108 protein-coding genes and 1 tRNA gene (2 of these 109 running past the window's edge) are annotated in these 113,083 nt (G+C 72.0%); 41 read left to right on the top strand and 68 right to left on the bottom strand.

Annotated features, from left to right (window positions below):
- Together ABFT23_RS10595 and ABFT23_RS10590 are read right to left on the bottom strand one after the other, a co-directional pair.
- Positions 1-663, bottom strand: partial view of an SMC family ATPase gene (locus ABFT23_RS10595; protein ID WP_347894942.1) — the 5' portion only. Its footprint begins 2,301 nt before the window's first position; only the first 663 of its 2,964 coding nucleotides appear in the window; its start codon is at positions 661-663; the stop codon falls past the left edge of the window.
- A complete protein-coding gene (locus tag ABFT23_RS10590) occupies positions 660-1,802 on the bottom strand; it encodes an exonuclease SbcCD subunit D (RefSeq protein ID WP_347894940.1) in 1,143 nt (380 codons plus the stop codon). The genes ABFT23_RS10595 and ABFT23_RS10590 overlap by 4 nt, the downstream gene beginning before the upstream one ends.
- A gap of 127 nt (positions 1,803-1,929) precedes the next feature.
- Here ABFT23_RS10590 and ABFT23_RS10585 point away from each other — a divergent pair, with 127 nt between their 5' ends.
- Positions 1,930-2,475 (top strand): hypothetical protein, encoded by a 546-nt coding sequence (locus ABFT23_RS10585; protein ID WP_347894938.1) that lies wholly within the window; start codon positions 1,930-1,932, stop codon positions 2,473-2,475.
- On the opposite strand, the gene ABFT23_RS10580 is transcribed toward ABFT23_RS10585, so the two are convergent.
- From ABFT23_RS10580 to ABFT23_RS10565, 4 genes are all read right to left on the bottom strand, one after another.
- Positions 2,466-3,293, bottom strand: a complete 828-nt coding sequence (locus tag ABFT23_RS10580) for a formate dehydrogenase accessory sulfurtransferase FdhD (RefSeq protein ID WP_347894937.1) — start codon at positions 3,291-3,293, stop codon at positions 2,466-2,468. The genes ABFT23_RS10585 and ABFT23_RS10580 overlap by 10 nt on opposite strands.
- A complete protein-coding gene (gene pepN, locus ABFT23_RS10575; protein WP_347894936.1) occupies positions 3,290-5,752 on the bottom strand; it encodes an aminopeptidase N in 2,463 nt (820 codons plus the stop codon). The genes ABFT23_RS10580 and pepN overlap by 4 nt, the downstream gene beginning before the upstream one ends.
- A gap of 60 nt (positions 5,753-5,812) precedes the next feature.
- On the bottom strand, positions 5,813-6,664 hold the full coding sequence (locus tag ABFT23_RS10570) for a CAP domain-containing protein (RefSeq protein WP_347894935.1): 852 nt from the start codon (positions 6,662-6,664) through the stop codon (positions 5,813-5,815).
- Between the two features lie 292 nt (positions 6,665-6,956).
- Entirely contained in the window at positions 6,957-7,238 is a 282-nt protein-coding gene (locus tag ABFT23_RS10565; RefSeq protein ID WP_347894934.1) for a Fe-S cluster assembly protein HesB, read from the bottom strand.
- Between the two features lie 114 nt (positions 7,239-7,352).
- Between ABFT23_RS10565 and ABFT23_RS10560 the strand changes: the two genes are divergently transcribed.
- On the top strand, positions 7,353-7,829 hold the full coding sequence (locus ABFT23_RS10560) for an OsmC family protein (protein WP_347894932.1): 477 nt from the start codon (positions 7,353-7,355) through the stop codon (positions 7,827-7,829).
- Between the two features lie 42 nt (positions 7,830-7,871).
- Here ABFT23_RS10560 and ABFT23_RS10555 read toward each other — a convergent pair whose 3' ends face one another.
- The gene (locus ABFT23_RS10555; RefSeq protein ID WP_347894930.1) at positions 7,872-9,200 is read right to left on the bottom strand and encodes a peptidylprolyl isomerase; all 1,329 of its coding nucleotides are present in this window, start codon (positions 9,198-9,200) and stop codon (positions 7,872-7,874) included.
- 84 nt (positions 9,201-9,284) lie between these two features.
- On the opposite strand from ABFT23_RS10555, the gene ABFT23_RS10550 reads away from it, so the two are divergent.
- The 3 genes from ABFT23_RS10550 to ABFT23_RS10540 all read left to right on the top strand — a co-directional run bounded on the left by ABFT23_RS10550 (position 9,285) and on the right by ABFT23_RS10540 (position 14,742).
- The gene (locus ABFT23_RS10550; protein ID WP_347894929.1) at positions 9,285-10,151 is read left to right on the top strand and encodes an LLM class F420-dependent oxidoreductase; all 867 of its coding nucleotides are present in this window, start codon (positions 9,285-9,287) and stop codon (positions 10,149-10,151) included.
- Positions 10,138-10,878 carry a sortase domain-containing protein gene (locus ABFT23_RS10545; RefSeq protein ID WP_347894927.1) on the top strand — a complete coding sequence of 247 codons (741 nt, stop codon included), beginning with the start codon at positions 10,138-10,140 and terminating at the stop codon, positions 10,876-10,878. The genes ABFT23_RS10550 and ABFT23_RS10545 overlap by 14 nt, the downstream gene beginning before the upstream one ends.
- Before the next feature lie 75 nt (positions 10,879-10,953).
- Positions 10,954-14,742: a M12 family metallo-peptidase gene (locus ABFT23_RS10540; protein ID WP_347894925.1), complete on the top strand. Its 3,789-nt coding sequence runs from the start codon at positions 10,954-10,956 to the stop codon at positions 14,740-14,742.
- A gap of 48 nt (positions 14,743-14,790) precedes the next feature.
- Here ABFT23_RS10540 and ABFT23_RS10535 read toward each other — a convergent pair whose 3' ends face one another.
- Positions 14,791-16,044 (bottom strand): glycosyl hydrolase family 18 protein, encoded by a 1,254-nt coding sequence (locus ABFT23_RS10535; protein WP_347894923.1) that lies wholly within the window; start codon positions 16,042-16,044, stop codon positions 14,791-14,793.
- Positions 16,045-16,181: 137 nt separating this feature from the next.
- Here ABFT23_RS10535 and ABFT23_RS10530 point away from each other — a divergent pair, with 137 nt between their 5' ends.
- The 5 genes from ABFT23_RS10530 (at position 16,182) to ABFT23_RS10510 (ending at position 20,584) form a co-directional block, all read left to right on the top strand.
- Positions 16,182-16,511 carry a VOC family protein gene (locus ABFT23_RS10530; RefSeq protein WP_347894921.1) on the top strand — a complete coding sequence of 110 codons (330 nt, stop codon included), beginning with the start codon at positions 16,182-16,184 and terminating at the stop codon, positions 16,509-16,511.
- A gap of 52 nt (positions 16,512-16,563) precedes the next feature.
- Complete coding sequence (locus ABFT23_RS10525; RefSeq protein WP_347894919.1) at positions 16,564-17,400, top strand: alpha/beta fold hydrolase; 837 nt, start codon at positions 16,564-16,566, stop codon at positions 17,398-17,400.
- A 105-nt stretch (positions 17,401-17,505) separates the two neighbouring features.
- Positions 17,506-18,867 carry a hypothetical protein gene (locus tag ABFT23_RS10520; protein WP_347894917.1) on the top strand — a complete coding sequence of 454 codons (1,362 nt, stop codon included), beginning with the start codon at positions 17,506-17,508 and terminating at the stop codon, positions 18,865-18,867.
- Positions 18,864-19,787, top strand: a complete 924-nt coding sequence (locus ABFT23_RS10515; protein ID WP_347894915.1) for a methylenetetrahydrofolate reductase — start codon at positions 18,864-18,866, stop codon at positions 19,785-19,787. Before ABFT23_RS10520 ends, ABFT23_RS10515 begins: the two co-directional genes overlap by 4 nt.
- The gene (locus ABFT23_RS10510; protein ID WP_347894912.1) at positions 19,784-20,584 is read left to right on the top strand and encodes a 2-phosphosulfolactate phosphatase; all 801 of its coding nucleotides are present in this window, start codon (positions 19,784-19,786) and stop codon (positions 20,582-20,584) included. Before ABFT23_RS10515 ends, ABFT23_RS10510 begins: the two co-directional genes overlap by 4 nt.
- Positions 20,585-21,037: 453 nt before the next feature.
- On the opposite strand, the gene ABFT23_RS10505 is transcribed toward ABFT23_RS10510, so the two are convergent.
- Both ABFT23_RS10505 and ABFT23_RS10500 read right to left on the bottom strand, forming a co-directional pair.
- Entirely contained in the window at positions 21,038-21,226 is a 189-nt protein-coding gene (locus ABFT23_RS10505; RefSeq protein WP_347894910.1) for a hypothetical protein, read from the bottom strand.
- A gap of 28 nt (positions 21,227-21,254) precedes the next feature.
- Positions 21,255-21,734 (bottom strand): hypothetical protein, encoded by a 480-nt coding sequence (locus ABFT23_RS10500; protein WP_347894908.1) that lies wholly within the window; start codon positions 21,732-21,734, stop codon positions 21,255-21,257.
- A gap of 185 nt (positions 21,735-21,919) precedes the next feature.
- Here ABFT23_RS10500 and ABFT23_RS10495 point away from each other — a divergent pair, with 185 nt between their 5' ends.
- Positions 21,920-22,576 (top strand): hypothetical protein, encoded by a 657-nt coding sequence (locus ABFT23_RS10495; RefSeq protein WP_347894906.1) that lies wholly within the window; start codon positions 21,920-21,922, stop codon positions 22,574-22,576.
- A gap of 30 nt (positions 22,577-22,606) precedes the next feature.
- Here the strand turns inward: ABFT23_RS10495 and ABFT23_RS10490 are convergent, their stop codons facing one another.
- On the bottom strand, positions 22,607-23,680 hold the full coding sequence (locus ABFT23_RS10490) for a hypothetical protein (protein WP_347894904.1): 1,074 nt from the start codon (positions 23,678-23,680) through the stop codon (positions 22,607-22,609).
- Between the two features lie 326 nt (positions 23,681-24,006).
- Between ABFT23_RS10490 and ABFT23_RS10485 the strand changes: the two genes are divergently transcribed.
- The gene (locus ABFT23_RS10485) at positions 24,007-25,143 is read left to right on the top strand and encodes a calcium-binding protein (protein ID WP_347894903.1); all 1,137 of its coding nucleotides are present in this window, start codon (positions 24,007-24,009) and stop codon (positions 25,141-25,143) included.
- 67 nt (positions 25,144-25,210) lie between these two features.
- Entirely contained in the window at positions 25,211-25,708 is a 498-nt protein-coding gene (locus tag ABFT23_RS10480; protein ID WP_347894901.1) for a DUF6985 domain-containing protein, read from the top strand.
- An 88-nt stretch (positions 25,709-25,796) separates the two neighbouring features.
- On the opposite strand, the gene ABFT23_RS10475 is transcribed toward ABFT23_RS10480, so the two are convergent.
- The 4 genes from ABFT23_RS10475 to ABFT23_RS10460 form a co-directional block, all read right to left on the bottom strand.
- Positions 25,797-26,477: a response regulator transcription factor gene (locus ABFT23_RS10475; RefSeq protein ID WP_347894899.1), complete on the bottom strand. Its 681-nt coding sequence runs from the start codon at positions 26,475-26,477 to the stop codon at positions 25,797-25,799.
- A 23-nt stretch (positions 26,478-26,500) separates the two neighbouring features.
- Positions 26,501-27,964: a sensor histidine kinase gene (locus tag ABFT23_RS10470; RefSeq protein WP_347894897.1), complete on the bottom strand. Its 1,464-nt coding sequence runs from the start codon at positions 27,962-27,964 to the stop codon at positions 26,501-26,503.
- Between the two features lie 285 nt (positions 27,965-28,249).
- On the bottom strand, positions 28,250-28,840 hold the full coding sequence (locus tag ABFT23_RS10465; protein ID WP_347894895.1) for a hypothetical protein: 591 nt from the start codon (positions 28,838-28,840) through the stop codon (positions 28,250-28,252).
- 10 nt (positions 28,841-28,850) lie between these two features.
- Positions 28,851-29,723, bottom strand: a complete 873-nt coding sequence (locus ABFT23_RS10460; protein WP_347894893.1) for a signal peptidase I — start codon at positions 29,721-29,723, stop codon at positions 28,851-28,853.
- A gap of 203 nt (positions 29,724-29,926) precedes the next feature.
- Here ABFT23_RS10460 and ABFT23_RS10455 point away from each other — a divergent pair, with 203 nt between their 5' ends.
- From ABFT23_RS10455 to ABFT23_RS10445, 3 genes are read left to right on the top strand one after another with little or no spacing between them, the layout of a single operon-like run.
- Positions 29,927-30,577 (top strand): hypothetical protein, encoded by a 651-nt coding sequence (locus ABFT23_RS10455; RefSeq protein ID WP_347894891.1) that lies wholly within the window; start codon positions 29,927-29,929, stop codon positions 30,575-30,577.
- Entirely contained in the window at positions 30,577-31,377 is an 801-nt protein-coding gene (locus ABFT23_RS10450; protein WP_347894889.1) for a hypothetical protein, read from the top strand. The genes ABFT23_RS10455 and ABFT23_RS10450 overlap by 1 nt, the downstream gene beginning before the upstream one ends.
- Before the next feature lie 56 nt (positions 31,378-31,433).
- Positions 31,434-32,270 carry an SCO6745 family protein gene (locus ABFT23_RS10445; RefSeq protein WP_347894887.1) on the top strand — a complete coding sequence of 279 codons (837 nt, stop codon included), beginning with the start codon at positions 31,434-31,436 and terminating at the stop codon, positions 32,268-32,270.
- Positions 32,271-32,287: 17 nt separating this feature from the next.
- On the opposite strand, the gene ABFT23_RS10440 is transcribed toward ABFT23_RS10445, so the two are convergent.
- The 4 genes from ABFT23_RS10440 to ABFT23_RS10425 form a co-directional block, all read right to left on the bottom strand.
- Positions 32,288-34,660, bottom strand: coding sequence for an excinuclease ABC subunit UvrA (locus tag ABFT23_RS10440; RefSeq protein ID WP_347894885.1), 2,373 nt, complete (start codon positions 34,658-34,660; stop codon positions 32,288-32,290).
- Positions 34,661-34,796: 136 nt separating this feature from the next.
- Complete coding sequence (locus ABFT23_RS10435) at positions 34,797-35,585, bottom strand: alpha/beta fold hydrolase (protein ID WP_347894884.1); 789 nt, start codon at positions 35,583-35,585, stop codon at positions 34,797-34,799.
- A gap of 330 nt (positions 35,586-35,915) precedes the next feature.
- The gene (locus tag ABFT23_RS10430; protein WP_347894882.1) at positions 35,916-36,878 is read right to left on the bottom strand and encodes a helix-turn-helix transcriptional regulator; all 963 of its coding nucleotides are present in this window, start codon (positions 36,876-36,878) and stop codon (positions 35,916-35,918) included.
- Between the two features lie 58 nt (positions 36,879-36,936).
- Entirely contained in the window at positions 36,937-37,191 is a 255-nt protein-coding gene (locus ABFT23_RS10425; RefSeq protein ID WP_347894880.1) for a DUF3072 domain-containing protein, read from the bottom strand.
- A gap of 178 nt (positions 37,192-37,369) precedes the next feature.
- Between ABFT23_RS10425 and ABFT23_RS10420 the strand changes: the two genes are divergently transcribed.
- A complete protein-coding gene (locus tag ABFT23_RS10420; RefSeq protein WP_347894879.1) occupies positions 37,370-37,534 on the top strand; it encodes a hypothetical protein in 165 nt (54 codons plus the stop codon).
- 27 nt (positions 37,535-37,561) lie between these two features.
- On the opposite strand, the gene ABFT23_RS10415 is transcribed toward ABFT23_RS10420, so the two are convergent.
- Positions 37,562-38,578, bottom strand: a complete 1,017-nt coding sequence (locus ABFT23_RS10415; protein WP_347894877.1) for a zinc-dependent alcohol dehydrogenase family protein — start codon at positions 38,576-38,578, stop codon at positions 37,562-37,564.
- Positions 38,579-38,668: 90 nt separating this feature from the next.
- On the opposite strand from ABFT23_RS10415, the gene ABFT23_RS10410 reads away from it, so the two are divergent.
- Positions 38,669-40,192, top strand: coding sequence for a helix-turn-helix domain-containing protein (locus ABFT23_RS10410; protein ID WP_347894875.1), 1,524 nt, complete (start codon positions 38,669-38,671; stop codon positions 40,190-40,192).
- A gap of 217 nt (positions 40,193-40,409) precedes the next feature.
- Here ABFT23_RS10410 and ABFT23_RS10405 read toward each other — a convergent pair whose 3' ends face one another.
- A complete protein-coding gene (locus tag ABFT23_RS10405) occupies positions 40,410-41,366 on the bottom strand; it encodes a helix-turn-helix transcriptional regulator (protein WP_347894874.1) in 957 nt (318 codons plus the stop codon).
- Positions 41,367-41,428: 62 nt separating this feature from the next.
- On the opposite strand from ABFT23_RS10405, the gene ABFT23_RS10400 reads away from it, so the two are divergent.
- The 4 genes from ABFT23_RS10400 to ABFT23_RS10385 all read left to right on the top strand — a co-directional run bounded on the left by ABFT23_RS10400 (position 41,429) and on the right by ABFT23_RS10385 (position 44,694).
- The gene (locus tag ABFT23_RS10400) at positions 41,429-41,854 is read left to right on the top strand and encodes a VOC family protein (RefSeq protein ID WP_347894872.1); all 426 of its coding nucleotides are present in this window, start codon (positions 41,429-41,431) and stop codon (positions 41,852-41,854) included.
- A 67-nt stretch (positions 41,855-41,921) separates the two neighbouring features.
- Positions 41,922-42,725 carry a glycerophosphodiester phosphodiesterase family protein gene (locus ABFT23_RS10395; RefSeq protein WP_347894870.1) on the top strand — a complete coding sequence of 268 codons (804 nt, stop codon included), beginning with the start codon at positions 41,922-41,924 and terminating at the stop codon, positions 42,723-42,725.
- A complete protein-coding gene (locus ABFT23_RS10390; RefSeq protein ID WP_347894868.1) occupies positions 42,722-44,113 on the top strand; it encodes an MFS transporter in 1,392 nt (463 codons plus the stop codon). Before ABFT23_RS10395 ends, ABFT23_RS10390 begins: the two co-directional genes overlap by 4 nt.
- A gap of 191 nt (positions 44,114-44,304) precedes the next feature.
- Positions 44,305-44,694: an RNA polymerase-binding protein RbpA gene (locus tag ABFT23_RS10385; protein ID WP_347894866.1), complete on the top strand. Its 390-nt coding sequence runs from the start codon at positions 44,305-44,307 to the stop codon at positions 44,692-44,694.
- A gap of 33 nt (positions 44,695-44,727) precedes the next feature.
- Here the strand turns inward: ABFT23_RS10385 and ABFT23_RS10380 are convergent, their stop codons facing one another.
- From ABFT23_RS10380 to kdd, 7 genes are all read right to left on the bottom strand, one after another.
- Positions 44,728-45,216, bottom strand: a complete 489-nt coding sequence (locus tag ABFT23_RS10380; RefSeq protein ID WP_347894864.1) for an FxsA family protein — start codon at positions 45,214-45,216, stop codon at positions 44,728-44,730.
- 52 nt (positions 45,217-45,268) lie between these two features.
- Complete coding sequence (locus ABFT23_RS10375) at positions 45,269-46,012, bottom strand: polyprenol monophosphomannose synthase (RefSeq protein ID WP_347894862.1); 744 nt, start codon at positions 46,010-46,012, stop codon at positions 45,269-45,271.
- Complete coding sequence (gene lnt, locus ABFT23_RS10370; RefSeq protein ID WP_347894860.1) at positions 46,009-47,517, bottom strand: apolipoprotein N-acyltransferase; 1,509 nt, start codon at positions 47,515-47,517, stop codon at positions 46,009-46,011. The genes ABFT23_RS10375 and lnt overlap by 4 nt, the downstream gene beginning before the upstream one ends.
- Before the next feature lie 473 nt (positions 47,518-47,990).
- Complete coding sequence (gene kal / locus ABFT23_RS10365) at positions 47,991-48,380, bottom strand: 3-aminobutyryl-CoA ammonia lyase (RefSeq protein ID WP_347894858.1); 390 nt, start codon at positions 48,378-48,380, stop codon at positions 47,991-47,993.
- Positions 48,380-49,135, bottom strand: a complete 756-nt coding sequence (gene kamE / locus ABFT23_RS10360; RefSeq protein ID WP_347894856.1) for a lysine 5,6-aminomutase subunit beta — start codon at positions 49,133-49,135, stop codon at positions 48,380-48,382. The genes kal and kamE overlap by 1 nt, the downstream gene beginning before the upstream one ends.
- The gene (kamD, locus tag ABFT23_RS10355) at positions 49,132-50,730 is read right to left on the bottom strand and encodes a lysine 5,6-aminomutase subunit alpha (protein WP_347894854.1); all 1,599 of its coding nucleotides are present in this window, start codon (positions 50,728-50,730) and stop codon (positions 49,132-49,134) included. The genes kamE and kamD overlap by 4 nt, the downstream gene beginning before the upstream one ends.
- Complete coding sequence (gene kdd, locus ABFT23_RS10350) at positions 50,727-51,788, bottom strand: L-erythro-3,5-diaminohexanoate dehydrogenase (protein WP_347894852.1); 1,062 nt, start codon at positions 51,786-51,788, stop codon at positions 50,727-50,729. Before kdd ends, kamD begins: the two co-directional genes overlap by 4 nt.
- A 148-nt stretch (positions 51,789-51,936) precedes the next feature.
- On the opposite strand from kdd, the gene ABFT23_RS10345 reads away from it, so the two are divergent.
- Positions 51,937-53,391, top strand: a complete 1,455-nt coding sequence (locus ABFT23_RS10345) for a KamA family radical SAM protein (RefSeq protein WP_347894850.1) — start codon at positions 51,937-51,939, stop codon at positions 53,389-53,391.
- A 103-nt stretch (positions 53,392-53,494) separates the two neighbouring features.
- Here ABFT23_RS10345 and ABFT23_RS10340 read toward each other — a convergent pair whose 3' ends face one another.
- Positions 53,495-53,971, bottom strand: coding sequence for an Lrp/AsnC family transcriptional regulator (locus ABFT23_RS10340; protein WP_347894848.1), 477 nt, complete (start codon positions 53,969-53,971; stop codon positions 53,495-53,497).
- Positions 53,972-54,078: 107 nt separating this feature from the next.
- On the opposite strand from ABFT23_RS10340, the gene ABFT23_RS10335 reads away from it, so the two are divergent.
- Together ABFT23_RS10335 and ABFT23_RS10330 are read left to right on the top strand one after the other, a co-directional pair.
- Positions 54,079-55,020, top strand: coding sequence for a 5'-3' exonuclease (locus ABFT23_RS10335; RefSeq protein WP_347894846.1), 942 nt, complete (start codon positions 54,079-54,081; stop codon positions 55,018-55,020).
- 8 nt (positions 55,021-55,028) lie between these two features.
- Positions 55,029-56,237, top strand: coding sequence for an NAD(P)H-binding protein (locus ABFT23_RS10330; RefSeq protein ID WP_347894844.1), 1,209 nt, complete (start codon positions 55,029-55,031; stop codon positions 56,235-56,237).
- Positions 56,238-56,263: 26 nt separating this feature from the next.
- Here ABFT23_RS10330 and ABFT23_RS10325 read toward each other — a convergent pair whose 3' ends face one another.
- From ABFT23_RS10325 to ABFT23_RS10250, 16 genes are all read right to left on the bottom strand, one after another.
- Positions 56,264-59,059 carry a DEAD/DEAH box helicase gene (locus ABFT23_RS10325; RefSeq protein WP_347894842.1) on the bottom strand — a complete coding sequence of 932 codons (2,796 nt, stop codon included), beginning with the start codon at positions 59,057-59,059 and terminating at the stop codon, positions 56,264-56,266.
- Positions 59,056-59,949 (bottom strand): diacylglycerol/lipid kinase family protein, encoded by an 894-nt coding sequence (locus tag ABFT23_RS10320; RefSeq protein ID WP_347894840.1) that lies wholly within the window; start codon positions 59,947-59,949, stop codon positions 59,056-59,058. Before ABFT23_RS10320 ends, ABFT23_RS10325 begins: the two co-directional genes overlap by 4 nt.
- Positions 59,950-59,970: 21 nt before the next feature.
- Positions 59,971-60,360, bottom strand: coding sequence for a hypothetical protein (locus tag ABFT23_RS10315; RefSeq protein WP_347894838.1), 390 nt, complete (start codon positions 60,358-60,360; stop codon positions 59,971-59,973).
- A gap of 4 nt (positions 60,361-60,364) precedes the next feature.
- A complete protein-coding gene (gene tatC, locus ABFT23_RS10310) occupies positions 60,365-61,204 on the bottom strand; it encodes a twin-arginine translocase subunit TatC (RefSeq protein WP_347894836.1) in 840 nt (279 codons plus the stop codon).
- 19 nt (positions 61,205-61,223) lie between these two features.
- The gene (tatA, locus tag ABFT23_RS10305; protein WP_347894834.1) at positions 61,224-61,526 is read right to left on the bottom strand and encodes a Sec-independent protein translocase subunit TatA; all 303 of its coding nucleotides are present in this window, start codon (positions 61,524-61,526) and stop codon (positions 61,224-61,226) included.
- Positions 61,527-61,563: 37 nt separating this feature from the next.
- A complete protein-coding gene (locus ABFT23_RS10300; RefSeq protein WP_347894832.1) occupies positions 61,564-62,574 on the bottom strand; it encodes a helix-turn-helix transcriptional regulator in 1,011 nt (336 codons plus the stop codon).
- Positions 62,571-63,530: a helix-turn-helix transcriptional regulator gene (locus ABFT23_RS10295; RefSeq protein ID WP_347894831.1), complete on the bottom strand. Its 960-nt coding sequence runs from the start codon at positions 63,528-63,530 to the stop codon at positions 62,571-62,573. The genes ABFT23_RS10300 and ABFT23_RS10295 overlap by 4 nt, the downstream gene beginning before the upstream one ends.
- A gap of 28 nt (positions 63,531-63,558) precedes the next feature.
- Positions 63,559-64,542 carry an FKBP-type peptidyl-prolyl cis-trans isomerase gene (locus ABFT23_RS10290; protein ID WP_347894830.1) on the bottom strand — a complete coding sequence of 328 codons (984 nt, stop codon included), beginning with the start codon at positions 64,540-64,542 and terminating at the stop codon, positions 63,559-63,561.
- Positions 64,543-64,718: 176 nt separating this feature from the next.
- Complete coding sequence (pafA, locus tag ABFT23_RS10285; protein ID WP_347894828.1) at positions 64,719-66,080, bottom strand: Pup--protein ligase; 1,362 nt, start codon at positions 66,078-66,080, stop codon at positions 64,719-64,721.
- Positions 66,081-66,163: 83 nt separating this feature from the next.
- Positions 66,164-66,658: an NUDIX hydrolase gene (locus ABFT23_RS10280; protein ID WP_347894826.1), complete on the bottom strand. Its 495-nt coding sequence runs from the start codon at positions 66,656-66,658 to the stop codon at positions 66,164-66,166.
- A 53-nt stretch (positions 66,659-66,711) separates the two neighbouring features.
- Complete coding sequence (gene prcA / locus ABFT23_RS10275) at positions 66,712-67,575, bottom strand: proteasome subunit alpha (protein ID WP_347894824.1); 864 nt, start codon at positions 67,573-67,575, stop codon at positions 66,712-66,714.
- Positions 67,575-68,450 (bottom strand): proteasome subunit beta, encoded by an 876-nt coding sequence (gene prcB, locus ABFT23_RS10270; RefSeq protein ID WP_347894822.1) that lies wholly within the window; start codon positions 68,448-68,450, stop codon positions 67,575-67,577. The genes prcA and prcB overlap by 1 nt, the downstream gene beginning before the upstream one ends.
- A gap of 5 nt (positions 68,451-68,455) precedes the next feature.
- Entirely contained in the window at positions 68,456-68,653 is a 198-nt protein-coding gene (locus ABFT23_RS10265) for a ubiquitin-like protein Pup (RefSeq protein WP_347894820.1), read from the bottom strand.
- A 158-nt stretch (positions 68,654-68,811) separates the two neighbouring features.
- Positions 68,812-69,138, bottom strand: coding sequence for a GIY-YIG nuclease family protein (locus ABFT23_RS10260; protein WP_347894818.1), 327 nt, complete (start codon positions 69,136-69,138; stop codon positions 68,812-68,814).
- Positions 69,139-69,676: 538 nt separating this feature from the next.
- Positions 69,677-71,188, bottom strand: a complete 1,512-nt coding sequence (dop, locus tag ABFT23_RS10255; RefSeq protein ID WP_347894816.1) for a depupylase/deamidase Dop — start codon at positions 71,186-71,188, stop codon at positions 69,677-69,679.
- Positions 71,189-71,257: 69 nt separating this feature from the next.
- The gene (locus ABFT23_RS10250) at positions 71,258-71,845 is read right to left on the bottom strand and encodes a 1-acyl-sn-glycerol-3-phosphate acyltransferase (RefSeq protein ID WP_347894814.1); all 588 of its coding nucleotides are present in this window, start codon (positions 71,843-71,845) and stop codon (positions 71,258-71,260) included.
- Between the two features lie 22 nt (positions 71,846-71,867).
- Between ABFT23_RS10250 and ABFT23_RS10245 the strand changes: the two genes are divergently transcribed.
- Positions 71,868-72,497, top strand: coding sequence for a class I SAM-dependent methyltransferase (locus ABFT23_RS10245; protein ID WP_347894812.1), 630 nt, complete (start codon positions 71,868-71,870; stop codon positions 72,495-72,497).
- Positions 72,498-72,562: 65 nt separating this feature from the next.
- Here ABFT23_RS10245 and arc read toward each other — a convergent pair whose 3' ends face one another.
- From arc to ABFT23_RS10225, 4 genes are all read right to left on the bottom strand, one after another.
- Entirely contained in the window at positions 72,563-74,317 is a 1,755-nt protein-coding gene (gene arc, locus ABFT23_RS10240) for a proteasome ATPase (protein WP_347894811.1), read from the bottom strand.
- 107 nt (positions 74,318-74,424) lie between these two features.
- On the bottom strand, positions 74,425-75,162 hold the full coding sequence (locus tag ABFT23_RS10235; protein ID WP_347894810.1) for a glutamine amidotransferase: 738 nt from the start codon (positions 75,160-75,162) through the stop codon (positions 74,425-74,427).
- Positions 75,159-76,124, bottom strand: a complete 966-nt coding sequence (locus ABFT23_RS10230) for a tRNA (adenine-N1)-methyltransferase (RefSeq protein ID WP_457623252.1) — start codon at positions 76,122-76,124, stop codon at positions 75,159-75,161. The genes ABFT23_RS10235 and ABFT23_RS10230 overlap by 4 nt, the downstream gene beginning before the upstream one ends.
- 27 nt (positions 76,125-76,151) lie before the next feature.
- The gene (locus ABFT23_RS10225) at positions 76,152-77,132 is read right to left on the bottom strand and encodes a M50 family metallopeptidase (protein ID WP_347894809.1); all 981 of its coding nucleotides are present in this window, start codon (positions 77,130-77,132) and stop codon (positions 76,152-76,154) included.
- A gap of 63 nt (positions 77,133-77,195) precedes the next feature.
- Here ABFT23_RS10225 and ABFT23_RS10220 point away from each other — a divergent pair, with 63 nt between their 5' ends.
- Positions 77,196-78,173 (top strand): RecB family exonuclease, encoded by a 978-nt coding sequence (locus ABFT23_RS10220; protein WP_347894808.1) that lies wholly within the window; start codon positions 77,196-77,198, stop codon positions 78,171-78,173.
- On the opposite strand, the gene ABFT23_RS10215 is transcribed toward ABFT23_RS10220, so the two are convergent.
- The 7 genes from ABFT23_RS10215 to metH form a co-directional block, all read right to left on the bottom strand.
- Entirely contained in the window at positions 78,095-79,468 is a 1,374-nt protein-coding gene (locus ABFT23_RS10215; protein ID WP_347894806.1) for an ABC transporter ATP-binding protein, read from the bottom strand. The two genes, ABFT23_RS10220 and ABFT23_RS10215, sit on opposite strands and share 79 nt — an antisense overlap.
- Complete coding sequence (locus tag ABFT23_RS10210) at positions 79,452-80,522, bottom strand: ABC transporter ATP-binding protein (RefSeq protein ID WP_347894805.1); 1,071 nt, start codon at positions 80,520-80,522, stop codon at positions 79,452-79,454. The genes ABFT23_RS10215 and ABFT23_RS10210 overlap by 17 nt, the downstream gene beginning before the upstream one ends.
- Positions 80,519-81,511 carry an ABC transporter permease gene (locus ABFT23_RS10205; protein ID WP_347894804.1) on the bottom strand — a complete coding sequence of 331 codons (993 nt, stop codon included), beginning with the start codon at positions 81,509-81,511 and terminating at the stop codon, positions 80,519-80,521. Before ABFT23_RS10205 ends, ABFT23_RS10210 begins: the two co-directional genes overlap by 4 nt.
- Positions 81,511-82,536, bottom strand: coding sequence for an ABC transporter permease (locus ABFT23_RS10200; RefSeq protein WP_347894803.1), 1,026 nt, complete (start codon positions 82,534-82,536; stop codon positions 81,511-81,513). The genes ABFT23_RS10205 and ABFT23_RS10200 overlap by 1 nt, the downstream gene beginning before the upstream one ends.
- A 126-nt stretch (positions 82,537-82,662) precedes the next feature.
- Entirely contained in the window at positions 82,663-84,264 is a 1,602-nt protein-coding gene (locus ABFT23_RS10195) for an ABC transporter substrate-binding protein (RefSeq protein ID WP_347894801.1), read from the bottom strand.
- A 247-nt stretch (positions 84,265-84,511) separates the two neighbouring features.
- Entirely contained in the window at positions 84,512-85,195 is a 684-nt protein-coding gene (locus ABFT23_RS10190) for an HAD family hydrolase (protein ID WP_347894800.1), read from the bottom strand.
- Positions 85,195-88,860 carry a methionine synthase gene (gene metH / locus ABFT23_RS10185; RefSeq protein ID WP_457623305.1) on the bottom strand — a complete coding sequence of 1,222 codons (3,666 nt, stop codon included), beginning with the start codon at positions 88,858-88,860 and terminating at the stop codon, positions 85,195-85,197. The genes ABFT23_RS10190 and metH overlap by 1 nt, the downstream gene beginning before the upstream one ends.
- A gap of 203 nt (positions 88,861-89,063) precedes the next feature.
- Here metH and ABFT23_RS10180 point away from each other — a divergent pair, with 203 nt between their 5' ends.
- Positions 89,064-89,933 carry a PAC2 family protein gene (locus tag ABFT23_RS10180; RefSeq protein ID WP_347894797.1) on the top strand — a complete coding sequence of 290 codons (870 nt, stop codon included), beginning with the start codon at positions 89,064-89,066 and terminating at the stop codon, positions 89,931-89,933.
- A gap of 12 nt (positions 89,934-89,945) precedes the next feature.
- Here the strand turns inward: ABFT23_RS10180 and mshC are convergent, their stop codons facing one another.
- The 4 genes from mshC to ABFT23_RS10160 are packed head-to-tail and all read right to left on the bottom strand — an operon-like array spanning position 89,946 to position 93,380.
- Positions 89,946-91,190: a cysteine--1-D-myo-inosityl 2-amino-2-deoxy-alpha-D-glucopyranoside ligase gene (gene mshC / locus ABFT23_RS10175; RefSeq protein WP_347894796.1), complete on the bottom strand. Its 1,245-nt coding sequence runs from the start codon at positions 91,188-91,190 to the stop codon at positions 89,946-89,948.
- Positions 91,191-91,247: 57 nt separating this feature from the next.
- Positions 91,248-91,994: an SCO1664 family protein gene (locus ABFT23_RS10170; RefSeq protein WP_347894794.1), complete on the bottom strand. Its 747-nt coding sequence runs from the start codon at positions 91,992-91,994 to the stop codon at positions 91,248-91,250.
- A gap of 21 nt (positions 91,995-92,015) precedes the next feature.
- A complete protein-coding gene (locus ABFT23_RS10165; protein WP_347894792.1) occupies positions 92,016-92,597 on the bottom strand; it encodes a DUF3090 domain-containing protein in 582 nt (193 codons plus the stop codon).
- Positions 92,598-92,609: 12 nt separating this feature from the next.
- Positions 92,610-93,380 (bottom strand): histidine phosphatase family protein, encoded by a 771-nt coding sequence (locus tag ABFT23_RS10160; RefSeq protein ID WP_347894790.1) that lies wholly within the window; start codon positions 93,378-93,380, stop codon positions 92,610-92,612.
- Between the two features lie 32 nt (positions 93,381-93,412).
- Between ABFT23_RS10160 and corA the strand changes: the two genes are divergently transcribed.
- Positions 93,413-94,402, top strand: a complete 990-nt coding sequence (gene corA / locus ABFT23_RS10155) for a magnesium/cobalt transporter CorA (RefSeq protein ID WP_347894788.1) — start codon at positions 93,413-93,415, stop codon at positions 94,400-94,402.
- A 1-nt stretch (position 94,403) separates the two neighbouring features.
- Here corA and ABFT23_RS10150 read toward each other — a convergent pair whose 3' ends face one another.
- Entirely contained in the window at positions 94,404-95,234 is an 831-nt protein-coding gene (locus ABFT23_RS10150; RefSeq protein ID WP_347894787.1) for an undecaprenyl-diphosphate phosphatase, read from the bottom strand.
- A gap of 72 nt (positions 95,235-95,306) precedes the next feature.
- On the opposite strand from ABFT23_RS10150, the gene ABFT23_RS10145 reads away from it, so the two are divergent.
- On the top strand, positions 95,307-96,257 hold the full coding sequence (locus ABFT23_RS10145) for an aldo/keto reductase (protein ID WP_347894785.1): 951 nt from the start codon (positions 95,307-95,309) through the stop codon (positions 96,255-96,257).
- Complete coding sequence (locus ABFT23_RS10140) at positions 96,257-96,475, top strand: DUF5703 family protein (RefSeq protein ID WP_347894783.1); 219 nt, start codon at positions 96,257-96,259, stop codon at positions 96,473-96,475. Before ABFT23_RS10145 ends, ABFT23_RS10140 begins: the two co-directional genes overlap by 1 nt.
- 203 nt (positions 96,476-96,678) lie before the next feature.
- Here ABFT23_RS10140 and ABFT23_RS10135 read toward each other — a convergent pair whose 3' ends face one another.
- Positions 96,679-98,028 carry a M20/M25/M40 family metallo-hydrolase gene (locus tag ABFT23_RS10135; RefSeq protein WP_347894781.1) on the bottom strand — a complete coding sequence of 450 codons (1,350 nt, stop codon included), beginning with the start codon at positions 98,026-98,028 and terminating at the stop codon, positions 96,679-96,681.
- 79 nt (positions 98,029-98,107) lie between these two features.
- Here ABFT23_RS10135 and ABFT23_RS10130 point away from each other — a divergent pair.
- The 4 genes from ABFT23_RS10130 (at position 98,108) to ABFT23_RS10115 (ending at position 101,455) form a co-directional block, all read left to right on the top strand.
- Positions 98,108-98,193 (top strand) — tRNA-Leu (locus ABFT23_RS10130).
- Positions 98,194-98,302: 109 nt separating this feature from the next.
- Positions 98,303-98,731, top strand: a complete 429-nt coding sequence (locus ABFT23_RS10125) for a Fur family transcriptional regulator (RefSeq protein WP_347894779.1) — start codon at positions 98,303-98,305, stop codon at positions 98,729-98,731.
- A gap of 82 nt (positions 98,732-98,813) precedes the next feature.
- Positions 98,814-101,009, top strand: coding sequence for a catalase/peroxidase HPI (gene katG, locus ABFT23_RS10120; protein WP_347895076.1), 2,196 nt, complete (start codon positions 98,814-98,816; stop codon positions 101,007-101,009).
- A gap of 323 nt (positions 101,010-101,332) precedes the next feature.
- Positions 101,333-101,455: a hypothetical protein gene (locus ABFT23_RS10115; RefSeq protein WP_347894777.1), complete on the top strand. Its 123-nt coding sequence runs from the start codon at positions 101,333-101,335 to the stop codon at positions 101,453-101,455.
- Between the two features lie 45 nt (positions 101,456-101,500).
- Here the strand turns inward: ABFT23_RS10115 and ABFT23_RS10110 are convergent, their stop codons facing one another.
- Positions 101,501-102,883 carry a helix-turn-helix domain-containing protein gene (locus ABFT23_RS10110; RefSeq protein ID WP_347894775.1) on the bottom strand — a complete coding sequence of 461 codons (1,383 nt, stop codon included), beginning with the start codon at positions 102,881-102,883 and terminating at the stop codon, positions 101,501-101,503.
- Positions 102,884-103,022: 139 nt separating this feature from the next.
- Here ABFT23_RS10110 and ABFT23_RS10105 point away from each other — a divergent pair, with 139 nt between their 5' ends.
- Entirely contained in the window at positions 103,023-103,796 is a 774-nt protein-coding gene (locus ABFT23_RS10105; protein ID WP_347894773.1) for an isocitrate lyase/PEP mutase family protein, read from the top strand.
- Positions 103,797-103,798: 2 nt separating this feature from the next.
- On the opposite strand, the gene ABFT23_RS10100 is transcribed toward ABFT23_RS10105, so the two are convergent.
- A complete protein-coding gene (locus tag ABFT23_RS10100; protein WP_347894772.1) occupies positions 103,799-104,776 on the bottom strand; it encodes an NmrA family NAD(P)-binding protein in 978 nt (325 codons plus the stop codon).
- Between the two features lie 35 nt (positions 104,777-104,811).
- Here ABFT23_RS10100 and ABFT23_RS10095 point away from each other — a divergent pair, with 35 nt between their 5' ends.
- Positions 104,812-105,390, top strand: coding sequence for a LysR family substrate-binding domain-containing protein (locus tag ABFT23_RS10095; protein WP_347894770.1), 579 nt, complete (start codon positions 104,812-104,814; stop codon positions 105,388-105,390).
- Between the two features lie 6 nt (positions 105,391-105,396).
- Here ABFT23_RS10095 and ABFT23_RS10090 read toward each other — a convergent pair whose 3' ends face one another.
- A complete protein-coding gene (locus ABFT23_RS10090; protein WP_347894768.1) occupies positions 105,397-106,830 on the bottom strand; it encodes a GuaB1 family IMP dehydrogenase-related protein in 1,434 nt (477 codons plus the stop codon).
- A gap of 26 nt (positions 106,831-106,856) precedes the next feature.
- Between ABFT23_RS10090 and galK the strand changes: the two genes are divergently transcribed.
- Positions 106,857-107,957, top strand: coding sequence for a galactokinase (galK, locus tag ABFT23_RS10085; protein WP_347894766.1), 1,101 nt, complete (start codon positions 106,857-106,859; stop codon positions 107,955-107,957).
- Here the strand turns inward: galK and ABFT23_RS10080 are convergent, their stop codons facing one another.
- Entirely contained in the window at positions 107,958-109,268 is a 1,311-nt protein-coding gene (locus ABFT23_RS10080) for a DUF2252 domain-containing protein (protein ID WP_347894765.1), read from the bottom strand. It abuts the gene before it with no gap.
- A gap of 120 nt (positions 109,269-109,388) precedes the next feature.
- Between ABFT23_RS10080 and ABFT23_RS10075 the strand changes: the two genes are divergently transcribed.
- Both ABFT23_RS10075 and ABFT23_RS10070 read left to right on the top strand, forming a co-directional pair.
- Positions 109,389-109,679: a YiaA/YiaB family inner membrane protein gene (locus tag ABFT23_RS10075; protein ID WP_347894763.1), complete on the top strand. Its 291-nt coding sequence runs from the start codon at positions 109,389-109,391 to the stop codon at positions 109,677-109,679.
- Between the two features lie 109 nt (positions 109,680-109,788).
- On the top strand, positions 109,789-110,298 hold the full coding sequence (locus ABFT23_RS10070) for a hypothetical protein (protein WP_347894761.1): 510 nt from the start codon (positions 109,789-109,791) through the stop codon (positions 110,296-110,298).
- A gap of 68 nt (positions 110,299-110,366) precedes the next feature.
- Here the strand turns inward: ABFT23_RS10070 and ABFT23_RS10065 are convergent, their stop codons facing one another.
- Together ABFT23_RS10065 and ABFT23_RS10060 are read right to left on the bottom strand one after the other, a co-directional pair.
- Positions 110,367-111,581, bottom strand: a complete 1,215-nt coding sequence (locus tag ABFT23_RS10065) for an acyl-CoA dehydrogenase family protein (protein ID WP_347894760.1) — start codon at positions 111,579-111,581, stop codon at positions 110,367-110,369.
- Positions 111,581-112,945: an acyl-CoA dehydrogenase family protein gene (locus ABFT23_RS10060; RefSeq protein WP_347894758.1), complete on the bottom strand. Its 1,365-nt coding sequence runs from the start codon at positions 112,943-112,945 to the stop codon at positions 111,581-111,583. Before ABFT23_RS10060 ends, ABFT23_RS10065 begins: the two co-directional genes overlap by 1 nt.
- An 85-nt stretch (positions 112,946-113,030) precedes the next feature.
- Here ABFT23_RS10060 and def point away from each other — a divergent pair, with 85 nt between their 5' ends.
- Positions 113,031-113,083 carry the start of a peptide deformylase gene (gene def, locus ABFT23_RS10055; protein ID WP_347894756.1) on the top strand. Its footprint extends 538 nt past the window's final position, so only the first 53 of its 591 coding nucleotides appear in the window; the start codon lies at positions 113,031-113,033; its stop codon lies off the right edge, out of view.

Genomic DNA, 113,083 nt, shown 5'->3' with positions numbered 1-113,083 from the left:
GGCCGCCTCGCTGGCCCGGCTGACGACGTCGTCGACCTCGGCGCGGACGACGGCGTGCTCGCGCCCCAGGTCGCGCCGGCGCTCGGCGAGCCACTGCTCGACGCGCTCGAAGCGCCCGGTGTGGAACAGCTGCTGCAGCAGCCGGTGGCGCTCGTCGGAGCGGGCGCGCAGGAACGCCTGGAACCGCCCCTGCGGCAGCAGCGCGACCTGGGTGAACTGCGTGAGGCTGAGGCCGAGGAGACGACCGAGGAGGTCGCCGGTCTCGTCGAGGCGGCTCGAGAGCGGGGTCCAGGAGTCGTCGACGAGCTCGCTGAGGGTGACCCCCGCCTGCTGGGCCGTGGTGCCCTCGCCCCGGCGCTTCGGACGACGCCACGCGGGCGAACGCACGACGCGGAACCGACGACCCGACAGCGTGACCTCGAGGGTCACCCGCGGGACGGTGTGCGGCGCGGCGTGGTCGGAGCGCAGCCGCTTGGCGCTGCCGCGATCGCCCGGGACGTCGCCGTAGAGCGCGAAGCACACGGCGTCGAGCACACTCGTCTTGCCGGCGCCGGTGGCGCCGGAGAGCAGGAACAGGCCGGCCTCGGAGAGCTCGTCGAAGTCGACCTCGGCACTCGTGGCGAACGGCCCGAACGCCTCGACGCGCAGGTGGTGCAACCTCACGGGCGATCACCCGGGTCGGCACAGCAGTCGATGGCGCGGTCGAGCAGGGCCACCTCGGCGGCGGTGGGCGCGACGCCGCGCAGGTCGGTCATGAACTCGTGGGCGACGTCGTGGTCGCGTCGTCCGGTGGACGACGAGGCGGGCAGCCCGCCCCACGGCGTGCGGGTGGCCTCGAAGCCGAGCAGGAGTGCGTGCGGGAACCGGCGCCGCAACCGGTCCATGGCGTGGGCGGGCCGGTGGGTGTCGGTGAGGGTGGCCTCGACCCACGCGGTCTCGTGGACGGCGAGCGCCGGGTCGGCGAGCAGGTCGTCGAGGGTGCCGCGCAGTCGGGCGAGTGCCCGCGGCCGCGGTGCCTCGACGAGCTCGGCGCGCACCGAGCCGTCGGCGGCGAGGTCGACCAGCCACGAGCCCTTGCGCTGCCCGGCCTCGGAGAACGAGTAGGCCAGCGGCGAGCCGCTGTAGCGCAGGCGGTCGTCGATGGCGTGCGGGCGGTGCAGGTGACCGAGCGCGGTGTAGTGGATGCCGTCGAAGACCGACGTGGGCACGCGGGCGACGCCGCCGACCGAGATGTCGCGCTCGGAGTCGCTGGGCTGCGCGCCGGCGACGAAGGCGTGCGCGAGCACGACCGAGCGCGTGCCCTGGCGGCCGGCGAGGTCGGCCCGCACCCGCGTCATCGCCTCGTCGAGCGCGACCTGGTGCGAGCGCACCGGTAGCGACCACGGCCCGGCGACGGCGTGGGGGTCGAGGTAGGGGATTGCGTGGACCGCGACGGGCCCGTGCTCGTCGTGGACGACGACCGGCGTGCCGACCCCGGCCGGATCGGTGCGCAGGTGGACCCCGGCGGCGTCGATCAGCCGGGCGCTGAACCCGAGGCGGTGGGCGGAGTCGTGGTTGCCGCTCGAGACGACGACGGTGGCCCGCGAGTGCGCGAGCCGGACCAGGGCGTCGTCGGCGAGCCGGACGGCGTCGACCGGCGGCAGCGCGCGGTCGTAGACGTCGCCGGACACGACGACGAGGTCGACCTGCTCGGCCGCGACGACCTCGAGCAGGTGGTCGACGTAGGTGGCCTGGTGGGTCAGCATCCCCTCGCGGTGGAACGACCGGCCCAGGTGCCAGTCGGAGGTGTGGAGGATGCGCATGGAGCCGACGTTAGGGGCCACCCCCGACACAGTCGCGCCTACGCGCCGGGCGGACCGGGATTGCCGAAGTCGTCACACGGTGCCCTCCGACGCCCTAGCCTTCGTCGTCCGGACGGAGGGGGTGTACGTGGACGGACGACAGCGACGGAAGCTCGTGCTGGAGCTGACCAGCCTGACGGCCGTGATCGCCTCGTCGGTCGGCTTCTCGGGGGCGTTCGTGGCGCACTGGGGCGCCGGCGCCAGCGGGCGCCTGGCGGCGACGACCGCCGTGGTGGTCCTCCTGCTGTGGACGGCGGTCCGCCTGCGACGTCCGCCGGTGCCGAAGCCGTGGAGCGTGGAGGACCTCTGCCCGGACGCCGGTGGCGTCGACGAACCCGTGGAGGAGAGCCGCCGCGCCCGGGTGACGGGGTGGCTCATCGCCCTGGTGGTCGTCGGTGGGTTCTTCGTGCTCGCGATCGCGGTGCGCTTCTTCGTCCCCCTCTGGGTGGTGCTGGGGTTCGCGATCCTCGACAGCAGCTCGGCGCTCGGCGACGTCATGATCGCGGCCATGTGCACCGTCGCGGTCGGGCTGGGCGTCGAGTGGGGGATCGTCGAACCCCTGTCCCGGCGGTGGGACGTCGACGTCGACGGGGTCATCGGGATCCCCGCGGACCTCGGTCCGGCTCAGGCGTAGCGCACGACCCGGTCGGCCGAGGCGAACCCGTAGAGCACGAGCCCGGCACGCCGGGCGAGGTCGACCGCGAGGCTCGTGGGCGCACCGACCGCGACCAACGCGCCGGTGCCGACCGCGACCGCCTTCTGCACGAGCTCGAACCCGGCGCGGCCGCTGACCACCAGGCAGGCGCCGGCGACGGGCTCGCCCGCGAGCAGCCGGGCCCCGGTGACCTTGTCGACGGCGTTGTGGCGACCGACGTCCTCGCGGACGACGAGCAGCTCGCCGGCCGCTGTGGCGAGGCCGGCCGCGTGCACGCCGCCCGTGCGGTCGAAGACCCGCTGGTGCGCGCGCAGCGCGTCGGGCAGGCCGCGCACGACCTCGGACGACGGCAGCCCGGCCGACCAGGGCGGGCCCGTGGTGGTCAGGGCGGAGTCGACGCTGTCGCGCCCGCACACCCCGCAGGCCGACGAGCCGGCCGAGAGCGCGTCGTGCTGGTGGGGCAGGACCGTCGGCGCCTGGTCGAGCGTGACCGTGACGACGTTGAACTCCTGGTCGGGGGCCAGGGTCACGTCGGTGCAGTAGGCCACCCCGTGCACGGCCCCGGGCGCGGCCGGGGCGAGGCCCTCGTGGACCGCCCAGCCGGCGGCGAGCTCGAAGTCGTGCCCGGGGGTGCGCATGGTGACCCACACGCGGCGGGCGGGCGCGCCGGGCCACTGGAGACGGATCTCGAGGGGCTCCTCGGTGACGACCCGGTCCTCGCGGCCACGCTCGACGTCGTCGCGCAGCTCGGTGACCCGCAGGCGCACCGAGGGACCCGGGCGTCGCTCGCTCGTCATGCCGCAGCGACCGGGTAGGCGGCCCGGACGGCCAGACGCCGGGCGAGCACGTCGGCCTGATCGGCCACGCGGCGGTGCACCGCCGGCTCGAGCACGCCGGCCCCGAGCAGGGCGTGTGCGCTCTCGAGGGTCTCGGTGTCGACGCGGGTCCGTGGGAAGAACGCCTCGGCGGCGAGCGCCAGCACCCATCCCGACCGGACGGCGGAGGTGCCCGGCAGCTCGGCGAAGTAGCGCTCGACGTAGGGGTCGGTGAGCTCGCGCTGGGTGCCCTGCCACAGGCCGTGGCCGGCTGCTTCGAGCTCGTAGTTCGCGACATCGAGCTCGCCGGTGAACATGCGCCAGGCGAGCTGCTTGGCCTCGGGCGTGGGCAGCGACGTCGACGCCCGCACGTGCTGCACGCGGGTGCTGGCCGTAGGGTCGTCGGCCAGGGCGGCGTCGAGCGCCGCCTGGTCGGTGCCGCCGAGCGTGGCCAGCTGCACCAGCAGCCGCCACCGGACGTCGGAGTCGGGCTCGACGCCCTCGGGCGTGTCGACCAGCCACGAGCGGAGCAGGTCGACGTCGTCGGCGGTGCGGACGGCGGCCCGGAACGCGGCGAGCTGGTGCTCGGAGCCCGGTTCGAGGTCGGCGACGAGCCCGGCCGCGGCGTCGTGGACCCGCGCCCGCGAGCCGGGGGCTGCGGCGGGCAGCACCTCGGCCAGCACCCAGGGCACCGTGTGCCGGGCGGTGTCCTCGGTGTCGGCGACCGGGAAGGCCGCGACGAGCAGGTCGACGACGGCGTCGGGGGCCACGCGGGCCATGCTGAAGCCGCTCTTGACGTTGTTCCAGGCGCCGGCGCGCACGGCGTCGTCGGTCAGGCGCGGCAGCTCGGAGACCAGGGCCGCGACGGTCTGACGGTCGGGGACGTAGACGCCCCAGCTCACCTCGTGCGGATCGACGAGCACGGCCGTCGTGCCGTCGGCTTCGATCGGACAGGGTGTCGTGTCGTCCTGGACCGCCAGCGGCGTGCTGGTGACGGCGCCGGCGCGGAGGGTGACGACGTCGAGCCGGTGGGTGCGGTCGGCCGGGTGCCCGGACGGCGGCGTGCGGTGCAGCACGGCGGTCTCGCGGTCGACCGAGAGTATGTCGGGGCCGGCCGTGCGCAGCCACTGGTCGACCACGGGAGCGAGGTCGTCGGCGCCGGCCCGCTCCCACGAGGCGAACAGGTCGTGCATCGTCGCGTTGCCGAACCGGTGACGCGTGAGGTGGTCGACCACGCCGGCGAAGAAGACGTCGTCGCCGAGCGACGTCGCGAGCTGGCGCAGGATGCTCGAGCCCTTGGCGTAGGAGATGCCGTCGAAGTTCTGCAGGGCGACGATCGCGTCGACTGCCCCGTTGCCCGCCACCGGGTGCGTCGTCGCGCGTTGGTCGGCGGTCAGGCCCCACTGCCGCCGGGCCCACGAGACGTGGGTCCAGGCGTCGGCGTACCGGGTGACGTCGGCGGTGACCCGGTTGCCCATGTACTCGGCGAACGACTCGTTGAGCCACAGGTCGTCCCACCAGGCCGGCGTGACGATGTTGCCGAACCACTGGTGGGCCATCTCGTGGGCCACGGTCGTCGCACGGTGGATCCGGGTGCCGCGCGTGACCCGGGTGTCGAAGACCATCTGGTCGCGGAACGTGACGCAGCCCGGGTTCTCCATCGCGCCGGCGTTGAACTCCGGCACGAACGCCTGGTGGTAGTCGCCGAACGGGTAGCGGATGCCGAACCGGCGGTGGTACTCGTCGAAGCACTGCCGGGTGAGGGTGAGCAGCTCGTCGGCGTCCTTGTCGAGGTGGACGGCGAGACTCTGCCGCGCGCTCAGCCCGAGCGGGATGCCGTCGTGCTCGTCGCGGATGACGTGGTAGGGCCCGGCGACGACCGTGACGACGTAGGTCGACAGCGGCTGCGTCGGCCCGATCTCCCAGGTGCCGGGCTCGGGGTTGGTGGCCGGGGCGTTGCCCACGACGACCCAGTCGTGCGGGGCGCGTACGTGCAACGTGTACGGCGCCTTGAGGTCGGGCTGGTCGAAGCACGCGAAGACGGTCGGGGCGGCGTCCATGAACGACATGCCGTAGACGTAGCGGCGCCCGTCGGCCGGGTCGACGTGCAGGTGGAGGCCCTCGCCGTCGTTGCGGAACGGCATGACGGCGTCGACGACGAGCACGTTCGTGCCGGCGACCGTGAGGATCGGCAACCGTCCACCGTCGAGGGTGTCGACGTCGACCGGCGCACCGTTGAGCCTGATCGACCTCACCCGCGTCGGCTTGAGGTCGACGAACGTGGCGCCGCCCCGGCTCTCGAAGGTGATGGAGGTGACCGAGCCGAAGACCTCGGCGTCGGAGGCGAGGTCGAGCGCGACGTCGTAGGCGGTGACGTCGAGCAGCTCGCGGCGCGCGAGCGCCTCGGTGTGGAGCAGTGCGCGGGCCGAGGAGACGCTCATGGGCCCACCCTAGGAGCAGCCTCCTGGGGTGGGCCCACGTGCGGGGGGAACCGTGGTGGGTCAGCGGGTGCCGAACTCCTGCACCCAGTAGTGGCCCCACTGCGAGTCGGCGTCGAAGGCGTAGCCCACGCCGATCTCGGTGAAGCGACCCATGATGTTCTGGCAGTGCCCGGGGCTGTCGAGCCAGCCCTGGACGACGTCGGCCGCGGCGCGGTAGCCGGCGGCGATGTTCTCGCCGTAGCTGCGCCAGTCGTAGCCGGCGTCCTCGAGCCGGTCGCCGGGGTCGTCGCCGTTGGGGCTGGTGTGCGAGAAGTAGTCCCGGGCGGCCATGTCCTGTGCGTGGCTCGCGGCCGCGGCGCTCAGCCTGGTGTTCACGCTGAGGGCCGGCACGGCGGGGTAGTATGTCCCGCCGCAGCGGCGTCCGAGCGCCCGGGCCTCGTTGACCAGCGTCACCACGGTGGTGAGCGTCGGGGTGAGCACGGCCTGGTCGGCGGCGGGACGGACGACGGTGACCAGCCGGCCTCGGGTGACGACGGCGGCGCGGCGGCCCGCCTTCGGGACCAGCACCCGCAGCGCGACCTTGGCAGCGGCCCGTGGCGCTCGCCAGGTGAGCGCCGCGCGCCCGGTGCCGGCCGACCGGACGGCGTCCACCGTGCGCCAGGCGCTGCCGACCCGCCGCTGCAGCTGCACCGGGCGGGCGCCGCCGCTGACCCGGACGCGGGTGACGAGCACCGCACCGGGCTTGACCGTCGCCGGCGTGGTGGGCCACCCGCTGACCCAGCCCGCCCGACGCTCGACCGTGGCCCCGGGGCCGTCGGCGGCGTGCGCGAGCGGCGCCGGCAGCGACAGGGCCGCGAGGGCCAGGAGGAGAAGGGCGACCGAGAGGACCGCCCGGTGGGGGGTGGGGGGCATGCCGACCACTGTCCGCGACGCCGGCCCCCGGCGGAACACCCGCCGGTCGGTCCTGACCAGGCGTTCTGGAGGTCTGGCCGGGGTGACTAGTCCCTGGTGGCCGAACGGAGGACGTCGACGGGGCTGATGGGGCTGATGGGACTGGTGTGACTTCTGGGACCAACCATGAGGATCGGCTGTGGATCGCCCGTGTCCGGGACGAGGGGAAGCCGCCTGTCGGTGTTGCCCCGCCGGGCACGACGACGGGACCCGATCCGGGCGGATCGGGTCCCGTCGCGAGGGAGGAGCAGCCTCAGCCCTGGTAGGCGAGCGCGAACTCCACCCGCCCCTCGTCGTCGACCGCGGCGTCGAGGACCTTGTCGTCGAGGAGCTCGGCGGCACGCTCGTCGAGGAAGACCGTGGCTCCGGCCTGCTCGACGACCTGGTCGTCGGGCGCGGCACCCTCGGCGGGCGCGATCGCGAACGACGACGGGTCGGCGTCGCTGGTGATGCGGAGCCCGGCGCCGTCGCCGAAGCCGGGCTGGTGGGTGATGTCGCGGACGATCGTGCTGGCGTTCTCGGTGAGGGTGAGCATGCTCGCCTTCCGTCGGGTCCTGCCGTGTCGTTCTCTGACCCCTCCACCGTGACGAACTCGGCCGCCTCGTTCAAGGCGGGCCCGGCCCGCGCGTGTCGTGGCACGCTGTCGTCCATGCCCGAGACGCCCTCCGACCAGCCCACCCACCAGCCCGCTCGGCCCGCCGAGAGCTATCGCAGCGTCACCCTGACCCGCACGGGCCAGGGCGCCTTCACGATCGTCAACGCGGCGGGTGGCCGCATCGACGTGGGCGGCTCCGAGACCGACTTCACGCCGGTCGAGCTGCTGCTCGCCGCCCTCGCCGGCTGCGCGGCGGTCAACGTCGAGGAGCTCACCGGACGCCGGGCCGAGCCGACGCGGTTCGACGTCGTCGCCGAGGGTCACAAGGTGCGCGACGAGACCGGCGGGCGCATGGAGCAGCTACGGCTGCTGTTCGACACCGCGTTCCCCGAGGGGGAGGGAGGCGACAAGGCGCGCGCGATGCTGCCGCGGTTCCTGCAGCAGACCCACGACCGCATCTGCACGGTCTCACGCACCGTCGGTCTCGGCACCGACGTCGCCTACGAGCTCGTCCCCGACGAGACGGCGTGATGCCCCGTCGTCCGGGCATGACCGGACGCCGGCCGGCTCCGTTCAGCCGACGTCGATGCCCATGAACGTGATCGTGGTCGCGGGCGGGCCGTCGGGCCCGCCGCCCTGCACACCGGCGCGCGCGACCTTCTCGACGGTCTGCAGGCCGCGCGGGGCGACGGTGCCGAAGACCGTGTAGTCGGGCCCGAGCGCCGAGTCGCCGTAGACGATGAAGAACTGGGACCCGTTGGTGTCGGGGCCGGCGTTGGCCATGGCGAGCGTGCCCGTGCCGTAGGTCTCCGTGCCGTCGAGCTCGTCGGGGAAGGAGTAGCCCGGGCCGCCGGAGCCGGTGGCCGTCGGGTCGCCACACTGCAGCACGAGGATGCCCTGCGTCGTCAGTCGGTGGCACGTGGTGCCGTCGTAGAAGCCCTGCTCGGCCAGCGAGACGAACGAGCCGACCGTGCACGGCGTGCGGGCGGCGTCGAGGACGACGGGGATCGGGCCCTGGTCGGTGCGGATCGTCGCCTTCACCTCGCCCTGCTGCGTCGGCTCGGCCGGCGGCAGGGTGGCGGCGTCGGGGGAGCCGTCGGGCACGTAGGAGCAGGTGCCCGAGGCGGGCTCGGTCGTGGACGGCGCCGACGGCGCGGCCGGGGTGCCGGCGGTGGCCTCGCCCACCTCGACGAACTCGATGTCGACCGGGGTGACGGGCGCCCCGTCGCCGGTGTCGGGGTCGGTGCCGGCCTCGGCGATCTTCGACACGACGTCGATCGAGGCCTGGTCGATGGTGCCGAAGACCGTGTAGGCCGGGTCGAGCTGGGTGTCCTGGTAGACGACGAAGAACTGCGAGCCGTTGGTCGCGGGCCCGGCGTTGGCCATCGCGAGGGTGCCGGCCGGGTAGGTCTCGGAGCCGCTGAGCTCGTCGGCGTAGGTGTAGCCCGGGCCGCCGCTGCCGGTGCCCGTCGGGTCGCCGCACTGGAGCACGTAGATGCCCTGGGTGGTGAGCCGGTGGCAGGCGGTGTCGTCGTAGTAGCCCTGGCTGGCGAGCGAGGTGAAGGAGTTGACCGTGCACGGGGCCGCGGCGGCGTCGAGCGTGGCGTCGAGGTCGCCGGCGCTGGTCTCGATGGTGACCTGCACCGAGCCCGAGTAGGCGGCGGTCGCGGCCGGCGGCTCGACGTCCTCCGCCGCGTCGCCGCCGACGACGTACTCGCACGGTGCCCCGGACGGGTCCTCCGGCTGGGGGGCGTGGGTCCGCGCCGACGCGTCGGTGTCGGTACCGCCGCTGCTGCCGCCACTGCTGCTGCCGTCGTCGCCGCCCTCGTCGCCGCACGCGGCGAGGCCGAGGGCGAGCACGAGCACGGCCGAGGCGCCGAGGGTCCGGGTCATCCGTCGCATGCGGGTGATCGTAGGTGAGCCTCCTGGGGACGTCCGTCCCGCGGTCCGGGCCCGCGCTACCGGAGCCCGCCTACGCTGGGGGACGTGGAACTCGGTGTGCACTACGCGAACTTCAGCCACCCCGACTGGGCGGACCGACTCGAGGAGCGGCTCACCGAGACCGCTCGCGTGGCCGACGAGGGCGGTGTCTCGCTGCTCACCCTCATGGACCACTGGTTCCAGATGGAGGAGATGGGCGGTCCGTCCGAGCCGATGCTCGAGGGCTACACCACCCTCGGCTACCTGGCCGCCGTCACCGAGCGGGTCCGCCTCAGCCTGCTGGTCACCGGGGTCACCTACCGCCACCCCGGCCTGCTGGCCAAGCAGGTCACCACGCTCGACCGCCTCTCGCGCGGCCGGGCCATGCTCGGCATCGGCGCGGCCTGGTACGACCGCGAGCACGCCGGGCTCGGCGTCCCGTTCCCGTCGACCTCCGAGCGCTTCGAGCGGCTGGAGGAGGCGCTCGAGGTCTGCCTGCAGATGTGGGGCGACGACGAGGGCGCCTACGAGGGCAGCCACTACCGGCTCGCCGAGACGGTCAACGTGCCCCCGGTGCGGCAGCGGCCGCACCCGCCGATCCTGATCGGGGGAGCGGGGGAGAAGAAGACGCTGCGTCTCGTCGCGAAGCACGCCCAGATGTGCAACCTGTTCAGCGAGGGCACCGACGTCGTCGCCCACAAGCTCGACGTCCTGCGCCGGCACTGCGACGACGCCGGCACCGACTACGACGCCATCGAGAAGAGCATCATCTGGATGGGCGACACCACCGACCCCGACGCCTTCCTCACCGAGATGTCCGGCTACGCGCCCCTCGGCATCCAGACCGTCGTGGTCGTGCCCGGCGGCGACGACCCCGTCGCGTGGACCACCGACATGGTGGAGAAGGTGCTGCCGCGCCTTGCCGACCTCTAGGGTCCGGGTCGCGGCCGCCGTCGGCGCGGCGGCGCTGCTGCTGCCCGGTTGCTCGGCCGCCGACGGCGAGGACGCCGAGCGCGGCCCTGCCCCGTCGACCAGCCCGTCGACGGGCCCGTCGTCCACCGACGCTCCGGCCACGGCGACACCGTCCGACGAGGTCGTGACCCCCGCGCCAGCACCCGAGCCGCCGCCCTACGTCGTCAGCGACGGCCGGGCCCGCGACGCCCGGATGAGCATCCCGGCGCTCGGCATCACCGACCTCGAGGTGCAGACCTACCGCGGCTTCACCGACGACGCGCCCGGCCACGCCATCCAGAACACCGGCATCGCCGCCAGCCCGTCCGGACCGCGCGGTGGCACCGGCCCCGGCGGCGTCGGCAACTACCAGGTGACCGGGCACCGCACGTCGTCCACCAGGATCTTCGAGTTCCTGCCCGACCTGCGTCGCGGCGAGAAGGTGCTCGTCACCGCCGGCGACACGACCTACGTCTACCGGGTGACCACCACCCGGATCACCTCGTTCCGGTCCGAGCGGTCGCTGCGCGAGCAGCGCGCGGCCGTGCCCGGTCGCCCGGGCGCCGAGCCGACGCGGGCGATGATCACCATCTCGACCTGCCGCACGCAGGAGGACCACGCCGAGGGCAACTACTGGTCCGACGAGTTCGACAACCCCGAGCACCGCATCGACAAGATCGGTGTGCTGGTCCGCACCCGGCCGGCCTGAGTCGAAAGTCCGCACGACGTCCGCGGCGGGCACTACCGTGCGAGTCCGGTCGATCGAAGGACTCCTGTGCCCCGCTTGCGTTCCCTGCTCGTCCCGGCCCTCACGTGGGGCCTCGTCGCCACCGGCCTGTCCGTGCTGCCGGTCGCCACCGCCCAGGACGCGCCCGCGCCCGACGCCGCCGGCGCAGAGGCTGCACCGCAGGTCTGGACGCCGATCGACGCCCTGCCGGCACGACGCGGCGCCCAGCGGCGACGGGTCGCGCCCACCGACCACGCGGCCTACCGGCTCGACCTGTCCCGGCTCCAGAGCCGCCTCGCCCAGGCGCCCGCCGAGACGTCGTCCTCCGCGCCGGTCGTGGTCGCCGTCCCGGCGCCGAGCGGCGAGCTGGTCGAGTTCGCGGTCACCGAGTCGCCGGTCATGCAGGCCGGGCTCGCAGCGGACTTCCCCGAGATATCCACCTGGGCCGGGCGGACGACGTCCGGGGAGCCGGCGAGCATCCGGCTCGACGTGACGCCGATGGGCTTCCACGCCTCGGTGCACGGCGCCGGCGCCTCGTGGTACGTCGACCCGGCCTACAACGGGCTCGACCAGGGGGCGAGCGCGCCCTACGTCTCCTACCTCGCTGACGACCTGCCGGCCCGCATGTCGCCGCTCGTGGAGCCGGACGAGGTTGACGGGGCGACCCCGGCCCTGCCGCCGGTGGCGCGACGCGTGGGTGAGGGCCCGGGTGCCGTGGCGATCCAGCGCACCTACCGGCTCGCGCTCGTCACCGACGACACCTACGCCGCGCACTTCACCTCCTCGACCGACCCGGCCGTCGTGAACGCCGTCGTCACGGCCGAGAAGGTCACGCTGGTCAACCGGGTCAACCACATCTACGGCAACGACCTCTCGATCCGGCTGCTGCTGGTCGACGACACGGTCGAGACCAACCTCAACACGCCGGCCGCGATGTACGGCCCGAACGGCCCGTGCGGGGCCGTCGCCTGCTACACGACCGCCATGGTGTCCGCCGGCTGCGGAAGCGACCTCCTCGACCGCAACCGCCTCGTCGTCGGACAGCTCGTCGGCGCCGAGAGCTACGACGTCGGGCACATCGGGCTCGGTCTGAACGGCGGTGGTCTGGCCGGCCTCGGCGTGGTCGGCACGTACGACAAAGCGGCCGGATGCACCGGCATCAGCGTGCCCGACGGCGACCTGTACGCCGTCGACTACGTCGCGCACGAGCTCGGCCACCAGTTCTCCGGCAACCACACCTTCAACGGCACGACGACCAACTGCTCCGGCGGCAACCGCAACGCCAGCACCTCGGTCGAGCCCGGCTCCGGCTCGTCGGTGATGGCCTACGCCGGCATCTGCGGCTCCGACAACCTGCAGAACCACAGCGACCCGTACTTCAGCCAACGCTCCCAGGCCGAGGTCGCCGCGTTCACCCGGCAGTCGCCCGACGACGACAACGAGGTGCAGGACGTCGCGGTCAGCGGCTTCTCCGGCACCATGACGATCTCCTACGGCGGCGCGCCCGTGACGGTCGGCAGCTACACCGCCGCCGGTGTCGAGGCCGCGGTCGAGGCGGCCGAGCCGAGCAGCGCCACCGCCACCGTCACCGGCTACTGGGGCCTGTCGTCCGCCCTGACGAACGGCTTCCAGGTCGCCTGGAGCGGCACCGCCGACATCGCGACCCCGGCCGTCACCGTCTCGACGGGCTCGGCCGTCGTCGGCACCACCGACAACGGCGGCGTCGAGGACATGGGCGGCTTCGCCAACCCCGCCCCCACGGGCAACCACAACCCCGTGGTGACCGCGCCGGCAGCGAAGGCCGTCCCGATCCGCACGCCGTTCACCCTGACCGGCTCCGCCACCGACCCGGACGGCGACCCGCTGGTCTACTCGTGGGAGCAGAACGACACCGGGGCGACCCTCGGCACCGGGTTGAACAGCAACACCAAGCCGAGCGGTCCGCTCTTCCGGATCCTCGGCTCCTACGCCGACGTCACCGCGGCCGGTGCCGTGCAGTACGACTCGCCCGGCCAGAACCGGATGGGCACCAGCCCCAGCCGCTCCTTCCCCGACGTCGCCCAGGTCGCCGCCGGGGAGACCAACGCCGCCACCGGCTCGTGCCCCACGCTGAGCGGCACCGGCGTGGCCGACTCCGCCGCCCTGCGCTGCTTCTCCGAGTTCCTGCCTACCACGGCCCGCACGATGCGCTTCCGCCTCACCGCACGCGACCTCAGCGGCGCCGACGGCGGCACGTCGTTCGCCGACGTCGCCCTCACGGTCGCCGGCACCACCCCGTTCCAGGTCACCTCGCAGGGCGCGGCCACCGCGGTGACGGGCGGCACGGTCGGCTCCGTCACGTGGAACGTCGGGAGCACCTCGATCGCACCGATCTCGACGGCGAACGTCAGGGTCTCGCTCTCCACCGACGGCGGCCTGACCTTCCCGACCGTGCTGGCGGCCAGCACACCCAACACCGGCTCGGCGCCGGTCACCTGGCCGAACGTCGCGACGACCCAGGGCCGGCTCAAGGTCGAGGCCGTCGGCAACTACTTCTACGACGTCAACGACGCCGCCATCACGATCACGCCGAGCCCTCCCACGTTGACCACCGGCGGCACCGCAGCCGGTCAGGACTTCACCGCGGCTTCGTCGGATGAACTGTCCAGCGAAGCGACGATCTCGGCCAAGTCCAACACGGTCGCCGGCAGCGCGATCACGATGACGGCGTCCGGCCTGCCCGGCGGGCTCGCTCTCGTGAACACGGACACGACGGCGTCCGGCGCGACCTTCACGGTCGAAGGCAAGGCCGACGTCGACCCGGGTTCGTACCCGGTCACGGTCACGGTCTCCGACGGCCCGGGCAACGCCTCCGACCAGACCGTCGTCTTCACCGTCACCGTCGTCGCGGACGACGCCACGCTGACCTACACCGGCCCGACCGCGAGCCGAGGGGGAGAGGTCACCGTCTCGTCCACGGTCGTCGACGGCGATGCCTCGCCGGGTGCGGTCGCGGGCACGGTCACGTTCGGCGACCAGGTCGCCGCGCAGACCCTCTGCACCGCGACGGTCGTGGCCGGTGCGGCCTCGTGCACCTTCACCGCGCCCGCCTCGCGGACCTACGAGGTCACGGCCACGCTCACCTCACCGCGCTACCGCGGCACGACGTCCGAGCCCGCGGCGCTCGTCGTCACCGTGGCACCGCCGTCCGACTTGACGCCGCCCCAGACCCGGATCACCGCCGGTCCCGCTCCTGGCAGCATCCAGCTCGGCAACGCCGTCACCCTCCGCTTCGCCGCCGAGCCCGGTGCCAGGTTCGTGTGCCGGCTGCGCGGCCGTACGACGCGCTGCGACGACGGCGGGCTGAGCGTCACCGCCCCGGCCGCAGGCACCTACGACTTCCAGGTCTGGGCCTACGACGCCGCCGGCAACGTCGACACCACCCCGGCCACGCGACGCTTCTACGTCCCCGTGCGCGACCGCGCCCTGACGGTGGCCCGCGGACCGTGGAGGCGCCGCACGGCGGCGACCACCTACCGCGGCACCTACACGGCCGTGGCCCGGCGGGGCGCCGAGCTGCGCTACCGCGTCCGCGGGGCGACGTCGCTCGCGCTGGTGCTGAGCAACGGCCGTGGCTTCGGCGTGGTCGACGTCTACCTCGGTCAGCGGCGGATCGGTCGCGTGTCGGGCGACGGGCCCGCCCGCGCCCGGCGGGTCGCGGCGCTGACGTCGTTCGCCCGGCCGACCAGCGGCGTGGTCCGCATCGTGACCCGCGACGCCCGGCAGGTGCGGATCGAGGGGCTCGCCGTGCGCACCCAGGCGGTCAGCCCGCGGGTCGACGTCCGGGCCACCGGGACCACGCGGTAGCCGGGCCGGGGGAGACTCGGCCGGGGTGCGGGCCGGGGCCGACGCCGCTCAGCAGGCGCCCTGGTCTGACCAGACCTCGGCGGACCCGGGGGTCTCGCCCAGCGTCCACCAGCGGGCCAGCCAGACACGACCACCGTGGCTGGCCCGGTTGCCGCCGACGTAGGTGGTGCCGGCCGACCACGCGCTCACGCCGGCGCAGCCGGTCGGGTCGGTCGGGTCGGTCGGGTCGGTCGGGTCGGTCGGTTCGGTCGGTTCGGTCGGTTCGGTCGGTTCGGTCGGCCCACCGCCGTTCGGGAAGTCGACGAGGTGACCGCCGACCGTGGTGGCGAAGTCGTAGCCGTTGGCGGCGTCCCAGTTGATCGACCAGGTCATCGCGCCGCGGATCGTCGGGTACTGCGCGGCCGGTCGGTAGGACCCGCAGCGGGTGCCGGCGGCCAGGCAGTCGAGGGCCTGGGTGACGACGGCGGGGTCGACGTAGCCGCTGCCGGCCCCGCGCGGGGACGCGGGCAGGCCGAGTCCGACCTGGTCGGGGCGCAGGTGGCCGTCGAGCAGGATGTCGGCGAGTGCGGTCTGGAAGTCGACGGTGCCGGAGGAGTAGACCCGGCCGTCGCGTCCGACCATCGCGCCGGAGTTGTAGTACTGCGTGTTGACGACGGTGATCAGCTCGCGCACCTCGTCGATGAGGGCGAGGTAGGAGCCGCCGGGCTGCACGTAGATCGTCTCGGGCGCCATCGTGAGCACGTAGCCGGGAGAGGCGGCCGAGATCTGCCGCAGGGCCTCGCTCATGTGCTGCAGGTTCGGCGCGTTCTCGAGGTCGATGTCGACGCCGTCGAAGCCGAACTCGTCCATGAGGGCGAGCGTCGACTCGGCGAAGGCCTGACCAGCGGCCGCGTCGTTCAGGTACACGGTGCCCTTCTCGCCCCCCACCGAGATGATCACCTGTCGGTCCTCGGCCTGCAGCGCCGCGACATCGGCCTTGAGGTCGGCCTCGGTGTACCCACCGAGCTTCGCCGCGAGGTCGGGGTCGAGGTTGAAGTCGATGGCGCCCGCGCGCCCGGGGACGGCGTCGGCGAAGGCGACGGCGACGATGCCGTACTCGTCTGGCACGTCACGCAGCCGGAGCGGAGTGGCGCCGTTGTCGAAGTTCTGCCAGTAGCCGGTGAGCACGTGGGTGCGCACCGGTGCGGCCTGGGTGGGCGAGGGGGTGAGCACGACAGCGACGAGAGCACCGATCAGGGCGAGTGTCAGGGCGCCGAGGACGGCGACCGCGCGCGTGAGCGGTCGGGTGGGTCGAGTGAGCACGAGAGATCCTCCGAGAGAGTGGTCGATTAGTTCATGCAACTAACAAACCTCGCGTCGAGGACGCTACTCCGACTGACTGCGTCTGTGAAGACGCCCGGACCGGTGCACGCCGGTGCACCCGCGCGTAGCGTCGACCCATGCTGCGCATCGGAGCGATCGTCCTGCACGTGAGCGACACCGACCGGGCCGGCCGGTTCTGGGCCGGCGCACTGGGCTACCAGCACGCCGACGACTCCGACTTCCTCGAGCCGGTCGACGGGGCCGGGCCGCGGCTCCACCTCGACGACACCGACCGCACCCACCTCGACCTCTGGACGGCGGACGCCGCCGAGCAGCAGGCCGAGGTCGAGCGACTCGTCTCGCTCGGGGCCACGCGCGTCGAGTGGGACTACCCGGACGACGCCGACTTCGTCGTGCTCGCCGACCCGAGCGGCACGCTCTTCTGCATCATCGACAAGAGCGCCTGAGACCGAGGCAAACCCGTGGCCCGACCGCCCGGCCGCCTCCTAGGGTCGAGGCATGCCCCACCGCACCGAACAGCTCGTCGACGTCGCCGACGGGTACCGGCTCTGGGTCGGGACCACCGGTGACCGGGATCGTCCGCCGCTGCTGCTGATCATGGGGGCCAACGCCAGCGGACTCTGGTGGCCCGACCGTCTCGTCGACCTCCTGGCCGCCCGGCACCGGGTGATCCGCTACGACCACCGTGACACCGGACGATCGACCCACGCCTTCGACGAGCGGCCCTACCCGCTCACCGCACTCGCCGACGACGCCCTCGCCGTGCTCGACGCGCTCGACGTCGACCGCACCCACGCGGTCGGCATGTCGCTCGGTGGCACGTTGCTGCAGGTGCTGCTCGTCGACCGTCCCGAGCGGTTCCGCAGCGCCACCCTGCTGGGCACCCCGGCCCTCGACGACGTCGACGCACCCGGACCTACCGAGGCGATGCTCGAGCTGTGGGGCGCGATGGGGGAGCAGCGCACGCCGGACGACGAGCGCGCCTGGCAGGTCGAGCACTGGCGCGCCCTGAACGGCGGGCAGCTGCCGTTCGACCTCGCGGAGTTCGAGGCCCTCGAGCGGCGCGTCGCCGAGCACCGCGGCACCGCCGTCGCGGCCACCGCCCACGCCCTGGCCGACCAGTCCGGGCTCGACCGTGACCTGGGCGCGATCGAGACGCCCGTGCTCGTCGTCGAGGCCCCCGCCGACCCGGTCGCTCCGCCCCCGACCGCCACCCGCGCGGCGGCTCGGATCCCCGGCGCCCGCCTCGAGGTCGTGCCGGGCCTGGGCCACGCGCTCCCGGACGCCGTCCTCGACCAGCTGGCCGCCGCCGTGCTCGCGCACACGGCGCGCTGACGTCGTCCGCTGCTGAACGGCCGAGGCGCGCACCGTCCGGGTTTGGGTGTTGGTACGACCCGGAAGGATCGGCTGGGCCGAGCCCATCGACGCTGGAGGAACCTTGTGACCGACGACGACCGCGACTGGTCCGCCTACGAGCCCGAGCCGCAGGACGTCGGTGCGTTCGCCCGCGAGGTGGTCGCGGCCGAGGTCGAGGGCGTGTGGGACGACTACGCCGAGGTGGCCGGCCTGCCCGCGATCGCCTCGCCCGTGGGGTGGTGCGTGCCGCTGGTCGAGAACGAGGTCGACGGTGCGGAGGCGAGGGCATTCGCTCGGGTCGCCGAGGCGTCGTTGCGTCGCGAGCTCGGCGAGCCGACCGAGCGCCCGGCCGTGCCCGGCTACCGGCAGGCCACCTGGCTCGACGCCGTCGCCGTCGCCCTCGCCGCCGACCGGATCATCACCTGGGAGGTCGACGGCACCGTGGTCGCCCTGCTGCCGGTGCCGGTGCTCGACACCCTCGACCTGTGGCTCGTCACCTGCGACGTCGACGCGGCCACCGTGCCCTTGCCCGAACTGCTGGGCGACGACCTCGTGCCGGAGCCGGGGGAGGACCCGTTGGTGCAGACCCTGCGCTGGCTCGCCCGCCACGAGATCGACCTGCGCATCGAGCCCGGCGCGACGCTCGACGGCATGTTCCCCGACGGCGTGCCCGGGGCCGAGCTCGCCCGGCTGACGCCGTTCGCCGTCGTCGACGGCACCGGCTCGGTCGCCGCGACCTGGACCGACGACGACGGCCGCACGCTCGTCGTCCTGCTGGGCAGCGAGGGGGAGGCGCACGTGCTGGCCGACTCGACCCTCGACTTCGCCCGGCTCCTCGGCGTCGGCTACGACGAGGTCGCGCAGGCCGGAGGCTCCGTCGGAGGTGCCTTCGGCCCGCTGCTCGCCGCGCTCGCCCGGGCGTGGGTCTCGGAGACCTTCGACGTCACCGTGCCGTACGAGTGGGCTGCCGGAGGCCCCGACGAGTTCTCCGCGTGGGTGGCCCGCCTGCGCGGCGAGGAGCCCACCGTGCGACCGGTGCCGTCCGGCGGCATCACGGTCGACGCCCTCTCCGGCGACGTCGTCGTGCTGCTCGACGCGTTGGGCCGACGCGACGGGCTGGCCTCGGTCGTCACGCTCCTCGGGTTCCCCACGACGACGACGTCCGGGGCGCTCGAGCGGATCCTCCACCTCGACATGAACCTCACCCGTCGCGGGCCGAGGCAGATCTCGGTGCGCACGAAGCGCTACCCGCGGACGGCCGACCTGTTGGGCGACGTCCCGCTCACCTCCTCGCTCGCCGACCTGACCGGGCGGTGGGGCGAGCCCGAGCGGCAGGACGACGAGGGCGCCTGGGCCCGTTGGGTCGTCGGCGACCGTCGGCTCCACCTCGCCTTCGACGAGGACGACCGCATCCACCGCCTCACCGTGATGCTCGACGCCCCGTGACCGGCCTGGTGCAGCGGATCGGCTCGCGGGGCAGCGAGTTCCTGCTCTTCGCCCTCACGCCACCCCGGACCACCGTCGCCCCCGAGCGGGCCCGGGAGATCGCCGAGGTCACCCAGCAGCGTCTGGTGCCACTCGACCTCGACGGGCTCGTGCTCTACGACATCGACGACGAGAGCGACCGCAACCCCGCTGAACGACCGTTCCCGTTCCTGCCGACCCTCGACCCGGCAGCGTTTTGCGCCGAGCACCTGGGGGACTGGCGCACCCCCGTGGTCGTCTACCGCGCCGTCGGCAAGTACGCCGAGGCCGACCTGCGGCGGTGGCTGGAGGAGCAGGACGACGCCCGGGCCCTGACCGTGTTCGTCGGCGCCTCGTCGCGCGACGCGGTGCCGGCGACGTCGCTCGCCCGGGCCCAGGCCGTCTGGGCCGAGACGCGCCCCGACCTGCCGCTCGGGGGCGTCGCGATCCCCGAGCGACACACCCGACGCGGCGAGGAGCACCTGCGGCTGATCGCCAAGCAGCGGGCCGGGTGCTCGTTCTTCGTCACGCAGGTCGTCTACGACGTCAACGCCGCCAAGAACCTGGTCTCCGACTACCGCTACGCGTGCGTCGAGCAGGGTCTGGAGCCGGTGCCGATCGTGTTCACCTTCTCGGTGTGCGGCTCGCTGCGCACGCTGGAGTTCCTGGACTGGCTCGGGGTCGACGTGCCGCGCTGGATCCAGAACGACCTCCGCCACGCCGAGGACACGCTGCAGACGTCGTACGAGCACGCGCTGGGTGCGGCGCGGGAGCTGATCGACTACTGCCGGCGACTCGGCGTCCCGTTCGGCATCAACGTCGAGAGCGTCTCGATCCGCCTGGCCGAGATCACGGCCTCGGTCCGGCTGGCCGGCGAGCTCGGGCGGGACCTGCGCCGATGAGCGACGACGTCCCAGGCCCGTACGGCCAGGGGGAGTACGACGTCCGCCTCGACTGGGGCCCGACCGGCGCCCGGACGGCGCAGGCCGACGTGGCGGTGGTGGTCGACGTCCTGAGCTTCTCGACGTCGGTGACCGTGGCGGTCGAACGCGGCACCCGCGTGTTCCCGCTCCCGTGGCGCGACGAGCGGGCGCGGCAGTTCGCGGCCGCCCACGATGCCGTCCTCGCGGTCGGACGACGTGAGGCGACGGCGCCCGGTGCGGTGCCGGCGCCGACGCTCTCGCCGGCCGGGCTCCTGGCCGGCCCGCCGGTGGAGCGCCTCGTGCTGCCCTCGCCGAACGGCTCGACCATCGCCGCGGCGCTCGCCGACGCCGACGTGACGGTGGCGGTCGGGTGCCTGCGCAACGCCTCGGCGGTGGCCGCCTGGCTCGCCCCGGCGGTGGCCGCCGGGCGCTCGGTCGCCGTGGTCGCCGCCGGCGAGCGGTGGCGCGACGACGACTCCCTGCGGCCGGCGTTGGAGGACCACCTCGGCGCGGGCGCGATCCTGTCGGCACTCGGCGGTCTCGTCGGCGCGTCCGGCTTCAGTCCCGAGGCCCGTTCGGCGGCCGAGCTGTTCGACGCGGCCGCCGCGACGCTGACCGAGCGTCTGCACGACTGCGTCGGTGGTCGCGAGCTGCGCGACCTCGGCTTCGGGGCCGACGTCGACGTCGCGTCCTCGCTCGACGCGTCGTCCGTCGTCCCGGTGCTAGCCGACGGCGCGTTCCAGGCCGCCTCCTGGACCTCGAGGGCATCGTTCTGACCTTCGACAGTGCGCCGATAAGTGACACTAACGGCAAGCCGTTCTACTCCTGACACACGCAGGAACAGGGCCGAGACTAGCACCGTTTGAGGCTCAACGGTCAGGTTGGGCGAGACGACACAGGGTGCACGGCGGTTAGAGAATCCCTGTCAACCGTTGCGGTTTGAGTGCTAGCACTCCTAGGTGCTCGGCGTACCCGCATGCAACGATGGACCTACCCGCCACCCGCTCGCAGGGGAACTGTGACGACGCGATGAAGGGAGGGTCTGCGATGAGCGACAACCTGTGTCCGAAGCACGGTGGCAGCCTCACTGGCAGCGGTGCACCGAAGCCGCCTTGCCCGGTCTGTCAGCAAGAGAACAAGTAGCGCATGGCGCAGCAAGACCCCGGTAGAGAGTTACCGGGGTCTTGCCCATCCACTGTGCTCGCGCCACTGAGGGCACTTCTGTGGCCTCAGGCGGGCTTGTGAAAGAGGTATATGGGTTCCTTGGTCACGCCGCCTTGCGTAGTGGTGACGAGGATGAAGCCTTGCTTCTCTAAGTTGTTCATGGCGGCTTCGGTGTGCTCCTTCCACTTGCCAGGCACGCCCAACCTGGCACCGGCAATCTGTAGGTCTCCGCCTGTCAGCACTCGGTACGGCATCGAATCTCCTTCTCTAGTTTTCGTTCAGTTAGCGGTAGTCGTCGCGCTTTGGAGCGTCCACGGCGTTAGCACCGTGGTACTGAGGCTGCTCAGGGTTTGCTTCGTAGTAGGCGCTCAGAAGGTCTGCCTTGACGCCGCCACGGTCGCCAGGAACCTTGTCAGCGAACTTGTCGGACGACTTAGCCCAATCCTGAATGTCGGAGCGCTGCTCCTTCTTCGCCTTGTTGTACTCGTCGGTGTCGGCCTTGAACTTCTCCGAGGCGTCGCCAGTCAGCCGGAAGTTGTCTCCGCTCGGCGCTGGGTCTCTGGTCTCGGTGCCCGGTCGAGGCGTGCTCGTGCGCTGAGTAATGGAACCTTCACCATTAAGCCACTTGATAAGTCGTTCCTTGCTGTCCGGCCCAAGGTCAAGTGTGTAGTCCGTGCCGTCAACCGTGATGGTCGTCGGCTCGACGTCCTCGGTCAGGTCTGCCCCGGTCAAGTCGTCAATAATCCGCTGTACGCGCGCCATGGCCGCTCCTTCATGGTTGTGACAGTCGCGGAGAACGTAGCACACATGAATATTGCTGGTGTTATATTGAGAGCAGCGACGAAGGTCCGCGCAATTGTGTTCACCTGAGAGTATGCAAACTCGCCACGAACCGAATTGACGAAGGCGCAGCGGATGATAGCCAAGTTATCGAAGGAGAACGTCTGATGGACGCGGGAGCGGTGTACGGAGCGGTGGCGGGTTTGCTCACAGGTGGTCTTGGTGGGTGGATTGCGTCCATCTATCAGATTCGCACGCAGTCCGAGTTCAACGAGAAGACGTTGCAATTGGAACGCGACAAGTTCGAGATGCAGCGCACCAAGGAACTACACGAGCGTCACGAAGCAGACCTGTCCCGAGAGGCGGACGTCTCGCGCACCAGGAGGGCGGTCTTGCTTAGAAGTCGTGACATAGCCAACGTGTTCGTCGAGTCACGCAACGCTGTTAACCAGGTCAACTTTGCACTGAGTAGTGGTCCCCTCACCAGCGAGACGGTCGACCAACTGATTGACACTTCAACAAATGCGTCCAAGACGTCACAGCCGTTCTATGACCTCATGATGGAATTGTATGGACTTGGCTACGATGCAGTCGCAACGGAGATGGCTGTGATGCACGCGGAATTGCTGGAACTGACTCAGTTTCTCGACTTAAACAACGCAACTGACACAGGAGACGGGAGCGTTTCTGTGCGCGTCGACCCGAATCGTAAGACCGATGTAAAATTCTTCGATAAGGCGAGGATGAAGACGAACCTCGCAATCAATACAGCCCTAGAATCACTACAGACTTCAGGGCCACACGACGACAGTCAAGGTGCTTGAGGCTCAGCAAATGGTGGTCCCCGATTCTCGTCACCAGGGATCATAGATTGGCGCATGAAACGCCCAGCCACTGAGCACCTTCATAGCACGCGAGTTGGGCGTAGGCGGTTGGACGGGCTCAACCCGTACGGACCTGAGGTTGCAAGTGGTCCTGACATCGCTGTCCGTACCACTCGGGCGTATCGATATCTGAATCTCAACGGTGTCGGCATACATCCACATAAGCGCCTGGCTTTGATAACTTGGAAACAGGTCCGGCTGGTCACGTGCCTCGGCCCACAGGCTCAATTCGAACGTGCCGGGCCCGTCCGCGACTAGCATCTTTCCCAACACCTGGACGCCGCGCGTAGTGTGAATTTCTGGACGGGTTTCTCTCAATTGAACATCAAGCGGAAAAATCTTGGCCTCGTCGACAATTGCTCGCGCGCTAATTGCTCGCTCCGACACCGAAACCAAATCTGTGTCTAAACTCGGAAACTCAAGGTCAACTGCAACGTTGAAGATTGTTTGCAAATTCTTCCATTCCTCTCGGCGAAGAGACCCATCCGGTAGCCGAAGCGGCCTGGCCTCTAAGAGTTCCTGTACGCGCCCGTCGACGCCCGCGACAGAGATTCGCGGCAGAGCAACGGCTGGTTGCAGCATCCGCACGAGTTGATTCCGATGCGCACTGACCGTGGCCGCTCCGACTCTAAGCGGCACCTCGCGCCGGTCACTGCCTTTGATGTTTAGGATGTAGGGAAAGTCCTGAGTGGCAAATACAACTGCCGTAACGGCTTCAGCATCGTTTCCTATGTATACGGTTTGGGACCACAACATCTCGGGCGCAATCTGGTCAAACTGTTTCGCCATCTGGGCAAACCATTCCATTGGTTCGCGCTGCTCCGGAGTATGAATTTTCCCGGTCTTGTCGTCAACACCAATGACGTAGATGAGTTCGTCGCCCCGAAGCGCGTTCGCGGCACCGGCGAGTTGTCTAACCTTCTCGGCGCCAGGCCACTCTCTTTTGAACTCTATGCCTGCGTCGTCTTCAGTATTACGCTTGGCTTGTAGGTTGAGAATCGCGGATTGAACGAGGGCGTCGACTGCTTGGCGGGAGCGCGGCACAGACGAACAGTACTACGAGCAGGACAGATAATGAATGACAACACGTTCAGGTCTCGGTTGTTCAGTCTGCATGGAGTAAGTGTCACTCTGTACGACTTATTTACCAGTCAATATGTATAAATTTTGGCGTCACGTTCGTTTGAGCGTCTGGGGCTACTTGTGGCACGTGTGACACGAGTAGACCTTGCGCCGATAAGTGACATTATGTCAACTTGCACCGTTCTCGGCGGTCGACGAACCGGGCACCGAGGTCCGGGATAGGGTGCGGCGATGCCCTCCACCGTCCCCCGCACCGGCTCAGTTCCAGCGAGCACGGTCCGCCTCGGATGAGTCCAGTCCGCTCGAGCGCACGAACGGCCGCTGTGGCCGGCTGTGCCGTCGTCGCGCTCGTCCTGCCCGCGACGGCCTCGGCTCGTAAGGTCACCGGAACCGGACGCGACGACGTCCTCGCTGGTACCCAGCGTCCCGATCGGATCAACGCGCGTGAGGGCGACGACGTCGTCCGCGCCCAGGGTGGTGCCGACCTGGTCCACCTCGGCCCCGGCGCCGATCGCGCCTGGCTCGGTCGCGGCGACGACCAGGCCAAGGGTGGGCCGGGCAACGACCGGATCTCGGGCGAGGGTGGCAACGACGTCCTCGGCGGCGCCTCCGGCCACGACCTGCTCCTGGGTGGTCCCGGAGCCGACCGGGTCATGGGTGGGGTGGGCGACGACGTCGTCCTCGGCGGGCCGGGCGACGAGCCCGAGGTCCGCGGCCTCCGCGGCGACGACCTGGTCTACGGCGGGCCCGGCAACGACCTGATCACCGGCGACCCCGGTGACGACCGGCTCGACGGCGGCCCCGATCTCGACCTCGTGATCGGCGGCGACGGAGACGACGTGGCCACGGGCGGTCCCGGCAACGACCACGTGACCGGCGGCCCGGGCAACGACATCGTCCTGGGCGGCGACGGCCGCGACCAGCTCGACGGCGACAAGGGCGACGACTTCATCGACGCCGGGCCCGGCGACGACTCGTGCCCCGACTTCCACGGTGGGCCACGCGAGTACAACGAGTGCTCGGGCTTCCCGGCCACGAACGGCGACTCCATCAACATCACCGGCGACGAGGGCCGCGACATCATCTACCCGGGCGACGGCATCGACGTCGCGTTCGGCGAGGAGGAGGCCGACCTCATCGTCGCGGTCCCCGACGGCTCCATCGACCGGCTCTTCTGCACCGACAGCGGCATCCCGCTCGACCCCGGCGACCTCGTCGTCTACGTCGGGCAACGCGACCCGCTCGACGACATCCGCAACTGCGGCCCGCGCTGGCACGAGGACCGGCAGGTCCTTGTCCTCTCGGCCGCCGAGTTCCAGGCTCGCTACCCGGCCCTCCCCCTCCCGGTCACCTCCTACGTCGCACCACCGGTGCCGACCACGGCCCGCACCGGCTTCCCGCGCACCACGCTCCTGGAGTGGTGATGTCCCGGCTGATGGCCGACCTGCCGTAGCCGACGGCGGAGCGGGAGCGCGAGCCTACGATGAGGCCGTGAGCAACGGCATCGAGCTGGACGGCATCGGCACGTTCGTCCTCGACGACCGCATGGGCTGGCCGGTGGGCGAGCGGCAGCTCGACGTCACTCCCCTGGGCGTCACCGGGGTGTTCGTGCTCGACGACCCCGACGCCGACCTCGACCTCGCATCCGCCGCGATGCGTCGGTTCATCGCACTCTCCCCCGCTGACCTGGCCACGTCGACGCCACACGTGCACGCCTACTACCACGACAGCGTCGAAGCCGGGTGGGCACCCGACCTCGCGCTGAGTTCACCGGACGACGTGTGGCGTCATGTGACTCCGCCCCGGGAGTTCGTCGTCCACGTGCGCGACGGCGTGGCCCACGTCCAGCTCGAGTGCGAGTGCGCCTGGGAGCCCGAGCACGGTCTCGACCTCGTCTTCCGCGACGGCGACACCATCAGCAAGGTCGGGCAGTTCGACGGTCACCTGCACCACCTCGACCGCGACGTGGTCTACCCCGGCTCACCCTGACCGCCCCTCGCCCCACGTGCGGAGCGCACACGTGGTGGCGAGGGGCTCCCCCAGGAGCCGCGACGCCGGGCCGAGGTCGGTCGGGTCGTCAGGTGCCGACGTAGAGATCGAGCCACCCGGCCCGTCGCGCCAACGCGACCGCCTCGAGCTGTCCGGTGACGTCGAGCTTGGTGAGCACGCCCCGTACCTGGGTACGCACGGTGGCCTCGCTCACGTGCCACTCCTTCGCGATCCGACCGACCGTGGCTCCGTCGGCGAGCGCACGCAGCACCTGCGCCTCGCGCGCGCTCAGCAGGCGGAAGGGAGCCAGCGCCCGTTCCGCGTCGAGCCGGCGCGTCCGGGCTGCGGCGATGACGCTGCGCCGCTCGTGGAGGTCCATCACGGCCTCCCCGTGAGCTGCGGCGATCGCGGTCCGCACCAGCTCGGCCAGCGCGACGTCCTTGCGCAGAGCGCCCACGGCACCGAACTCGATGGCCCGTCCGGCGCGTTGCGGGTCGCTCGACCCGGTCAGCACGAGCACCCGTGCACCGGTCGTGGTCAGCGTCTGCACCAGGTCCGTGCCGTCCCCCAGCACCCCACCGAGGTCGAGGTCGAGCAGCACGAGGTCCGCCAGGAAGCCCTCGGCGGCTCCGACCACGGCCTCGGGCGAGTCGAGCGGCGCAGCTCGCGCGTCCAGCCCCTCACGGTGCAGCGCGATGACCAGCGACTGCACGAGGAGCTCGTGGTCGTCGACGACCAGCACGCGGGGCGGGTCCGGCAGACCGGCCACCACTCCCCCGTCACCCGTCCCGCTCACGCCGGGACGACGTCCCAGGCCGACGCCCGGGCCGCGGGCAGCCGCACCTCGAAGCACGCACCGACGGGCGCCGGGACGAGGACGACCTCACCTCCCTGGGCGCGCAGGAGCGAGCGGGCGATGTGGAGCCCCAGACCCTGACCCGTCGGGTCGGGTCCAACCGCCCCGCGCTCGAAGAGCCGCGCCCGGACCGCCTCCTCGATGCCGGGTCCGGCGTCCTGGACGCGGAGCACGACCTCGCCCCCACGTTCCGCGACGGCGAGCCGGACGGCCGCACCGGGGGCGTGGCGCTCGGCGTTCACGAGGAGGTTGAGCACGGCGACCGCGAGGTCGTTCGGTCGGCCGACCGCGCGCACCTGGTGGCCGGTGACGTCGAGGACGATGCTGCTCCCGCGCAGCCGACGTCCGTCGACGACGGGCGTTACGGTGGCCACGACGTCGAACGGCACCGACGGCTCGTCGGTGTCACGCACCAGGTGCTCGAGCTGCTGCACGCCGTCGAGCAGGACCCGCCGCAGCAGGTCCGTGTCGTCGTGGGTCAGCCGGTCCTCGACGCAGAGCAGCTCGACCGCCACCCGCAACGACGCGCACGTGTTGCGGGCGTCGTGGGCGACCTCCTCCTGACGCTCGTGGGCGTGGTCGGCGAGGCGGCGGACCTCGCCGAGCTGGTCCTCGAGCCGCCAGCGGTCGGCGTCGACCTCGCCGACCGTCGAGCTGAGCTCGTGCCAGGTCGCGAGGATCACGCGACCTGCCACCGCGAGCAGCAGGGCGGCACCGGCGAGGGTGAAGGCTGCGGCGCTGCCGCCGTCGAGCGCGCGGAAGACGTGCAGCGCGCCCATCACCACCGCCAGCCCCCAGGCGGGCCACGGTCCGACCCTCAGCTCCTCGCGCCGGCCGAGGGCCAGGGCGAGACCGGTCCACGCGGCCACGAGCAGCACCTCGGCGGCGACGTGCCACACCGGCGCGGCGTCCAGCGGCCGGCCGAGCCGCGACTGCACCTCGCCGAGCACGACCAGCACCGCCCCGAGCGCCGGCAGCGACACCGCCACGACCAGCACCGGACGACGGGGGCACCGGAGCAGCACGACGGCGGCGAGGACCAGGCACAGGAGGCGACCCCAGACCCCCACGGTCGACGCCGGAGCGTTGTCCTCGAGCAGTCTCGAGACGGGGTTGACCGACACGTAGGCCGCCAGCACGACGAGCACGGCGCACGGCCAGCTGTCCTCCGGCACGTGGACGCCAGCGCGTCCCGTCGCCCGGGACGCCCGCACCGACCGGGTCGCGAGAAGGAGCAGGCCGCTGAAGGCCATGAGGGCCGCCCCGGTCAGCCCCACCGTCGTCGCCGCGACAGCGAAACCGGTGCGCGGACGGGTGGCCGGCGCGTCGTCGACCAACCCCGGCACCGCGATCGCGAGCGCGACGAGCTCGGCGAGGTAGAGCGCCGCCACGGCGGCCACGGCCTTGCCGGACGGTGTGTCTCGTCGACCACCGCGTCGTGCGTGGCGCCGTCGGCGCGTTGCGTCGCTCTGTCCCTGCGACGGCAAGAAGTCTCCCATGACCACCTCCCTGGGCGACGTCCCCACGTCGCGCCCGAACCCCCTGCGCAGAGCATCATCGACGACTGCAGGACGCGCGGCGGAATGGCCGATCGGGCACCGGATTTGTCCGTGTGGACTATGCCGGACTAGTCCGGCGCAGGCGCCCGACGAGCGCCTCGCCACCGCCGGTGGCGACGGCTGGGCTCAGCCGCGGTCGACCTCGACGCCGTCCGGCACGCGGTCGAGGTGCTCGCACCCGGACGACGACCCCGCACCCGGTCCCGGGCGACAGGTGTCGACACCGCCGTCACCGAGCAGCACGTCGTCGCCGTCGCCTCCGCGCAGGTCGTCGTGGCCGTCTCCCCCGACCAGGCAGTCCTCGGCGCCACCGCCGATGATCACGTCGTCGCCGCCCAGCCCCAGCAGGACCTCGCGCTGCGGGCCGCCGACGAGCACGTCGTCGCCCTCGGTGCCGAACCGCACGACGTCGTAGTCCCCGATCGCGGTGCACGCCTCCCAGGCGACGACCCCGGGGACCGCTCCGGGGCGGGGCGGCTCGGGCGGCTCGGGCGGGTCGGGCGGGTCGGGCTGGTCGGGCTGGTCGGGCTGGTCGGAGCGGTCGCCGTCGGCCGCTCGCGCGCCGACCGGGTCGGCCGGGGTGTCGTCGTCCCAGGCGCCGGCGCCGACGGTGAACCGCGGCGTGCTCGCTTCGTCGGACCACCGGGCGTACGTCGCTCCGCGCTCGGCGCTCAGCACCCCGAGGGCGAAAGCGCCGGGCACCACGACCAGTGCCACGAGGGCGCCGCTACGACGTCGCACGGCTCGCCCTGCCGGCCGCGACGAGTGGTCCCCAGCTCTCGCCGGACAACGTGACCGGACCACGTACGCGGGTCGCCGTGGTGCCGGGCACCCTCCGGTCGAGCAGCTCGAGCAGCTCGAGCAGCTCGTGCACGTCGGCTTCGTCGGTCGGCGCGGCCAGGAGAAGCACGGCCGGGCCGACGAGGGCGCCCGGGCGGCCCTCGTAGACCAGGCGCGCGACGACCGCCTCGACCTCGTCGGCGGTCGTGCCCGGTGGCAGCTCGACGAGGACGAGTCCCCCCTCCACGTGCGGGGGCGCGTCGTGGTCGCGACGGCGGCGGTCACGGACGGCGCCCGCGACCTGGCTCACCGCGTAGGCGCCGAGCACCAGGACCACCAGGCCGGCGATGCCGCCGCGGCCCTGGACGGCGTCACGTGCCGTGCCCAGGTAGGGCACGTGGAGCACGACCTCGCCGCGGATCGCGGCTGCGGGCACCGGCTCGGTGTCCTCGCCGCGGTTGGCGTCGCCCTTGAAGATGAACGAGGCCGGCGTCGTGGAGCGGTCGATGCGCACCACCCGGTGCGTCACGTAGGCGTCCTTCTCGGGGGTCACCTGGTAGGTGGCGACGTCGCCCACCTCGAGCGTGCCGGGGTCGACCGGGCGGATCAGCACGACCGAGCCGACCGGGATGTCCGGCGTCATGGAGCCGGTGAGCACGGTCAGGGCCGAGCCCTGCATGGCGCGGGGCAGCACGAAGAGGACCCCGATCACGACGACGACCGCAGCGACGACGGCGAGCAACGCGACCCGTCCGGCCCATCGGCCGAGGAGGCGCAGGACGTGGCGGGGCTCGGCTCGCTGCAGCTGACGGTGCGGCACGGTTCCTCCAGGTCCTCGCGGGCACGACGGCCACCCAGGCTGCCTGCACCGGGGCGATCCAGGCATCGTCAAAGTTGTTGAACCACCGCGGTGCCGGGTTCGTCGGTCTCGACGATGCGCCGGTGTCCCCCTCCGGCGGAGATTGGTCGCCGGCCGCTCACGGCCTCCCGGTCCGGACAACCGGGTCACACTCCGAAGGGGACATGAACATGCAGAACAAGCTCGTCAAGGCGTCACTCGCCGGCGTCGCCGCCCTCGCCATCGCTGCCGGCGGCAGCACCTTCGCGCTGTGGAGCGACTACGACACGCTCGAGGGCAGCCAGGCCGGCGCCGAGGAGCTCTCACTCGTCCTCGACGAGCCGAACTCGCAGAACTTCGACAACATGAAGCTCGCCCCCGGTGTGGGCAACGACTACGAGTTCGTCGTCGCCAGCCGCTCCGGCGACACCGTGCCGACGGCCTCGCTGAAGATGGCGCTGACCAACCTGGTCGGCCAGGAGGACGGCTGCACCTCGGCGAACTCCGAGGCCGACCTCGACCCGAACTGCTGGGACATGAGCTCCAGCGGCGAGTTCGTCGAGGAGGCGCGCATCATCGTCAACGCCTCGGCGCCCTCGACCGACCCGGACGCCTGCAGCTCGGCGCACCCGCGCGGCGCTCGTCAGACGTCCATCTCGCTGGCGGGCCTGGCCAACAAGGGCCAGATCAACCTGTTGCCGACCAACGACTACCTCGAGAAGGGCGAGTACATCTGCGTCTCGATGGGTCTGAACATGCCGGCCACCGCGAGCAACGCCTCCCAGGGCGACTCGGCGAGCTTCGACTTCACGTTCTACCTCGACCAGGTCATCTGATGATCCTCGCGCAGGCCCGGAACGCCGCCGCCCAGTGCGGCGAGCCGGGCCTGCGCGACCTGCCACGAGCCCGCACCTTCCTCAGGTGCGGGCTCGTGGTGCTGCTCCTCGCGCTGCTCGGCGTCGGCCCCGCCGTCGCCGACGACCCGGGCCCGACCCTGCGCACCGCCGACGGTGGTCCGCTCCGCTTCGACGATCTCGCCCCGGGTGTGCCGGTCTCGCGCACGATCCTGGTCCGGGGTGGCGACGTGCCCACCCGCATGCGACTCTCCCTGTCCGGCCTCGCCTCGCTCGAGGGCGAGTGCCTCGACGCCGAGGTGCGCGCCGGCGACACCAGCTGCGACGCGCACGAGGGCGAGCTGCTGTCCTGGCTCCGGGCCCGGATCGAGCGGCTGGACGGCGAGGGCCCGGTGCTGGTGGCCGAGCGGACCTTCACCTCGCTCGCCACCGACCCGGTCGACCTCGGCGACGCGCGCCCCGACGCCACGGTGCAGCTGCGGATGACGGTCTGGCCCGACCGGGACGCCGGCAGCGACACCATGAGTGACGCCGTCGAGTTCGTCGTGGGGGTGAGTGCCCGAGGACTGACCGCCGAGCTGCCGTCCGGCGGCAGCACGCACGACGGCGACGGCGACAGCGACAACGCCGACGACAGGGTCGTCGCGGGCATGCACGACGACCGCTCCGGCTGGACCCTGCTGCCTCGTACCGGCAGCCTGCTGGACCCGCTGCACCTCACGCTCGGTCTCGGACTGGTCGTGCTCGGTGGCGCTCTCGTCGGGCGTCGCCCGCGCACGTGACGATCGTTCCTCGACGCCGGCGATGACTCCGGGCGCGGCGTCCGGTCAGGACGACCATGGAGCACACGCCAGGACCCGTCGCACGCCGCCTGTTCGACCTCGTCGAGCCGATCGGGCTGCTGCCGTTCGTCGTCGACGACCCGAACGAGGAGCTGATGGCCCTCGGCATGCGGAACTACTGGGACGGCTACTTCGCGGCGCGCGCCGCGCCGCTCGGCCTGGTGCCCGCCGAGGTCGTGCACGCGGTGTTCTACAACTTCGCCGACGGCGAGGTGGCCCGCCACCTGCCGTGGGTGTGGGGCGTCACGACCCCGGCCGCGGCGATCGCAGCCCGCGACCGCGGCTGCGTCCGCGCCCTGCGCCGGCTCCTCGGCGACGCGGCCGAGGGGCCCGACGTCGCGCGGGCGGCCGCGCTGCTCGTCCGTGCGGCGACGAGCGCCCCGACGTCCGGGCGTCCGATGTACGCCGGCCTGCGCACCCTGCCCGTGCCCACCGACACGCTGCACCTGCTCTGGCACGCCGCCATGCTGCTGCGCGAGCACCGCGGCGACGGTCACGTCGCCGCGCTCGTCACGGTCGGCATCGGCGGCGCCGAGGCCTACATGCTGCACGCGATGAGCGAGGGCACTCCCCCGAAGTCCTTCGGCCGGGTGCACCACCTGCCCGGGGCGCACCTCGACGCCGTCCTCGACGGCCTGCGCGGGCGTGGCCTCGCCGACGACGGCGGGCGGCTCACCGCGGCCGGAGCCGCGCTCGAGCAGGAGGTCGAGGACCGCACCGACGAGCTCGCGGCGCCGCCCTACGACGCCCTGGACGACGCCGAGCTGGCCGAGCTCGTGCGGTGCCTCGAGTCGTTCGTCCCGGCCGTCCGCGCGGCCGGTCTCCCGGGCTGAGTGCCGCGGGCCGTCGCTCAGCCGGCGACGTACTCGGCGAGGTGCTCACCGGTCAGGGTCGACGTGCTCGCCACCAGGTCGGACGGCGTGCCCTCGAAGACGATCGTGCCGCCGTCGTGGCCCGCGCCGGGGCCGAGGTCGATGATCCAGTCGGCATGGGCCATCACGGCCTGGTGGTGCTCGATGACGATGACCGACTTCCCGGACTCGACGAGCCGGTCGAGCAGCCCGAGGAGGTTGTCGACGTCGGCGAGGTGCAGGCCGGTGGTGGGCTCGTCGAGCACGTACACCTCACCCTGCTCGGCCATCTGGACGGCGAGCTTGAGCCGTTGACGCTCGCCGCCCGACAGGGTCGAGAGCGGCTGGCCGAGGCTGAGGTAGCCGAGGCCGACGTCCTCGAGCCGGGCGAGGACCTTGTGGGCGGCGGGTGTGCGGGCCTCGCCCTCGGAGAAGAAGGCCTCGGCCTCGGTCACCGACATCTCGAGCACCTCGGCGATGTCGCGGCCGCCGAGCGTGTGCTCGAGCACCTCGGCCTTGAACCGGCGCCCCCCGCACTCCTCGCACGGCGACTCGAACGTCGCCATCGGTCCGAGCTCGGTGAAGATCACGCCGGCGCCGTTGCAGCCCTCGCACCCACCCTCGGAGTTGGCGCTGAAGAGTGCCGGCTTGACCCCGTTGGCCTTGGCGAACGCCTTGCGCACCGGCTCGAGCAGTCCGGTGTAGGTGGCCGGGTTGCTGCGGCGTGAGCCCTTGATCGCGCCCTGGTCGATGACGACCACGCCGTCGCGCCCCGCGACGGAGCCGTGGATCAGCGAGCTCTTGCCCGACCCCGCGACGCCGGTCACCACGCACAGCACGCCGAGCGGCACGTCGACGTCGACGTCGCGCAGGTTGTGCGACGTCGCACCGCGCACCTCGATGACCCCGGTGCGCTCGCGGACGGCGTCCTTGAGCGCGGCGCGGTGGTCGAGGTGCCGGCCCGTGACCGTGTCGCTGCCGCGCAGGCCCTCGACCGTGCCCTCGAAGCAGACGGTGCCCCCGCCGCTGCCGGCGCCGGGACCGATGTCGACGACGTGGTCGGCGATCTGGATGGTCTCGGGCTTGTGCTCGACGACGAGCACGGTGTTGCCCTTGTCGCGCAGCCGCAGCAGCAGGTCGTTCATGCGCCGGATGTCGTGCGGGTGCAGGCCGATCGTCGGCTCGTCGAAGACGTAGGTGACGTCGGTGAGCGAGGAGCCGAGGTGCCGGATCATCTTGGTGCGCTGGGCCTCGCCGCCGCTGAGGGTGCCCGAGGCCCGGTCGAGCGAGAGGTAGCCGAGGCCGATGTCGGCGAAGGAGTCCAGCAGGTGCTGGAGGTTCGCGAGCAGCGGCGCGACCGTCGGCTCGTCGAGCCCGCGGACCCAGGCGGCGAGGTCGGTGATCTGCATGGCACACAGCTCGGCGATGTTCTGTCCGGCGATCCGCGACGACAGCGCCTCCTGCGTCAGCCGGGTGCCGGCGCAGTCGGGGCAGGTCTGGAAGGTCACGGCGCGCTCGACGAAGCGGCGCACGTGCGGCTGCATCGCCTCGGGGTCCTTGGAGAGCATCGACTTCTGGATCTTCGGGATGATGCCCTCGAAGGTCAGGTTGGTGCCCTCGACGTTGATGCGGGTCGGCTCGGCGAAGAGCATCGTGTCGAGCTGCTTGGCGGTGAACGACGCGATGGGCTTGTCCATCGGCAGGCCCATGCCCTCGAACAACCGGCCGTACCAGCCGTCCATGGAGTAGCCCGGCACGGTCAGCGCTCCGTCGCGCAACGACACCGTGTCGTCGTAGAGCGCGGTGCGGTCGATGTCGTTGACCTTGCCCATGCCCTCGCAGCGCGGGCACATGCCGCCGAGGTAGACCGCGGCCTTGACGACCTTCTTCTCCGTGCGTCCGCCCTTCTCGGTGGTCATCACGCCGCCGGCCTTGCGGGTGGGCACGTTGAAGGAGTAGGCCGTGGGCGGGCCGATGACCGGCTCGGCGACGCGGCTGAACAGGATGCGCAGCATCGCGTTGGCGTCGGTGATCGTGCCGACCGTCGAGCGCGGGTTGGCCCCGATGCGCTCCTGGTCGACGATGATCGCCGTCGTCAGCCCCTCGAGGACGTCGACCTCCGGCCGCGCGAGCGTCGGCATGAAGCCCTGCACGAACGCGCTGTAGGTCTCGTTGATCAGGCGCTGCGACTCCGCGGCCACGGTGCCGAACACCAGCGAGCTCTTGCCCGACCCCGAGACGCCGGTGAAGGCCGTCAGCCGTCGCTTCGGCAGGTCGACGCTGACGTCCTGCAGGTTGTTCACCCTCGCGCCCACGACCCGGATGGCGTCGTGGCGGTCGGCGGCGTGGGACTCGTGGCTCGTGGGGCTCATGGGGCTCCGTCTCTCGGCTGGGGTGCTGCGCGTCGATGGCTGGTGGTCGGGGCGGCCCGGGTGCATGCCGGCCCCGTCCTGACGACGACTCACCCGGTCAGGTCGTGACCGGGCAGACCGGGACGGCGGCGGATCCTCATCGCCCGGCGCCGAGGAAGACCCGCAGGGCGCCGACGAAGGCCTCCGGCTGCTCGGAGTGCACCCAGTGCCCGGCGCCCTTGATCGTCACTTGGGTCGTACGCGGGAACAGCCGCCGCATGGCCGGCGCGTGCTCCGGGGTGACGTAGCTCGACCGCTCGCCGGCCATCCAGAGCACCGGGTGGTCGAAGACGGCCTCGCCGACGTCGGGGAAGCCGCCGATCGTGGGCAGGTCGCGGCGCAGCATCGACAGGTTGGCCTGCCAGCGCCAGCCGCCGCCGGGCTCGGAGCGCAGGTTCTGCAGCAGGAAGCCGCGCACGCGGTCGTCGTCGACGTCGTCCGCGAGGGCCGTGTCGGCGTCGTCGCGCCGCCGGATCGCGGCGAGGTCGAGGCGGCCGAGGCTGTCGAGGAGGTGCTCGAACTCGCTCGCACCGGCGCTCTCCCCCGGCGCGATGTCGACCACGACCAGTCGCTCGACGAGGTCGGGGTGCCGCAGCGCGAGCACCATGGCGACCTTGCCGCCCATCGAGTGCCCGACCACGTGCACCGGTGCGTCGCGGGCGAATCCCGTGCGGAGGTGGTCGGCGACGGCGTCGGCCATCGCGACGTAGTCGGCCCGGTGGGTCCATCCCGACCGGCCGTGGTCGGGCAGGTCGACGAGCAGCGAGCAGAAGTCAGGCAGGAGTGCTTTCGCGACCTGGGTGAAGTTGCGGCCCTGGCCGAAGAGCCCGTGCAGGAAGACGACGCGCGCGCCGGCGTCGCCGACCTCGGTGCTGTGCAGGCTCACCCGCCCAGCCTAGGGATGCCGACCCGCGGGCCTGCACGTACACCGTGCGCAGCAGGTGCAGGCGGACGTCGCCGCTGACCTCGGCCCTGCCGGAGATCAGGTCGCGGTAGGCCGAGGCGACCGCGGCCTCGGCGGACTCGGTCGTGGGCGCGGCCACCTGGGCGACCCGCCAGACCCCGTCGATCGTCTGGTCGTAGAGCTCGGCGGCCGCGTCGCGGTCGCCCTCGACCGCGCCACGGAGCAGGTCGCCGAGATCAGGGGACGCGGTCACGCCCCGAGGTTAGGAAACTTCCGTCACCGCTGGTCTCACCCGATCGGAGGAGATCGGGGTCAGTCGCCCGCGGCGTCGAGCAGGCGCCGGCCCAGGGTGCGGCAGGCGGTGCGCAGCTCGTCGGGCTCGACGACGTGGAACGCGACTCCGAGCCGGGCCAGCCGCTCGGCGAACCAGTCGACGTCGTCGGTGCTGCCGACCAGCCGGGAACGGCCGGCGTCGAGGGGCTCGAGGCGGCCCAGGCTGCGCGGGAGGTGCCCGAGCACGTCGTGGGGTGCTGCGTCGACGTCGACGACGACGGGGACGCCCCAGCCCTCGGAGAGGTGCTCGTCGACGACGGAGACCACGTCGAGGCCCGGAGGCGGCTCGAAGGTCTCGCCGAGCCGGGTGCACGACTCGATGCGGTCGAGCCGCAGGACACGCCTCGCGCCGGCGGTGTGCGACCAGCACAGCAGGTACCACCGGTCGTGGCGCAGGTGGACGCCCCACGGGTCGACCACCATCTCGCGCGGGTCGCGGTCGGGGCCCGTGCGGTAGCCGAGCCTGAGCCGGACTCCGTCGCGTGCCGCGGCCGCGAGCTCGCTGGTGCGCTGCGGGTCGGGGCCGTCGCCGCGCGGACCGACGGCCTCGACGCGACGCACCGCCTCGGCCTGCCCGGCCACCGTCGCCGGCAGCACCCGCACGATCTTGTCGAGCGCCGTCTCGACCGCCTCGGAGCCGGCGATGGCCAGCCGGCCGCGCACCGCCGCCATCACGAGCGCCAGCGCCTCGTCGGTGGAGAACATCAGCGGCGGCACCCGGTAGCCGCGGCCCATCCGGTACCCGCCGTGCCGACCGGGGGTCGACTCGACCGGGATGCCGGCCTGGCGCAGGATGCCGACGTAGCGGCGCGCGGCGCGGGCCGAGACCCCGAGGCGCTCCCCCAGGTACTCCCCCGAGACGCCGGGCCGGTCGTGGATCAGCTCGAGCGCCACGAGCGCCCGGGCCGTCGGCGTGGCGTCGTCCTCGCGGAACTCGGTCATGCCCGCAAGGTAGACGCCCCGCCGGCGGTTGCCTACGGCGTCGGCCTGCTCGTCGCCGCTACTCGCCGCGGCCGGTCGCGTCCTGGAGTCGGTCGATGTGCTCGGAGGCCTGGGCCTTGGTGAGGTCGGCCGGCAGCGTCTCCCCCGCCTCGCGGGCCAACGTGTCGAGGTAGCTGCGCTGTGCCCCGGTCATCGGTTCGTCGCCGGTGACCCAGTCGCCGGGGTCCTTCTCCGTCGACGACGGCGCGTCGGCGCCGAGCACCTCGGTCTGGTCGGCGGTCTCGTCGGTCGAATGGGTGTTCGATTCACTCATGCCTCGACCGTACGACGAGCACCGGCGGTCGATGACCACCCGCACGGAGGGGTCATGACACCAGGTCAGTTCTCCTGGTCACTTGTGACCAGACGTGGCCGAGTCGCCTCCGCGGACGCCGCGACGGACCTACCGTCTGAAGACCGGCACGAGGAGCACAAGGAAGGAGGTGGACCCGATGTGGGACTCCCTGCAGGACCAGGTGCACAGCCACCTGACCCACGACCTGCCCTGCGCGCGCTGCGGGCACGCCGTGCACACCTACCTCGCGTGCAGCGACAGCTGCACCTGCGCGCCGTGCGTGATGCCCGGGGTCGCCGACCGCACGCGGCTCAGCGCCTGACCACCCAGCCCGGCTCGGCGCGCCCGCTCACGGCTCGAGGTAGACCTTGATCGCCGTCCGCTCGTCCATGGCCCGGTAGCCCTCGGCGACCTGCTCCAGCGGCAGCGTGAGGTCGAAGACCCGGCCGGGGTCGATCGTCCGGGCCAGCACGAGGTCGAGCAGCTCGGGCAGGTAGCGCCGCACGGGCGCCATGCCGCCGGCCAGGCCGATGTTCTTGCTGAACATCACCCGCAGCGGCACCTCGGCGCCGTGCGGGACGCCGACGAAGCCGACCGTCGCCCCCGGCCGCGCCACCCGGAAGGCCTGGTCGAAGGCCGGGGCGTTGCCGACGCACTCGAGCACGGCATCGGCACCGACGCCACCGAGGACGTCCTTGACCGCGGCGACACCCTCCTTGCCGCGCTCGGCCACGACGTGCGTGGCGCCGAAGCGACGTGCGAGCTCCTGGCGCGGTTCGTGCCGCGACATCGCGATGATGGTCTCGGCGCCGAGCTGCGAGGCCGCGAGCACCCCGCACAGCCCGACGGCGCCGTCGCCGACGACGACCGCGGTGCCGCCCGCGCGGACCCCGGCCGCGACGGCTGCGTGCCACCCGGTCGCCATCACGTCGGACAGCGTGAGCAGCGAGGGCCACAGGTCGCGGTCGGGGACGCCGTCGGTCTTGACCAGCGTGCCGTCGGCCTGCGTCACCCGGGCGTACTCCCCCTGGCCGCTCTGGGTGATCGCGACGTTGTCGCAGGCCGAGTGGGCGCCGTTGCGGCACGCCGCGCAGGTGTTGTCGCAGTGGTCGAACGGGACGACGACGAAGTCGCCGGCCGCGAAGCCGCGGACGTCGGCACCGACCTCCTCGACGACGCCGAGGCACTCGTGACCGATGGTGCGGGGGCCGTCGAGCTCGTCGTCGCCGCGGTAGGGCCACAGGTCGGAGCCGCAGATGCACGAGGCGACGACCTTGACGATCGCGTCGGTCGGCGCCTCGATGGTCGGGTCGGGCGCGTCCTCGAAGCGGATGTCGCGGGGTCCATGGATCACCGTGGCTCTCATGGCTCCGATGAAACCAGAGACGGGCACCGACGCGCCCGGGGCCGTCGACTTGCGTGAATATCTCACATGTGAGTTACGGTGGCTGACGTGATGACGGACTACAAGGGACGTATCGGCAACCTCATCCGCGACGCGCGCAAGCACCGTGGCCTCACCCAGACCCAGCTCGCCGAGCTGCTCAGCACCAGCCAGAGTGCGATCAACCGCATCGAGAAGGGCCAGCAGAACCTCTCCCTCGAGATGCTGGCCCGCATCGGCGAGGCGCTCGACTCCGAGATCGTCGCCGTCGGCGCCGGGCCCACCCACCTGCGCGTGCAGGGCCCGACCACGCTGTCCGGCTCGATCGACGTCAAGACCTCCAAGAACGCCGGCGTCGCGCTGCTCTGCGCGACCCTGCTCAACCGGGGCCGCACGACGCTGCGCAAGGTCGCCCGCATCGAGGAGGTCAACCGCCTGCTCGAGGTGCTCAACAGCATCGGCGTCCAGACCCGCTGGATCGGCGACGACGGCGACCTCGAGATCGTGCCGCCGCGGCGGCTCGACCTCAGCCAGATCGACGAGACCGCGGCCCGGCGCACGCGCTCGATCATCATGTTCCTCGGCCCGCTCCTGCACCGGGCCGAGGCCTTCGAGCTGCCCTACGCCGGCGGCTGCAACCTCGGCACCCGCACCGTCGAGCCGCACATGACCGCGCTGCGCCCGTTCGGCCTGGAGGTCAAGGCCACCGACGGCAGCTACCACGCCGAGGTCAACGGCGCCATCCAGCCCGGACGCCCGATCGTGCTCACCGAGCGTGGCGACACCGTCACCGAGAACGCGCTCATGGCCGCCGCGCTCCACCCGGGCGAGACCGTCATCCGCAACGCCTCGTCCAACTACATGGTCCAGGACCTCTGCTTCTACCTGCAGAAGCTCGGCGTCCGCGTCGAGGGCGTCGGCACGACCACGCTGCGCGTCACCGGTCTCGAGACCATCGACGTCGACGTCGACTACGCCCCGGCCGAGGACCCCATCGAGGCCATGTCGCTCCTCGCGGCCGCGATCGTCACCCAGTCCTCCATCACCATCAAGCGGGTCCCCATCGAGTTCCTCGAGATCGAGCTCGCCGTGCTCGAGGAGATGGGCTTCCACTACGAGCGCTCCGAGGAGTACGTCGCCCGCAACGGCCACACGCGACTCGTCGACCTGCACACGAAGCCGTCGACCCTGCACGCCCCGCTCGACAAGATCCACCCGATGCCGTTCCCGGGCCTCAACATCGACAACCTGCCCTTCTTCGCCGTCATCGCCTCGGTGGCCGAGGGCCAGACCCTGCTGCACGACTGGCCCTACGACAACCGGGCGATCTACCTCACCGAGCTCAACAAGCTCGGCGGTCAGGTCAAGCTCCTCGACCCGCACCGGGTGATGATCGAGGGCCCCACGTCGTTCACCGGCACCGAGCTCGTCTGTCCCCCGGCGCTGCGGCCCGCAGTCGTCGTCCTGCTGGGCATGCTCGCCTCGAAGGGCACCTCCGTGCTGCGCTCGACCTACGTCATCCACCGCGGCTACGAAGACCTCGCCGAGCGTCTCAACGAGCTGGGCGCCAGCATCGAGACGTTCCGAGACATCTGATGGGATGACGTCTTACGGGCGCCCGTCGCGGCGGGCCCGTCCAGCCTGGCGCTTGCTGCCGCGATCCCGGTGGCGGGCCCGACCCGCTCTGAGGGCGCCCGACGACGTGTGCGCGCTGTGGTCGACTGATGCTGCGGTCGGGGCGCCGTCGGGCGGTACCGCGCTTGCCTGAGCTCAGCGTCGAGGCTCGTCGTGGCGGGCCGGTTCCACCTGGTGCTCAGCCGGGGTGGCCTGACCGGTAGGCCGCGACGAGCTCGTGGCCGATCCGGGCCAGCTCGTCACGGACGGCGGCGGGCTCGACCACCTCGACCTGCCCGCCCCAGCCCGCCAGGGTGCGGGCCAGGTCGAGCGCGGTCGGCGCGGCGACGCGCACGGTCGTCCGGCCGTCGGGGCCGGGCTCGCCGACCTCGCAGTGCCGGCCGAACTGGTCGCGCAGCACGAACACCCACCGTTGCTCGACCAGCACCGTCGCCGTGGTGCGCGAGCGTCGCGACTCGACCTCGCCGACCGTCTCCTGCCACGCGGCCTCGAGGTCGACGTCGGCCGGCCGCTCGAAGGTCTCCGCGAGGACGTCGACGGCGACCACCCGGTCGAGACGGAACGTGCGGCGTCCGCGCGTCGTGCCGGCGACGAGGTACCAGGCGTCGTCCTTGTCGGCCAGGCCCCACGGCTCGACGTCGCGCTCGGAGGCGCGGTCGCGCGCGTCGCGGTAGCCGAGCCGCACCCGGCGTCGTCGGACGACGGCCGCGCTGAGCGTGTCGACCAGGACCGGCCGATCGCGGCCCACGCCGCCCCACCCGGTCGGGTCGACGAGCGTGGCGCCCGCCGCAGCCTCGGCGTCGTCGCGGAACGTGGCCGGGAGGGCGCGCAGCAGCTTGCGCAGTGCGGCCCGTGTCTCCGGCGCGCCGCCGGCCGCCGGTCCCAGCAGCAGGAACAGCGCCTGCGCCTCCGACGAGGACAGCCCGGACAGGTCGGTGCGCGCTCCCCCGACCAGTCGCCACCCGCCACCCCGGCCGGGCTGCGGGTAGACCGGTACGCCTGCGGTCGACAGCGCCGCGAGGTCGCGTCGCGCCGTCGGCACCGAGACCTCCAGCTCGGCGGCGACCTCCGCCGCCGTCACCCGGCCGCGCTGCTGCAGCAGCAGGACGGTGGCCACGAGCCGATCAGCGCGCACGTGGTGATGATGCCGCACAACGTGATCACTGGGTGATCACTTCACAGGGCAGCCTCAGGGTCATGCTCCGAGGACTCAGCACCATCACCTACACCGCCCACGACGTCGCCGCCGCCCGCGACTGGTACGCCGAGCTGCTCGGCGTCGACGCCTACTTCGCCAAGGACCTCGCCGGCGCGCTCGCCTACGCCGAGTTCCGCATCGGCGACCACCAGGCCGAGCTCGGCCTGCTCGACGCCCGCTACGTGCCCGGCGGCCCGCCCGCGACGCCCGGCGCCGTCGGGACGGTCGCCTACTGGGCCGTCGACGACGTCCACGCCGCCCACGCCCGGCTGCTCGGCCTCGGGTGCACCGAGCACGGCCCGGTCACCGAGCAGGGCCCGGGCTTCGTCACCGCCTCGGTCCTCGACCCGTTCGGCAACGTGCTCGGCATCATGTACAACGAGCACTACCTCGCCGTCGTGGGGCCAGCGACCACGGAGACCTGAGAGCGTCGCTCACACCTGAGCCTCGGTGCTCAGGCCGGATCGCCGGGCGCACCGCGATACTGACGCCGTGACCACGCCACCCCGCACCGGGCGCCGCTACCTCGACGACGCGCTCGAGCAGCCCGGCGCCGTGCTCGCCCTCGCCCACCGCGGCGGTGCCTACCACCCCGACATCGAAGGCCTCGAGAACACCCTCGAGGCCTTCCGGCACGCTGTCGCACTCGGCTACCGCTACCTCGAGACCGACGTGCACGTGACGGCCGACGGCGTGCTGCTCGCCTTCCACGACGACGTCCTCGACCGGGTCTCCGACCGCCAGGGCGCCATCGCCACGCTGACCCACGTCGACGTCCGCGAGGCCCGGATCGGCGGTCGCGAGGAGGTGCCCACCCTCGCCCGGCTGCTCGACGAGCTGCCGGGCGTCCGGTTCAACATCGACCTCAAGTCCGACGGTGCCGTGCGGCCGTTGGCCGACGTCATCGCCGCGCGCGACCTGTGGGACGACGTCCTGGTCGGCTCGTTCGCGCACGAGCGGATGCGCGAGTTCCGTCGGCTCACCGAGGGCCGCGTGGCGACGTCGGCGACGCCGCGCGAGGTGGTGACGTTCCTGGCCGGCGTCCGCCGGCGCGCCGACTTCGACGCGCTCCAGGTCCCACACCGTCGCGGGCGGGTGCTGGTGACGTCGGCGCGGCTCGTGCGCCGGGCCCATGCGGCACGCAAGCATGTGCACGTCTGGACGATCGACGAGGCCGCGGAGATGAGGGAGCTCCTCGACCTCGGGGTCGACGGGCTGTTCACCGATCGCACCGACACGCTCAAGGACGTGCTCGTCGAGCGCGGGCAGTGGCTGACCCACGGGAGGGACTCATGACCGGCATCGCCGACCTGGCGCCGCTGGAGCGCGCGAAGGAGCAGAAGGCCTGGTACTGGTACGACTGGGCCAACAGCGCCTACTTCACCACCGTGCTCAGCGTGATGTTCGCGCCGTACATGATCGAGGTGGCCGGCAACGCGGCCGGCTGCCCCGACGACCTGCCCGACGGCGAGTCGTGCGGCAACACCGTGAGCCTGCTCGGTCTCGACCTCGCGGCGGGGTCGCTGCCGTTCTACCTGACCAGCTTCGCGACCATCCTCAGCGCGTTCGTGCTGCCGGTCATCGGCGCCGTCGTCGACCGCTCGCCCCACAAGAAGCGGCACATGGCCGCGTTCGCCTGGTCGGGCGCCGCGTTCGCCTCGCTGCTGTTCTTCATGAAGGACGACGACTGGCAGATCGGCGCCGTGGCCGTCGTCTGCTCGAGCGTGCTCGCCGGCTGCTCGCTGGTCAGCTACTCCGCGATCCTGGTCGACATCTCCACCGAGGAGGAACGCGACCACGTGTCGTCGCGGGGGTGGGCGTTCGGCTACCTCGGGGGCGGGGTGCTGCTGGCGATCAACCTCGGGATGTACCTCGGCCACGAGCAGATCGGTCTCGAGGAGGCGCTCGCCGTCCGGCTCTCGTTGTTGTCGGCCGCCGTGTGGTGGGCCGGGTTCACCATCATCCCGTTCGTCAGGCTGCGCAACCGGCCCCCGGTCGACGCGGTCGAGGTCACCGGCACCGTGCTCGACCGCAGCTTCGGTCAGCTCTGGCGCACCCTCAAGGAGCTGCGCGGCTACCCGCAGACCCTGACCTTCCTCGCGGCCTACCTGTTCTTCAACGACGGCATCCAGACCGTCATCTACGCGGCGTCCACCTACGGCAAGGAGACGCTCGGCTTCGGCACCAGCGTGCTGATCGGCACGATCCTGCTGATCCAGTTCGTGGCCTTCGGCGGCGCGCTGCTCTTCGGCCGCCTGGCGCAGCGCTACGGCAGCTACCGCCCGATCCTCTACGGCCTCTACGTGTGGATCGCCATCGTCGTGCTCGCCTTCCTCCTGCCCACCAAGAACGTGCCGCTGTTCCTGCTCGTCGCGCTGGCGATCGGCGTGGTGCTCGGCGGCACCCAGGCGCTGTCCCGCTCGTTCTTCAGCCTGCTCATCCCCCGCGGCCGCGAGGGTGAGTACTTCGCGCTCTACAACGCCTGCGAGCGGGGCACGTCGTGGCTCGGCACGTTCGTGTTCGCCGTGGTCTTCCAGCTCACCGACTCCTACCGCCCGGCGATCCTCGCGCTCATCGCGTTCTTCGCCGTCGGGGCGCTCATCCTGGTGCGCCTCGACGCCGCACGCGGCATCCGCGAGGCCGGCAACGTGGTGCCACGGGCGCTGGCGTGCCACGACGCGTAGGGCGTCGGGCCGGGGTTCCGGGAACTGGCGGCCGTCGAGGCGTATCAGGCGGCTGCCCGGGCGCTCCTCCCACCGCAAGCGATGCGGTGTCCCGGAAACCAGGCCTGGAATCTTGGCGCCCTGGGTACCGTTGACAAGACGTCGGGCTGATCACGCCCGACCAGACCACGCACTACTAGGGGAGGTGCCTCATGGCGGAGCGCACATTGCGTGGCGCACGACTCGGCGGCCAGAGCTTCGAGGACGAGCGCGGCATCGAGTTCGCGGCGCGTCAGCAGGTCGGCTACCGCTGTCAGCAGGGCCACGACTTCGAGATCACGATGTCGGTCGAGGCCGACGTCCCGGCGGTGTGGGAGTGTCCTCGCTGCGGCGCCGAGGCGCTCAGCACAGCCGGCATCCAGCGCGAGGAGAAGGCCGAGAAGCCGGTCCGCACGCACTGGGACATGCTGCTCGAGCGTCGCTCGGAGAAGGAGCTGGAAGACATCCTCAAGGAGCGTCTCGAGCTGCTCCGCGGCGGCGAGATCGGCCCGGCGCACCTGCACCGGCCGGCGCCCAAGCGCAAGGCCCGCGCCAACGCCTGACCGGCCGGGCGACCTCGCCCGGCCCCCGACGCCTCAGTCGTCGACCACCTCACCCCGGACCACCGGTCCGGGGTGTCGTGCGTCCGGGCCCAGTCGTCCGTCGCCCAGGCGCGAGCCGTCGACGGGCCCGGCCACGGTGAGGCGGGTGCCGACCACGCCCGAGAGCATCCGCCGGAACACCGGTCGCGTCAGCGGCAGGATCACCAGGATGCCCACGACGTCGCTGACGAAGCCCGGCAGCAGCACCAACGCCCCGCCGACGAGCACCAGCACCCCGTCGGTCAGCTCCTCGGCCGGCATGCGACCGCTCTCGAGGGCCGCCGTGAGCGCACGCCAGGCCCGCGCGCCCTCGCGCCGCACCACCCAGCCGCCGAGGAGGCTGCCGAGCACCAGCAGGAGGATCGTCCACCACCCGCCGACGGCCTGGCCGACCTGCACGACCACGAGCACCTCAACGGCGACCCAGGCCACCGCGGCCAGCAGGAACCACGAGAGCCGACGGCGAGCACGGGTCGTTGCCATGCTCCGAGCCTAGAGGCCGCGCTCAACGCGGCTCAGCGGTCCGGGCAGCGACTCAGCGACCCAGCAGACGACGCACCTGGTCGCGGCGCTCGCGCAGGCCCCAGAGCGTGATGCGCCGCAGTGACTCGGTGGCGACGGCCGGGCTCATCTTCGACTCGCCGCGCACCCGTTCCACGAACTCGATCGGCACCTCGCGCACGACCAGACCGGCGTGCAGCGTGCGGGCGACCAGGTCGGTCTGGAAGACGTAGCCGGTCGAGCGGACCTGGTCGAGGTCGATCCTCTCGAGCGTGCGGCGCCGGTAGAGGCGGTAGCCGGCGGTGGCGTCGTGCACCGGGATGCCGAGCAGGAGCCGCACGTAGAGGTTGCCGCCGCGCGAGAGGGCCTCGCGCCGCAGCGGCCAGTTGACGACGCTGCCGCCCGGCACCCAGCGCGAGCCGATGACGAGGTCGGCGCCGTCGTCGAGGGCCGCGACGAGCCGGTGCAGCTCCTCGGGCTGGTGGGAGCCGTCGGCGTCCATCTCGCCGACGACGTCGTAGCCGCGCTCGAGGGCCCAGGCGAAGCCGGCCAGGTAGGCCGCGCCGAGCCCGGCCTTGGCCGTGCGGTGCAGCACGTGCACCCGGTCGTCGGACGCCGCCAGGCGGTCGGCGATCGCGCCGGTGCCGTCGGGCGAGGCGTCGTCGACGACGAGGACGTCGACCGCGGGCTGGGCGGCGTGCAGGCGCGCGAGGATCCACTCCAGGTTGGCCGCCTCGTCGAACGTCGGCAGCACCATGACGATGCGCCCGGGGCTCATGCCTGCTCCTCGTCACGGGTCCGGCGACGGACGACGACGCCCCAGGCCAGCCCGAGCAGCGCGACGAACGGGGTCGTGGCCCGCAGCACCGTTCCGACTCCGAGACCGGGCGTGCTGCCCTGCTTGAGCTCGACGGTCTCGACGACGACGTCCTGGGTGCGCCGCTCGGTGCGGTCGACGACCGTGCCGTCGGGGGCGATGACGCCGGTGACGCCGTTGATCGCCGCCACGACGACGTAGCGCCCGCTCTCGATCGCGCGGGCGCGGGTGATCGCGAACTGCTGCTCGATCTGGTCGGTGAAGATGAACGAGGCGTTGCTGGTCTGCACGGCGAGCATCTCCGCGCCGTTGTCGACCTGGGTGGCGATGCCGTCGTCATAGGCGATGTCGAAGCAGATGTTGTCGGCCACCTGCACGCCGGCGACGGTCAGCGGCGTGCTGCGGCTGCCGCTGAGCATGTCGCGCGGGATGCGGGCCAGCTGGCCGGAGTTGACCCAGCTGTCGGGCAGGTGGTCGCGTAGCGGGATGTACTCGCCGTAGGCCACCGGGTGGCGCTTGGCGTAGCGGTCGCCCGCCCCGGTCGCGGGGTCCCACACGATGCCCTGGTTGAGCACGTGGTCCGGACCGGCGCCGACGATCGCCCCGACCAGCACGGGCACGCCGATCGCCTCCACGGCCCGGGTGATGCCGGCGTTGATCGTGCGGTCGCGGAACGGGTCGGTCGCGGTCGAGTTCTCCGGCCAGACGACGAAGTCGGGACGGGCCACCTCCCCTGCCGCTACCCGGTCGGCGAGGTCGACGGTCGCGTCGACGTGGTTCTGGGTCAGCTGCTCGACGTCCTCGAGCACGTCGTTGCCGCGTCCGGGCACGTTGCCCTGGACGGCGGCCACGGTGGCCTCGCCGGTGGTCTCGAGGCGCCAGGGCACGAAGGTGGGCAGCACGGCCACGGCGGTCACGGCCACCACGGCGGCGCCGGCGTAGAGGCGCTCGTCGCCGCGGCTCGCGAGCACCACGCGGGCCAGGAGGAAGCCGACGAGGGCGACGACGAGGCTGACGCCGTTGACGCCTACGTAGGCGAGCAGGTCGGCGAAGGGCGTGTCGACCACCCCGAAGCCCAGCCGGCCCCACGGCATGCCGCTGAACGGCCACGTGGCGCGGATGGTCTCCATGGCCACCCAGGCGCAGGCGAGCCACGCCGGCCACGAGCGGAGTCGTTGCAGCACGGGCGAGAACGCACCGAGGATGCCGTAGAACAGCGCCTCGACGCCCGCCAGCGCCAGCCAGGCGGGCAGGCCGATCGACGGGCTCATCCAGTAGATGTGCGGGAAGTAGAACGCCACGCCGAACACGAGGCCGACCACGAACCCGGCCCGGGGGCGCAGGTCGCGCGTGGTGAGCGCGTAGGCGGCCAGCGAGAGCGGCATGACGTAGGCGAACGCCACCGGTTCGTAGGCGAAGGAGAGCACGACGCCGGCCAGGGACGCGGCCAGGAGGCGACGCAGCACGCCGAAACGGTACCCGGACCACCCGGCGCGGCCGACGGCAGCGCCGTCCCGGGCCACAGCGTGGGCGGCCCGGGAACGGCTGCGCGTCGCAGGGACCCCGCGATCCAGCGCCCCGGCTCCGGCCGTTCCCGGCCACGACGGGCTGCCGTGACGGGATCGTTGTCTCGGCCTGGGGGGCCTTCCCGCGTCCGCTCCCGTCGGCGCGGACCGACCTCCGCGAACCATGCTCACCACGATGTTGGCGCTACACCTGATGAGCCTCGGCCACTCGGACGTCGGTCCGCGCGCAACGACCTGCGCGAGCGAACGGCGGCTAGGTTTCCGTGGCCGCGTGCGGGAGTCAACAGCGCGCTGACCTGCGAGGACGCGCAAAGCCGCAGGTCAGGAGAGGGTCCCTTGCGTCGAAATAGCCCGAGAAATAGTCCCTCGGCACGGCGTGTCGTCGCCGACACTCCGACGAGCTGCGATAAGGCTCACGGCACGACCACGGTGCCGGTGGCGGTGGTGGCCAGCAGCGGCGGTGCGAGCACCTCGGCGCGGCCGGGCTGCGCCTCGGTCGCCGCCCCTCGGGCCACCACGTGCACGGCGAACTCCATGACCCGTGAGCGGGTGCCGGCCCGTACCAGCTCGGCGGTCACCTCGAGCACGTCACCGGCGCGCACCGGGGCCTTGAACTGCACGTCGTCGTAGGAGGCGAACAGGCCCTCGTCGCCGTCGGTGACGATGCACAGCTCGGTGGCGACGTCGCCGAACAGGCCGAGGCTGTAGGCGCCGTCGACGAGGTTGCCGGCGTAGTGGGCGTGGGCGTAGGGCACGTAGCGGCGGTGCACGACGCGGGTGCCGACGAGGTGGTCGTTGGACATCAGGCGACCTTCCCACGGGGCCCGGCCGGGCCGGGCGCGAGCTTGTGGGCGATGAACGAGGCGACCTCGCCGGGCGTCGTCCCGCGGCCGAAGACGCGGTCGACGCCGAGCTCGGCGGCCATCGTCTCGTCGAAGCGGGGACCGCCGACGATGAGCAGCGGACGCCGGTCGGAGGGGTAGGACTCGCGGAAGGCCGCCGACATCTCGCGGGTGTTGAGCAGGTGGGCGTCGCGCTGGGTGACGACCTGGGAGACCAGGACGGCGTCGGCCTTCTCGGCCCGCGCGCGGTCGACCAGCTCGGGCACCGAGACCTGCGCGCCGAGGTTGACCACCTTGAGCTCGCGGTAGTACTCCAGCCCCTTCTCCCCCGCGAACCCCTTGATGTTGAGGATGGCGTCGATGCCGACGGTGTGGGCGTCGGTGCCGATGCAGGCCCCCACGACCGTCAGCCGGCGCCGGACCGAGCGCTTGACCGCCGCGTTGACCTCCTTCGGCGTCAGCAGCGGGTAGTCGCGCTCGACGACCTGGACGACGCTGGGGTCGACGACGTGGTTGACGCGGCCGTAGACGACGAAGAACGTGAAGCCCGGCCCCATCGGCTTGGCGTGCACGACCAGGGCGGGGTCCATGCCCATCTTGTTGGCCAGCTGCACGGCCGAGCCCTCCGCGACCTTCGAGTGCGACATCGGCAGCGTGAAGCTGAGCTGCACCATGCCGTCGCCGGTGGTGTCGCCGTAGGGCATGACGACGCTCATCGGGTGGCTCCTTCGTCGAGCAGGTCGGTCGCGGGGTTGTAGTAGGCCGCCGACTTGCGGGCGACGCCGTCGAGCCCGCGGCCGGCGTCGGCGGGCCGCTTCATCAGCCCGAAGGTGCCGTCGGCGATGGCGCCGAGCAGTCCCCCGCCGTCGCCGTCGACGATGCGGTCGAGCAGCTCGATCGACTCGGCGAGCACCTGGTTGGCGCGCTGGACGATGAAGCCGTCGGGCGCGGGGTGGAAGTCCTCGTGGAGGCGGCCGGCGGCGTCCATGACGTAGCGGACGTTCTGCAGGGCGATGTCGCGGTCGGAGAGCCACGGCGTGACGACGGCCTCGGTCATCATGCCGACGAGCAGGATGCCCTGCCCGGTGAGGGCGCCGGCGAGGTTGAAGAAGCCGTCGAGCAGGTTGCCCTTGAACACGTCGCCGGTCATGTGTCGCGTCGGCGGCATCCACTTGAGCGGGGCCTTCGGGAAGACCTCGCGGGCCAGCAGTGCGTGGGCGAGTTCCATGCGGAAGGAGTCGGGGATGGACGGGTCGATCTCGAAGGCGTGCCCGAGGCCGAGCTGCCAGTCGTCGAGGCCGGCCTCCTTGGCGAAGTACTCGTTGAGCAGCTGGCTGGTGGTGACCGTGTGGGCGGCCTCGACGGCGTCGGCGGTGGTGAGGTAGTTGTCCTCGCCGGTGTTGATGATGATGCCGGCCCGGGCGTGCACCTGACGGCTGAACCGCTGGTCGACGAAGGTGCGGATCGGGTTGATGTCGCGGAAGAGGATCCCGTACATCGAGTCGTTGAGCATCATGTCGAGCCGCTCGAGGCCGGCCAGGGTCGCGATCTCGGGCATGCACAGACCGCTGGCGTAGTTGGTGAGCCGCACGTAGCGCCCGAGCTCCTTGCTCGACTCGTCGAGCGCGGCGCGCATGAGCCGGAAGTTCTCCTGCGTGGCGTAGGTGCCGGCGTAGCCCTCGCGCGTCGCGCCCTCGGGCACGAAGTCGAGCAGGCTCTGCCCGGTCGAGCGGATGACGGCGATGACGTCGGCGCCCTCGCGCGCGGCCTGCTGCGCCTGCGGGATGTCCTCGTAGATGTCGCCGGTGGCGACGATGAGGTAGATCCACGGTTGGCGCGGCGCGTCGCCGTGGCGCTTGATGAGCCGCTCGCGCTCGACGCGCCGCTTGTCGATCACCCGGACGCCGGCCGCGACCGCCCGCCGGCTGGCGGTGCGCGCCCGCTGGGCGTCGCGGCCCTCGGGCAGGCGGAAGGTGATCGAGCCGGCTGCGGCCTTCTGGGCGAGCACGGCCAGGTCGTCGGCCTCGCCGCGCACCAGCGCGTCCCAGACCGGCAGCGCGACCCCGTGCTCGAGGCCCCCGACGTCGTGCAGGTCGGCGCGGACGACGTCGAGCAGCCGGTTGACCCACGGGGTGCCCTCGTCGTCGGCGCCGCCGAGACCCGCCATGCGCAGCGTGGCGCGCTCGACGGCGACGGTGGTGTGCTTCTTGGCCAGGGTGACGATGGGGCGTCCGGCCTTGCGGGCCAGGCTGCGCGCGTGCTTGACGGTGGCCGGGTCGAGGTCGAGCTTGCCGAAGCTGGGCCGGGTCATGCCTCGAGCCTGCTCTCGAACAGGGCCCGCACGCCGTCGTGGCCCCGCAGCAGCTCCAGCGCGTAGGCGGCGTGACCGGGCACGTAGCCGTTGCCGACGAGCATGCGGACGTCGGCGGCGAGGCCCTCGGCGCCGAGCGCGGCGGCCGAGAACGACGTGGCCATCGAGAAGAAGACGACCGTGCCGCCCTCGGCGGTGGCCAGCACCGCGCCCCCCTCGCAGCCGGGCACGTCGACGCACACCACCGTCACGTCGGCCGGCCCACCGGCCTTCTCGACGGCGTCGCGCAGCGCGACCGGGTCGCGGGCGTCGGCGATGGTCACCTCGTCGGCCAGCCCGGTCGGCGCGAGCAGGTCGGCCTCGGCCTGGTGCGGGACGACGCCGATGGTCGTCGCGGCCCCGGCCTGGCGCGCGGCGGCCAGCGACAGCGAGCCGGACTTGCCGCCGCCGCCGACGACGGCGACCGTCGGGGTGCGCCCTGCGGCGACGTACTCGCCGACGACGCGGGCGGTGAGCGCGGGGGCGCCGCAGACGTCCATCACGGCCAGGCTGAGCGCGGGGTCGAGGTCGTCGGGCAGCACCGCGGCGATGGAGCGACCGAAGAGCACGGCGTAGCCGTCACAGGGAACCTGCTCGCCGAGCCCGTCCCAGGCGGCGAGGCCGTCGTCGACGACCAGCGGGGTCAGGGTGAGCGAGACCAGGGTCGCGACGCGGTCGCCGACGTCCAGCCCGAGGGGCGAGTCGGGGCCGACCTCCTCGACGGTGCCGACCAGCATGCCGCCGGACCCGGTCTCGGGGTTCTGCATCTTGCCGCGGCTGTGCACGATGTCGAGCACAGCAGCACGGATCGCGTCGCCGTCGACCCGGCCGTCGACGGTGTGCACCCGCTCGAGCTGACGGTAGGAGGCGGCGTCGAGGTTGAGCCGCTCGACGCGGATGCGCACCTCGTCGGGCCACAGCTCACGGCGGGTGTCGAGGCGCTGCGCGGCCTGGGGCAGGACGACGGGTCGGTCGAGCACGCGGTGCAGACCGGTCGGGTCGCTCTCGGGGCGGGTCACAGGCAACGTCCTTCGTGGTTACGGCACTGAAACAGGAAGACTTGCGGTCGTAGGTTGTGTGGACCGGATGATCTGCCCGTATCGTAGGCCACATCGCGCCCCGGGCGCAGCCAGCGGAGCACGAGTCCACGAGAGAGTCAGAGGCGAGATGAGCATCGAGACCAGCATCGGCCTGGAGTCCGGCCAGCCCTACCCCTACCGTCAGGTCGAGCTCGTCGAGCCCGACTGGACCCGGTTCCCGGGCTGGTCCGGCGTCACGGCCGAGGAGTGGGCCTCGGTGCAGTGGCAGCGGGCCCACTGCATCAAGAACGTCAAGCAGCTGCGCGCCCTGCTCGGCGACCTCGTCGACGAGCGGTTCTACGCCGACCTCGAGCGCGACCAGGCCGAGCGGGCCACGATGTCGATGCTCGTGCCGCCGCAGATGATGAACACGATGGTGCCGCAGGCCCCGGTCGGCGGGCCCGGCTCGCTCACCGAGGCCTTCTACGCCGACCCGGTGCGCCACTACATGATCCCGGTCTTCAGCGACCGCCGCACCGACTTCTCCTCCCACCCGCACGCCACCCGCGACTCGTTGCACGAGCACGACATGTGGGCCACCGAGGGCCTCACCCACCGCTACCCCACCAAGGTGCTCGCCGAGCTGCTGCCGACCTGCCCGCAGTACTGCGGCCACTGCACCCGCATGGACCTCGTCGGCAACTCCACGCCCACCGTCGACAAGCTCAAGTTCGTCGCCAAGCCGACCGACCGCGTCGAGTCGATGCTCGACTACCTGCGCCGCACCCCGACCGTGCGCGACGTCGTCGTCTCCGGCGGCGACGTCGCCAACCTGCCCTGGCCCCGTCTCGAGGCCTTCTTGACCGCGCTGCTCGAGATCGACAACATCCGCGACATCCGGCTGGCCACCAAGGCCCTCGTCGGCCTGCCGCAGCACTGGCTGCAGCCCGACCTCGTCGAGGGCATGAGCAAGGTCGCGGCCACCGCCCGCTCGCGCGGGGTCTCGCTGGCGATGCACACCCACGCCAACCACGCGAACTCGATCACCCCGGTCGTGGCCCAGGCGTCACGGGCGATGCTCGACGCCGGCCTGCGCGACGTCCGCAACCAGGGTGTGCTGCTCAACGGCGTGAACGCCGACCCCTACGCCCTGCTCGACCTGTGCTTCCGCCTGCTCGACGGCGCCCAGATCACGCCCTACTACTTCTACATGTGCGACATGATCCCGTTCTCGGAGCACTGGCGGGTCTCGGTCGCCGACGCCCAGCGCCTGCAGCACCACATCATGGGCTACTTGCCGGGCTTCGCCACGCCACGCATCGTGTGCGACGTGCCGTTCGTCGGCAAGCGGTGGGTGCACCAGCTGGCCTCCTACGACACCGAGCGCGGCATCTCCCACTGGACGAAGAACTACCGCACCTCGATCGAGACCGACGCGGCCCACGACATGGACCGCACCTACGAGTACTACGACCCGATCCACACCCTGCCCGCCGAGGGCCAGGCGTGGTGGGCCGCGCACGCCGACCTCGACTCGACCGCACTCAAGGCCGCCGAGGTCGCCGAGGCCTCGCGCCGCACCGCTGCGCTGCAGGCCTGGTGACAGCGCGGACGGCGCTTGCCCCGGCCCGCGCTGTTGATGGTGGTCGAGCGAGCCGTCGTCGGGCGAGCTTGCTCGCCCCGACGAACCGGCGTGTCGAGACCCCTCAAGTGCGGCGTGCAGGCTCTTCCCCGCCGACGACCGGCCGACTCTCGTAGGGCGTCGAGAGCACGATCGTGGTACGGGTCGAGACGTTGGCCGCGGCCCGTACCCGGGCCAGCAGGGCCTCGAGGTCGACCGGCGTCGCCACCCGGATCTTGAGGATGTAGGACTCGTCGCCGGCCACCGACCAGCACGACTCGATCTCGGGCAGGTCCTTGAGCCGCTCGGGCGAGTCGTCGGGCTGCGAGGGGTCGATGGGTCGGATCGAGATGAACGCGGTGAGCGGCAGGCCGATCGCGTCGTGGTTGACCGTCGCGCCGTAGCCGAGGATGAGGCCCCGCTGCTCCAGCCGCTTGACGCGTTGGTGCACCGCCGAGGTCGACAGCCCGGTGGCCCGGCCGAGGTCGGTGAACGACATCCGGCCGTCGGCGGAGAGCAGCTCCAGGATGCGGCGATCGGTCGCCTCGAGCTCTGTCGTCACGCGCGCACCCTACCGAGACGCGTGGTCTCCGACCGCGAGCCGTCCACCGGTGGCGCGACGGCCGACGCCGTCGTCCGCCTCCGGGACGCCGTGGCAGGATGCGGCGCGTGACCAGCGACGTCCGCCGCCTGCTCCTGCTCGACACCGCTTCCATGTACTTCCGGGCCTACTTCGGCATGCCGTCCTACGCCGCCCCCGACGGCACCAACGTCAACGCCGTGCGCGGCATGCTCGGCTACGTCGCACGGCTCGTCGACGAGTACCGGCCCTCCGACCTGGTCTGCTGCTGGGACGACGACTGGCGCCCGCAGTGGCGCGTCGACCTGATCCCGTCGTACAAGTCGCACCGGGTCGTCGAGGAGGTCGAGAGCGCCCCCGACGTCGAGGAGGTCGAGGACGAGCTCGGCCGGCAGGTGCCGCTGATCCGCGAGGTGCTCGAGGCGTTCGGCATCTGCGTGCTCGGCGCGCCCGGCTACGAGGCCGACGACGTCATCGGCACCCTCGCCACCGGGGCCGGCATGCCGGTCGACGCCGTCACCGGCGACCGCGACCTGTTCCAGCTCGTCGACGACGACGCCGAGGGCGGCCCCGTCCGCATCCTCTACATCGGCAAGGGCGTCGGGCGCCACGAGCGCGTCGACGAGCAGTGGGTGCGCGAGAAGTACGGCATCGAGGCGCGCCAGTACGCCGACTTCGCGACGCTGCGCGGCGACGCCTCCGACGGCCTGCCGGGCGTCGCCGGCGTCGGGGAGAAGACGGCGGCGTCGATGCTGCAGAAGTTCGGCGACCTCGACGGCATCGTCGCGGCCGCCGGCGACCCGTCGTCCGGGCTGGCCAACGGCCCCCGGGCTAAGATCAAGGCGGCCGCCGACTACCTCGCGGTCGCGCCGGAGGTCGTCGCCGTGGCGCGCGACATCGAGCTCGACCGCAGCCGCACCACCCTGCCGACCGCGCCCCCCGACCCCGACCTCGTCGCCTCCCTCGCCGAGCGGTGGGGCCTCGAGAGCCCGACCGAGCGGCTGCTCGGCGTGCTCGCCGCCCAGGCGTGAGCGCGCCGATGAGCTCCCACGAGATCCGCTCGTCGCCGTCCAGCGGACTGCGCTGGCTGACCGGTGTGCTGATCGGCGGCGTCGTGTTCATGGTGTTCCTGGCCGGCGCCTGCTTCGTCGGTCTCACGACCCGCGAGCTCAGCGGCACCGCCACGCTGTACGCGGTGGTGATCGGCGCCCTGGGTGTGTTCGGTGCCGTGCGTGGCCTTCGAGGCGTCGCGCAGCTGCGGGCCGCGGCGCAGCCTGCCGTGATCGCCCGGCTCGACGACGACGGCCTGCACGTGCTCGACGGCCTGCTCCCCGACGACCTCCCCGACGACGCGCCCGAGAACCTCGGGTGGTCGACGTACCCGTGGTCGTGGATCACCTCGGTGTCGTGGACGACGCTCGAGCTGCGCAAGGTCAAGGCGCTCGGCACCGACGTCCCGCTCGAGGTGCTGCGGTTCACGCTGGCCGACGACCGGCTGCCCGACGAGGGCGCCCTCGAGCGCCCCGACCTGCGCCAGGCCGGGGCGCTCCTGCGGCTGACCCCGGGCCAGGCGCGCACCGTCCTGGTGGGCGAGGCCGGCCGCACCACGTTCGGGGAGGCGCTCGCGTGGATCGGGAGCCGCTACCCGGCCGTGCCCGTCGTGCGTGGCACCGCCCTGCCCTGGTCGACGCCGGCCGACGACGACCGGTGGAGCGGGAGCCCGCGTGTCGCGGTGGTGGGGGCCAACGGACGCCTCGGCCGGCACGTCATCGACGCGCTCACCGCCCGAGAGGACGCGCCGGCGGTCGCCGTCGTCCGCAACGAGGCGCACCGGGCCCTGCTCGAGCGCGCCGGTGCCGAGGTGCGCATGGTCGACCTCGCCCAGGGTGTCCGCCCGGTCGCCGACGCGCTGCGCGGGTGCGCCGCGGTCGTGGTCGCGGCGAGCGAGCACGCCGACGTCGTCGTCGAGGCGGCCCGGTTCGCCGGTGTGCAGCGCTTCGTCATGGTCGCCGACGCCTCGCAGGGTCGCACGGTCGGCCTGGCCGCCGGCAGCGGTCTGTCGTGGACGGTGTTCCGTCCCGAGCGTCTCACCGACGACGCCGCCACGGGCGAGGTCGACCTCGGCGCGGGCGTCGTCCCGGGCTCGGTGCCGCGGGCCGACCTGGCCCAGGTGCTGGTCGCCGCGATCCGCGACGAGGGCTCGGTCGGCGACGTCTGGCCGATCACGGGGGCTCCGGCCGCGCGCTGACGGCGAGCGGTGGCCACCGAGGGCCGTCAGGCGTCGTCGGCCAGCCCCGAGTAGGCCACCACCCCGCGCTTGACGAGCGCCGACACCTGGCGGGCGGTGGTGCGCAACGGCGAGTCGCCGGCGGCGTCGGCCACCTGGCCCGCGAGGTCGAGCAGCTGCTTGGTCCAGCGCACGAAGTCGCCGGCCGACAGGTCGGTGCCGCCGAGCAGGTCGTCGAGGTCGTCGCCCTCGGCCCAGCGGTAGGCGATCCAGGCGAACCCGACGTCGGGCGGGCGGAGGAAGTCGAGGCGGCGCTCCCTCTCGAGCGCGTCGAGGTCGGCCCAGACCCGGCGGGTGGCCTCCAGGGCCTCCCCGATCGCGCCGCCGGGCACCCGGGGCACCCGGGCGTCGTCGGCCCGCCGGGTCTCGAAGACCAGCGACGAGAGTGCGGCGGCGAGACCGGACGGCGTCAGCCCCTCCCAGATGCCGAGCCGCAGCGCCTCGGCGGCCACCAGGTCCATCTCGCCGTAGAGCCGCCGAAGCCGTGCACCGCGGTCGGTGACCCGGTCCTCCTCGAGGTACTCGAGCGCGGTGAGCACCTCGCAGACCCGGTCGAACTGACGTGCGACGGTGTTGGTGCGCTGCTCGATGCGACGGCGGAGCGTGGCGGAGTCGCGGTCGAGCTTGAACCAGCGTTCGGCCCAGCGGGCGTGGTCCTCGCGCTCGGGGCAGCGGTGGCAGGGATGCTCCTTGAGCTGCGCCCGGAGCCGGTCGATCTCGTCGTTGACGGCGTCGGGCCGCCCGCCGCCGCTGCGCCCACGCCCCGGGGGCGGGGGCACGAGGCCGTGGGTCTTGTCGCGGAGCGCGTTGGCGAGGTCGCGGCGCATCTGCGGGTTGCGGCCGTTGAAGCTCTTCGGCACCTTCAGCTTGGCCACGGCCTCGACGGGCGTCGGGAAGTCGATCATCGCGAGGCGCCGAGCCTGGCGGTCGGCGGTGACGACCATGGGGCGGGGGTTGTCCGGCGTCCAGCCGGGGTCGACGACGACGGCGTAGCCGGCGAACTTGCCGACCGGCACCTGGATGACGTCGCCGACCTTCAGCAGGCGCAGCGACTCGACGGCCTCCTCACGGCGGTCGGTGCGCTGGGCGCGGCTGGAGGACTTCTCGACGACGCCGATCTGGTGGCGCAGCGCGGCGTACTCCATGAAGTCGCCGAGGTGGCACGAGGCGGCCTCGGCGTAGCCGGCCAGGGCATCCTCGCTCTTGGCCAGCTGACGAGCCAGCCCGACGACGGCCTTGTCGGCCTGGAACTGGGCGAACGACTGCTCGAGCAGCTCGCGCGAGCGCTCCCGACCGAACTGGTGCACCAGGTTGACCGCCATGTTGTACGACGGGCGGAACGACGAGCGGAGCGGGTAGGTGCGGGTGGAGGCGAGGCCGGCGAGGTCGCGCGGGTTCGTGCCCGGCTGCCACAGCACGACGCCGTGGCCCTCGACGTCGAGCCCGCGCCGTCCGGCGCGACCGGTGAGCTGGGTGTACTCCCCCGGGGTGATGTCGGCGTGGTTCTCGCCGTTCCACTTCGACAGCTTCTCGATCACGACCGTGCGGGCCGGCATGTTGATGCCGAGCGCCAGGGTCTCGGTGGCGAAGACGACCTTGCACAGCCCTCGTAGGTAGAGCTCCTCGACCACGGCCTTGAACGCCGGCAGCATCCCGGCGTGGTGGGCGGCCACGCCACGTGAGAGCCCGTCGAGGAAGTCGTGGTAGCCGAGCACGTGCAGGTCGTCGGAGGGCAGGTGCCGCGTGGCGCTCTCGACGTACTCGACGACGAGGTCGCGCTCCTCGGGCGTCGTCAGGTTGACCCCGGCCGCGAGGCACTGCGAGACGGCGGCGTCGCAGCCGACCCGGCTGAAGATGAACACGATGGCCGGCAGGAGGCCCTCGCGGTCGAGGCGGTCGATGACGTCGGGCCGGCTCGGGATCCACACGCGCCGGTTCTGGGTCTGCCGCGGCCCGCCCTGGCCCCCTCGTTGCCGAGAGCCCTTGGGCGTGCGTCGGTCCTTCATCCGCGACGCGGCCCAGTCGTCGCGGGCGACCTTGAGCAGCTCGTCGTTGACCGGGGCGCCCTCCTTCACGAAGCCGGCGGCGGCGTCGACGTCGGAGGAGGCGAACAGGTCGAGCAGGCGGCGTCCGACCATGACGTGCTGGTAGAGCGGCACCGGCCGCTTCTCCTCCAGGATCGTCGAGGTCTCGCCCCGCACGGTGGCGAGCCACTCGCCGAACTCCTCGGCGTTGGAGACCGTGGCCGACAGCGAGACGAGGGTGACCGACTCGGGCAGATGGATGATCACCTCCTCCCACACCGCACCGCGGGAGCGGTCGGCGAGGTAGTGCACCTCGTCCATCACCACGAACCCGAGGCCGATCAGGGTGCGCGAGCCCGCGTAGAGCATGTTGCGCAGCACCTCGGTGGTCATGACGACGATCGGGGCCTCGCCGTTGACGACGTTGTCGCCGGTGAGCAGGCCGACCTGCTCGGGGCCGTAGCGCTCGACGAGGTCGTGGTACTTCTGGTTGCTCAGCGCCTTGATCGGGGTGGTGTAGAACGCCTTGCGGCCCGTGGCCATGGCGAGGTGGATGGCGAACTCGCCGACGATCGTCTTGCCCGAGCCGGTGGGCGCGGCGACGAGGACGCCGTGGCCGTCCTCGATCTCACGGCACGCGCGCAGCTGGAAGTCGTCGAGGCCGAACTCGTAGTGCGCCTCGAAGTCGTGCAGCACCGGGTGCCGGGCCGAGCGGCGCGAGGCCGCGTAGCGCTCGGCTGCGGTGAGTTCTTCCGTCATGCGAGTACCTCCACGGCCGCGGGGACCGACTCGATCGTCAGTGGGAGCGTCCCGAACCGCTCTCCGTCGGCGTAGCCGACGATGCCTGGTGCGGCGACGGTGACGCGGCGCACCTGGTGCCGCTCGTAGGCGCGGTGGGTGGTGTGGGTGCCGTGGAACAGCTTCGGATAGGTACGCACGAGCTCCGGCTTGCTGATCGGGGTGATGACGACGACGTCGAGCAGGCCGTCGTCGAGGGAGGCACCCTCGGCGATGCGCAGGCCGCCGCCGAAGGAGGGGCCGTTGCCGACGGCGACGAGCATCGCCTCGGTGGTCAGGGTGTGGTCGTCGAGCTCGAGCACGTAGGGCCGCGGGGTGAAGGTCCGCAGCTCGAGCAGGGTGGCGAGGTGGTAGCGCGCCTGTCCCTTCGGCCAGGTCAGGGCGTTGGCGCGCTCGTTGACGATCGCGTCGAACCCGGCGGCCATGACCGTGGCGTAGTAGCGGCCCTGGGTGCGGGCGAGGTCGAAGGTGCGCCGCTCCCCCGTTGTCAGGGCCTTGACGATGCGGTCGGCGGCCGCCATCGGGTCTCGACGGTGCAGGCCGACGTAGCGGGCGACGTCGTTGCCGGTGCCGGCCGGCACGACGCCGAGCGGGACGCCGCTCCCGGCGAGGACCTGCAGGGCCAGGTTGACCATGCCGTCGCCGCCGACGACCACGAGGGCGTCGACGCCGTCGGCGACCGCGGAGCGGGCCAGCTCGAGCGACTCGGCCGCGTCGGCGCCGACCAGGCACCGCACGTGTCCGGCCACCTCCAGGCGCGGGAGCACCACATCGCGGACGCCGGCCGCGCGGCCCTTGCCGGCGGTCGGGTTGATGAGCAGCGCGATGTCGCGCCCGGGACGGGCAGGCACGTCTCGAGCCTAGACGCAGCCTCAGCGGCCGAGACGCAGGAGGACCCGGTAGCGCTTCGCCGACGCACCCAGCGCCTTGGCCAGGCGGGCGACGCTCTCGAGCACGAGCTCGGCCGAGAAGCACCGCCCGGGCACGAGCAGCGTGAGTCGGCCGTCGTAGGAGACGAGGTGCACCTGGCCGTGACGCCAGGCCTGGTGGGCCAGCAGCCGGGTGGCGTCGTCGGCGACCGGGGCCGGGAACGCCTCGTCGACCGCCAGCAGGTCACAGGCGACGGCGGCGCCGCCGTCGGGCTCGAGGCAGCCCCGGACCCGGTGACCGGCGAGCCCGTCGTCGGCGCGCCAGGTGACGTCGTGGGTGCCGAGGGCCTCGGGCAGGTCGAACGGGTCGACGGGCTCGGGCGCCGTCGTCATCGCGTCACGAGATCGGCGAGATCTCGTCGGGGTCGAGGCCGGCGAACGGGTTCTTGCGCGCGCGACGACGGTCGTTGTAGCGGGCGATGACCTCGGAGACGAGGAACAGCAGCACCATGGGCACGGCCATCAGCGTCATGGTGAACGGGTCGGCCGAGGGCGTCGCGACCGCGGCGAAGACGAAGACGCCGACGATGATCCACGGCCGGTAGGCGCCCAGCGTCTTGCCCTTGACGACGCCGGCCAGGTTGAGCAGCACGACGAACAGCGGGATCTCGAAGGCGATGCCGAACACCAGGATCGTGCGGCTGAAGAACGACAGGTAGTCGTCGAAGTTGACGATGTTGGTGAGGCCGTCGGGGTTGAACCCGACGAGGATCTCGATGCCCTTGGCGAGGGTGACGTAGCCGAGGGCCGCGCCCACGAGGAAGAGGGGCCCCGCGATCGCGGCGAAGATGCGGGTCCACTTGCGCTCGCGCGGGTGCAGACCGGGCAGGATGAACGCCCAGATCTGGTAGAGCCAGAACGGGGCGCTCAGCACCAGCGCGGCGAACCCGCAGAGCTTGAGGTAGATCATCAGGCCGGCGCCGGGGCCGTTGGTCGACAAGAACAGCTGGCCCTCGGGCAGCGCCTTCTCGGCCTCGCGCGCGGGCCAGTAGACGGCGTCGTAGATCTGGTCGAAGAAGAACAGCGCCGCGACCAGGATGACCAGGACGACCATGACGCTCTTCAGCAGACGTGCGCGCAGCTCACGCAGGTGGTCGGACAAGGCCATCCGACCGTCGTCTCCGACGGGGTGGACGGGCTTGCCGACGAAGAGCTTGGCGACGCCGACGATCGACATGTGAGTGCGGTGGCCCCGGTCAGCCGTTGTTGCGGCGGGCGTCGGGCTCGGGGGCCGGCACCTCGTCGGTCATGGCGGTGGGAGCGGCCTGCTCCTCGGCACCGGGCGCGGAGATCTCGGAGGCCGGCGTCGGCTTCGGGGTGGGCTTGTCGGCCTCGTCGTCGTCGCGCAGGCCCTTGGTCTCGTTCTTGAAGATCCGCAGTGCCTGCCCGGTGCCCCGGGCGAGGTCGGGCAGCTTCGCCGCGCCGAAGACCAGCACGACGATGGCGAGGATCACGAGCCACTCGGCGCCCTGCGGCATGCCGATCAGTGGGTTGATCATGGGATCCCAATCTGTTGGAGGGTGTTCCTGGCTGATCCTACGCGGACCACGATGAGTAGAGGGCGAGCGTGTCCTGTGCGGCGGCCGCCAGCCCGCCGCCGTAGCGCTCCGGCGCCACCACGGAGGCGTGCGGCGCCAGGCGCAGGAGCAGCTTGGTCAGCCAGCGCTCGTCGGCGACGAGCAGGTCGACCTCGATCTCGCCGCCGTCGAGCGGGCGGACGTCCTCGACCGCGTAGTACTCCGGTACCCAGCGGGCCGCGGGCGCGAGCCGCAGCGTGACCAGGACGGCGTCGTCGGCCCGGTCGAACAGACCGTCGGACAGGTCGCGCGGTGCCTGCGGCTCGGTGAGCACCGGGGTGTCGAGCACGCGGGCGTGGGCGATGCGGTCGAGCCGGAACAGACGCGGTGCCTCGGCGCTGTGGCACCAGGCGTCGAGGTAGGCCTGCCCCTCCCGGTGGACGACGCCCCGCGGGTCGACGACGCGGTGCGACAGCTCGTCGCGGGCCGGCACGTAGTAGTCGAGCTCGACCTGCACCTGGCGAGCGGCGGCGTCGTGCAGGCGCGCGGCGAGGCCGGGGTCGACGGCGGGCGCGTCGACGTCGTCGGGCGCGGCCGCGACCGGGCCGGCCGACGGCCCGGCGGCTGCCGCCGTCTCGAGCTTGGCCAGCGCCCGGTCGACGATCGCGGCCGTCTCGGGGCTGGTGCCCGCGCGCAGCACGCGCAGCGCCACGATCATGGCCGAGGCCTCGACCGGGGTCAGCCGCAGGGGGCGGGCGAGGTAGTCGGCGTTGCTGACCCGGATCATGCCGTCGCCGTGCACGTGTCCCTCGGCGTCCTCGAGCGCGTCGAGGTCGACGTCGATGAGCTCGTCGGGGTAGCCGCCCGGCAGCCCGCACATGAAGAGCACCTTCAGGTCACGCACCAGCATGACGGGCGTCACGTCGAGGGCCTCGGCGGCCTCGGCGAGCGAGACGCTGCCGCGCGCGTGCAGGTAGGGCACGAGCGTGAGCAGCCGCGCGACCTGGTCCTTGGCGCCGCTGCCGCTCATCGCAGCACCTCGTGCAACCGGGCGACGACCTGCTCGCGCAACGACGCCGGCGACTCGATGACGACCGACGGCCCGAACCCCAGCACCTCGTCGGCGATGCCCACCGAGGCCCGGTCGAGCACGAGACGGTCCCACGACGTGCGCTCGTCGGGCCCGGCCACCCCGGTCTCGGACGACGACGCCGCCCGGCGCAGCGGGAGTGCGGCCCCCTCGCGCACGAGCAGCACCACCGGCGTCGTCGACAGCGCGGGCGCGAGCCGGCGCGCGACCGCCGACACGTCGGTGCCCTCGGGGATCGTGTAGGCGCCCGGGCGTCCGACCCGGCGCGCGTCGCCTTGCACCCGCGAGAGCCGGAAGACCCGCTCGGCGTCGCGGTCGAGGTCGTGGCCGACGACGTACCAGCGCCCCGAGTAGCGGGTGACCCCCCACGGCTGCAGGCGGCGGCGCTGAGGCGTGCCCCCGGTGCGCTGGTAGTCGAACTCGACGACGCACCGCTCGAGCACGGCCTCCAGGAAGACGTCGAACGCGGGCTCGTCGGCCGGGAGCCGTGGCTGGGCGATGTCGAGGGCCGACAGGTCGATCTCGGCGCCGGCGGCGCTCAGCTTGCGCACGGCCTCCGTGGTCGCGCGGGCGAGGCGTTGGTGGTCCCAGACCCGGGTGGCGAGGCCGACCACGGCCGCCTCGTCGGCCTCGAGGTCGATCTGCGGCAGCGCGAAGTCGTCGGGTTCGACGCGATAGCCGGGGGCGTCGTCGAAGTAGGCGTCGATCTGGCCGATCTGCACCGGCACGCCCAACGAGCGCAGCTCCTCCTTGTCACGCTCGAACATCTTGTCGAACGCCTCGGGGGTCGCGTCGGGGTAGAGGATCTCGCGGATGCGGTCCTTGGGGACCAGCTTCTGGCTGACCAGCAGCATGATCAGCAGGTTGAGCAGCCGTTCGCTCTTGGCCGCGCTCACCGCCACGCCTCGGAGCCAGGTCGTCGGCTCAGACGGCGGCGAGGATGTCGACGACGAAGTAGAGCGTCGAGTTGGCCGGGATGGCGTCGCCGTTGGCCTGGTCGCCGTAGCCCTTGGCCGGGGGGATGCGCATGATGACGCGGCTGCCGACGGTCTTGCCGGTGAGCGCCTCGTTGAAGCCCTCGACGAAGTCGCCCACGCGCAGCTCGATCGGCTCCTTGCCCTTGCTGAAGGTCTCGTCGAACGGCTTCTCGCCGTCGTAGACCGAGCCCATGTAGCGGGCCACGAGCAGGTCGCCCACCTCGACCTCGTCGCCCGTGCCGGTGCGGAGCACCGCGACCTCGAGCGGGTCGGTCGGCTTGGGTGCGGCACCGATGGGCGCGAAGGTGAAGTTGCGCGGGCCCGTGGGGCCGTAGTCGATGCGCGGCGCCCAGGCGGGGCGCTTGATCTCGTCGGCGTCCTTCTCGGGCCCGGCGAGCGGGGTGACGTCCATGACGTCGACGACCATGATCAGGCCGTCGTCGTTGCCGATGCCCTCGGTGGCCAGCGCGGGCGAGTCGGCGAGGTCGCCGAAGAACGCCCGGGTGTTGCCGGTGAGCACGAGGCGGCTGCCCTTGGTGACGCCGGCCGTGACGTGCTCGAGGAGCAGGTTGCGCACGACGTCGTCGAAGGTCTGCGGCTCGGCGTTCTCGTCGGCACCGACCACGAAGGCGATCGGGGCGTCGTCGCCGGCGAAGGTGTCGGTCGTGGTGGCGCGGACGGCGCCGTTGCCGATGAGGTAGTTCAAGAAGATCTCGTCGCCGTCGGCCAGGGCCGGGCCGTCGCCCTCGATCGTGGTCTCGACCTCGAGGTCGTCGCCGGCCTGCATGCGCTCGTCGAACGAGACGGCCGCGGCGCCGAAGTCGCCCTCGACGGTGACGGCGTCGAGGCGGTCGCCGTAGGACAACCCGGTGCCCGGGGTGCTGTCGCCGCAGGCGGCGAGAGCGCCCGACAGGGCGACGAGGGACGCCACGAGGGCGGCGGTACGGCGAGGGCCTCGGAGCACGGAGTTTCTACCTTCGATGTGGCTGCGGCGGTCATGGGTGGAACACGGACGAGCGACGGAAGCCTACTAGGCAGGCCCGCGCGGGACGCAGTTGCCGTCGTCGCCTGTGGACGACGACGGACCGGCCGACCGACCGGCCGAGGTCACATGCCGTCGATGAGCCGCTGCACGCGGTCGTCCTGGGCCCTAAAGGGGTCCTTGCACAGCACCGTGCGCTGCGCCTGGTCGTTGAGCTTCAGGTGCACCCAGTCGACGGTGAAGTCGCGGCGCTTCTCCTGCGCCTTGCGGATGAACTCGCCGCGCAGCCGGGCCCGGGTGGTCTGCGGCGGCACCGACTTGGCCTCGAAGATCTTCAGGTCGGTGGTGACCCGGGCGACCGCGCCCCGCTTCTCGAGCAGGTAGTACAGCCCGCGCGAGCGGTGGATGTCGTGGTAGGCGAGGTCGAGCTGGGCGATGCGCGGGTGGCCGAGCGGCAGGCCGTGCTTGGCGCGGTAGCGCTCGATCAGCTTCCACTTGATGACCCAGTCGATCTCGCGGTCGACGAGGCCGAGGTCGTCGGACTCGACGGCCTTCAGACCGCGTTCCCACAGGTCGAGCGTGCGCTCGATGAGCGGGGTGCTGATCTGGCGCCGGTCGACGAAGTCGCGGGCCTTGGCGAGGTACTCCCCCTGGATGTCGAGGGCGCTGGCCTCGCGACCGTTGGCCAGGCGGACCTTGCGGCGTCCGGTGGTGTCGTGCGAGATCTCCCGGATGGCGCGGATCGGGTTCTCCATCGTGAGGTCGCGCATCACCACGCCCTCCTCGATCATCCGCAACACCAGGTCGCAGCTGGCGACCTTGAGCATCGTCGTGGTCTCGCTCATGTTGGAGTCGCCGACGATGACGTGCAGGCGGCGGTACTTCTCGGCGTCGGCGTGCGGCTCGTCGCGCGTGTTGATGATCGGCCGGCTGCGCGTCGTCGCGCTCGAGACGCCCTCCCAGATGTGCTCGGCCCGCTGGCTCACCGAGTAGGAGGCACCGCGCGGGGTCTGCGTGACCTTGCCGGCGCCGACGATGATCTGGCGCGTGACCAGGAACGGGATGAGGACGTCGGCGAGCCGGCTGAACTCCCCCGCGCGGCTGACCAGGTAGTTCTCGTGGCACCCGTAGGAGTTGCCGGCGGAGTCGGTGTTGTTCTTGAACAGGTAGATCTCGCCGGCGATGCCCTCGTCGTGCAGTCGCTGCTCGGCGTCGAGCAGGAGGCCCTCGAGCACCCGCTCGCCCGCCTTGTCGTGCGCGACGAGCTCGGCGATGTCGTCGCACTCGGGCGTGGCGTACTCGGGGTGGCTGCCGACGTCGAGGTAGAGCCGCGCGCCGTTGCGCAGGAACACGTTGCTGCTGCGGCCCCAGCTGACCACCTTGCGGAAGAGGTAGCGCGCGACCTCGTCGGGGCTGAGGCGCCGCTGCCCCTTGAACGTGCACGTGACGCCGTACTCGTTCTCGATGCCGAAGATCCGACGGTCCATGTCTCGACCCTACGGTGCGGGTGGACGGTTGGGGCCTGATGTGACACGGATGTCGGCGCGCCGTGGCCCGATCGTGACCGGCGTCAGAGAAGACCGGCGTGGTCGAGCGCGAGGTAGGTCTGCTCCGACGTGCCGAGCCCGCCGCCGCGGAGGCGCCGGCGCAGCTCGTCGACGTCGATCAGGACGACGTCGATGTCCTCGAGCTCGTCGAGCGCCTGGTCGCCGACGTGCCGTGCGCCACGGGCCAGGACGACGTGCCGCGGCCGGGTGTGGCTCGGCGGGTCGATGCTGGCGACCAGCTCGGCGGACTCGACGGTGAAGCCCGTCTCCTCCCGCAGCTCGCGGACGCCGGCGGCGACCGGCTCCTCGCCCTCGTCGACCAGCCCACCCGGCAGTGAGGTGACGACGCGGTCGGGCCCAGGCCGGAACTGACGGACCAGGACGACCCGATCGTCGTCGGTCAGGGCGAGCACCGAGACGGTGGCCGGGGTGTCGTGGATGTCCCAGACCGCCCGGCGCCCGTCGGGCAGGAGCAACTGTCGGTGCAGGATGCGCGCGAAGCCGTCGTAGGCGACCACGTCGTCGCCGTCCCGGACCCACGGTCGGGGTCCGGGAGCGTCGATGTCCACGCTCAGCCGGGCGGGGCGATCGGCGGCTCGCCCGAGGAGGGGTCCTCGAGCGGGTCGACGCGACCGCTCACCTGGTCGGTCGGGTCGGCGGGGTCGTCGACCGTGGGCGCCGTGCTGGCCGCGCCCGGGTCGTGGTCGCCCTCGACCGGCGCCGACGCCGTGGCGGTGCCTCGCTCGCCGAGCAGCGACTCGAGCCGGGCGGGCGAGAGGCGCATGAACTTGCGGGTCTGGATGCGGGTGCGGTCGAGCACCGCGACCTCGAGGTCGTCGGCGGGGATCACGCGGTCGCCCTGGTCGGAGTGGCCCAGGGCGCCGACGGCGGCTCGGAGCGCCTCGGCCAGCGGGGCACCGGTGACCACGGCGTCTCGGAGCCGTTCGGCGACGACGTCGACCTGTCCGCCCATCACGGCGAACCCGTGCTCGTCGGCGACCTGGCCGTCGTAGGTGAGCCGGAACAGCTGGTCGTCGGCGGCGGTGTCGCCGACCTCGGCCACGAAGATCTCGACCTCGTAGGGCTTCTCGCCGCCGCTGGAGAAGATCGTGCCGAGCGTCTGGGCGTAGGCGTTCGCGAGACCGCGGCCGGTCACGTCGCGACGGTCGTAGGCGTAGCCGCGCATGTCGGCGAGCCGCACGCCGGCGATGCGCAGGTTCTCGAACTCGTTGTAGCGACCGACGGCGGCGAAGGCGATGCGGTCGTAGATCTCGGAGACCTTGTGCAGCGCCTGCGAGGGGTTCTCGGAGGCGAACAGGATGCCGTCGGCGTACTGCACGGCGACGACCGAGCGACCGCGGGCGATGCCCTTGCGCGCGAAGTCGGCGCGGTCCTTCATCAGCTGCTCGGGCGAGACGTAGAACGGAGCACTCATCAGGACAGCCCTCCCGCGCTGGGTGACGTGCTGGACGGGGTCGTGAGCGCCGCGTTGGGGCCGTCGGGGCGGATCATCCGACCGCCGAGGATGCGGTTGGCGACCTCGGCGACACCGTCGTCGGGCATCCGCGCGCCGCCCTCGGCGGTGATCGCGTGGACGACGGGGAAGATCCGCCGCGTCAGGTCGGGGCCACCGGTGGCGGAGTCGTCGTCGGCGGCGTCGTAGAGGGCCTGCACGCACACCTCGACGCACTCGATGAGGCTGAGGTCGTCGCGGTAGAGCTTCTTGAGCGAGCCGCGGGCGAACATCGAGCCCGAGCCGACCGAGTGGAACGCGGTCTCCTCGTAGCGGCCGCCCGTGGGGTCGTAGCTGAAGATGCGGCCGAAGCCCTCGCGCAGGTCGAACCCGGCGAACAGCGGCACCACGACCAGGCCCTGCATGGCCATGCCGAGGTTGGCGCGGATGAGGGTCGAGAGCCGGTTGGCCTTGCCGTCGAGGGAGAGCGGGCTGCCCTCGATCTTCTCGTAGTGCTCGAGCTCGGTCTGGAACAGGCGCACCATCTCGACCGCGAGCCCGGCGGTGCCGGCGATGCCGACCGCGGAGAACTCGTCGGCCGGGTAGACCTTCTGGATGTCGCGCTGGGCGATCACGTTGCCGGCGGTGGCCCGCCGGTCGCCGGCCATGACGACGCCACCGGGGAAGGTGGCGGCGACGATCGTGGTGCCGTGGGGCGCGAGGTCGCCGGCGTGGCCGGTGCCCTGCGGGAGCGTGCGGCGTCCGGGCAGCAGGTCGGGGGCCTGCTCGCCGAGGAAGTCGCTGAACGACGAGGTGCCGGTGCGCAGGAAGGCTGCCGGCAGGCGGGAGTCGTGCACTGCGGCTACTCCCCGCCCTTCTGGATGAACGACTTCACGAAGTCCTCGGCGTTGGACTCGAGGACCTCGTCGATCTCGTCGAGGATGTCGTCGACATCGCTGTCGATGACCTCCTTGCGCTCGGCGACGTCGGTCTCGGTCGCCACCTCGGTGGTCTCTTCGGTCTCCTGCGACCGGCGCGGCTGCTTCTGCTCCTGGGCCATACGACGACCCTACTCACTGCCGGGGACACTTTCGTTGCAGTTCCGTCTCGACCGACGTCGATCGAGCCGCTCCCCGCTGATCGAGGTGCGAGGTCGCCCTCGACCTCGACGCCCTGCGCTGATCGAGGTGCGAGGTCGCCCGCGACCTCGCCTCGAGATCACCGGCCGTCCGCGTCCAGACCTCCCGCCGCCTCTCGGACCTGCACGGACTTGCGACGTGACTTCGCCACGAGCTCATCGAAGTCGCCGCGCATCAGCGCCTCCTTCTTCGCCCTGCTCCACGTGCAGATCCGCTTCTCGAACGTGAATGCCTGCTCGATGGAAGGGAAGTCGGCCGACCACACCATCCGGACCGGACGCCGTCGAGACGTGTAGCCGGCGCCGTTCGGTGACTCGTTGTGCTCCCACAGCCGACGCTCACGGTCGACGGTGCTTCCGACGTAGTAGGTGCCGTCGGCGCAGAGGAGGATGTAGACCCAGGCCATGTCCACACCTTCATCCGCGCCGGCCGGGCGACGCAACGCAGTCGATCGACCCTGTGGACAACCCGACCTCGACCTACGCTGATCGAGGTGCGAGGTCGCCTGCGACCTCGCCTCGAGATCACCGGCCCTGCGCATCCGAGACCCACGGAGGGTCGAGGGGTCTCGAGGCTCCTCGCCGGGCTCGTCGCGCCTCGACCAGCGTCACCGCACGTTGATCGAGGTGCGAGGTCGTCCGCGACCTCGCCTCGAGATCACCGGCCCTGCGCATCCGAGCCCCACGGAGGGTCGAGGGGTCTCGAGGCTCCTCGCCGAGCTCGTCGCACCTCGACCAGCGTCACCGCACGTTGATCGAGGTGCGAGGTCGCCTGCGACCTCGCCTCGAGATCACCGGCCCTGCGCATCCGAGCCCCACGGAGGGTCGAGGGGTCTCGAGGCTCCTCGCCGAGCCCGTCGCACCTCGACCAGCGTCGGTAGCCGAGCTCGTCGCGCCTCGACCAGCGTCAGCGGGTCGCCGGCCCGGCACCGACTGCCGCGCGGGTCAGCTGCGGGTGAGGGCGGTGAACAGCTGCTCGGCGGTGTCGCAGCGGTCGAGCAGGTCGCCCACGTGGGCGCGGGAGCCGCGGAGCGGGTCGATGGTCGGCACGCGTTGCAGCGACTCGCGGCCCGGCAGGTCGAAGATGACGGAGTCCCACGAGGCCGCCGCGACGTGCTCGGCGTACTTCTCCAGGCAGCGGCCGCGGAAGTAGGCGCGGGTGTCGGTGGGCGGGTCGTGCATCGCGTCGTCGACCTGCTGGTCGTCGAGCAGCCGCTGCATGCGACCGGCCCGGACGAGGCGGTGGTAGAGCCCCTTCTCGGGGCGGATGTCGGAGTACTGCAGGTCGATGAGCTGCAGCTTGGCGTCGTCCCAGGCGAGGCCGTCGCGTGAGCGGTACTGCTCGAGCAGCTTGAGCTTGGCGACCCAGTCGAGCTCGCCGGACAGCGACATCGGGTCGCGCTCGAGGCGGTCGAGCACCGACTCCCAGCGGGCCAGCACGTCGACCGTCTGCGGGTCGGCGTCGGCGCCGTAGCGGTCCTCGACGAACTTGCGAGCGAGGTCGAGGTACTCCAGCTGCAGCTGGACGCCGGTGAGCCGGCGTCCGTCGTGGAGCAGCACGGTCTGCTGCAGGGTCGGGTCGTGGGAGATGGCGCGCAGGCCCGAGACCGGGCCGTCGATGCTGAGGTCGGCGGTGAGGAACTTGTCCTCGATCATCGCCAGCACCAGCGCCGTGGTGCCGACCTTGAGGTAGGTGGAGACCTCGGAGAGGTTGGCGTCGCCGATGATGACGTGCAGCCGGCGGTACTTCTCCGGGTCGGCGTGCGGCTCGTCGCGGGTGTTGATGATGGGGCGCTTGAGCGTGGTCTCGAGGCCGACCTCGACCTCGAAGAAGTCGGCGCGCTGGCTGATCTGGAAGCCGTGCTCACGGCCGTCCTGGCCGATGCCCACCCGTCCGGCACCGGTGACGACCTGACGGCTGACGAAGAACGGCGTCAGGTGTCGCACGATGTCGGCGAACGCCGTGGAGCGGCGCATCAGGTAGTTCTCGTGCGCGCCGTAGGAGGCGCCCTTGTTGTCGGTGTTGTTCTTGTAGAGCACGATCTGCTGCGCTCCGGGGATCTGCGCGGCGCGGCGGGCGGCGTCGAGCATCACCTGCTCGCCGGCCTTGTCCCAGCGCACGATGTCGAGCGGCGTGGTCACCTCGGGCGTGGAGAACTCGGGGTGGGCGTGGTCGACGTAGAGCCGGGCTCCGTTGGTGAGGATGACGTTGGCCAGACCGAGGTCCTCGTCGGTGAGCTGGCTCGGGTCGGCGATCCCACGCGACATGTCGAAGCCGCGGGCGTCGCGTAGTGGCGACTCCTCCTCGAAGTCCCACCGGGCCCGGCGGGCCTGGGCGGTGGCCGAGGCGTAGGCGTTGACGACCTGCGAGGAGGCCACCATCGGATTGGCCGTGGGCTGGCCCACCACCGAGATGCCGTACTCGACCTCGGTACCCATCACCCGCCGGACGCTCATGCTCGCGAGCCTACGGGGTGCAGCCGTGCGCGTGACCGCCCCGTCGGGCAGTGCGCACGTGCCACCCGGTCACGAGTCGGTGCGGCGCTCTTCGCGCAGCCGCGGGACGGTCGCGAGCTCGGGGCGGATGCCGCGCTTGTCGGCGTAGAAGGCGCGGATGCGGTCCATGTCGGCACCGACGTCGCCCGTGAGGTCGATCGTCGGACCCCAGCCGACGGTGCGCGAGGGCCGGTCGAGGTAGGCGAGCGTGACCGGGATGCCGGTCTGGCGCGAGATCCGGTAGAAGCCGGACTTCCAGTACTCGCTGCGGCCGCGCGTTCCCTCGGCGGCGATGCCGAGCAGGAACGTCTCGTCGACCTCGGCGTCGGCGAGCAGCGCCTTGATCGTCGCGCCCGGGTTCTCCCGGTCGAGCTCGACGGCACCGGTCGCGCGCATGAGCACCCCCAGGGGACCCTTGAAGAACGACTTCTTGACCAGCAGCCGGATCTGCACGCTGTTGTCCCACGCCAGCAGCATCGTGAGCACCCAGTCCCAGTTGGAGGTGTGCGGGGCGCCGACCAGCACGCCGCGGCGCGGCACCTCCCCCGTGGTCCGCCAGCGGGCGAGACGCAGGAGCACGCGGGCAAGGGTCCGGCGGACGAGGAAGTGGCGGCGCACGCGCTGAACCTACTGTGGGTGCATGTGGAACGAGCGGGTCGTCCCCCGGCTGACCGACCGGGCGCTGTCGGTCGGGCAGGTGATGAAGCGGCGCGAGCTGGTGTGCGCCGGTATGCACGGACGCGTGCTCGAGATCGGGTTCGGCAGCGGCCTCAACATCTCGAAGTACCCCGACGCCGTCGTCGCGGTCGACGCCGTCGAGCCGTCGGACGTCGGCTGGGCGCTGTCGGCGCAGCGCCGCGGTGGCGCGTCGGTGCCGATCAGCCGGGTCGGCCTCGACGGCCAGCGGCTCGACGCCGTCGACGCGTCGTACGACGCCGTGCTGTGCACGTTCTCGCTGTGCACGATCCCCGACGCGGCGCAGGCGGTGGCCGAGGTGCGGCGGGTGCTCGTGCCCGGCGGCACGTTCCACGTGCTCGAGCACGGCCTGTCGCCCGACCCCGGTGTGGCCCGGTGGCAGCGTCGCCTCGAGCCGCTGCAACGACGCCTGCTCGGTGGCTGCCACCTCACCCGTGACGTTCCGGCCCTCGTGGCCGACGGTGGCCTCACGGTCGGCGACGTCGTCCAGGAGTACCTGCCGGGGCCGCGCACGGGACGACCGTGGGGCTGGTCGACGCGGCTGGTCGCGACTGCGCCGGACAGCAGTGCCTGAGCCACCGCCCGGAGGCGGCCAGGCGGCCGACCCGCGCCGGTGGTGCGCCGGCGCGGGTCGTCGTCCTACAGGTACTGGCCGGTGTTGGAGACGGTGTCGATGGAGCGACCCGGCTCGGTGCCCTGCTTGCCGGTGATGAGCGTGCGGATGAACACGATCCGCTCGCCCTTCTTGCCCGAGATGCGGGCCCAGTCGTCGGGGTTGGTGGTGTTGGGGAGGTCCTCGTTCTCCTTGAACTCGTCGACGCACGCCTGGAGCAGGTGCGAGACGCGGAGGCCGCGCTGCTGGTGGTCGAGGAGGTCCTTGATCGCCATCTTCTTGGCCCGGTCGACGATGTTCTGGATCATCGCGCCGGAGTTGAAGTCCTTGAAGTACAGGACCTCCTTGTCGCCGTTGGCGTAGGTGACCTCGAGGAAGCGGTTCTCCTCGGTCTCGGTGTACATGCGCTCGACGGTGGCCTGGATCATCCCCGCCACGCAGGCCTCGGCGGAGCCGCCGAACTCGGCGAGGTCGTCGGCGTGCAGCGGCAGCGTGGTGGTGAGGTACTTGCTGAAGATGTCGCGCGCGCCCTCGGCGTCGGGGCGCTCGATCTTGATCTTCACGTCGAGCCGGCCGGGCCGCAGGATCGCGGGATCGATCATGTCCTCGCGGTTGGAGGCGCCGATGACCAGCACGTTCTCGAGGGTCTCGACACCGTCGATCTCGCTGAGCAGCTGCGGCACGATGGTGTTCTCGACGTCGGAGGAGACGCCCGAACCGCGGGTGCGGAACAGGGAGTCCATCTCGTCGAAGAACACGATGACGGGGGTGCCCTCGCTGGCCTTCTCCCGAGCGCGCTGGAAGACGAGGCGGATGTGCCGCTCGGTCTCGCCGACGTACTTGTTGAGCAGCTCGGGGCCCTTGATGTTCAGGAAGTAGCTCTTGCCCTCGGCACCGGTCTTGGCGGCGACCTTCTTGGCCAGGCTGTTGGCCACGGCCTTGGCGATGAGGGTCTTGCCGCAGCCCGGAGGTCCGTAGAGGAGCACGCCCTTGGGCGGCTTGAGCTCGTGCTCGACGAACAGCTCGGGGTGCAGGTAGGGCAGCTCGACGGCGTCCTGGATGGTCTCGATCTGGTTGAACAGGCCACCGATGTCGGAGTAGTCGATGTCGGGGACCTCCTCGAGCACGAGCTCCTCGACCTCGGACTTGGGCACCCGCTCGTAGACGTAGCCGGCCCGCGAGTCGAGCAGCAGCGAGTCGCCGGCGCGGAGCGTGACCTCGCGCAACGGCTCGGCGAGCCGGACGACGCGCTCCTCGTCGGCGTTGGCGATGACCAGGACGCGCTCGCCGTCGGCGAGGAGCTCCTTGAACATCACGACCTCGCCGACCTGCTCGAACTGCATCGCGCCGACGACGTTGAGGGCCTCGTTGAGCATGACCTCCTGGCCACGGCGCAGCTCGCCGACGTCGACGCCGGGGCTCACGTTGACCCGCAGCTTGCGCCCGCCGGTGAAGACGTCGACCGAGTCGTCGTCGTTGCGGGCCAGGAAGGTGCCGAAGCCGGCCGGCGGCTGGGCCAGCCGGTCGACCTCTTCCTTCAGCTTCGTGATCTGGTCACGCGCCTCGCGCAGCGTCTGCGCCAGGCGCTCGTTCTGCGAGGTCACCGCCGCCAGCGACCGCTGCGTGTCGGCGAGCCTCAGCTCGAGCCCGCGCGAGGAGACCGGACCGTCGGAGAGCCGCCGTCGGAGGTCGCCCACCTCGGCCTCGAGGAAGCGCACCTGCGCGACCAGCTCGTCGTTGCTCCGTCCGTTGGATCCGCCCGTGGCAGAACCGTCACCCATGCTCGACATTCGGATCACCTCCTGTCCTGTCGACCTTACCCATGCCCACGTCGGGGCGCCCTCGCCGTTCGGACGGTGTCGATCACATTTGTGTGACGGAGAAGGGCTCAGCGGGCGTAGCGGGCGGCGAAGTTGCGCAGCAACGTCATCGGGTGCCGGACGTCGACCGCGGCGCCGGCGTCGCGCAGCGTCTGCGCCGAGGCCGGGTCGAAGTAGCCGTAGGTGGCGTAGGTGTCGATGCGGGTGTGCAGCCCGGCCAGGTCGAGCTCGGGGTGGAACTGGGTGGCGTAGACGTGCTCGCCGACCCGGAACGCCTGCACCGGGCACGCGGTCGACGTCGCCAGGACGACGACGTGCGGCGGTACCGTCGACAGGGCCTCCTTGTGCCCGCCGTAGGCGGCGAAGTCGCGCGGCACGCCGGCGAGCAACGGGTCGGCCGCACCGGCCCCGGTGAGCGTGACCGACAGCGGGCCCACCGGCTCGGGGTAGGTCTTGTCGACGACCCCGCCCTGGTGGCTGCCGAGCGTGCCGACGCCGTAGCAGGCGCCGAGGAAGGGGTGGTCGGCCGCGACGACGGCGTCGAGGATCGGGATCAGGTCGGCCTCGGCGCGCACCTGGGCCGGGGACTTCGCCGCGGCGTCGTCGGAGACGGTGAAGGAGCCGCCGCCCAGCAGCACGCCCGACCACCGGTCGAGACCGCCGGCCACGTCGGAGACGTCGTCGACGCCGAGCAGCCGGCGCGGGAGGTCGTCGACGTCGACGCCGAGGAACCGGGCGAACGCCGCGTGCTCGTCGTCGGCCGCGGCCGGCTCGGCCCGGATCGACAGGAGCAGGAACGGCCTCACCCGCCGTCGGCCGCCGGCTCGACCGGCTCGACCGGGACGCCATCGGGGCGCGGCCCGGTGTAGTCGGGCCCGTAGGCGCCCGGCGCCGGACGACGCTTCTTCATCGGCGCCCTCTGACCGGGTGCCATGCGGCGCGCGGTGACCAGGAAAGCGGTGTGCCCGATCATCGAGTGCCCGGGCCGGACGGCGAGGCCCTCGACGTGCCAGTCGCGCACGAGCGACTCCCACGACTGCGGCTCGGCGAAGCCGCCGTGCACGCGCACGGTCTCGACGAAGCGCGACAGCTGGGTGGTCGTGGCGACGTAGGCGCACACGATGCCGCCGGGCCGCAGCGCGTCGGCGGCGGCGTCGAGGCAGTCCCAGGGGGCGAGCATGTCGAGGATGATCCGGTCGCACCGCTCCCCCGAGGCCGGCAGCGCCTCGGCGAGGTCGCCGAGCGTCAGGTTCCAGGCCGGGTGGTCGCCGCCGAAGAACTGCGTGACGTTGCGGCGGGCGACGTCGGCGAACTCCTCGCGCCGCTCGTACGACGAGACGCGTCCGTGCGGGCCGACGGCGCGCAGCAGGGAGCAGGTGAGGGCGCCCGAGCCGACGCCGGCCTCCACGACCTCCGCGCCGGGGAAGATGTCGGCCATCGCGACGATCTGGGCGGCGTCCTTGGGGTAGACGACGGCGGCCCCGCGCGGCATCGAGACCACGAACTCCGACAGCAGCGGCCGGAAGACGAGGTACTCGCCGCCGGACGACGCCGTGACGGTGAACCCCTCCTCGCGACCGATCATCTCGTCGTGCTCGACGTGCCCGCGGTTGGAGAAGAACCGCTTGCCGGCCTCGAGCGGCAGGTTGTGCCGTCGTCCCTTGGCGTCGACCAGGCGCACCCACTCGCCCTCGCGCAGCGGACCTCGGTGCACGCCGGACCAGGCCTGCTGTGGGACGTCGGGGGTCTGCTCGTCGATCTCGGACACGCGCGGGAATCTACTGGCTTCGGGCGGTCAGGGCCGCTTCCGCACGGCGTCGAACGCACCGCTGTGCTCGACGTCGGACAGCCGCAGCGTGCCCGTCGGGACGCCGTCGGCGTCGACGACGACCAGCACCGCGTCGGTGCCCGGCTCGTCGTCCTGGACGACGAGCAGCACGTCGTCGGCCGACACGGGCCCGGTCACCCGGCGTGCACCCGGCACGACCGGGCCGGTCAGCGGCCGCACGAGGTGGGACACGTCGGTGCCCGCGAGTCGCTCGCGCACGCGCGACGACGTCAGCTGCGCCTCGGAGGCGAGCCAGATCATGGCCGCGAGCAGGCCGGCGACGAGCCACACCGTCAGCCGCGGCGGCCGGGTGCTGGCGACTGCCCAGGCCAGGACGACGGCCAGCACCGCCCCGGCCGTGACGCGTCCGACCCACGCCGAGACGACGGCGCCGCGGTGGCGTGAGCCGGCGACACGCCACGCCCAGGCGTGCACGAGCCGGCCGCCGTCGAGGGGCGGCGCCGGCAGCAGGTCCAGCAGTCCGATGAGCAGGTTCGCCAGCACGAGCGCCTCGAGCACCAGCGCCACGACACCGGGGCCGATCGCGATCCGGGCGACCAGGGCGAGCAGGCCCACCGCCAGGGAGAGCACCGGCCCGGCGGCCGCGATCCGGGCGAGCTCGGCGGGCGTCGTCGCCCGGCCGCGGACCTGGGTGCGGCCACCGCCGGCGCTGATCCGGATCCACGCGACGTCGCGTCCGTGACGGCGCGCCACGACGGCGTGGGCCGCCTCGTGCGCCAGCGCGGCGAGGTAGACCGCGGCGCCCACGGCGACCCCGGCCAGCACGGCGGCCCCGCCGAGCTCGGGGACGAGGTCGCGCGCCCGCGGGGCGAACGCGACCGCGATCACCGCAATGACGAGCAGGCACGAGGCCGAGACCTGCACGGGCGTGCCGGCGACCCGGCCCAGGCGGACGCTCCACGGCGGGAGGTCCGAGGTGGTGGGCACGCCGCGAGCCTACGAGCGCCCCGCCGCGGCGTCAGTGTCGGTGCCCGCCCCTACCCTGGGCGCATGAGCGTGCAGGAGGCACCCACCGAGCGCGTCGGCACCCCCGTCGACGGCGTCGAGGTGCTGGCCGCGCTCTCGCCGAGCCGGGCGGCCGACTTCACCTCCTGCCCGCTGCTCTACCGCTTCCGCACCGTCGACGGGCTGCCCGAGCCACCGTCGCCCGAGGCCACCCGGGGCACGCTGGTGCACACGGTCCTCGAGCGGCTCTTCGACCTGCCCGCCGACGAGCGCACCCCCGAGGCCGCCGACGCGCTCCTCGCCCCCGCCTGGGAGGAGCTGCTCGTCCGCTCGCCCGAGACCGGGCTGATGTTCGCCGAGCACGACGAGGCGGGCGAGCCGCGCGACGCACCCGAGGTCGCCGACTGGCTCGCCTCGTGCCACGAGGTGCTGGGTCGCTACTTCGACCTGGAGGACCCGCGCCGCCTCGAGCCGGCCGAGCGCGAGGTCTACGTGGAGACGCTGCTCGAGTCCCGGCTGCTCCTGCGCGGCTTCGTCGACCGGCTCGACGTCGCGCCCGACGGCGCCGTGCGCGTCGTCGACTACAAGACCGGCAAGTCGCCCGGCGAGCGCTACGAGCGCGACGCCCTGTTCCAGCTGAAGTTCTACGCGCTCGCCCTGTGGCGCACGCGCGGCGGCCCGCCGCCGGCCCTGCGGCTGGTCTACCTGGGCAACGGCGAGCTGCTCACCTACCAGCCCGATGAGGCCGACCTGCTCGCGACCGAGCGGCGGGTCGAGGCCGTGTGGCGCGCGATCACCTACGCCGAGCAGACCGGCGACTGGCAGCCCCGCCGCTCGAGCCGGTGCGGGTGGTGCGCCCACCGGGCGATCTGTCCCGCCTGGGGTGGCACTCCCCCGCCGCTGCCCGAGGCTCGCTCGTCCGCAGCCGACCCCCTCCCACCGGCTCAGCCGGCCGAGCCTCCAGCTCCGCCCGTGTCGGCATCGTCGGAGTCGACGTCGGATTCGGAGTCGTCGGCGTCGTAGAGCACGCAGGCGACGTCCACCACGCCGTGACGCCGCAGCGCCGGGTCGACGCCGTCGTGGAAGTCCACGCGCACGTGTCGTCCGTCGTTCTCGATCTGGCGCACTCCGGCCCAGAGGGGCTCGTCGGGGTTCTCGCCGCGGATCCGCTCGAGCAGGCGCAGGGTGGCCTCCGGGTCCTTGCCGCCCAGCGTGATCGAGGTACCGGGGGTGTCGAGCCGGTCGAGGTCGCCGACGAGGGCCCGCTCGCGATCGTAGTTGGCCGCCCCCCGTGTCCAGTGCTGGTCGAGCAGGACGCGCAGGTCACGGGTCTCCCACCCGCAGGAGGCGACGGCCTGGTCGCACCGCGGGTGGAACGAGCACCCGAGCGGGGGCTCGGCGGCGTCGGGGATCTCCCCGCGGGGCAGGTCGCGCGGCACCGTGCGGGTCGGGTCGGGCTCGGGGATCGCCTTGAGCAGCGCCTGCGTGTAGGGGTGCCGGGGGTTGGCGAAGATGTCCGCGGTGGGGCCGATCTCGACGATGCGGCCGAGATACATGATGGCGATGCGGTCGCAGAAGTACTTCGCGCTCGCGAGGTCGTGGGTGATGTAGAGGTAGGAGAGCCCGAGGTCCTGCTTCAGGTCGAGCATCAGCTGCAGGATCTTGGCTCGTACGCTCATGTCGAGCATCGAGATCGGCTCGTCGGCCACGAGCACCTCCGGGCCGAGGATGATCGCGCGGGCGATCACGGCCCGTTGCTTCTGCCCGCCGGACAGGTCCGAGGGGTACTTCGAGGCGAACCGCTCGACCGGCGCCAGCCCCACCCGCTCCAGGGTCTCGTGCACGCGACGGCGCAGCTCGGCCCCCGAGGCGAGCTTGTGGATCACGAGGGGGTGGCCGACGGCCTCCTCGATGGTCATCGAGGGGTTGAGGGCGGCGCTGGGGTCCTGGAAGACCATCTGCAGGTCGGTGCGCAGGCGGCGGAGCTCGCGGCCTCGCATCCGCGCGACCTCGCGCGGGCCGCCGGCGGAGTGGTAGGTGATCTGCCCGCCGGTGGCGGGGACCAACCCGAGGAGAGCACGGCCGAGGGTCGTCTTGCCGCTGCCGGACTCGCCGACCACACCGAGCACCTCGCCCCGACGCAGCTCCACGCTCACGCCGTCGAGCGCCTTGACCGTCCGTGAGCGCAGGCCGAGCAGGCGGGAGAGCGCGCCACCCTGCAGCTGGTAGTGCACCTCGAGCCCCGACGTCTCGATGACGGTCTCCGGACGGGTACCACCGGCGTCGGCCGGTCCGTCGCTGTCAGGCTTCGTCAGCAAGGGCGATCTCCTCCTTGTCCAGGGGCGCACGATCGGCGTCGTCGAGGCGCGTGCCGTGGCGGACCTCGGACGCCCAGCACGCGACCGTCGCACCGCCCTCCACCGTGCGGGGGGTGGGTTCGGTGGTCGTGCAGATGGCCATCGCGTCCGGGCACCGGGGGTGGAAGTGGCATCCGGACGGCGGGTCGGTCAGGTCGGGCGGCGCCCCCTCGATGTAGTTGAGGCCGGTCGTGGACAGCGAGATGGTCGAGCGCAGCAGCTCACGGGTGTAGCTGTGCTCGGGACGGGCGAAGACCTGGCGCGACGGACCGATCTCGACGATCTTGCCGGCGTACATCACCGCGACCCGGTCGCAGGCCTCGGCGACGATGCCGAGGTTGTGGGTGATGAGGAGCAGCGAGGTGTCGTAGGTCTCGCGCAGGTCGTGGAGGATGCGGATGATCTGGGCCTCGACGAGCACGTCGAGTGCGGTGGTGGGCTCGTCGGCGACGACGAACGCCGGTCGCAGCACGAGCGCCAACGCGATCATCAGCCGCTGGCGCATGCCGCCGGAGAACTCGTGCGGGAAAGCCCGGAACCGCGTGGGCGGGATGCCCATGACCCGCAGCGCCTCGAGGGAGCGGTCCTCGACGTCGTGCTTGTCGATGCCTGGTTCGTGGGTGCGCAGCGTCTCGGCGAAGTGGTCGGAGATCCGCATCATCGGGTTGAGCCGGGTCAGCGGCTCCTGGAAGATCATGCCGAGCTGGCTGCCGCGCATGCGGTACTGCTCGCGCTTCTTCAGGCTCAGCATGTCCTTGCCTCGGAAGCGGAGCGCGCCGTCGCGGGCGGCCCCGGGTGGGAGCAGCCCGAGCAGGCCGCGCCCGAGCGTCGACTTGCCGCAGCCCGACTCGCCGACGAGGCCGAGGATCTCGCCCGGCTGCAGCTCGAAGCTGACGCCGTCGACGGCGCGCACCGGCCCGCGGTCGGTGCCGTACCAGACCCGGAGGTCCTCGGCGGCCAGGACCGGCTCGCGGTCGCCGGCGGGCCCGACGTCGTCGAGCACGAGGTCGCTCATCGTGACTTCTCCTCGGAACGGGGCGGCAGGACCACCTTGCGGAGCCGGCGGCGCCGCAGGGTCGGGTTGAGGGTCTCGTTGAGTCCCTCGCCGACGAGGGTGAGGGCGGTGACCAGCAGGATGATCGCGAGACCCGGCCACAGCGCGGGGCTGACGTCACCGGCGCCGACGTTGTCGAGCGCCCGGCTCAGGTCGTAGCCCCACTCCGATGCCTCGGTGGGCTGGATGCCGAAGCCGAGGAAACCGAGGGCGGCCAGGGTGCCGAGCGCATCAGCGGCGTTGAGCGTGCCGATCACCGGCACCGACTGCACGACGTTGCCGAACAGGTACTTGCGCATCACCGTGCGTGGCGGTGCGCCGATCGCCTTGGCGGCCTCGACGTAGGTGGCCTCGCGGGCCGAGACGGTGGTGTTGCGCACGACGCGGAAGTACTGCGGGATGTAGATCGCCGTCAGGGACAGCGCAGCGGCGAAGATGCCGCCGCCGAGGGCGTCGCGGAGCAGGAAGGAGAAGACGATCGCGAGCAGCAGCGACGGGAACGAGTACAGCGCGTCCATGAGGAACACGGTGATGCGGTCGAACCAGCCGCCGACGTAGCCGGAGACCAGGCCGAGGGGGACGCCCACGACCGTGGAGATCACGACCGAGAGCACCACGACCGTGACGGCCGTCCGCGCACCCCACACGACCCGGGAGTAGATGTCGAAGAACTGGTCGTTGGTGCCGAGGAGGTGGTCTCCGCCGGGTGCGGCGCTCTTGGGGAAGTCTCCGCCGGCGTCGCGGACCTGGTCGTAGCCGTAGGGCGCGATCCAGGGTGCGAAGAGCGCGAACATCACGAACACGACTGTGATGACGACGCCGACGAGCAGGATCCAGCGCGCGAGGCCCTTCGTCTGCCAGATCGTGCGCACGAAGCGCGGCGTCCGGGAGCGGCGGGCGCGGCGGGGCACCGTCGCGGCGTCGACGGGTCCGTGGGTGGTCTCGGCCATCAGTACCTCACTCGGGGGTCGACGAGTGCGTTGAGGACGTCGACGACGACGCTGACGACGACGACGGCGAGCGCGAAGAAGGTGACCAGGCCCTGGACCGCGACGTAGTCGCGATCGGTCACGTAGGTGACCAGCTCGGTACCGAGGCCGGGCCAGTTGAACGTCCGCTCGGTGAGGATCGCGCCGGAGAGCGTCAGGGCGAACTGGAGACCGATCACCGTGATGACCGGCACGAGGGCGTTGCGGAAGGCGTGCTTGCGCACCACCCGGCGCTCGGGGATGCCGCGAGCGCGTGCCGCCTCGACGTAGTCGTCGCCGAGCGTACGGATGACGTTGATGCGCACCAGCCGGATGATGACGCCGGACAGCAGCAGCCCGAGGGTGAAGCACGGCAGCACGTGGTGCTGCAGGACGTCGACCGTCGAGACCGAGTCGTTGGCCAGGATCGAGTCGACGAGCAGGATCTTGGTCTTCTCCGGCACGTAGTACAGCGTCTCGGAGTCGGCGATGCCGTCGGTCGGCCAGCTCGGGAAGTACTTCAGCACCAGCAGCACCAGCATGATGCCGACCCAGAAGATGGGAGCGGCGTAGCTGACGACGCCGAAGATCCGGATGCCGGCGTCGATCGGGGTGTCGCGTCGTCGTCCGGCGATGCGGCCGAGGGGGACGCCGATCAGCACGGCGAACAGGAACGCCCCGATGGTCAGGGTGAGCGTGGCCCCGCCCTGGGTCTGGATGATGTCGAGCACGTCGCGGTTGTCGAGCGTCTGGCCGAAGTCGAGTCGGGCAGCGTCACCCAGGTAGTCGAGGTACTGCACGATCAACGGCCGGTCGAGTCCGAGCTGGGCCCGTCTGGCATCGAGCTGGTCCTCGTTGAGACGGTCGCCGAAGGCTGCGGTGACCGGGTCGCCCGGAGCGACGCGGAGCAGCAGGAACACCATCGTCAGCAGCACCCACATCATGGGGACGACGAGCAGCAACCTGACGAGGATGTAGCGGGGAAGCGACCCGGACGCGGCGCTCATGTTCCTCCTGGCATGGTCGGCGGCGCGACGAGGTCGCGCTGCCCGGGACCGGGTGCGGCGCCCACGGGTCGTGGAGGCCGCACCCGGCTGGAACGGTCGCGGACGGCATGGTGCCGCCCGCGCACGTCACTCGTTCTTGCTGATCTCCCAGAAGCGGAAGATGTAGGTCGGGTCGAGCGTCTCCTGGACGCCCTCCATCGCGCTGGTCGCGACGGCGACGTTCTGGCCGTTCCACGACGGGATCAGCGGGACGTCCTCGGCGACGATGTCCTGGATCTGGCCGAGGATCTCGTTGCGGGCCGTCTCGTCGGTCTCGCCGACCTCCTGGTCGAGGAGCTGGTTGACCTCCGGGTTGGAGTAGCCGTTCTCGTAGAAGCCGCCGTCGCGGACGAACGGGCTCAGGTAGTTGTCGGCGTCGAGGAAGTCGGGGTACCAGCCGAGGATGAACAGGTCGTACTGACCCTCCTTGTACGCGGTCTGGTACTGCTCCCACTCCAGGTCGTCGAGCTGGACGTCGAACACGCCGCTGGAGTTGAGCTGGTCGCGCAGCTCCTGCGCCTCGTCGACGGCGTTCGGCCCGTAGTGGGTCGGGGTGTAGCCGAGGGTGATCTTCACCGGCGTCTGGACGCCGGCCTCGTCGAGGATCGCCTTGGCGGCGTCGGCCGACGGCTCACCGTAGGACTCGAAGGAGTCCTTCTGCCCGGCGAAGCCCGGCGGCACGATCGACAGGGCGGGCTCGACGGTGCCGTCGTAGGCGCGCTCGGCGATGGCGTCGCGGTCGATGATCTGGGCGGCGGCCTGGCGGACGGCGACGTCCTTGCCCGCCTTGTCGAAGTTGAGCTGCCACACCCAGTAGCGGAACTCGGAGCCCTCGCCGCGCAGCACCTCGACGTCGCCCTCCTCCTCGAGGGAGGACAGGTCGGTCGGGCTCAGCGTGCGGTAGGCGATGTCGACCTGCTCGGAGGAGATCGCGGTGCGCAGCGGCGCCGGGTCGTTGTAGTAGCGCACGAAGACCGTCTCGGTCTGCGGCGCCCGGTCGCCGGAGTACTCCGGGTTGGCCTTGAGCACCGCCTGCTGGCCGTTCTCGAACTGGTCGAGGGTGTAGGGGCCCGAACCGATGACGTCGGCGTCGTCGACGATCGCGTCGGCCGGGAACGAGTCCTCGTCGACGATGGAGGCCGTCGCGGTGGCCAGCACCTTGGTGAACGTGGCGTCGGGCTTGTTCAGGTTGAACACGACCGTCGTGTCGTCGGGCGTCTCGATGGCGCCGTCGGCCAGGGCCTGGGCCTCCGCGTCGCCGTTGCTGATCGAGCCGAGGAGCACCGACGAGCCGTTGGGGTCGTTGATGGCCAGGTTGCGCTCGAACGAGAACAGCACGTCGGAGGAGGTCAGGTCGTTGCCGTTGGAGAACTTCAGGCCCTCGCGCAGCGTGCACGTGACCGTCTGAGGGTCGTCGTACTCGCAGCTCTCGGCGGCGTCGCCGACCGGCTCGTCGGCCCCGGCCGGGATCGCCAGGAGCTGCTCGAAGATGGCGTACTGCATGTTCCACGACCCGAAGTCGTAGGAGCCGGCGGGGTCCATCGCGGTGACCGACTCGGTGGTGCCGAGCGTGTAGGTGCCGCTCGCGCTGCCGCCGTCGCCCTCACCGCTACCGCTGCCGCCGTTGCCGCCGCCGCTGCTGTCGCTGTCGCGCTCGCCGTCGCCGCAGGCCGCGAGGGAGATGATCAAGGTCGCGGCGCCTGCCAGTGACAGGACCTTCCGAAGTGGCGTCACGTTGGGTGTACCTCCGAGGATGTGGGCAGAACGCCGTGAACCTACTCGTCGGTCGCCATGGCCGCCACCCTCACCACGCCGGGTCAGGTCGCGATTGCGCAACGATGTCCGTCGTCGTCGGGCCCGCGGCCGGACATCGCACGTCCAGCACGTCCGCACGCCGGGGGTTGTCCGGCTCGCCACCGGCCGGCAGCAACGTGCGTCAGACCGGTCCGACGAGCAGGTCGTCGGAGGTCAGGCCCGTCAGGGACGTCGCGAACGTGCGCCGCTCCCCCGGCTCGACCGGCACGTGGTGCGGGACGACGACCACGGCGCAGCCCGCCGCGACCGCCGACCGCGTTCCGGTCTCGCTGTCCTCGACGGCCACGCAGTCGCGGGCGTCGACGCCGAGCAGCTCGGCGGCGCGCAGGTAGGGCTCGGGGTCGGGCTTGCCGCGGCTGACCTGTTCTCCGGTGACGATCACCTCGAACGTGCCGCCGTCGAGGTGCTCGAGGATCGGGGCGACGAATCGCTGGTACGACATCGTGACCAGCGCACAGCGGACGCCGTGCACGCGCAGGTCGGCGAGCAGCTCGCGGGCCCCGGGGCGCCACGGCACCGACTCGCGGACCTTCGCCACGACGCCGTCGAGCAGGTACTCGACGATCTCCTCGGGCTGGAGCGGGCACGGCATGTGCTCGCGGATGAAGCGTCCCGAGGCCAGCAGGTCGCTGCCCACGAGCTGCATCGCGCGCTCGTCGTCCCAGGTACCGCCGTGCTCCTCGGCGAGGGCGTGCTCGGTGGCGATCCAGTAGGGCTCGGTGTCGACGAGCGTGCCGTCCATGTCCCACAGGACGGCGGCCGGACGGCGTCCGGCGGACGGTCCGGCGGTCGGGTCGTCGGTCATCAGTCCTCGGGCTCGTAGCCGAGGTTGGGCGAGAGCCACCTCTCGGCCTCGGCGAGGGTCCAGCCCTTGCGCTCGGCGTAGGAGGCGACCTGGTCGCGGCCGAGGCGGCCGACGACGAAGTACTGCGACTGCGGGTGGCTGAAGTACCAGCCCGAGACCGACGCGCCGGGCCACATGGCCATCGACTCGGTGAGGGTGATGCCGGTGGCGGCCTCGACGTCGAGGAGGTCCCACAGGGTGAGCTTCTCGGTGTGGTCGGGGCACGCCGGGTAGCCCGGGGCCGGGCGGATGCCGGTGTACTTCTCGGCGATCAGCTCGGCGTTGCTCAGCGTCTCGTCGGCGACGTGGCCCCAGAACTCGGTGCGCACGCGCTGGTGCAGACGCTCGGCGAAGGCCTCGGCGAGGCGGTCGGCCAGCGACTCGAGCAGGATCGCGGAGTAGTCGTCGAGGTCGTCCTTGAACGCCTTGACCCGCTCGGGCAGGCCGATGCCGGCCGTGACGGCGAAGCCGCCGACGTGGTCGGCCAGACCGCTGTCGCGCGGGGCGACGAAGTCGGCGAGCGACTTGTGCGCCACGCCGTCGCGGTGCTCGCCCTGCTGGCGCAGGTGGTGCAGCGTCGCGCGGACCTCGGTGCGGCTCTCGTCGGTGAAGACGAGCGTGTCGTCGCCCTTGCCCTCGGCCGGCAGGAACCCGTAGACGCCCTTCGCGGTCACCCACTTCTCGGCGATCATCGTGTCGAGCATGGTCTGCGCGTCGTCGTAGAGCTTGCGCGCGGCCTCGCCGTGGGTGGGGCTGTTGAGGATGTCGGGGAACTTGCCCTTCATCTCCCAGGCGTTGAAGAACGGCTGCCAGTCGATGTAGTCGCGCAGCTCGGCGAGGTCGTAGTCGTCGAGCACGTGGACGCCGCTCTGCCGCGGCACGGGCGGGGTGTACGCCGTCCAGTCGATCGGCGTGGCGTCGGCGCGCGCGGTCTCGTAGGGCACCAGCTTGCGGTCGCCCTTCTGCGCGTGGCGGGCGCGGAGGGCGTCGTAGTCGGTCTTGACGCCGGCCATCAGCTCGGCGCGCTTCGTCTCGTGCAGCAGCGCGGCCGCCGTGGGCACCGAGCGGGAGGCGTCCTTGACCCACACGACGGGGCCCTCGTAGCGCGGGTCGACCTTGACCGCGGTGTGGGCCCGCGAGGTCGTGGCCCCACCGATGAGCAGCGGGATGGTGTGGCCCTGGCGCTGCATCTCGGTGGCGAGCGTGACCATCTCGTCGAGGGACGGCGTGATCAGGCCGGACAGGCCGATGATGTCGGCCTCGTGCTCGATCGCTGCGTCGAGGATCTTCTGCGCGGGCACCATAACGCCGAGGTCGATGACCTCGTAGTTGTTGCACTGGAGCACGACGCCGACGATGTTCTTGCCGATGTCGTGTACGTCGCCCTTGACCGTGGCCATGACGATGGTGCCGTTGGTGTCCTTCGCGGCGGCGAGGGAGGGGTCGTTGGCCTTCTCCTCCTCGATGAAGGGGATCAGGTAGGCGACGGCCTTCTTCATCACCCGCGCCGACTTCACCACCTGCGGCAGGAACATCTTGCCGGCGCCGAAGAGGTCGCCGACGACGTTCATGCCGTCCATGAGCGGGCCCTCGATGACCTCGATGGGGCGCCCGCCCCGGTCGGCGATCTCCTGGCGGAGCAGCTCGGTGTCGGACTCGACGTGGGCGTCGATGCCCTTGACCAGCGCGTGGGTGATGCGCTCGCCGACGGGCAGCTCGCGCCACTCCTCGGTGACCGCCTCGGCCTCCGCCCCCTTCTTGTTGTGCGCCTCGGCGATCTCGAGCAACCGCTCGGCGGCGTCGGGGCGACGGTTGAGCACGACGTCCTCGATACGCTCGCGCAGCTCGGGCTCGACGGCGTCGTAGGGCACGAGCGCACCGGCGTTGACGATGCCCATGTCGAGGCCGGCCTCGATCGCGTGGTAGAGGAACACCGCGTGGATGGCCTCGCGCACGGGGTTGTTGCCCCGGAACGAGAAGCTCACGTTGGAGATGCCGCCGGAGATCTTGGCGCCCGGCAGGTTGGCCTTGATCCAGCGCGCGGCCTCGATGAAGTCGACGCCGTACGCGGCGTGCTCCTCGATGCCCGTGGCGACGGCGAACACGTTGGGGTCGAAGATGATGTCCTCGGCCGGGAAGCCGACCTCGTCGACCAGCACCCGGTAGGCGCGCTCGCAGATCTGCTTGCGCCGCTCGAGGTTGTCGGCCTGGCCGTCCTCGTCGAAGGCCATGACAACGGCCGCGGCGCCGTACTTCTTGACCAGCGTGGCCTGCTCGCGGAACTTCTCCTCGCCCTCCTTGAGGGAGATGGAATTGACGATGGCCTTGCCCTGCACGTTCTTCAGGCCGGCCTCGATCACCTCGAACTTCGAGGAGTCGACCATGATCGGCACCCGGCTGATGTCGGGCTCGGAGGCGATCAGCTTGGTGAAGCGGTCCATGGCCGCGACGCCGTCGATCATGCCCTCGTCCATGTTGACGTCGATGACCTGCGCGCCGTTCTCGACCTGCTGGAGCGCGACGGCGAGCGCGGTGTCGTAGTCGCCGTCCTTGATCAGGTTGCGGAAGCGCGCCGAGCCGGTGATGTTGGTGCGCTCGCCGACGTTGACGAACAGGCTGTCGTCGTCGATGGTGAACGGCTCGAGGCCCGAGAGCCGCATGGCGGGGGCGATGGTCGGCACGTCGCGGCGCGACTTGTCGGCCACGGCGCCGGCGATGGCCTTGATGTGGTCGGGCGTGGTGCCGCAGCAGCCGCCGGCCAGGTTGAGGAAGCCGGCCTCGGCGAACTCGGCCACCATGGCCGCGGTCTCGTCGGGCGCCTCGTCGTACTCGCCGAAGGCGTTGGGCAGCCCGGCGTTGGGGTAGCAGGAGACGAAGGTGTCGGCCACCCGGCTCATCTCGGCGATGTAGGGCCGCATCTCCTTGGCCCCGAGCGCGCAGTTGAGTCCGATCGCGAGCGGCCGGGCGTGGCGGACGGAGTCCCAGAAGGCCTCGGTGACCTGGCCCGACAGCGTGCGGCCGGAGGCGTCGGTGATGGTGCCGGAGATGATGATCGGCCACCGGCGTCCGCGCTGCTCGAAGAGCGTCTCGACGGCGAAGATCGCCGCCTTGGCGTTGAGGGTGTCGAAGATCGTCTCGATGAAGATCAGGTCGGAGCCGCCGTCGACGAGGCCGCTGGCGGCCTCGAGGTAGGCCTCGACGAGGTCGTCCCACGACACGTTGCGGGCGCCGGGGTCGTTGACGTCGGGGCTGATGGACGCCGTGCGCGTCGTCGGACCGAGGGCACCGCCGACGTAGCGCCGCACACCGGTCTCGGCCTCCACCTCGTCGGCGACCCGGCGCGCCAGCGCGGCGGCCTCGTGGTTGAGCTCGTAGGCGAGCTCGGCCATGTCGTAGTCGCTCAGCGAGACCTTGTTGGCGTTGAACGTGTTGGTCTCGATGACGTCGGCGCCGGCCTCGAGGTACTCGCGGTGGATGCCGGCGATGATGTCGGGCTGGGTCAGGGTGAGGAGGTCGTTGTTGCCCTGCAGGTCGCTCGGCCAGTCGGCGAACCGCTCGCCCCGGTAGCCCGCCTCGGACGGCCGGTCGCGCTGGATCGCGGTGCCCATGGCGCCGTCGAGCACCATGATCCGCTCGCGCAGCAGGGCGGTCAGCTCGTCGGTGGCGTCGGGGCGCAGGTCGGGCAACAGATCTCCTCGGGGTGTCTCCGTCGAGCCTAGGAACCGGTGTCCGGCGGCTGGACGGCGTTCTCAAATCGTGACACCGCGGCGGGGCGCGGCGAAATCGTGGACGGTCACGTCAACACCGGAGGCACGGATAGGCTTCCTGGGTGATCGAGATCGACGAGATGCCCGACCTGGTGGACCCCCTGGTCATCGCCGCGTTCGAGGGCTGGAACGACGCCGCCGACGCCGCCTCCTCGGTCATCGACCACCTCATGGACGTCTGGAACGCGCGCGTGGTCGGAGCGATCGACCCCGAGGAGTTCTACGACTTCCAGGTCAACCGGCCGAGCGTCGGCACCGACGACAACGGGCACCGCCGTCTCACCTGGCCGACCACCCAGATCGCGGTCGCCTCTCCCCCCGACCTCGACCGCGACATCGTGCTCATCCGTGGCATCGAGCCCAACATGCGCTGGCGCCAGTTCTGCGCCGAGCTGCTCGCGGCCTGCGACGAGCTCGGCGGCGAGCTCGTGGTCACCCTCGGCGCACTGCTGGCCGACACCCCGCACACGCGGCCGATCCCGGTCACCGGCACCGCCACCGAGCCCGAGCTCGTCGACCGGCTCAAGCTCGAGCAGTCGACCTACGAGGGACCCACCGGCATCGTCGGCGTCTTCCAGGACGCCTGCGTCCGTCTCGACGTCCCGGCCGTGTCCTACTGGGCCGCGGTGCCGCACTACGTCGCGCAACCGCCGTGTCCCAAGGCCACGCTCGCGCTCCTCGGCCAGCTGGAGGACCTCCTCGAGGTCTCCATCCCGCTCGGCGACCTGCCGGAGGACGCCCGCGCCTGGGAGCGTGGCGTCGACGAGCTCGCCGAGGAGGACGAGGACGTCGCCGACTACGTCCGCTCGCTCGAGGAGACCCGCGACACCGCCGACCTCCCCGAGGCCTCCGGCGAGGCCATCGCGCGCGAGTTCGAGCGCTACCTCAAGCGGCGCGGCGACCAGGACCCCGGGTCGCCGCCGAACCCCTGACCCGCCCGCAGGTCAGAGCGTGAGGCCGAGCGCGGCGTCGAGGACGGCGAGCACCGCGGCGGCCGCGTCGGCGTCGGTGGTGTCGGCCAGGCCCTCGGTGCCGAGGGTGGCGCCGACCCAGGCGTCGACCGCGGCGACGGCGCGCGGGGCGTCGAGGTCGTCGGCGAGGGCCGCGAGCACCTCGGTGACGACGGGCGCGGCCTCGGCACCGGCGCCGAGCGCGACGGCCTTGCGCCAGCGGGCGAGGTCGTCGACGGCGTCGAAGAGCTCGGCGTCGGTCCACTCCCAGTCGGCCCGGAAGTGGTGGCGCAGGAGCGCCAGCCGGATCGCCATCGGATCGATGTCACTGTTGCGCAGGGCCGAGACGAAGACCAGGTTGCCGCGCGACTTCGACATCTTCTCGCCGTCGTAGCCGACCATGCCGGCGTGGCTGTAGACCTGTGCGAAGGGGGTGCCGGGCTCGGCGACCTGCGCGTGGCCGGCGCACATCTCGTGGTGCGGGAACACCAGGTCGCTGCCGCCGCCCTGCACCTCGAAGGCCCCGCCGAGGTGGTGCCGGGCGATGGCCGCACACTCGATGTGCCAACCGGGCCGGCCCGGGCCGAACGGGCTCGGCCACGACGGCTCGCCCTCGCGCTCGCCGCGCCACACGACGCAGTCGAGCGGGTCGCGCTTGCCTTCGCGGTCGGGGTCTCCCCCGCGCTCGCCGAAGAAGCGCAGCATGGTGTCACGGTCGTAGCCGGACTCGTCGCCGAAGGCGGGGTCGGCGGAGACGGAGAAGTAGAGGTCGGTCTCGACGCGGTAGATCGCCCCGGCCTTGTCGAGCACCTCGATCAGCTCGACGGCGAGCGGGATCGACTCGACGGCGCCGACGTAGTGCTGCGGCGGGAGCACGCGCAACGCCTGCATGTCCTGGCGGAACAGCTCGGTCTCGCGCTCGGCGAGCTCGACCCAGTCGACCTTGACCTTGGTCGCGCGCTCGAGCAGCGGGTCGTCGACGTCGGTGACGTTCTGCACGAAGTGGACGTCGTGCCCGGCGTTGCGCCAGGCGCGGTGCAGCAGGTCGAAGCCCACGTAGGTCGCGGCGTGCCCGAGGTGCGTGGCGTCGTAGGGCGTGATGCCGCAGACGTAGAGCCGGGCGGGCGCACCGTCGGCCGGGGTCGGGGTGATCCGCTCACCCGACGCGGTGTCGTGGAGCGAGACCGGCGGAGCCGTCACGGGCAGGGACGGGACCTCCGGGGCCGACCAGGAACGCATGAGCCGAACTGTAGTGACTCACTGGTCCCGCGACGGCCCCAGGGCGAGCTGTCGCCCTCAGAACGGCGGCCACGGGATCGGCGGGTACTCGCCGCGCCGTGGCATCGGCATCACCCCGCGGTCGAGCAGGCGGCGGCAGCGGCGCGCGAACGTGTCGATCTCCAGGTCGGTGAGGTGGTCGGCGAGCGTGTCGCCCAGCGCGCCGCCGAGCGCCGCGAGCACCCGCTCGACGCCGGCGACGTGCTCGTCGTCGAGCGCGTAGCCGTGCCAGCCCCACAGCACGGTGCGCAGCTTCGGCTCGTGGTGGAAGGTGAGGCCGTGGTCGACGCCGTAGCGGTGACCGTCGGCCATCTCGAGCACGTGGCCGCCCTTGCGGTCGGCGTTGTTGGTGATCACGTCGAAGACGGCCATGCGGCGCAGGGCCGCGTCGTCCTCGTGCACGAGGGTGACCTCGCGGTCCTGGTCGTCGATGCCCTCGAAGACGGCGAGCATGCCGTCGGGCACCGTGCCGCTGCGCACCAGCGTGACGGCGTCCTGCCCGGGATCGGGCTCCTGCCACTCCTGGAGCATGCCGGGGCCGTGCGGGCCGTCGCCCATCCACGTGCGCGGGACGACGTCCCAGCCGGTCGCGACGGAGACCTCGTAGGCGGCGACCTCGCGGTCGGCGAGCGTGCCGTCGGGGAAGTCCCACAACGGCTTCTCGCCGCGCACCGGCTTGTAGACGACGGTCACGCCGTCGAGCTCGCCGACGAACGTCGCGTTGGAGGCGGGCATGACGCGCCCGCGCAGCTCGAGCTCACCCATGACGTCGACTCGTGGACGAGGTCAGGGCGCCTGCGGGTCGCGGCGCCGGAACCCGTTGGCGCGCACGCACAGGTGGCCGTCGGGGTCGATCGGGTTGCCGCAGAACGGGCAGCTGGGCCGTCCGGCCTCGAGCACCTGCTCGGCACGCTGCACGAACGACCGCGCCGTCGCGGCCGTGATGCGAACCAGGAAGACCTCCTCCGGCTCGGGCTCCTCGAAGTCCTCGTCGACCTGGTCGGGCGTGACGATCGCGGCCTCGGTGTAGGGGAAGACCTCGATGACGACGCGCTCGTCCGAGGGGTCCCACGACAGGGTCATGGTGCCGGCGCGGAACTCCTCCTCGATCGGTTGCTCGAGGGGGGCGGAGTCCTCGAGGCCGAGCGGCGCGACGGCCGGCACGACGCCCGAGGTCTGCGTCGCCATCACCTCGTCGAGCAGTTCGTCGACGCGTTCGGCGAGCGCGGCCACCTGCTGCTTCTCGATCGCGATGGACGTGACGCGCGTGCCCGTGCGGGCCTGCAGGAAGAAGGTGCGAGCCCCGGGCTCGCCGACCGTGCCGGTGACGAAGCGTTCCGGCGGGTCGAAGGCGTGCATGATCGGCATGGTCTCTCCACCCTAGGGGTGCACCGAAGGGCCCGCGCCACCCCCGACGGGTGCGTCGTCGGACGCCGTCGTGGTAGCCCTCGTGCCGGTGCCCTGACCGGTGCCCTTGCGTGATCGGGTCTTCTTGGCCGGCGGTGGCTTGAGCCACGACAGGTCGCCGCCGTGGGTGTTGGAGGCGAGCACGTAGGGGCGGGTGCCGGTGTAGCGGATGATCGAGACCGAGGCCGGGTCGACGTTGATGCGCTGGAATAGGTCGAGGTGCATGCCGAGCGCGTCGGCCAGCACGGACTTGATGATGTCGCCGTGGCTGACCGCCACCCAGACCGCGTGCGGGCCGTGCTCGGCCTCGATCGCGGCGTCGTGACGTCGGACGGCGGCGACCGAGCGCGCCTGCATCGTGGCCATCGACTCACCGCCGGGGAAGGCCGCGGCCGACGGCTGCGACTGCACCACCTTCCACAGCGGTTCCTTGGCGAGCTCGCGCAGCGGCCGGCCCTGCCACTCGCCGTAGTCGCACTCGCTGATGCCCTTCTCGCTGCTGATCCGCAGCGTGGGCTCGGCGAGCCGGTCACGGGCGTCGAGCAGCGCCTTCGCGGTCTGCTTGCACCGCTCGAGCGGGCTGCTCACGATGCCGGCCAGCGGGACGACGGCGAGCCGCTCGCCCGTCCGTCGGGCCTGCTCGGTGCCGACGTCGTCGAGCCGGACGCCGGGGAGGCGGCCGGCGAGGGTGCCGGAGGCGTTGGCCGTCGTCCGGCCGTGTCGCACGAGGATCACGGTTGCCACGATCCGGAGCCTACGAGGTCTAGCCTCACAGGGTGATCGTCGACAGCGCCGTCTACCGCGGCGGCCACCGCGTCCTCGTCGACTGCCACAGCCACGACTACGCGGCCCTGCGCGCGGCCGCCGTGGCCGACGACGACGAGCACGCCTTCGTCTGGGTGGGTCTCTACCAGCCGAGCGAGATGGAGCTCGGCGAGGTCGCCGAGGCGTTCGGGCTGCACAAGCTCGCCGTCGAGGACGCGTTCAAGGCCCACCAGCGGCCCAAGCTCGAGCAGTACGACGACAGCCTCTTCTTCACCCTCAAGACGCTCTGGTACGTCGACGACGACGACGCCGTCGAGACCGGCGAGATCAACATGTTCGTCGGCGACGACTTCGTCGTCACCGTCCGCCACGGTCGCGGCGGCCAGCTGCAGAGCGCGCGCCGCTACCTCGAGGAGTCGGCGCACGTGCTGACGCACGGCCCCTCGGCCGTCGTCTACGCCGTGTGCGACGTCGTCGTCGACGCCTACCTCGGCGTCGTGGAGGACCTCCAGGTCGACGTCGACGAGGTGGAGGCGTCGGTGTTCTCGACCGAGCGCACCCGCGACTCCGCCCGCATCTACACGCTCAAGCGCGAGATCTCCGAGGTGCGCCGCGCCGTCCTGCCGCTGCGCGAGCCGATGCGGCGCCTGTCCTCGGGGCTCGTGCCGCAGGTCGACGTGCAGACCGCGCCGTTCTTCCGCGACGTCGTCAGCCACCTCAACCAGGCCGCCGAGGTCGTCGACACCCTCGACACGCTGCTCTCGTCGGCGTTCGACGCCCACCTGGCCGCGATCTCGGTGCAGCAGAACGACGACATGCGCAAGATCTCCGCCGGCGCCGCGATCGTCGTCGTCCCGACGCTCATCGCCGGCGTCTACGGGATGAACTTCACCCACATGCCCGAGCTCGAGTGGCGGTTCGGCTATGCCTACGCGCTCGGGCTCATGGCCGCCACGTCGGGGCTGCTGCTGTGGTTCTTCAAGAAGTCCGGGTGGTTGTAGCTCAGCCGTGGGCGACGAGCACACCCGTGCCGAGCAGCACGAACGTGGCCACGCCGAGGGCGACGCGGTAGAGCACGAACGGTGTGAACGAGCGCGTGGAGACGTAGCGCAGCAGCCAGGCGATCGCGGCGTAGCCGACCACGAACGACACGACGGTGCCGACGATGGTCGGCCCCCAGCCGTAGGGGTTGGACTCCTCGCCGATCTTGCGCAGCTCGAAGAGGCCGGCGCCGACGACGGCGGGGATGGCGAGCAGGAAGGCGAACCGCGTGGCCGACTCGCGGTCGTAGCCCAGAGCACGCCCCATCGACAGCGTCGCGCCGGAGCGCGACACGCCGGGCACCAGCGCCATCGCCTGGGCACCGCCCATCAGGACGGCGTCGCGCAGGGTGACGTGCTTGAGGTCCTTGTCGGTGCGCCCGAGACGGTCGGCGACGCCGAGCACGACGCCGAGCACGACCAGGGTCGTCGCGATCACCCACAGGTTGCGGAAGTCGTCGCGGATGACGCTCTGCAGCGCCACGCCGAGCAGCACGATCGGCAGCGACCCGATGATGATGAACCACCCCATGCGGGCGTCGATGTGACCACGCAGCTCGGGCTTGACCAGCGAGCGGAGCCACATCGAGGCGATGCGCCAGATGTCCTTGCGGAAGTAGAGCAGCACCGCCACCTCGGTGCCGATCTGCACCACGGCGGTGAAGGAGGCGCCGGGGTCCTCCCAGCCGAACAGCTGGGGGTAGATCGCCAGGTGGGCGCTGCTGGAGATGGGCAGGAACTCCGTGAGCCCCTGGATGACGCCGAGCACGACGGCCTGCAGCACCTCCCACACGACAACGAACGGTAGTGCCCACGACCGCGTGCCCCCGCATCGACACCGTGCGCGGTCGACTAGGTTTTTCACATGCAGCGACGTGCCCTGGGCCGCACCGGCCTCAAGGTGTCCCGCCTGGGTCTCGGCACCATGACCTGGGGTCGTGACACCGACGAGCACGAGGCACGCGACCAGCTGATCGCGTTCGCCGAGGCCGGCGGCACGCTCGTCGACACCGCCGCGGGCTACACCGACGGCGACTCCGAGCGCCTCGTCGGCCGCCTCATCGGCGACGTCGTCTCCCGCGACGAGGTCGTGCTGGCCACCAAGGCGGGCGTCTCGCGGCGCTCGGGCGAGCGGGTCGTCGACACCTCGCGCGGCTCCCTCCTCACCACGCTCGACGCCTCGCTCGAGCGCCTCGGCGTCGACCACGTCGACCTGTGGCAGGTGCACGTGTGGTCCGACGAGGCACCCCTCGAGGAGACCCTGACCGCGATCGACCGCGCCGTCTCCTCCGGTCGGGCCTCCTACGTCGGCATCTCCAACTACACCGGCTGGCAGACGGCCCAGGCCGCCACGTGGCAGCGGGCCGTGCCCGGCCGGGCCACCCTCGCCTCCACCCAGGTCGAGTACTCCCTGCTCAACCGGCAGGTCGAGCGCGAGGTGCTGCCCGCGGCCGGGGCGCTCGGTCTCGGCGTCCTGCCGTGGTCACCGCTCGGCCGTGGCGTGCTCACCGGCAAGTACCGCGGCGGCACGCCGTCCGACTCGCGCGCCGCGTCGCCGGTGTTCTCCGGCTTCGTCGGCGCCTACCTCGACGACGACAGCGCCCGCGTGGTCGAGGCCGTCGCGCGCGCCGCCGACGGACTCGGCTGGACTCCGCTCGAGGTCGCCCTGGTGTGGGTGCGCGACCGCCGCGGCGTCACCGCCCCGATCGTGGGCGCCCGCACCGCCCAGCAGCTGCGCGGCTCGCTCGACACCGACGACAAGGTGCTGCCGCCCGAGCTCGTGGCCGCGCTCGACGACGTCTCCGGGGGCGCCTGATGTCCCGGTCCGACCGCCGCGCACCCCGACCCGGTGTCGAGTGGGAGTACGACAAGGTCTCGTTCTCACGCGAGTTCTCCCGCAACGTCGTCACCAAGCTGCTCGTCGAGCGCGCCGAGCACGGCGGCTGGGAGCTCGACCGCGTGCGCATCGGCTCCGACGGCACCCGCCGCGTGATCCTGCGCCGCAAGATCATCCGCGCCGTACGAACTGCCTGAGCTGCTCGCTGCGCAGACCGCGCCCAGCTGCCGTCTTCCTCGTCGCTCGCTCGAGGGCTCGCTCCGCGTCGCCCTCGACTCGCTCCTCGTCAGACGCCAGCGCGCGGCCCGCTCCGCTTCGCGGCGGTTGTCCTCGGTTCGTGGTTGCGTCGACGTGGCGCTCGATTCAGCTGCCCGGACCGGCCTCGGTGCACTCGGCTCGATCAGACCTCGTTCAGGAAGTGATCGAAGACCCTCGCCCCGAACTCGAGGGCGTCGACGGGCACGCGCTCGTCGACGCCGTGGAACAGGGCGGTGAAGTCGAGGTCGGCCGGCAGGCGCAGGGGCGCGAAGCCGTAGGAGCGCAGGCCGAGCTTGCGGAAGTGCTTGGCGTCGGTCCCGCCGCTCATCGTGTACGGCGCGACGAGAGCGTCGGGGTCCTCGGCGAGGATCGAGCGGGTCATCGCGCCGACGAGGTCGCCGTCGTAGGGGGTCTCCCACGGCTGCTGGTGGGAGAGGAACTCCCACTCGACGTCGTCGCCGCACAGCGCGCGGAGGGTGTCGAAGAACTCGTCCTCGTAGCCGGGCAGGAAGCGGCCGTCGACGTGCGCGGTGGCCTCGGTCGGGATCACGTTGACCTTGTAGCCGGCACCGAGCTGCGTGGGGTTGGCGGTGTTGCGGATGACGGCGCCGAGCATGCGCGCCGCTCCCCCGAACTCCTCGACGAGCGCCGGGGCGTTCTCGGGCGTGGCCTCGGTGCCGGCGAGGTCGGCGACGGTCGCGAGGAGCACCTCCATCGCCGGGGTCAGGCGCACGGGCCACTCGTGGGCACCGATGCGGGCCACGGCGCCGGAGAGACGGGTCACGGCGTTGTCGGTGTTGATCATCGAGCCGTGGCCGGCCCGGCCGCGCGCGGTGAGCTTCATCCAGGCCATGCCCTTCTCGGCGGCCTCGACCAGGTAGAGGCGGCGTCCGCGGACCGTGGTGGAGAAGCCGCCGACCTCGCCGACCGCCTCGGTGCACCCCTCGAGCTCGTCGCGGTGCTGCTCGACCAGCTGCTCGGCGCCGTGGTGGCCGCCCGCCTCCTCGTCGGCGGTGAAGCAGAGCACGATCGGCCGCTCGGGCACCGCGCCGGCCCGCTGACGCGCCCGGACGACGGAGAGGAGCATCGCGTCGAAGTCCTTCATGTCGACCGCGCCGCGGCCCCACACGTAGCCGTCCTGCACCTCACCGCTGAACGGGTGCACCTGCCAGTCGTCGGCGGCGGCCGGGACGACGTCGAGGTGGCCGTGCAGGAGCAGCTTGTCGCGGCCGTCGCTGCCGTCACCGCCCCAGTGCGCGACCACCGACGTGCGCCCCGGCGTCGACTCGTGGAGGCGGGCCTCGATGCCGACCTCGTCGAGCAGCGCGGCGACGTGCTCGGCCGCCTTGCGCTCCCCCGGACCGCCCGACCCGTCGGGCTCGCCGTAGTTGCTGGTGTCGATGCGGATCAGGTCGCGGCACAGCTCCACGACCTCCGCCGCGGGGTCGTACGTCGGCCCGGATCCGGCGTCCTGCTGCGGTTCGGTCTGCATGGCCCCATCCTGGCACCCGCCGGTGACGCCCCCGATGCGGCTCCCGGGCGCACCCTTTGCTAGTTTTCTCATCGCACTCGTCCGGGTGGCGGAATTGGCAGACGCGCTAGCTTGAGGTGCTAGTGCCCGTATTAGGGCGTGGGGGTTCAAGTCCCCCCTCGGACACAGAACAGCAGATTGGCCCCGGTCATCCTCGCGAGGACCGGGGCCTTTCTCGTGCTCCGCCCGCGCGGCTTTCTTGACTCGTTCCAGTAAACGGGGCAGAGTCGAGGCCATGTCCCACCCCGCTGCACCGACGCCCGAGCAGCTGCTCCGGGGGGCCGCGCTGCGGGTCACCCGCCAGCGGCTCGCCGTCCTGCAGGCGGTGCAGGCCCACCCGCATGCCGAGACCGACGCCGTCATCGACGCCGTGCGCGCCGACCTCGGCGTCGTGTCCCACCAGGCCGTCTACGACGTGCTGCGGGCCCTCACCGAGGCCGGCCTGCTGCGCCGCATCCAGCCCTCCGGCTCGGTCGCGCGCTACGAGACGCGGACCGGCGACAACCACCACCACGTCGTTTGCCGCTCCTGCGGAGCGGTGGCCGACGTCGACTGCGCCACGGGCGCGGCTCCCTGTCTGACGGCGTCCGACGACAGCGGCTTCGTGATCGACGAGGCCGAGGTCATCTACTGGGGCACCTGCCCCGCCTGTACGTCGTCCTGATCCACCGGCTCCACCCATCCACTCCACCACCCCGGAAGGACTCCGCGTGTCCCAGCACGACCACGAGACCGTCGAAGCCGACATGAACACCGAGGACGCGGGCGGCTGCCCGGTCCACGCGGGCCGCATGGGCCACCCCACCGAGAGTGCGAGCAACACCGACTGGTGGCCCAACCAGCTCAACCTCAAGATCCTGCGCAAGCACCAGCCCGTCGCCGACCCCCTGGGCGCCGACTTCGACTACAAGGCCGCCTTCGAGTCCGTCGACCTCGACGAGCTCGCCCGCGACGTCGACGCCGTGATGACCGACTCGCAGGACTGGTGGCCCGCCGACTTCGGCCACTACGGCGGCTTCATGGTCCGCATGGCGTGGCACTCGGCCGGCACCTACCGCACCGACGACGGGCGAGGGGGCGCCGGCGCCGGCATGCAGCGCTTCGCGCCGCTGAACTCCTGGCCCGACAACGGCAACCTCGACAAGGCCCGCCGGCTGCTGTGGCCGGTCAAGAAGAAGTGGGGCCAGAAGGTCTCCTGGGCCGACCTGATGATCTTCGCCGGCAACCGCGCCCTCGAGACGATGGGCTTCAAGACCTTCGGCTTCGCCGGTGGCCGCGCCGACGTCTGGGAGCCCGACGAGGACGTCTACTGGGGTCCCGAGCGCACCTGGCTGGGCGACGAGCGCTACACCGGCGACCGCCAGCTGGAGAAGCCGCTGGGCGCCGTCCAGATGGGCCTGATCTACGTCAACCCCGAGGGCCCCAACGCCAACCCCGACCCGCTGGCCTCCGCCCGCGACATCCGCGAGACCTTCGGCCGCATGGCGATGAACGACGAGGAGACCGCCGCCCTCATCGCCGGTGGGCACACGTTCGGCAAGACCCACGGCGCGGCCGACCCCGAGCAGTACGTCGGCGCCGAGCCCGAGGGCGCCTCGATCGAGGAGCAGGGCCTGGGCTGGAAGCAGAGCTTCGGCTCGGGCAAGGGCCGCGACGCCATCACCAGCGGTCTCGAGGTCACCTGGACCTCGACCCCGGTGCAGTGGAGCATGGGCTACCTGGAGAACCTGTTCGGCTACGAGTGGGAGCTCACCAAGAGCCCGGCCGGCGCCTGGCAGTTCCAGGCGGTCGGCGACGAGGCCGCCAACACCATCCCCGACCCCGAGTCGGGCGAGCTGAACCGCCGTCCCACGATGCTCGTCTCCGACATCGCCCTGCGCGAGGACCCGATCTACCGCGAGATCTGCCTGCGGTTCAAGGACGACGAGGCCTACTTCGCCGACACCTTCGCCCGTGCCTGGTACAAGCTCACGCATCGCGACATGGGGCCCAAGCAGCGCTACCTCGGCGCCTGGGTGCCGCAGGAGGACCTGCTCTGGCAGGACCCCGTGCCGGCGCTCGACCACCCGGTCGTCGACGACGCCGACGTGGCCGCGCTGAAGGAGCAGATCCTCGCCACCGGCCTCGACGTCTCGCAGCTGGTGAAGACCGCCTGGGCCGCCGCCTCGTCGCACCGGGTGAGCGACAAGCGCGGTGGCGCCAACGGCGGCCGGCTGCGTCTCGAGCCGCAGAACGGCTGGGCGGTCAACGACCCGGCCGCGATCGCGCCGGTCATCACCGCGCTGGAAGGCATCCAGGCCGACTTCAACGCCTCCGCCACCGGTGGCAAGAAGGTCTCCTTCGCCGACCTCGTCGTCCTCGCGGGCGCCGCGGCGGTCGAGAAGGCCGCGGCCGACGGCGGCGTCAGCGTCACCGTGCCGTTCACGCCTGGGCGCACCGACGCCACCCAGGAGCAGACCGACGTCGAGTCGTTCAGCCACCTCGAGCCGACCTCCGACGGCTTCCGCAACGTGCTGGCCAAGGACGGTCGCCTGCCCGGGGAGTACCGCCTCGTCGACCGCGCCAACCTCCTCGGTCTCAGCGCGCCGGAGATGACCGTGCTCGTCGGTGGCCTCCGGGTGCTCGGCGCCAACACCGGCGACAACAGCAAGGGCGTGCTGACCGAGCGCGTCGGCGTGCTGAGCAACGACTTCTTCACCCACCTGCTGGGCATGGACGTCACCTGGACCGGCATCGAGGGCGACGACGACGGCTTCGTCGCCAAGGACGTCAACGGAGCCGACAAGTGGACCGGGAGCCGGGTCGACCTCGTCTTCGGGTCGAACTCCGAGCTGCGAGCCGTCGCCGAGGTCTACGCCAGCGACGACGCCGGCGAGAAGTTCGTGCACGATTTCGTCGCCGCATGGTCGAAGGTCATGGACCTCGACCGCTACGATGTCTGACCTGTAGCCGGGAGCCTCCGGCCCTCAGACCACACCAACGGCCCGTCCCCACCGGGGGACGGGCCGTTGTCGTTTTCTGCTCGACCACCGCCCAAGACCAGCCCGCCTCTCCCCGACCAACGCGAGCGAGACCAGAACAGATGGTGCCGGTGTGACTCATGAGATCCGAGAGATCGATGTGAAGGCAGGCTGGCGCCCCAAACGCAAGAAACCCTCAGCGTTTGGTGACAATAGTGGGGCATTGCCAAAGAGTTTGCCAGAATGTACCTCATCGCAGGGCGCGCCGAAAGGGGCGCGGCCCGCCAACACAGGAGTGTCTCCCCATGTCGAAGTTCCGCGCCCTCATCGCCTCCTCGCTGCTCGCCGCCGCCGTCGTCGGTGGTGCGGCGGTCGCAGCGCCGGCCCAGGGAACCGACTCCGCCGCCTCGGTGTGGTGCTGCAAGTAGCACCCAGAACCCGACGACGGCGCCGGCTCTCCCGCGGGCAGGTCGTCAGGTAGTGCGCACCGCCATGCTCGGCGAGGTCAGCCCGGTCGAGGTACCGGCGCGCTGGAACGCCTCGATGGCGTCCTCCATCGCCCCGTGCGACCGCAGCAGGTTGGCCAGCTCGAACCAGAGCTGGGCCGCCTCACGATCGGCGCCCATGCCGTCGAGCACGACCAGCGCACGGCGGAACCGCGCCACGGCGTCGTCGGCGTCACCGCGACTGGCGGCGACCTGACCGAGCACCGTGAGCGCCTGGGCACTGAGCATCAGGCTGCTCTCGCGCACGGCCTCGAAGCAGTCCTCGGCCAGCCGCTCGGCCTCCTCGACGTCGCCGATCAGCAGTCGGCAACGGGCTCGACCGAGCTCGTTGCGGCCGAAGTCGATCGGGCTGGCCGTCGTGTGGTCCATCTCGGCGCGGGCACGCTCGAAGTTGCGCATCGCCTCGTCGACGTCGGGCGGGCTCATCGACAGCTGCAGGAAGCCGAGCTGGCTGCGCAGGCGGGCCATGGCGCTGGCGTCGTGCGTCTGCTCGAGCAGCGTGATCGCCTTGTGGGCCAGCGGCAGCGCGTCGGCGATGTTGCCCTGGCGCTCGTGCACGATGCTGCTGTTCCAGTAGGCCGAGGCCCGGGCGGTCGGGCTCTCCAGCGCCTCGGCGCTCTCGACGGCCCGCGCGCACAGCCGCATGGCGTAGTTGACGTCGCCCCGCTCGTAGTGGGCGGCGGCCACGGTGACCGCGAGCTGGATGCCCTCGGTGCTGCCGTGCAGGTCGGCGGCGTCGATCATGGCCGAGGCGCGGTCGCCCACCTCGCAGGCACGGGCGAGGTCGCCCTCCTCGCGGTAGCAGTGGCTCAGCAGGATCAGCGCGCGGAGCCGCAGGTGCGACTCGTGGCTGGCCGAGACGACGTCCTCGAGGACCTTGATGGCGCCACTCAGGTCGCCGAGCGACTCGAGCGCCTGCGCCTTGAGGTACTTCGCCTTGGTCGCGAGCTCGTGCGGGACGTCAGGCGAGGCCAGCACGGCGTCGATGCGGACCAGCGCCGACGGGCCGTCGCCGGTGCGGACGTCGAGGTCGGCGTAGTCGAGCTCGAGGGTGACCCGCGCGAGCTCCTCCCGCGCGGCGACGTCGTCGTCGGGGGCCAGCAGCTCGTCGGGATCGCAGCCCAGACGGTTGGCGAGGGCGACCAGCAGGTCGGCGCTCGCGCGCCGCTGACCTGCTTCGATGCGGGAGATGTAGGCGGTCGACATGACGTCGCCGGCGGCCTCCCCCTGCGTCAGACCGGCACGCTGGCGGGCGAGCCGGATGCGAGAGCCGACCAGGCCGGCGTCGATGTTCTTGGCCCGGACGCGGAGGTCGGGCGTGACCTGCCAGAGGTCCCCTTGAGTGTCCACCTGACAAGTATGCCCGAATATGTCTTGCGACACAGTCACCCTGTTGAGATCGGTCACTCCTTGCGGAGAAGTTGAGACTGCGCCAGTCCGCGCCCTCACCGCGTGGTGGCGCGCCCTGTCGGCGTGGCAGGCTCGGGTCATGAGTCTCGACGACACCGCTGCCCGCGCCACCGCCCTCCTCGACCTGCACCGCGATCCACGACTCTTGACGGTCGTCAACGTCTGGGATGCCATCAGTGCTCAGGTCGTGACCGGCCTCGCCGGAACCGTGGCGCTGGCCACCGCGAGCCACTCGATCGCTGCGTCCCGCGGCTACGAGGACGGCGAGAACATCCCCGTCGACGAGATGGTCGAGGAGGTGCGCCGCATCGTCGCCGCCACCACGCTGCCGGTGACGGCCGACCTCGAGGGTGGCTACGGCGACGCCGCCGAGACGGTGCGCAAGGCGATCGGCGTGGGTGTCGTCGGGGCGAACATCGAGGACCAGATGAAGCCGCTGGCCGAGGCGGCCGCCCAGGTGGAGGCGGTCATGGCCGCGGCAGCGTCGGCCGGCGTCCCCGACTTCGTGCTCAACGCTCGCACGGACGCCTTCGTCAAGGGCGTCGACGACCCGCTGGCCGAGGCGGTCACGAGGGGCAAGGCGTTCCTCGACGCCGGCGCGCCCGTCGTGTTCGTGCCCGGGATGCTCGACGAGCAGCAGGTCGCGACGCTGGTCGAGGCCTTCGGGCCGCAGCGACTGACCACGATCGGGCTCCCCGGCACGCCGTCCCTGGCCCGGCTGGAGGAGCTCGGCGTGGCACGCGTGTCGTACGGCCCGCTCTCGCAGCGGGTCGCGCTCACGGCGCTGGCCGAGCTCGTCGAGGCGGTGCACGCCGGTGGCGGCGTCCCCGAGGGCACGAGGCCGTTGAACTGAGCTCAGCCGCGGGTGGTGCCGACCCAGTCGGGGTCGCTGGCGGCCTCGCCCTGCACGTCGCCGTCCGGTGAGGTCGCCGCGGTGTCTCCGGCCAGCGAGCGAACGAGGGCCTCGTCGAGCGAGAGGTAGTCGACCCCCGGGGCGAGGTCGTGATGCACGTCGTCGTCGCGGCAGACCATGTCATGGGTGAGGCTGCGTACCAGCGCCTTGATCGTCGAGCGCGGGATGCCGGTGAGCAGCGCCACGCCCTCGCCGACCACCGTCTGCGGGGCGACGAGCAGCGGCACCTGCGGGCGGTCGAGCCCGGCGGCGTCGGCGAAGCGCGCGAGCAGCTCGGCGTAGGTGAGCACCTCGTCGCCACCCACGTCGTAGGTGCGGTCGCGGGCGGGGCCCTCCAGGGCCGCGCAGAGCAGCCGGACGACGTCCTCCACCGCGACGGGCTGGATGCGGCTCGACATCCACGTCGGCAGCGTGACGACCGGCAGCCGCTCGGTCATGCGCCGCATCACCTCGAACGACATCGACCCGCCCCCGATGACCATCGAGGCGCGCAGCACGGTGGCGGGCACCGGCCCGGCGCGCAGGATCTCCTCCACCTCGAGCCGCGAGGCCAGGTGGTCGGAGAGCTCGGCGTGCGGGACGTCGGGCACGAGCCCGGAGAGGTAGACGACGCGGTCGGTGCCGGCGTAGGACGTCGCGGCGACGAGGCTCTCAGCCGCCTCGCGGTCGCGCTTGACGAACTCCCCCGCCCCCATCGAGTGCACGAGGTACATCACCGCGTCGACCTCACGCACCGCGAGGTGGACCGAGACGGTGTCCTCGACGTCGAAGAAGCGGCGCTCGACCTGCGCGGCCCAGGCGAAGCGGTCGACCGCGGCGAGGTCGCGCACGCCGACGACGACGTCGTGACCGGCCGCGACCAGCGCCGGCACGAGGCGCGAGCCGATGTAGCCGGTGGCACCGGTGACGAGGACGCGCACGAGGCGAACCTACGGCAGCCTCCTATCGTTCCCCCATGACCTTCAGGGTGACGTTCGTGACCGGCGCGACGCCGGACAAGTGGGCGCGGGCGTGGCGTGAGCGCCGCGACGAGCCCCTCGAGCTCGTGCCCGTCGACGAGACCGACCAGGTCGTCGCGCTGCGGGCGGGCGAGGCCGACATGGCGATCGTGCGGCTGCCCGTCGACACCGACGGCCTGCATTGCGTGCGGCTCTACGAGGAGCTGCCCGTCGTCGTCGCCGGGCGTGAGCACCTCGTCGCCGCGGCCGACCCCGACGGCGTCACGCTCGCCGACCTCGACGACGAGCAGCTGGTGCTCCCGCACCCGTCGGGCTGGACGCCGTCCGCCGAGCAGCTCGCCTGGCCGCCCATGACGCCGGGCGAGGCCGTCGAGACGGTCGCGGCCGGCACCGGCGTGGCCGTCGTCCCGATGTCGGTGGCCCGGCTGCACGCCCGCAAGGACGTCGTGGCCCGTCCCGTGCTCGACCTCGACCCGACGACCGTCGCCCTGGTGTGGCCGCAGGCCGACGACGGCGAGCGCACCCAGGCCTTCGTGGGCATCACCAAGGGTCGGGGCGCGCGCTCGAGCCGCTGACGCTCACTACCAGCTGGTGGCGAGCGGACGGCCCTCGTGGAACCCGGCGGCCGACTGGACGCCGACCAGGGCGCGCTCGTGCAGCTCGGCGAGCGTGGTGGCGCCGGCGTAGGTGCACGCCGAGCGCAGTCCCGAGCAGATCTGGTCGACGAGGTCCTCGACGCCGGGCCGCGCCGGGTCGAGGTACATGCGCGAGGAGGAGATGCCCTCCTCGTACAGGCCCTTGCGAGCGCGGTCGTAGGCCGACTCCCCCGCCGTGCGGTGGGCGACCGCGCGGGCCGACGCCATGCCGAACGAGACCTTGTAGGCCCGGCCGTCGGCGTCGTGCACGAGGTCGCCGGGCGACTCGTGGGTGCCGGCGAACCAGCTGCCGATCATCACCGACGAGGCGCCTGCGGCCAGGGCGAGGGCGACGTCGCGGGGGTGTCGGACGCCGCCGTCGGCCCACACGTGGGCGCCGAGCTCGCGCGCGGCGGCGGCGCACTCGAGCACCGCGGAGAACTGGGGGCGGCCCACGCCGGTCATCATCCGGGTCGTGCACATCGCCCCGGGCCCGACACCGACCTTGACGACGTCGGCACCCGCCTCGACGAGCGCGCGCGTGCCCTCGGCGGAGACGACGTTGCCCGCCACGACCGGCACCTGAGGGTCGAGAGCCCGGACGGCGCGCAGCGACTCGAGCATGCGGTCCTGGTGGCCGTGGGCGGTGTCGACGACGAGGCAGTCGACGCCGGCGTCGAGCAGGGCCGCGGCGGTGTCGGCCACCCGGCCGTTGACGCCGACGGCGGCGGCGATGCGCAACCCGCCGCTGGCGTCGACGGCCGGGGTGTACAGCGTCGCCCGGAGTGCGCCGGTGCGGGTGAGCACGCCGACGAGGGCCCCGGTCGGGTCGACGGCGACCGCGAGGCCGACCCGGCCGGCGTCGAGCCGGTCGAAGACCTCGCGCGGGTCGGCGTCGTGCGGGACGACGACCGCGGGCGGGCGCATCACCTGGCCGGCCTGGGCGAACCGGTCGACGTCGCGGCAGTCGCCCTCGGTGACGATGCCGACGGGGCTGCCGTCGACCACCACGACGGCCGCGCCGTGCGCGCGCTTCGGGATGAGGGCCAGCGCCTCGGCGACGGTCTGCTCGGGGCGGAGCACGATCGGGGTTTCGAAGACGTGGTGGCGCGCCTTGACCGCCGCCACGACCTCGGCGACCACCTCGGCCGGGATGTCCTGCGGGATGACGGTGATGCCGCCCCGGCGGGCGATGGTCTCGGCCATGCGCTTGCCGGCGATCGCGGTCATGTTGGCCACCACCAGCGGCAGCGTCGCGCCGGTGCCGTCGGTCGTCGTGAGGTCGACGTCGTAGCGGCTGGCGACGGCGCTGTGCCGGGGCACCATGAAGACGTCGTCGTAGGTCAGGTCGTGTGCCGGGGTCGTGCCGAGGAACTCCACGTGGGCCAACTCTAGAGTCGGACCCCGTGAGCCACGACTTCTCGGTACGAGCGCCAGGCCGCGTCAACCTCATCGGTGAGCACACCGACTACAACCGCGGGCTGTGCCTGCCGATCGCGATCGCGGCGCAGACCACCGCCTCGGTGCGGGTGCTCGACGACGGTCCGTCGCGCATCACGAGCGCGCAGCAGGACCAGCCGTGGGTCGGCTCGGCCGCCGAGGCGGCGCCGGGGCGCGTCTCCGGCTGGGCGGCGTACGCGGCCGGGGTGCTCTGGGCGCTCGCCGAGGCCGGCTTCGACGTGCCGCCGCTCGACGTGCGGCTCGACAGCACGGTGCCGCTCGGGGCCGGCCTCTCGAGCTCGGCGTCGCTCGAGGCCGCGGTCGCCGTCGCGGCGGTGACGGCGTCCGGACGTGGCCTCGACGACGGGCTCCGGACCGAGCTCGTGGCGGCGTGTCGTCGCGCCGAGTCCGAGGTCGTCGGCGCCCCGACCGGCGGCCTCGACCAGACGGCGGTGCTGCTCGCCCGCGAGGGCGCGGCGGTGCTGCTCGACTTCGACGACGGCGAGCCCGCCGACGTGCCGACCGGCTTCGTCGAGGCCGGGCTGGACCTCCTCGTCGTCGACACCCGGGTCGCGCACGCCCTCACCGACGGCGGCTACGGGTCGCGGCGCGAGGAGTGCGAGCGCGCGGCCGCCCGGCTCGGCCTGACGTCGCTGCGCGCGGCCGGCCTGGACGACGTCGCGCGCCTCGACGACGACGTCCTGCGCCGCCGCGCCACCCACGTCGTCACCGAGAACGACCGCGTGCGCGCCGTCGTCGACGCACTCGGCGCCCGCGACTGGGCCCGGGTCGGCACCCTGTTCACCGCCTCGCACGCCTCGTTGCGCGACGACTTCGAGGTCTCCTGCCCCGAGCTCGACCTCGTCGTCGACACCGCCCTGCAGGCCGGCGCGCTCGGCGCCCGGATGACCGGCGGCGGGTTCGGCGGGTCGGCGATCGCCCTGGTGCCGAGCGAGCGCGCCGACGCCGTGCGCCGGGCGGTCGACCTGGCCTTCGTCGCGGCGGGTCTCGGGACGCCGGGTCACCTCGACGGGACGCCGTCGCGCGGCGCCGGACTGCTCACCTGATCACGCGGTGGCCGTGACGCCGATCGCACCGGCGCGGAACGCCTCGACGAAGCGGGCGTGGTCGTCGCGCACCTGCTCGGCGTAGGAGGCGCCGAAGTCGGTCAGCCACGACACCAGCTCGTCGTCGCGCCCGCCTATCGCCTCGGTGACGGCGTCCTCGACCTGGAAGTCGACGAGGTCCTCCTCGCTGTCCTCGTCGGAGGCGCAGTGGATCTTCGCCGTCGCCCGGCCGAGCAGGCCGACGACCTGCTCGATCGTCGAGGGCTCGATGAGCCCGGACCAGTCGAGGTCGACCTCGTAGGGCGAGACCTCCGCGACGACGTAGCCCACGCCGTCGATGGCGGTGTGGCCGAGCATCGCGTCGGTGTGCGCCTGGAGCGCGCGCTGGCTCACGACGGTGCGGTGCCCCTCGTGGTCGAAGTAGCGGTCGACCTCGACGGCGTCGACGAACCGGCTGACGGCCGGCACGTTGGCCTGCTTCATCGACAGCAGGACGTCGTCGTCGAGGGCCTCGCTGTAGCCCTCGATGAGCAGGTTGTAGGCCGGCAGGCCGGCGCTGCCGATGCCGAAGCCGGACTTGCCAACCACGTCGCGCAGGTCGTGGAAGCCCTCGCGGCCCGAGCGCAGGTGGCCGGGGATGCTGGCCAGGTAACCCTCGTAGGCCGCCGTCACGCGCTCGCGCTCGGCGTCGTCGAGCCGGCGCACCGTGGGGTCGTCGGCGAAGACGCGGACGCCGTCGACCTCGACCGTGTTGGCGTCGAGCAGCTCGGCGCGCCGGCGGCTCCGGGCGAGCACCAACGCGTCGTGGATCGGGCCGTCGGTGTTCGACAACGACAGCGCGAACTCGTCGGTGTGGCTCTCGACGTAGGCGCGGACCTGGTCGAGGTAGGCCCGGACGTAGGACTCGGTCAGGCGGGTGACGTCGTCGACGGGGAGCGCCTTCTGCCAGCCCATCAGGGCCAGGGACGCCGCGAAGCGCTGGAGGTCCCAGGTGAAGCGCCCGAGGTAGGCCTCGTCGAAGTCGTTGACGTCGAAGACCATCCGGCCGTCGGAGTTGAGGTAGGTGCCGAAGTTCTCGACGTGCAGGTCGCCGTGCACCCAGATGCGGGCGGCGTCGCCGGTCGCGAACGGGTCCTCCGCGCCGACGACGTCGTGGAAGAACAGGCACGCCGTGCCGCGGTAGAAGGCGTGCGGGTCGCGCGCCATGGTGCGGTACTTGGCACGGAAGGCCGCCGGGGTGGCCTCCATGAGCGGGGCGAAGGCGTCGCCCAGCACGGTGATGATCTCGTCGGTGCGGGAGTCCGTCGTCACCCCGCCACCGTGCCACGACGTCCGGCACCGCGCACCCAGGACGCGCGAGTGCGGGTACTCAGTCGGGGTCGAGTACGTCCGCGGACGGCGTCCGGGCCGATCGCGGCCAGAGTTCTCGTCATGACGAACCAGCCCTCCTCCGCCTCCAACACCGCCGCCTTCTTCGCCATGTCCGGCATCTCGTTCGCCGTGTCGCTGACGGGCCTGCTGATCGCCGTCCTCTACATCGACGCCGACCCGTGGGCCAAGGCGTTCCTCGCCCTCGGCACCCTGTTCCTGGTGACGTCGACGTTCACGCTGGCCAAGTGCGTGCGCGACAACCAGGAGAACGCCTCGGTCACCCACCGCATCGACCAGGCCCGCGTCGACCGCCTCCTCGCCGAGCACGACCCGTTCCGCTCCGTCTCCTGAGCGACCTGCGTGGTCGGTGGCGTCAGCGCCGTGTGGTGGCCCTCACCCTGCGGCGTCGACCACCCCACCGGGCGGCGTCGGCGTCCGGGCGGAGTGCCAGGCTGGGCCCATGGCACTCCTCGACACCGTGAGCTCCGTGGTCCGAGTCCCGCTGCGCGTCGCCGGCAAGGCCGTCGGCACCGTGACGGGCACCGTCAGCAAGGTCCTGCCCGGCGGCAGGTCCGCGCCGCCGCAGCGCCCCCTCGACACGCGCGCCGACGCCGAGCCCGCGCCCGAGCCCGTCGCCGCCACCCGCACGACGCCGGTCGAGAAGCCGCCGGCCAAGGGGCCGGTCGAGCCGGTCGCGAAGAAGGCCGCGGCGAAGAAGGCCCCCGCCAAGAAGGCACCGGCGAAGAAGGCACCCGCCGCCAAGGCGCCGGCGGCGAAGAAGGCGCCCTCGAAGAAGGCCGCCCCGAAGCTCCCGCCGCCGGTCGCCGAGCCGGTCGCCGAGCCCGTCACCGCGATCGACGCCGACGCCCCGGTCGACCCCACCGTCAAGCCCACCGACATCGCCCCGGTGGCCGGCAGCCAGCTCGACGAGTCGGCGGCCGCGGTCGAGACCGACGAGTCGACGTCCTGACCCTGCCCCCGAACGACGTGAGAGGCCCCGGCGATCGCCCGGGGCCTCTCGTGTCTCGGGCGACGTCGCTACTTCAGCTCGGCGCTGGACAGACCCAGCACCCGGCGCGCCACGATGAGCTGCTGGATCTGCTGGGTGCCCTCGAAGATGTCGAGGATCTTGGAGTCACGCGCCCACTTCTCGAGCAGCTCGGACTCGCTGTAGCCGACCGAGCCGGCGAGCTCGACGCACGACAGCGTGATGTCGGAGCCGACCCGGCCCGCCTTCGCCTTGGCCATGGAGGCCTCGAGCGAGTTGGGCCGGCCGTTGTCGGCCATCCAGGCCGCCTCGAGCGTCAGCAGGTAGGCGCCCTCCCAGTCGGCCTCCATCTGCAGGAACTTCGCCGCGGCAGCGCTCTGCAGCACCGCCGGGCGGTCGTAGTCGACGACGACGCCGGCGTCGGCCAGCAGCTCCCGGGTCAGGTCGAGCGAGGCGCGCGCGCACCCGACGGCCATCGCTGCCACCAGCGGGCGGGTGTTGTCGAAGGTCGCCATGGCCCCGGCGAAGCCCTGCTTGACATCGACCTCGGGCGAACCGAGCAGGTTCTCCTTCGGCACGCGGCAGTCGTCGAAGATGATCGTCGCGGTGTCGGAGGCCCGGATGCCGAGCTTGTGCTCGAGCCGGTCGACCCTCATCCCGGGCGTGCCCTTGGCGACCACGAACGACTTGATCGCGGCGCGACCGAGCTCTCTGTCGAGGGTGGCCCACACGACGATGTGGTCGGCGCGGTCGCCCGAGGTGACGTAGATCTTCTCGCCGTTGATGACGTACTCGTCGCCGTCGAGCACCGCGGTGGTCTTGATGTTGGCCGAGTCGGAGCCGGTGCCCGGCTCGGTGATCGCCATGCCGGCCCAGACGCCCTTGAACCGCTCGAGCTGCTCGTCGTCGGCCACCGAGGCGATGGCCGAGTTGCCGAGGCCCTGACGCGGCATCGACAGCAGCAGGCCGACGTCGCCCCAGCACATCTCGGCGATGGACATCACCGAGGCGAGGTTGGCGCCGTTCTTGACGGTCGTGTCGCCGTCCTTGTCGTCGCGACGGACGCCGGCCGCACCGGCGCCCTCGGAGGCGCCGGACGCGGAGAGCCCGTCGATCATCGCGGCGAGCATGTCGAGCTCCTGGGGGTACTCGTGCTCGGCGCGGTCGTACTTGCGCGAGATGGGTCGCAGCATGTTCATCGCGACCTGGTGGGCCTGGCCCACCAGCGGGCGGAACCTCTTCGGGTCCTCGAGGGAGATGGGCATCAGACCAGCACCGTTCCTTCCATGACGGCGACGGAGCGCAGGTCGCGGTACCACCGCTCGACCGGGTGCTCCTTGACGAATCCGTGGCCGCCGAGCAGCTGGACGCCGTCGAGGCCGATCTGCATGCCCTTGTCGGCGCAGGCCTTGCGGGCCAGGGCGACCTCACGGGAGAAGTCCTTGCCGGCGGCGGCCCGGGCAGCGGCCTTGTAGGTGAGCAGGCGCATGGCCTGGAGCTCGATGGCCATGTTGGCGACCATGAAGGCGACCGACTGGCGGTGCGCGATCGGCTCGCCGAACGCCTGTCGCTCCTTGACGTAGGGCGTGACGTAGTCGAGCACCGACTGGGCGGTACCGACGGCCAGGGCACACCAGGCGAGACGCGAGAGGCGCACGCACTCGGTGTAGGTGGAGCCGTCCGTGGCGCCCAGCACGGCGTCGTCGGGGACGACGACGTCGGTGAGGCTCAGCCTGGTCAGCGACCCGGCGCGCACGCCCATCGACGGGTCGCCCTCGACCGCGAGACCGGCCGTGCCGGACTCGACCAGGAACAGGACGGGGCGGCCGTCGAGGCTGGCGCCGACGACGAACAGCTCGGCCCGGTCGCCGCGGACGACGAGCGACTTGGTGCCGTTGAGCACGTAGCCGTCGGCGGTCTTGGTGGCGGTGGTCGACGGCGCCAGCGCGTCGAAGAGCACGGTGGGCTCGACGAGCGCGAGCGCCGCGGCCGGGACGTCGTCGCCGGTGAACGCGGGGAGGTAGGTCTGCTGCTGCGCGTCGGTGCCCCACAGGCCGAGGGCGGTGGCGACCGAGCCGGACGCGAGGCCCGCGACCGCGATGCCCATGTCGCCCTTCGCGAGCGCCTCGGCGACGAGGGTGCCGGCCATGGCCGAGCGCTCCTCGGACAGACCGCCGAGCGCCTCGGGGACGCCGAGGATGGGCAGGCCGATCTCGAGGCCAGCCTTCAGCACGGCCTCGGGCACCTCGCAGACGTCGTCGGCCTCGGCCGCAGCGGGCCGGACGACCTCGTCGGCGAACTCGCTGACCACGTCGACGAGCATCTGCTCGTCGTCGGTGGGCGTCAGGTCGAACACGCCGGTGCGCGGGACCGAGGTGGGCCGGGCGCCCGCGGCCCCCCGGCTGCCCGCGCGGGCGAAGGTGCGGCTCGTGGCGGTGAGCGCCTTGAAGCCGTCGCGGGTCACGGAGAACACGGCCTGCTCGGCCGGCTTGCGCAGGCCGACGCGGTCGAGGAGGTCGCTCTGGGCGAGCCGGTTGAGACCGGCCACGAGGAAGCCGATCGGGTCGCGCGACTCCGTCGTCGGCACACCGTGGCGACCGCCCGGCTTGAGGCTGGAGATCAAGGACATGCCGCTAATGTAACTCGCAGTTACACAGCGCGCTACACCAACCCGTGTCTGCGTGGTCACAGCCGCCCTCACTAGGCTCGCGCGCATGTCCGACGACGACCTGCTCGCCCCGCACGGCCCACTTCCCACCGGCGGCAC

The organism is Nocardioides secundeburneus, assembly GCF_039939255.1.
Lineage (GTDB): Bacteria > Actinomycetota > Actinomycetes > Propionibacteriales > Nocardioidaceae > Nocardioides.
The sequence above is the reverse complement of the archived record's forward strand: the minus strand, read 5'-3'. Positions and strand labels throughout refer to the sequence as shown.

Bases quoted from the DNA above. Each gene is read 5' to 3' on its own strand.
- ABFT23_RS10425 (WP_347894880.1), bottom strand. From the start codon at position 37,191: ATGAGTGAATCGAACACCCATTCGACCGACGAGACCGCCGACCAGACC.
- ABFT23_RS10440 (WP_347894885.1), bottom strand. From the start codon at position 34,660: ATGAGCCCCACGAGCCACGAGTCCCACGCCGCCGACCGCCACGACGCC.
- ABFT23_RS10190 (WP_347894800.1), bottom strand. From the start codon at position 85,195: ATGACCGACGACCCGACCGCCGGACCGTCCGCCGGACGCCGTCCGGCC.
- ABFT23_RS10505 (WP_347894910.1), bottom strand. From the start codon at position 21,226: ATGCCGTACCGAGTGCTGACAGGCGGAGACCTACAGATTGCCGGTGCC.
- ABFT23_RS10495 (WP_347894906.1), top strand. From the start codon at position 21,920: ATGGACGCGGGAGCGGTGTACGGAGCGGTGGCGGGTTTGCTCACAGGT.
- ABFT23_RS10530 (WP_347894921.1), top strand. From the start codon at position 16,182: ATGCTGCGCATCGGAGCGATCGTCCTGCACGTGAGCGACACCGACCGG.
- ABFT23_RS10565 (WP_347894934.1), bottom strand. From the start codon at position 7,238: ATGCTCACCCTCACCGAGAACGCCAGCACGATCGTCCGCGACATCACC.
- prcA (WP_347894824.1), bottom strand. From the start codon at position 67,575: ATGAGTGCTCCGTTCTACGTCTCGCCCGAGCAGCTGATGAAGGACCGC.
- ABFT23_RS10260 (WP_347894818.1), bottom strand. From the start codon at position 69,138: ATGGCCTGGGTCTACATCCTCCTCTGCGCCGACGGCACCTACTACGTC.
- ABFT23_RS10065 (WP_347894760.1), bottom strand. From the start codon at position 111,581: ATGCCCATCTCCCTCGAGGACCCGAAGAGGTTCCGCCCGCTGGTGGGC.
- ABFT23_RS10200 (WP_347894803.1), bottom strand. From the start codon at position 82,536: ATGAGCGCCGCGTCCGGGTCGCTTCCCCGCTACATCCTCGTCAGGTTG.
- ABFT23_RS10060 (WP_347894758.1), bottom strand. From the start codon at position 112,945: ATGTCCTTGATCTCCAGCCTCAAGCCGGGCGGTCGCCACGGTGTGCCG.
- ABFT23_RS10170 (WP_347894794.1), bottom strand. From the start codon at position 91,994: ATGGGTGAGCTCGAGCTGCGCGGGCGCGTCATGCCCGCCTCCAACGCG.
- ABFT23_RS10415 (WP_347894877.1), bottom strand. From the start codon at position 38,578: ATGAGAGCCACGGTGATCCATGGACCCCGCGACATCCGCTTCGAGGAC.
- ABFT23_RS10165 (WP_347894792.1), bottom strand. From the start codon at position 92,597: ATGCCGATCATGCACGCCTTCGACCCGCCGGAACGCTTCGTCACCGGC.
- ABFT23_RS10140 (WP_347894783.1), top strand. From the start codon at position 96,257: ATGTCCCGGTCCGACCGCCGCGCACCCCGACCCGGTGTCGAGTGGGAG.
- arc (WP_347894811.1), bottom strand. From the start codon at position 74,317: ATGGGTGACGGTTCTGCCACGGGCGGATCCAACGGACGGAGCAACGAC.
- ABFT23_RS10580 (WP_347894937.1), bottom strand. From the start codon at position 3,293: ATGACGAGCGAGCGACGCCCGGGTCCCTCGGTGCGCCTGCGGGTCACC.
- ABFT23_RS10385 (WP_347894866.1), top strand. From the start codon at position 44,305: ATGGCGGAGCGCACATTGCGTGGCGCACGACTCGGCGGCCAGAGCTTC.
- ABFT23_RS10115 (WP_347894777.1), top strand. From the start codon at position 101,333: ATGTCGAAGTTCCGCGCCCTCATCGCCTCCTCGCTGCTCGCCGCCGCC.
- katG (WP_347895076.1), top strand. From the start codon at position 98,814: ATGAACACCGAGGACGCGGGCGGCTGCCCGGTCCACGCGGGCCGCATG.
- ABFT23_RS10245 (WP_347894812.1), top strand. From the start codon at position 71,868: ATGTGGAACGAGCGGGTCGTCCCCCGGCTGACCGACCGGGCGCTGTCG.
- ABFT23_RS10525 (WP_347894919.1), top strand. From the start codon at position 16,564: ATGCCCCACCGCACCGAACAGCTCGTCGACGTCGCCGACGGGTACCGG.
- kal (WP_347894858.1), bottom strand. From the start codon at position 48,380: ATGTCCAACGACCACCTCGTCGGCACCCGCGTCGTGCACCGCCGCTAC.
- ABFT23_RS10380 (WP_347894864.1), bottom strand. From the start codon at position 45,216: ATGGCAACGACCCGTGCTCGCCGTCGGCTCTCGTGGTTCCTGCTGGCC.
- ABFT23_RS10095 (WP_347894770.1), top strand. From the start codon at position 104,812: ATGACCTTCAGGGTGACGTTCGTGACCGGCGCGACGCCGGACAAGTGG.
- ABFT23_RS10455 (WP_347894891.1), top strand. From the start codon at position 29,927: ATGAACATGCAGAACAAGCTCGTCAAGGCGTCACTCGCCGGCGTCGCC.
- ABFT23_RS10325 (WP_347894842.1), bottom strand. From the start codon at position 59,059: ATGACGGAAGAACTCACCGCAGCCGAGCGCTACGCGGCCTCGCGCCGC.
- ABFT23_RS10300 (WP_347894832.1), bottom strand. From the start codon at position 62,574: ATGAGCGGCAGCGGCGCCAAGGACCAGGTCGCGCGGCTGCTCACGCTC.
- ABFT23_RS10145 (WP_347894785.1), top strand. From the start codon at position 95,307: ATGCAGCGACGTGCCCTGGGCCGCACCGGCCTCAAGGTGTCCCGCCTG.
- mshC (WP_347894796.1), bottom strand. From the start codon at position 91,190: ATGCGTTCCTGGTCGGCCCCGGAGGTCCCGTCCCTGCCCGTGACGGCT.
- kamE (WP_347894856.1), bottom strand. From the start codon at position 49,135: ATGAGCGTCGTCATGCCCTACGGCGACACCACCGGCGACGGCATGGTG.
- metH (WP_457623305.1), bottom strand. From the start codon at position 88,860: ATGGTGCTCGACGGCGCCATGGGCACCGCGATCCAGCGCGACCGGCCG.
- ABFT23_RS10345 (WP_347894850.1), top strand. From the start codon at position 51,937: ATGAGCATCGAGACCAGCATCGGCCTGGAGTCCGGCCAGCCCTACCCC.
- ABFT23_RS10330 (WP_347894844.1), top strand. From the start codon at position 55,029: ATGAGCTCCCACGAGATCCGCTCGTCGCCGTCCAGCGGACTGCGCTGG.
- ABFT23_RS10485 (WP_347894903.1), top strand. From the start codon at position 24,007: ATGAGTCCAGTCCGCTCGAGCGCACGAACGGCCGCTGTGGCCGGCTGT.
- dop (WP_347894816.1), bottom strand. From the start codon at position 71,188: ATGAGCGTCCGGCGGGTGATGGGTACCGAGGTCGAGTACGGCATCTCG.
- ABFT23_RS10375 (WP_347894862.1), bottom strand. From the start codon at position 46,012: ATGAGCCCCGGGCGCATCGTCATGGTGCTGCCGACGTTCGACGAGGCG.
- ABFT23_RS10315 (WP_347894838.1), bottom strand. From the start codon at position 60,360: ATGACGACGGCGCCCGAGCCCGTCGACCCGTTCGACCTGCCCGAGGCC.
- ABFT23_RS10445 (WP_347894887.1), top strand. From the start codon at position 31,434: ATGGAGCACACGCCAGGACCCGTCGCACGCCGCCTGTTCGACCTCGTC.
- ABFT23_RS10450 (WP_347894889.1), top strand. From the start codon at position 30,577: ATGATCCTCGCGCAGGCCCGGAACGCCGCCGCCCAGTGCGGCGAGCCG.
- ABFT23_RS10570 (WP_347894935.1), bottom strand. From the start codon at position 6,664: ATGCCCCCCACCCCCCACCGGGCGGTCCTCTCGGTCGCCCTTCTCCTC.
- ABFT23_RS10410 (WP_347894875.1), top strand. From the start codon at position 38,669: ATGACGGACTACAAGGGACGTATCGGCAACCTCATCCGCGACGCGCGC.
- ABFT23_RS10210 (WP_347894805.1), bottom strand. From the start codon at position 80,522: ATGAGCGACCTCGTGCTCGACGACGTCGGGCCCGCCGGCGACCGCGAG.
- pepN (WP_347894936.1), bottom strand. From the start codon at position 5,752: ATGAGCGTCTCCTCGGCCCGCGCACTGCTCCACACCGAGGCGCTCGCG.
- kamD (WP_347894854.1), bottom strand. From the start codon at position 50,730: ATGACCCGGCCCAGCTTCGGCAAGCTCGACCTCGACCCGGCCACCGTC.
- ABFT23_RS10125 (WP_347894779.1), top strand. From the start codon at position 98,303: ATGTCCCACCCCGCTGCACCGACGCCCGAGCAGCTGCTCCGGGGGGCC.
- tatC (WP_347894836.1), bottom strand. From the start codon at position 61,204: ATGTCGATCGTCGGCGTCGCCAAGCTCTTCGTCGGCAAGCCCGTCCAC.
- ABFT23_RS10205 (WP_347894804.1), bottom strand. From the start codon at position 81,511: ATGGCCGAGACCACCCACGGACCCGTCGACGCCGCGACGGTGCCCCGC.
- ABFT23_RS10430 (WP_347894882.1), bottom strand. From the start codon at position 36,878: ATGACCGAGTTCCGCGAGGACGACGCCACGCCGACGGCCCGGGCGCTC.
- ABFT23_RS10560 (WP_347894932.1), top strand. From the start codon at position 7,353: ATGCCCGAGACGCCCTCCGACCAGCCCACCCACCAGCCCGCTCGGCCC.
- ABFT23_RS10510 (WP_347894912.1), top strand. From the start codon at position 19,784: ATGAGCGACGACGTCCCAGGCCCGTACGGCCAGGGGGAGTACGACGTC.
- ABFT23_RS10420 (WP_347894879.1), top strand. From the start codon at position 37,370: ATGTGGGACTCCCTGCAGGACCAGGTGCACAGCCACCTGACCCACGAC.
- ABFT23_RS10590 (WP_347894940.1), bottom strand. From the start codon at position 1,802: ATGCGCATCCTCCACACCTCCGACTGGCACCTGGGCCGGTCGTTCCAC.
- ABFT23_RS10555 (WP_347894930.1), bottom strand. From the start codon at position 9,200: ATGCGACGGATGACCCGGACCCTCGGCGCCTCGGCCGTGCTCGTGCTC.
- ABFT23_RS10390 (WP_347894868.1), top strand. From the start codon at position 42,722: ATGACCGGCATCGCCGACCTGGCGCCGCTGGAGCGCGCGAAGGAGCAG.
- ABFT23_RS10070 (WP_347894761.1), top strand. From the start codon at position 109,789: ATGGCACTCCTCGACACCGTGAGCTCCGTGGTCCGAGTCCCGCTGCGC.
- ABFT23_RS10075 (WP_347894763.1), top strand. From the start codon at position 109,389: ATGACGAACCAGCCCTCCTCCGCCTCCAACACCGCCGCCTTCTTCGCC.
- ABFT23_RS10220 (WP_347894808.1), top strand. From the start codon at position 77,196: ATGAGCGTGCAGGAGGCACCCACCGAGCGCGTCGGCACCCCCGTCGAC.
- ABFT23_RS10135 (WP_347894781.1), bottom strand. From the start codon at position 98,028: ATGCAGACCGAACCGCAGCAGGACGCCGGATCCGGGCCGACGTACGAC.
- ABFT23_RS10400 (WP_347894872.1), top strand. From the start codon at position 41,429: ATGCTCCGAGGACTCAGCACCATCACCTACACCGCCCACGACGTCGCC.
- ABFT23_RS10265 (WP_347894820.1), bottom strand. From the start codon at position 68,653: ATGGCCCAGGAGCAGAAGCAGCCGCGCCGGTCGCAGGAGACCGAAGAG.
- ABFT23_RS10500 (WP_347894908.1), bottom strand. From the start codon at position 21,734: ATGGCGCGCGTACAGCGGATTATTGACGACTTGACCGGGGCAGACCTG.
- pafA (WP_347894828.1), bottom strand. From the start codon at position 66,080: ATGGACCGTCGGATCTTCGGCATCGAGAACGAGTACGGCGTCACGTGC.
- tatA (WP_347894834.1), bottom strand. From the start codon at position 61,526: ATGATCAACCCACTGATCGGCATGCCGCAGGGCGCCGAGTGGCTCGTG.
- ABFT23_RS10105 (WP_347894773.1), top strand. From the start codon at position 103,023: ATGAGTCTCGACGACACCGCTGCCCGCGCCACCGCCCTCCTCGACCTG.